The organism is Pseudomonas sp. 05N432 (assembly GCF_056396945.1).
Genome location: NZ_JBFTMM010000002.1, coordinates 57,672 through 171,299, shown reverse-complemented (window position 1 = coordinate 171,299; position 113,628 = coordinate 57,672). Strand labels below are relative to the sequence as shown.

General features: G+C 59.2%; 109 protein-coding genes and 1 pseudogene (2 of these 110 running past the window's edge). 36 read left to right on the top strand and 74 right to left on the bottom strand.

Features of this window, described 5'->3' with window-relative positions:
• On the bottom strand, positions 1-146 hold the 5' portion of the coding sequence (locus AC1DHT_RS03095; protein WP_054595969.1) for a hypothetical protein. 49 nt of this gene lie to the left of the window's left edge; only the first 146 of its 195 coding nucleotides appear in the window; the start codon lies at positions 144-146; its stop codon lies beyond the left edge, outside the window.
• 504 nt (positions 147-650) lie between these two features.
• Here AC1DHT_RS03095 and AC1DHT_RS03090 point away from each other — a divergent pair.
• Positions 651-1,772, top strand: coding sequence for an LOG family protein (locus AC1DHT_RS03090; protein WP_427544574.1), 1,122 nt, complete (start codon positions 651-653; stop codon positions 1,770-1,772).
• Positions 1,773-1,813: 41 nt separating this feature from the next.
• Here AC1DHT_RS03090 and recX read toward each other — a convergent pair whose 3' ends face one another.
• The 25 genes from recX to AC1DHT_RS02965 all read right to left on the bottom strand — a co-directional run bounded on the left by recX (position 1,814) and on the right by AC1DHT_RS02965 (position 21,327).
• Positions 1,814-2,281: a recombination regulator RecX gene (gene recX, locus AC1DHT_RS03085; RefSeq protein WP_427544577.1), complete on the bottom strand. Its 468-nt coding sequence runs from the start codon at positions 2,279-2,281 to the stop codon at positions 1,814-1,816.
• Positions 2,282-2,289: 8 nt separating this feature from the next.
• Positions 2,290-3,342, bottom strand: a complete 1,053-nt coding sequence (recA, locus tag AC1DHT_RS03080; protein WP_019692120.1) for a recombinase RecA — start codon at positions 3,340-3,342, stop codon at positions 2,290-2,292.
• An 83-nt stretch (positions 3,343-3,425) separates the two neighbouring features.
• Complete coding sequence (locus AC1DHT_RS03075) at positions 3,426-3,926, bottom strand: CinA family protein (RefSeq protein WP_427544579.1); 501 nt, start codon at positions 3,924-3,926, stop codon at positions 3,426-3,428.
• A gap of 82 nt (positions 3,927-4,008) precedes the next feature.
• Positions 4,009-4,545 (bottom strand): lysis system spanin subunit, encoded by a 537-nt coding sequence (locus AC1DHT_RS03070; protein ID WP_427544581.1) that lies wholly within the window; start codon positions 4,543-4,545, stop codon positions 4,009-4,011.
• A complete protein-coding gene (locus AC1DHT_RS03065; RefSeq protein WP_427544583.1) occupies positions 4,527-5,090 on the bottom strand; it encodes a glycoside hydrolase family 19 protein in 564 nt (187 codons plus the stop codon). The genes AC1DHT_RS03070 and AC1DHT_RS03065 overlap by 19 nt, the downstream gene beginning before the upstream one ends.
• A 15-nt stretch (positions 5,091-5,105) precedes the next feature.
• A complete protein-coding gene (locus AC1DHT_RS03060; RefSeq protein WP_427544585.1) occupies positions 5,106-5,717 on the bottom strand; it encodes a tail fiber assembly protein in 612 nt (203 codons plus the stop codon).
• 4 nt (positions 5,718-5,721) lie between these two features.
• Positions 5,722-6,786, bottom strand: coding sequence for a phage tail protein (locus tag AC1DHT_RS03055; protein ID WP_427544587.1), 1,065 nt, complete (start codon positions 6,784-6,786; stop codon positions 5,722-5,724).
• 21 nt (positions 6,787-6,807) lie between these two features.
• The gene (locus AC1DHT_RS03050) at positions 6,808-7,314 is read right to left on the bottom strand and encodes a tail fiber assembly protein (protein WP_427544589.1); all 507 of its coding nucleotides are present in this window, start codon (positions 7,312-7,314) and stop codon (positions 6,808-6,810) included.
• A 1-nt stretch (position 7,315) separates the two neighbouring features.
• Positions 7,316-8,209, bottom strand: coding sequence for a gp53-like domain-containing protein (locus AC1DHT_RS03045; protein WP_427544591.1), 894 nt, complete (start codon positions 8,207-8,209; stop codon positions 7,316-7,318).
• Positions 8,210-8,339: 130 nt separating this feature from the next.
• Complete coding sequence (locus AC1DHT_RS03040) at positions 8,340-9,104, bottom strand: hypothetical protein (RefSeq protein WP_427544593.1); 765 nt, start codon at positions 9,102-9,104, stop codon at positions 8,340-8,342.
• Entirely contained in the window at positions 8,995-9,849 is an 855-nt protein-coding gene (locus AC1DHT_RS03035) for a glycine-rich domain-containing protein (protein WP_477749003.1), read from the bottom strand. The genes AC1DHT_RS03040 and AC1DHT_RS03035 overlap by 110 nt, the downstream gene beginning before the upstream one ends.
• Positions 9,850-9,859: 10 nt before the next feature.
• Positions 9,860-10,459: a YmfQ family protein gene (locus AC1DHT_RS03030; protein ID WP_427544594.1), complete on the bottom strand. Its 600-nt coding sequence runs from the start codon at positions 10,457-10,459 to the stop codon at positions 9,860-9,862.
• Positions 10,447-11,487 (bottom strand): baseplate J/gp47 family protein, encoded by a 1,041-nt coding sequence (locus AC1DHT_RS03025; RefSeq protein WP_427544596.1) that lies wholly within the window; start codon positions 11,485-11,487, stop codon positions 10,447-10,449. Before AC1DHT_RS03025 ends, AC1DHT_RS03030 begins: the two co-directional genes overlap by 13 nt.
• Positions 11,477-11,875, bottom strand: a complete 399-nt coding sequence (locus tag AC1DHT_RS03020; RefSeq protein ID WP_054595959.1) for a phage GP46 family protein — start codon at positions 11,873-11,875, stop codon at positions 11,477-11,479. The genes AC1DHT_RS03025 and AC1DHT_RS03020 overlap by 11 nt, the downstream gene beginning before the upstream one ends.
• Positions 11,875-12,384, bottom strand: coding sequence for a phage baseplate assembly protein V (locus tag AC1DHT_RS03015; protein ID WP_427544598.1), 510 nt, complete (start codon positions 12,382-12,384; stop codon positions 11,875-11,877). Before AC1DHT_RS03015 ends, AC1DHT_RS03020 begins: the two co-directional genes overlap by 1 nt.
• A gap of 191 nt (positions 12,385-12,575) precedes the next feature.
• Positions 12,576-13,616, bottom strand: a complete 1,041-nt coding sequence (locus AC1DHT_RS03010; protein WP_427544600.1) for a phage baseplate assembly protein — start codon at positions 13,614-13,616, stop codon at positions 12,576-12,578.
• A 3-nt stretch (positions 13,617-13,619) separates the two neighbouring features.
• Positions 13,620-14,858 carry a DNA circularization protein gene (locus AC1DHT_RS03005; RefSeq protein ID WP_427544602.1) on the bottom strand — a complete coding sequence of 413 codons (1,239 nt, stop codon included), beginning with the start codon at positions 14,856-14,858 and terminating at the stop codon, positions 13,620-13,622.
• The gene (locus AC1DHT_RS03000) at positions 14,845-16,485 is read right to left on the bottom strand and encodes a phage tail tape measure protein (protein WP_427544604.1); all 1,641 of its coding nucleotides are present in this window, start codon (positions 16,483-16,485) and stop codon (positions 14,845-14,847) included. The genes AC1DHT_RS03005 and AC1DHT_RS03000 overlap by 14 nt, the downstream gene beginning before the upstream one ends.
• A gap of 130 nt (positions 16,486-16,615) precedes the next feature.
• On the bottom strand, positions 16,616-16,912 hold the full coding sequence (locus AC1DHT_RS02995) for a phage tail assembly protein (protein ID WP_427544606.1): 297 nt from the start codon (positions 16,910-16,912) through the stop codon (positions 16,616-16,618).
• Complete coding sequence (locus AC1DHT_RS02990) at positions 16,909-17,256, bottom strand: phage tail tube protein (RefSeq protein WP_054595953.1); 348 nt, start codon at positions 17,254-17,256, stop codon at positions 16,909-16,911. Before AC1DHT_RS02990 ends, AC1DHT_RS02995 begins: the two co-directional genes overlap by 4 nt.
• A 66-nt stretch (positions 17,257-17,322) precedes the next feature.
• On the bottom strand, positions 17,323-18,819 hold the full coding sequence (locus AC1DHT_RS02985; protein ID WP_427533347.1) for a phage tail sheath subtilisin-like domain-containing protein: 1,497 nt from the start codon (positions 18,817-18,819) through the stop codon (positions 17,323-17,325).
• Positions 18,819-19,001, bottom strand: coding sequence for a DUF2635 domain-containing protein (locus tag AC1DHT_RS02980; RefSeq protein WP_054595951.1), 183 nt, complete (start codon positions 18,999-19,001; stop codon positions 18,819-18,821). The genes AC1DHT_RS02985 and AC1DHT_RS02980 overlap by 1 nt, the downstream gene beginning before the upstream one ends.
• A complete protein-coding gene (locus AC1DHT_RS02975) occupies positions 18,998-19,582 on the bottom strand; it encodes a phage tail terminator protein (protein ID WP_427544608.1) in 585 nt (194 codons plus the stop codon). The genes AC1DHT_RS02980 and AC1DHT_RS02975 overlap by 4 nt, the downstream gene beginning before the upstream one ends.
• Positions 19,583-19,744: 162 nt before the next feature.
• Positions 19,745-20,092 (bottom strand): phage holin family protein, encoded by a 348-nt coding sequence (locus tag AC1DHT_RS02970; RefSeq protein ID WP_427544610.1) that lies wholly within the window; start codon positions 20,090-20,092, stop codon positions 19,745-19,747.
• 500 nt (positions 20,093-20,592) lie between these two features.
• Positions 20,593-21,327: an XRE family transcriptional regulator gene (locus tag AC1DHT_RS02965; RefSeq protein ID WP_427533364.1), complete on the bottom strand. Its 735-nt coding sequence runs from the start codon at positions 21,325-21,327 to the stop codon at positions 20,593-20,595.
• Positions 21,328-21,527: 200 nt separating this feature from the next.
• On the opposite strand from AC1DHT_RS02965, the gene mutS reads away from it, so the two are divergent.
• Together mutS and fdxA are read left to right on the top strand one after the other, a co-directional pair.
• A complete protein-coding gene (mutS, locus tag AC1DHT_RS02960) occupies positions 21,528-24,107 on the top strand; it encodes a DNA mismatch repair protein MutS (RefSeq protein WP_427544612.1) in 2,580 nt (859 codons plus the stop codon).
• A 143-nt stretch (positions 24,108-24,250) separates the two neighbouring features.
• Positions 24,251-24,574 (top strand): ferredoxin FdxA, encoded by a 324-nt coding sequence (fdxA, locus tag AC1DHT_RS02955; RefSeq protein WP_427544614.1) that lies wholly within the window; start codon positions 24,251-24,253, stop codon positions 24,572-24,574.
• A gap of 529 nt (positions 24,575-25,103) precedes the next feature.
• Here the strand turns inward: fdxA and rpoS are convergent.
• The 8 genes from rpoS to AC1DHT_RS02915 form a co-directional block, all read right to left on the bottom strand.
• Positions 25,104-26,108, bottom strand: coding sequence for an RNA polymerase sigma factor RpoS (gene rpoS / locus AC1DHT_RS02950; RefSeq protein ID WP_019692114.1), 1,005 nt, complete (start codon positions 26,106-26,108; stop codon positions 25,104-25,106).
• A 105-nt stretch (positions 26,109-26,213) separates the two neighbouring features.
• Positions 26,214-27,071, bottom strand: a complete 858-nt coding sequence (locus tag AC1DHT_RS02945) for a peptidoglycan DD-metalloendopeptidase family protein (RefSeq protein ID WP_477761259.1) — start codon at positions 27,069-27,071, stop codon at positions 26,214-26,216.
• 211 nt (positions 27,072-27,282) lie between these two features.
• Positions 27,283-27,918 carry a protein-L-isoaspartate(D-aspartate) O-methyltransferase gene (locus AC1DHT_RS02940; protein ID WP_427544633.1) on the bottom strand — a complete coding sequence of 212 codons (636 nt, stop codon included), beginning with the start codon at positions 27,916-27,918 and terminating at the stop codon, positions 27,283-27,285.
• A 41-nt stretch (positions 27,919-27,959) separates the two neighbouring features.
• Positions 27,960-28,709: a 5'/3'-nucleotidase SurE gene (surE, locus tag AC1DHT_RS02935; RefSeq protein WP_427533328.1), complete on the bottom strand. Its 750-nt coding sequence runs from the start codon at positions 28,707-28,709 to the stop codon at positions 27,960-27,962.
• Positions 28,697-29,755, bottom strand: coding sequence for a tRNA pseudouridine(13) synthase TruD (gene truD / locus AC1DHT_RS02930; protein ID WP_427544616.1), 1,059 nt, complete (start codon positions 29,753-29,755; stop codon positions 28,697-28,699). The genes surE and truD overlap by 13 nt, the downstream gene beginning before the upstream one ends.
• On the bottom strand, positions 29,752-30,225 hold the full coding sequence (gene ispF / locus AC1DHT_RS02925) for a 2-C-methyl-D-erythritol 2,4-cyclodiphosphate synthase (protein WP_054595926.1): 474 nt from the start codon (positions 30,223-30,225) through the stop codon (positions 29,752-29,754). Before ispF ends, truD begins: the two co-directional genes overlap by 4 nt.
• Positions 30,226-30,267: 42 nt before the next feature.
• On the bottom strand, positions 30,268-31,113 hold the full coding sequence (gene fghA / locus AC1DHT_RS02920; protein ID WP_427544618.1) for an S-formylglutathione hydrolase: 846 nt from the start codon (positions 31,111-31,113) through the stop codon (positions 30,268-30,270).
• 8 nt (positions 31,114-31,121) lie between these two features.
• Positions 31,122-32,234 (bottom strand): S-(hydroxymethyl)glutathione dehydrogenase/class III alcohol dehydrogenase, encoded by a 1,113-nt coding sequence (locus tag AC1DHT_RS02915; protein ID WP_054595925.1) that lies wholly within the window; start codon positions 32,232-32,234, stop codon positions 31,122-31,124.
• Positions 32,235-32,340: 106 nt separating this feature from the next.
• Between AC1DHT_RS02915 and AC1DHT_RS02910 the strand changes: the two genes are divergently transcribed.
• The gene (locus AC1DHT_RS02910; protein ID WP_477761226.1) at positions 32,341-33,237 is read left to right on the top strand and encodes a LysR substrate-binding domain-containing protein; all 897 of its coding nucleotides are present in this window, start codon (positions 32,341-32,343) and stop codon (positions 33,235-33,237) included.
• A gap of 601 nt (positions 33,238-33,838) precedes the next feature.
• On the opposite strand, the gene ispD is transcribed toward AC1DHT_RS02910, so the two are convergent.
• From ispD to rpsB, 23 genes are all read right to left on the bottom strand, one after another.
• Positions 33,839-34,546, bottom strand: a complete 708-nt coding sequence (gene ispD / locus AC1DHT_RS02905; RefSeq protein WP_427544622.1) for a 2-C-methyl-D-erythritol 4-phosphate cytidylyltransferase — start codon at positions 34,544-34,546, stop codon at positions 33,839-33,841.
• Complete coding sequence (gene ftsB / locus AC1DHT_RS02900; RefSeq protein ID WP_019692104.1) at positions 34,543-34,821, bottom strand: cell division protein FtsB; 279 nt, start codon at positions 34,819-34,821, stop codon at positions 34,543-34,545. Before ftsB ends, ispD begins: the two co-directional genes overlap by 4 nt.
• 169 nt (positions 34,822-34,990) lie before the next feature.
• Entirely contained in the window at positions 34,991-36,280 is a 1,290-nt protein-coding gene (gene eno, locus AC1DHT_RS02895) for a phosphopyruvate hydratase (protein WP_019692103.1), read from the bottom strand.
• 160 nt (positions 36,281-36,440) lie between these two features.
• Positions 36,441-37,286 carry a 3-deoxy-8-phosphooctulonate synthase gene (gene kdsA, locus AC1DHT_RS02890; protein ID WP_054595922.1) on the bottom strand — a complete coding sequence of 282 codons (846 nt, stop codon included), beginning with the start codon at positions 37,284-37,286 and terminating at the stop codon, positions 36,441-36,443.
• 5 nt (positions 37,287-37,291) lie between these two features.
• Positions 37,292-38,923 (bottom strand): CTP synthase, encoded by a 1,632-nt coding sequence (locus AC1DHT_RS02885; protein WP_054595921.1) that lies wholly within the window; start codon positions 38,921-38,923, stop codon positions 37,292-37,294.
• Positions 38,924-39,197: 274 nt separating this feature from the next.
• Positions 39,198-40,526: a tRNA lysidine(34) synthetase TilS gene (gene tilS, locus AC1DHT_RS02880; protein ID WP_427544625.1), complete on the bottom strand. Its 1,329-nt coding sequence runs from the start codon at positions 40,524-40,526 to the stop codon at positions 39,198-39,200.
• 133 nt (positions 40,527-40,659) lie between these two features.
• Positions 40,660-41,607 carry an acetyl-CoA carboxylase carboxyltransferase subunit alpha gene (locus AC1DHT_RS02875; protein ID WP_477761225.1) on the bottom strand — a complete coding sequence of 316 codons (948 nt, stop codon included), beginning with the start codon at positions 41,605-41,607 and terminating at the stop codon, positions 40,660-40,662.
• 153 nt (positions 41,608-41,760) lie between these two features.
• Positions 41,761-45,282: a DNA polymerase III subunit alpha gene (gene dnaE / locus AC1DHT_RS02870; RefSeq protein WP_442114453.1), complete on the bottom strand. Its 3,522-nt coding sequence runs from the start codon at positions 45,280-45,282 to the stop codon at positions 41,761-41,763.
• 76 nt (positions 45,283-45,358) lie between these two features.
• Entirely contained in the window at positions 45,359-45,985 is a 627-nt protein-coding gene (gene rnhB, locus AC1DHT_RS02865; protein WP_427547204.1) for a ribonuclease HII, read from the bottom strand.
• 11 nt (positions 45,986-45,996) lie between these two features.
• A complete protein-coding gene (gene lpxB / locus AC1DHT_RS02860) occupies positions 45,997-47,130 on the bottom strand; it encodes a lipid-A-disaccharide synthase (protein ID WP_427547203.1) in 1,134 nt (377 codons plus the stop codon).
• A gap of 2 nt (positions 47,131-47,132) precedes the next feature.
• On the bottom strand, positions 47,133-47,909 hold the full coding sequence (gene lpxA, locus AC1DHT_RS02855) for an acyl-ACP--UDP-N-acetylglucosamine O-acyltransferase (RefSeq protein ID WP_427547200.1): 777 nt from the start codon (positions 47,907-47,909) through the stop codon (positions 47,133-47,135).
• On the bottom strand, positions 47,906-48,346 hold the full coding sequence (gene fabZ, locus AC1DHT_RS02850) for a 3-hydroxyacyl-ACP dehydratase FabZ (protein ID WP_007978374.1): 441 nt from the start codon (positions 48,344-48,346) through the stop codon (positions 47,906-47,908). The genes lpxA and fabZ overlap by 4 nt, the downstream gene beginning before the upstream one ends.
• Positions 48,347-48,454: 108 nt before the next feature.
• Positions 48,455-49,510: a UDP-3-O-(3-hydroxymyristoyl)glucosamine N-acyltransferase gene (lpxD, locus tag AC1DHT_RS02845; RefSeq protein WP_427547197.1), complete on the bottom strand. Its 1,056-nt coding sequence runs from the start codon at positions 49,508-49,510 to the stop codon at positions 48,455-48,457.
• A gap of 3 nt (positions 49,511-49,513) precedes the next feature.
• Positions 49,514-50,017, bottom strand: coding sequence for an OmpH/Skp family outer membrane protein (locus tag AC1DHT_RS02840; protein ID WP_427534602.1), 504 nt, complete (start codon positions 50,015-50,017; stop codon positions 49,514-49,516).
• A 45-nt stretch (positions 50,018-50,062) separates the two neighbouring features.
• A complete protein-coding gene (gene bamA / locus AC1DHT_RS02835; protein WP_429539317.1) occupies positions 50,063-52,441 on the bottom strand; it encodes an outer membrane protein assembly factor BamA in 2,379 nt (792 codons plus the stop codon).
• Between the two features lie 74 nt (positions 52,442-52,515).
• Positions 52,516-53,868 carry a sigma E protease regulator RseP gene (rseP, locus tag AC1DHT_RS02830; protein WP_429539318.1) on the bottom strand — a complete coding sequence of 451 codons (1,353 nt, stop codon included), beginning with the start codon at positions 53,866-53,868 and terminating at the stop codon, positions 52,516-52,518.
• Between the two features lie 54 nt (positions 53,869-53,922).
• The gene (ispC, locus tag AC1DHT_RS02825; RefSeq protein WP_427547247.1) at positions 53,923-55,113 is read right to left on the bottom strand and encodes a 1-deoxy-D-xylulose-5-phosphate reductoisomerase; all 1,191 of its coding nucleotides are present in this window, start codon (positions 55,111-55,113) and stop codon (positions 53,923-53,925) included.
• Positions 55,110-55,916, bottom strand: a complete 807-nt coding sequence (locus AC1DHT_RS02820) for a phosphatidate cytidylyltransferase (protein WP_427547244.1) — start codon at positions 55,914-55,916, stop codon at positions 55,110-55,112. The genes ispC and AC1DHT_RS02820 overlap by 4 nt, the downstream gene beginning before the upstream one ends.
• Positions 55,916-56,671: a polyprenyl diphosphate synthase gene (uppS, locus tag AC1DHT_RS02815; protein WP_054595911.1), complete on the bottom strand. Its 756-nt coding sequence runs from the start codon at positions 56,669-56,671 to the stop codon at positions 55,916-55,918. Before uppS ends, AC1DHT_RS02820 begins: the two co-directional genes overlap by 1 nt.
• Positions 56,672-56,688: 17 nt before the next feature.
• Entirely contained in the window at positions 56,689-57,246 is a 558-nt protein-coding gene (gene frr / locus AC1DHT_RS02810) for a ribosome recycling factor (protein WP_019692087.1), read from the bottom strand.
• Positions 57,243-57,986: a UMP kinase gene (gene pyrH / locus AC1DHT_RS02805; RefSeq protein WP_011059526.1), complete on the bottom strand. Its 744-nt coding sequence runs from the start codon at positions 57,984-57,986 to the stop codon at positions 57,243-57,245. Before pyrH ends, frr begins: the two co-directional genes overlap by 4 nt.
• A gap of 210 nt (positions 57,987-58,196) precedes the next feature.
• On the bottom strand, positions 58,197-59,060 hold the full coding sequence (tsf, locus tag AC1DHT_RS02800) for a translation elongation factor Ts (RefSeq protein WP_427547240.1): 864 nt from the start codon (positions 59,058-59,060) through the stop codon (positions 58,197-58,199).
• A gap of 204 nt (positions 59,061-59,264) precedes the next feature.
• Positions 59,265-60,002: a 30S ribosomal protein S2 gene (gene rpsB / locus AC1DHT_RS02795; RefSeq protein ID WP_003219330.1), complete on the bottom strand. Its 738-nt coding sequence runs from the start codon at positions 60,000-60,002 to the stop codon at positions 59,265-59,267.
• A gap of 371 nt (positions 60,003-60,373) precedes the next feature.
• Between rpsB and map the strand changes: the two genes are divergently transcribed.
• The 8 genes and pseudogenes from map to AC1DHT_RS02755 all read left to right on the top strand — a co-directional run bounded on the left by map (position 60,374) and on the right by AC1DHT_RS02755 (position 69,549).
• Positions 60,374-61,156 (top strand): type I methionyl aminopeptidase, encoded by a 783-nt coding sequence (gene map / locus AC1DHT_RS02790; protein ID WP_427541001.1) that lies wholly within the window; start codon positions 60,374-60,376, stop codon positions 61,154-61,156.
• Positions 61,157-61,199: 43 nt separating this feature from the next.
• Positions 61,200-63,857 (top strand): annotated as a pseudogene (locus AC1DHT_RS02785) ([protein-PII] uridylyltransferase); the annotation flags it as partial.
• Between the two features lie 78 nt (positions 63,858-63,935).
• Complete coding sequence (dapC, locus tag AC1DHT_RS02780) at positions 63,936-65,141, top strand: succinyldiaminopimelate transaminase (protein WP_427541007.1); 1,206 nt, start codon at positions 63,936-63,938, stop codon at positions 65,139-65,141.
• Between the two features lie 185 nt (positions 65,142-65,326).
• Positions 65,327-66,082, top strand: coding sequence for a M12 family metallopeptidase (locus tag AC1DHT_RS02775; RefSeq protein WP_427541010.1), 756 nt, complete (start codon positions 65,327-65,329; stop codon positions 66,080-66,082).
• Positions 66,083-66,448: 366 nt separating this feature from the next.
• Positions 66,449-66,757, top strand: coding sequence for an arsenate reductase (locus AC1DHT_RS02770; protein ID WP_237142995.1), 309 nt, complete (start codon positions 66,449-66,451; stop codon positions 66,755-66,757).
• A 33-nt stretch (positions 66,758-66,790) separates the two neighbouring features.
• Positions 66,791-67,825, top strand: coding sequence for a 2,3,4,5-tetrahydropyridine-2,6-dicarboxylate N-succinyltransferase (gene dapD, locus AC1DHT_RS02765; RefSeq protein ID WP_427541013.1), 1,035 nt, complete (start codon positions 66,791-66,793; stop codon positions 67,823-67,825).
• A gap of 117 nt (positions 67,826-67,942) precedes the next feature.
• Entirely contained in the window at positions 67,943-69,148 is a 1,206-nt protein-coding gene (locus AC1DHT_RS02760; protein ID WP_427541016.1) for an aminotransferase class V-fold PLP-dependent enzyme, read from the top strand.
• A complete protein-coding gene (locus AC1DHT_RS02755; RefSeq protein WP_427541019.1) occupies positions 69,145-69,549 on the top strand; it encodes a SufE family protein in 405 nt (134 codons plus the stop codon). The genes AC1DHT_RS02760 and AC1DHT_RS02755 overlap by 4 nt, the downstream gene beginning before the upstream one ends.
• A gap of 88 nt (positions 69,550-69,637) precedes the next feature.
• On the opposite strand, the gene tcdA is transcribed toward AC1DHT_RS02755, so the two are convergent.
• Positions 69,638-70,450: a tRNA cyclic N6-threonylcarbamoyladenosine(37) synthase TcdA gene (gene tcdA, locus AC1DHT_RS02750; RefSeq protein WP_427541022.1), complete on the bottom strand. Its 813-nt coding sequence runs from the start codon at positions 70,448-70,450 to the stop codon at positions 69,638-69,640.
• A gap of 268 nt (positions 70,451-70,718) precedes the next feature.
• On the opposite strand from tcdA, the gene AC1DHT_RS02745 reads away from it, so the two are divergent.
• The 4 genes from AC1DHT_RS02745 to AC1DHT_RS02730 all read left to right on the top strand — a co-directional run bounded on the left by AC1DHT_RS02745 (position 70,719) and on the right by AC1DHT_RS02730 (position 75,965).
• Positions 70,719-73,310: a glycosyltransferase gene (locus AC1DHT_RS02745; protein ID WP_427541025.1), complete on the top strand. Its 2,592-nt coding sequence runs from the start codon at positions 70,719-70,721 to the stop codon at positions 73,308-73,310.
• A 217-nt stretch (positions 73,311-73,527) separates the two neighbouring features.
• Entirely contained in the window at positions 73,528-74,679 is a 1,152-nt protein-coding gene (gene dapE / locus AC1DHT_RS02740; protein ID WP_427541028.1) for a succinyl-diaminopimelate desuccinylase, read from the top strand.
• Entirely contained in the window at positions 74,679-75,488 is an 810-nt protein-coding gene (locus tag AC1DHT_RS02735) for a putative RNA methyltransferase (RefSeq protein ID WP_427541031.1), read from the top strand. The genes dapE and AC1DHT_RS02735 overlap by 1 nt, the downstream gene beginning before the upstream one ends.
• A 99-nt stretch (positions 75,489-75,587) precedes the next feature.
• Entirely contained in the window at positions 75,588-75,965 is a 378-nt protein-coding gene (locus AC1DHT_RS02730; protein ID WP_054595899.1) for a hypothetical protein, read from the top strand.
• Between the two features lie 156 nt (positions 75,966-76,121).
• On the opposite strand, the gene AC1DHT_RS02725 is transcribed toward AC1DHT_RS02730, so the two are convergent.
• Entirely contained in the window at positions 76,122-76,331 is a 210-nt protein-coding gene (locus tag AC1DHT_RS02725; RefSeq protein ID WP_054595898.1) for a cold shock domain-containing protein, read from the bottom strand.
• Positions 76,332-76,576: 245 nt separating this feature from the next.
• Here AC1DHT_RS02725 and plsB point away from each other — a divergent pair, with 245 nt between their 5' ends.
• The 3 genes from plsB to AC1DHT_RS02710 all read left to right on the top strand — a co-directional run bounded on the left by plsB (position 76,577) and on the right by AC1DHT_RS02710 (position 80,865).
• Positions 76,577-79,081 carry a glycerol-3-phosphate 1-O-acyltransferase PlsB gene (gene plsB / locus AC1DHT_RS02720; protein WP_427541034.1) on the top strand — a complete coding sequence of 835 codons (2,505 nt, stop codon included), beginning with the start codon at positions 76,577-76,579 and terminating at the stop codon, positions 79,079-79,081.
• A gap of 56 nt (positions 79,082-79,137) precedes the next feature.
• Complete coding sequence (locus AC1DHT_RS02715) at positions 79,138-79,827, top strand: DUF4197 domain-containing protein (protein ID WP_427541037.1); 690 nt, start codon at positions 79,138-79,140, stop codon at positions 79,825-79,827.
• A 663-nt stretch (positions 79,828-80,490) separates the two neighbouring features.
• Complete coding sequence (locus tag AC1DHT_RS02710; protein WP_427533458.1) at positions 80,491-80,865, top strand: DUF6124 family protein; 375 nt, start codon at positions 80,491-80,493, stop codon at positions 80,863-80,865.
• Between the two features lie 58 nt (positions 80,866-80,923).
• On the opposite strand, the gene AC1DHT_RS02705 is transcribed toward AC1DHT_RS02710, so the two are convergent.
• The 3 genes from AC1DHT_RS02705 to AC1DHT_RS02695 all read right to left on the bottom strand — a co-directional run bounded on the left by AC1DHT_RS02705 (position 80,924) and on the right by AC1DHT_RS02695 (position 86,621).
• Positions 80,924-82,279, bottom strand: a complete 1,356-nt coding sequence (locus tag AC1DHT_RS02705) for a Fic family protein (RefSeq protein WP_442114452.1) — start codon at positions 82,277-82,279, stop codon at positions 80,924-80,926.
• Between the two features lie 181 nt (positions 82,280-82,460).
• Positions 82,461-85,526, bottom strand: coding sequence for an efflux RND transporter permease subunit (locus tag AC1DHT_RS02700; protein WP_477761224.1), 3,066 nt, complete (start codon positions 85,524-85,526; stop codon positions 82,461-82,463).
• A 6-nt stretch (positions 85,527-85,532) separates the two neighbouring features.
• On the bottom strand, positions 85,533-86,621 hold the full coding sequence (locus tag AC1DHT_RS02695; RefSeq protein WP_427541046.1) for an efflux RND transporter periplasmic adaptor subunit: 1,089 nt from the start codon (positions 86,619-86,621) through the stop codon (positions 85,533-85,535).
• A 93-nt stretch (positions 86,622-86,714) separates the two neighbouring features.
• On the opposite strand from AC1DHT_RS02695, the gene AC1DHT_RS02690 reads away from it, so the two are divergent.
• On the top strand, positions 86,715-87,359 hold the full coding sequence (locus AC1DHT_RS02690; RefSeq protein WP_427541049.1) for a TetR/AcrR family transcriptional regulator: 645 nt from the start codon (positions 86,715-86,717) through the stop codon (positions 87,357-87,359).
• A gap of 125 nt (positions 87,360-87,484) precedes the next feature.
• Here AC1DHT_RS02690 and AC1DHT_RS02685 read toward each other — a convergent pair whose 3' ends face one another.
• Complete coding sequence (locus AC1DHT_RS02685; RefSeq protein ID WP_103315531.1) at positions 87,485-88,267, bottom strand: class I SAM-dependent methyltransferase; 783 nt, start codon at positions 88,265-88,267, stop codon at positions 87,485-87,487.
• Positions 88,268-88,360: 93 nt separating this feature from the next.
• On the opposite strand from AC1DHT_RS02685, the gene AC1DHT_RS02680 reads away from it, so the two are divergent.
• Positions 88,361-88,981, top strand: a complete 621-nt coding sequence (locus AC1DHT_RS02680) for an energy transducer TonB (protein ID WP_427541052.1) — start codon at positions 88,361-88,363, stop codon at positions 88,979-88,981.
• Positions 88,982-88,996: 15 nt separating this feature from the next.
• Here the strand turns inward: AC1DHT_RS02680 and AC1DHT_RS02675 are convergent, their stop codons facing one another.
• The 7 genes from AC1DHT_RS02675 to ppc form a co-directional block, all read right to left on the bottom strand.
• On the bottom strand, positions 88,997-89,695 hold the full coding sequence (locus AC1DHT_RS02675) for an extensin-like domain-containing protein (protein WP_427541055.1): 699 nt from the start codon (positions 89,693-89,695) through the stop codon (positions 88,997-88,999).
• A 16-nt stretch (positions 89,696-89,711) separates the two neighbouring features.
• Complete coding sequence (locus tag AC1DHT_RS02670; protein ID WP_427541058.1) at positions 89,712-90,533, bottom strand: isocitrate lyase/PEP mutase family protein; 822 nt, start codon at positions 90,531-90,533, stop codon at positions 89,712-89,714.
• 33 nt (positions 90,534-90,566) lie between these two features.
• Complete coding sequence (locus AC1DHT_RS02665; protein WP_427541060.1) at positions 90,567-91,427, bottom strand: DUF72 domain-containing protein; 861 nt, start codon at positions 91,425-91,427, stop codon at positions 90,567-90,569.
• The gene (locus tag AC1DHT_RS02660; protein ID WP_427541063.1) at positions 91,427-91,735 is read right to left on the bottom strand and encodes a hypothetical protein; all 309 of its coding nucleotides are present in this window, start codon (positions 91,733-91,735) and stop codon (positions 91,427-91,429) included. The genes AC1DHT_RS02665 and AC1DHT_RS02660 overlap by 1 nt, the downstream gene beginning before the upstream one ends.
• A gap of 267 nt (positions 91,736-92,002) precedes the next feature.
• Positions 92,003-92,677 (bottom strand): tRNA (adenosine(37)-N6)-threonylcarbamoyltransferase complex dimerization subunit type 1 TsaB, encoded by a 675-nt coding sequence (gene tsaB / locus AC1DHT_RS02655; protein ID WP_427541066.1) that lies wholly within the window; start codon positions 92,675-92,677, stop codon positions 92,003-92,005.
• A 93-nt stretch (positions 92,678-92,770) separates the two neighbouring features.
• Positions 92,771-93,418, bottom strand: coding sequence for an adenylate kinase (adk, locus tag AC1DHT_RS02650; protein ID WP_054595883.1), 648 nt, complete (start codon positions 93,416-93,418; stop codon positions 92,771-92,773).
• 290 nt (positions 93,419-93,708) lie between these two features.
• The gene (ppc, locus tag AC1DHT_RS02645) at positions 93,709-96,339 is read right to left on the bottom strand and encodes a phosphoenolpyruvate carboxylase (RefSeq protein ID WP_427541069.1); all 2,631 of its coding nucleotides are present in this window, start codon (positions 96,337-96,339) and stop codon (positions 93,709-93,711) included.
• Between the two features lie 194 nt (positions 96,340-96,533).
• Here ppc and AC1DHT_RS02640 point away from each other — a divergent pair, with 194 nt between their 5' ends.
• A complete protein-coding gene (locus AC1DHT_RS02640) occupies positions 96,534-96,878 on the top strand; it encodes a hypothetical protein (protein WP_054595881.1) in 345 nt (114 codons plus the stop codon).
• A 156-nt stretch (positions 96,879-97,034) separates the two neighbouring features.
• Here AC1DHT_RS02640 and AC1DHT_RS02635 read toward each other — a convergent pair whose 3' ends face one another.
• Positions 97,035-97,361 carry a PA3694 family proteiin gene (locus AC1DHT_RS02635; protein ID WP_427533443.1) on the bottom strand — a complete coding sequence of 109 codons (327 nt, stop codon included), beginning with the start codon at positions 97,359-97,361 and terminating at the stop codon, positions 97,035-97,037.
• A complete protein-coding gene (locus tag AC1DHT_RS02630) occupies positions 97,358-98,272 on the bottom strand; it encodes an alpha/beta hydrolase (protein ID WP_427541208.1) in 915 nt (304 codons plus the stop codon). The genes AC1DHT_RS02635 and AC1DHT_RS02630 overlap by 4 nt, the downstream gene beginning before the upstream one ends.
• Positions 98,273-98,652: 380 nt before the next feature.
• Between AC1DHT_RS02630 and AC1DHT_RS02625 the strand changes: the two genes are divergently transcribed.
• The 10 genes from AC1DHT_RS02625 (at position 98,653) to AC1DHT_RS02580 (ending at position 107,514) form a co-directional block, all read left to right on the top strand.
• Positions 98,653-99,567, top strand: a complete 915-nt coding sequence (locus tag AC1DHT_RS02625; RefSeq protein ID WP_427541072.1) for a glutamate/aspartate ABC transporter substrate-binding protein — start codon at positions 98,653-98,655, stop codon at positions 99,565-99,567.
• A 192-nt stretch (positions 99,568-99,759) separates the two neighbouring features.
• A complete protein-coding gene (locus tag AC1DHT_RS02620) occupies positions 99,760-100,506 on the top strand; it encodes an amino acid ABC transporter permease (RefSeq protein ID WP_427541075.1) in 747 nt (248 codons plus the stop codon).
• On the top strand, positions 100,506-101,177 hold the full coding sequence (locus AC1DHT_RS02615; RefSeq protein WP_427541078.1) for an amino acid ABC transporter permease: 672 nt from the start codon (positions 100,506-100,508) through the stop codon (positions 101,175-101,177). The genes AC1DHT_RS02620 and AC1DHT_RS02615 overlap by 1 nt, the downstream gene beginning before the upstream one ends.
• Positions 101,174-101,908: an amino acid ABC transporter ATP-binding protein gene (locus AC1DHT_RS02610; RefSeq protein ID WP_427541081.1), complete on the top strand. Its 735-nt coding sequence runs from the start codon at positions 101,174-101,176 to the stop codon at positions 101,906-101,908. Before AC1DHT_RS02615 ends, AC1DHT_RS02610 begins: the two co-directional genes overlap by 4 nt.
• 186 nt (positions 101,909-102,094) lie before the next feature.
• Complete coding sequence (gene aauS / locus AC1DHT_RS02605; protein WP_427541084.1) at positions 102,095-103,996, top strand: two-component sensor histidine kinase AauS; 1,902 nt, start codon at positions 102,095-102,097, stop codon at positions 103,994-103,996.
• Positions 103,993-105,321 carry a two-component response regulator AauR gene (gene aauR / locus AC1DHT_RS02600; protein WP_427541087.1) on the top strand — a complete coding sequence of 443 codons (1,329 nt, stop codon included), beginning with the start codon at positions 103,993-103,995 and terminating at the stop codon, positions 105,319-105,321. The genes aauS and aauR overlap by 4 nt, the downstream gene beginning before the upstream one ends.
• Before the next feature lie 27 nt (positions 105,322-105,348).
• Positions 105,349-105,678, top strand: coding sequence for a GlpM family protein (locus tag AC1DHT_RS02595; protein WP_173859969.1), 330 nt, complete (start codon positions 105,349-105,351; stop codon positions 105,676-105,678).
• A gap of 129 nt (positions 105,679-105,807) precedes the next feature.
• Positions 105,808-106,728: an arginase family protein gene (locus AC1DHT_RS02590; RefSeq protein WP_427541090.1), complete on the top strand. Its 921-nt coding sequence runs from the start codon at positions 105,808-105,810 to the stop codon at positions 106,726-106,728.
• Complete coding sequence (locus AC1DHT_RS02585) at positions 106,725-107,099, top strand: DMT family transporter (RefSeq protein ID WP_019693380.1); 375 nt, start codon at positions 106,725-106,727, stop codon at positions 107,097-107,099. The genes AC1DHT_RS02590 and AC1DHT_RS02585 overlap by 4 nt, the downstream gene beginning before the upstream one ends.
• Before the next feature lie 10 nt (positions 107,100-107,109).
• Positions 107,110-107,514 (top strand): DMT family transporter, encoded by a 405-nt coding sequence (locus AC1DHT_RS02580; protein ID WP_427541211.1) that lies wholly within the window; start codon positions 107,110-107,112, stop codon positions 107,512-107,514.
• Positions 107,515-107,753: 239 nt separating this feature from the next.
• Here AC1DHT_RS02580 and AC1DHT_RS02575 read toward each other — a convergent pair whose 3' ends face one another.
• Positions 107,754-108,620 (bottom strand): fatty acid desaturase family protein, encoded by an 867-nt coding sequence (locus AC1DHT_RS02575; RefSeq protein WP_427541093.1) that lies wholly within the window; start codon positions 108,618-108,620, stop codon positions 107,754-107,756.
• A 94-nt stretch (positions 108,621-108,714) separates the two neighbouring features.
• Positions 108,715-109,485 carry a MipA/OmpV family protein gene (locus AC1DHT_RS02570; protein WP_427541096.1) on the bottom strand — a complete coding sequence of 257 codons (771 nt, stop codon included), beginning with the start codon at positions 109,483-109,485 and terminating at the stop codon, positions 108,715-108,717.
• 227 nt (positions 109,486-109,712) lie between these two features.
• Between AC1DHT_RS02570 and AC1DHT_RS02565 the strand changes: the two genes are divergently transcribed.
• The 4 genes in view from AC1DHT_RS02565 to AC1DHT_RS02550 are tightly spaced (at most 14 nt apart) and all read left to right on the top strand, a layout consistent with a single transcriptional unit that may run on beyond the window.
• A complete protein-coding gene (locus tag AC1DHT_RS02565; RefSeq protein WP_427541099.1) occupies positions 109,713-110,435 on the top strand; it encodes an MtnX-like HAD-IB family phosphatase in 723 nt (240 codons plus the stop codon).
• Positions 110,428-111,822, top strand: coding sequence for an aspartate aminotransferase family protein (locus AC1DHT_RS02560; RefSeq protein WP_427533429.1), 1,395 nt, complete (start codon positions 110,428-110,430; stop codon positions 111,820-111,822). Before AC1DHT_RS02565 ends, AC1DHT_RS02560 begins: the two co-directional genes overlap by 8 nt.
• Positions 111,819-112,682: an alpha/beta hydrolase gene (locus tag AC1DHT_RS02555; RefSeq protein WP_427541102.1), complete on the top strand. Its 864-nt coding sequence runs from the start codon at positions 111,819-111,821 to the stop codon at positions 112,680-112,682. The genes AC1DHT_RS02560 and AC1DHT_RS02555 overlap by 4 nt, the downstream gene beginning before the upstream one ends.
• A 14-nt stretch (positions 112,683-112,696) precedes the next feature.
• On the top strand, positions 112,697-113,628 hold the 5' portion of the coding sequence (locus AC1DHT_RS02550; RefSeq protein WP_427541105.1) for a GNAT family N-acetyltransferase. Its footprint extends 193 nt past the window's final position; 932 of the gene's 1,125 nt are visible here — the first part of the coding sequence; the start codon lies at positions 112,697-112,699; the stop codon falls past the right edge of the window.

Below are 113,628 nucleotides of genomic sequence, written 5' to 3'. Positions count from 1 at the left end.
ACCAGCGCCTGCAAATAAGGCGAGCGCCACTCTTGGCCCTCCAGGCGCCGCCGACATTCCTCTTCAAGGCTCACGTGATTGCGCGCGGCCGCTGACTGCAGCAATCGATACAGTTGCGCATCGACCTCCAGAATCACCAGGCTCATAGCCTGCCTCCTTGCACTTGATCGCCAATCATTGCGCGATGATCCCCTACAGCTCCTGAAGCCTTGCGCCTTGCCCTGGACGCAATGCTGTCGTGTTGTGTCTGTAACTGAGTAAATCAGAGCCTTGGCCGTCCGACACAGGTTCTGACGAGCGGTGACAGTCGGTTGTGAACTCGCAATAAGTAATTGCCAGCGAAGACTTTCGAGGACCATGATCAAGTCAGCGCAACTCACTACAAGCGTCTAGATTCAATGTATTGGTGTTTAATGTCCGGGGCAGAGAAGGGGCTGCCCATTCAGAGTCCTGTCGTGCGAACGTTTTTTTCATCCAAGGGATAAGCAGAACCCGTCTGGATGGCTCGACCACCACTTCAATGCTTCATGGTCAGGTCGAGTCGGGTGTAGTGCCCAGCCCTCTTGCGGGCTGAGAGCGACACAAGCGGTGTCGCGGCTCAGGCGAATTTCTCGTTCGAGCCGAAGGTTCTGTGTAGAAGGAGAAGTTGAATGCCTTACCAACCGAATGAGCTTCTGGTGCGTCATTTTCAGAGCATCGGCATCGATCTCACCAGCAAGATCGAAGAGCAACTCAACCTGGTTTCACCCAATAGCCCGAATATTCCGATTTATCGCGACATGATGTTGACGGTCTTGCGCATGGCGCAAGAAGATCACAATCGCTGGAACGCCAAGATCACCCAGCAAACCCTGCGCGAACTTGAGCATGCCTTCCGTGTGCTGGAGCAGTTCAAGGGGCGGCGCAAAGTGACCGTTTTCGGCTCGGCACGTACGCCGGTTGAACATCCGCTGTACGCCCTGGCCCGGGAACTGGGTGCAAAACTCGCCCAATCGAACCTGATGGTCATCACCGGTGCCGGCGGCGGCATCATGGCCGCTGCCCATGAAGGCGCAGGTCGGGATAACAGCCTTGGATTCAATATCACCCTGCCCTTTGAGCAGCAAGCGAATCCAACCGTAGGCGGCACTGCCAACCTGTTGCCGTTTCACTTTTTCTTTACCCGCAAACTGTTTTTCGTCAAAGAGGCCGACGCACTGGTGCTCTGCCCGGGCGGCTTCGGCACCCTGGACGAAGCCCTGGAAGTACTGACCCTGATCCAGACCGGCAAAAGCCCGCTGGTTCCCGTGGTGTTGCTGGATGCTCCTGGTGGCACGTTCTGGGAAAGTGCGCTGGACTTCATCCGCAATCAACTGGAGGCCAACCGTTACATCCTGTCGAACGACCTGAAGCTGATTCGTCTGGTGTATACCGTCGATGACGCTGTGGCGGAAATCAATCAGTTCTACAGCAACTTCCACTCCAGCCGCTGGCTGAAACATCAGTTCGTGATCCGCATGCATCACAAACTCAACGACCAGGCGCTCGAACATATACAGGAGGCTTTTGCCGACCTGTGCCTGAGCGATCACTTTCATCAACATACTTACGGTGGCGAGGAGCACGACGAGGCTCAGTTCAGCCATCTGGTGCGACTGTCCTTCACGTTCAACGCTCGTGATCACGGACGCCTGCGTGAACTGGTCGACTACATCAACCTGCCGGAAAACTGGGCCACGGCTCAGTCGCCCCAGACGCCACAGCGCAAACGGGAACAGATCAAGGTTACTTGAGCAAAAAAAAGCCCGACTATTTCAATAGTCGGGCCTTTCAGTCAGTCATCCATTCCTCGGCCGCTGAACAAGCGACCAATCATTTCCATGGAATATCCCCGATAAGCGAGGAAGCGCCCTTGCTTGGCGCGCTCGCGGGCGTCTATCGGTAAATGCCCGGCAAACTTGCGTCGCCAAGTCTCCTCCAGGTTCTCTTGCCAACTGATTCCGCTTTCACGCAGGGCAAGTTCGATATCGGCACGTTGCAAACCACGCTGGCTCAACTCTTCGCGAATGCGCAAAGGGCCGTAGCCGGAACGGGCACGGTAGGAAACGAAGCTTTCGAGGTATCGGGTTTCAGACAGCAGCCCTTCTTCCGTCAGACGGTCGAGTGCTGTATCGATCATTTCATCAGAAGCGCCGCGCTGACGCAGTTTACGCGTCAGCTCGACTCGACCGTGCTCGCGTCGAGCGAGCAGGTCCATTGCGGTTCGCCGCACCGCGACGAGGGTATCGAGTACGGCGGTCATCGGATCAATCAGATATCAGCGTCAGCCAGATCATCTTCAGTCTCTTTGACCGGAGAAGCCTTGACGTCAGCCGTTGGCGTCAGCAGCTTGTCGCGAATCTGCTTCTCAAGAGTGGCAGCGATGTCCGGATTGTCTTGCAGGAACTTGGCCGAGTTGGCTTTGCCCTGGCCGATCTTGCTGCCGTTGTAGGCATACCAGGCACCGGATTTCTCAACGAAACCGTGCAGCACGCCAAGGTCGATCATCTCACCGTTGAGGTAGATGCCCTTGCCGTAAAGGATCTGGAACTCGGCCTGACGGAACGGCGAAGCCACCTTGTTTTTGACGACTTTGACGCGGGTTTCACTGCCGACCACTTCGTCGCCTTCTTTCACCGCACCGGTACGACGGATGTCCAGACGAACCGAAGCGTAGAACTTCAGCGCGTTACCACCGGTGGTGGTTTCCGGGCTGCCGAACATCACGCCGATTTTCATCCGGATCTGGTTGATGAAGATCACCAGGCAGTTGGCGTTCTTGATGTTACCGGTGATTTTACGCAGCGCCTGGGACATCAGACGGGCTTGCAGGCCCACGTGCATGTCACCCATTTCGCCTTCGATTTCAGCCTTCGGAACCAGGGCCGCCACGGAGTCGACGATGATCACGTCGACTGCGTTGGAACGCACCAGCATGTCGGTGATTTCCAGGGCTTGCTCGCCGGTATCCGGCTGGGAAACCAGCAGGTCGTCGACATTGACGCCCAGTTTGCCGGCGTATTCCGGGTCCAGGGCGTGCTCGGCGTCGACGAATGCGCAGGTCGCGCCGGCTTTTTGAGCCTGGGCGATCACGGACAGTGTCAGCGTGGTTTTACCGGAGGATTCAGGACCGTAGATTTCAACGATACGGCCTTTTGGCAGACCGCCAATGCCGAGTGCGATGTCCAGACCCAGAGAGCCCGTGGAAATAGCCGGGATCGCCTGACGGTCCTGATCGCCCATACGCATTACGGCACCCTTGCCGAATTGACGTTCGATCTGACCCAGGGCCGCAGCCAAGGCTTTCTTCTTGTTGTCGTCCATTAAAGTCCTCACGTAATCAATAAGGCCTGACGGCCAACACCTGTATAAGTAGCCAGTATTATTCCACAGCGTTTCGGGATCGCCTACCCCTCATTTGAGATTTCTCCAGAGGCATACTGCAGCAACCCCTCTAGCGCGGCCTTCACCGTTTGTCGGCGGACTTCATCGCGGTTGCCGGCGAAGTATCGGCACTCCGAATACACGGCATCTCCGACCGCCCAGGCCAACCACACGGTGCCCACCGGTTTGTTCGGCGTACCGCCGTCCGGCCCCGCGATACCGCTGACCGCCACGGCAAAACGCGCGCGACTCTTGTGCTGGGCGCCACGCACCATGGCTTCGACCACTTCACGGCTGACCGCCCCGACCTCGGTGAACAACTCGGCGGGCACATTCAGTTGCTGGGTCTTCTGGCGATTGGAATAGGTGACGTAACCCGCCTCGAACCACGCCGAGCTGCCGGCAATCCGGGTGATCGCTTCGGCGATCCCGCCGCCGGTGCAGGACTCCGCCGTGCTGACATGCGCATTGAGAACCTGCAAACGCCGGCCTAGTTGCGCGGCAAGCTGGGTGATTTCGTTCACGACTCTCTCCTTGATCAGGCGGGCATGCGCACTACCGTACACGAGCGAATCACGCTTGCAAGACGCAGGCTAGATCAAAATGTTAGTGAGCAAGCGCTCTGACATACGCCTGACAGGCCTGCAAGGCAATCAGTCCGCGGTCGCCTGCGTCGGTGATGCCGATAATTCGTTGAGCATGCGCCGGCTCAAGTCGGGCTCGTAGGGCTGCATGAACCACGCCGCCGGTGCCGGAGGCGGCTGACACGCCACAACCGGCGTCGGCATCACGGGGGTCGACAAGGACTGACAGGCGCAAATCAGCAGTGGCAAGACGGTCGCGCAGGCGACCTTGATCACGTTGTGCATCGCTCAAGGCCTTTGAATAGGTTTGATCGCTGGCCTGAAGACGCTGCTCCAGGGCCAGCCGCTTGTCCTGTTCGGCGCGCTGTTGATTCGCCGCCGCCAGGGTCAGTTGGTTCAGCGCCTCGTCGTGCAACCTGGCTTGTTCCGCCAGTTGCCGACCGTAACGCCAATCCTGAAGGTGCCAGGACACTGCCGCAGCACCGCCCGCCACAATGGCCAGCAGTACAGCGACGCCAATTGCCCGGTAAGAAACCGGTATCAGACCGAAGGCTGGCATAACACCGCCCTCGCCCGTGCCCAGAGCTGCAAACGATCTTCCAGCCCATTCAACCCGCCGTTGATCCGGCGGGTGATGCTGTTGAACTGGTCACCATCGGCCAGTTCATTCAAACCGTTCAGCTCCCAGAACCAGGCCGCCGATTCGGCCGCCCATTGAGGCTGTTCGAGCAACTCAGGCAGGGTCAGCAAACGCTCATCCCCGAACAGCCCAAGGCTGCATCGACGATAGTTGTCGTGACCGGTGATCTGAATCAGCCCGCGCCCCCGATAGCGCTGACCATCACCGTCAGCTTCAGGCGTATTGCCCAAGCGGACGGCCAGCGTGCCGGTATCGTATTTGCTGAGGTATTGGTCGCTGCCCAACTCACACACATAACGTAACTGCCCCGACTCATGGCCGACTTGCGCGAGAAACGCGGCGATGCGTTTGGGGGTGTTGATGTTTCGGTGAACCATCGCGGTGTTGAGGGCAGAAACGAAAACGCCCGCTTGGAGGCGGGCGTTGGGCATTATCTGGAGCAGTTGCCCTTCTGTTACAGGCATGAGGATGTCCTTGATTTACTTTTGTTTAAGGCCGAAGAGCGAGAGCAGTGAATTCGTCGGTTCCTTGGGTTCAGAAGACGTCAGAATCGGCCACTCGACTTCAAGGGGGTACCCTGCTTGCTGTTCGATGCGGTTCAAGGCAACGCAGTAGCGTTTCCAGTCCAGCAGCGCGGATTGCTCCTGTGGCGTGGCATCACCCAGATCGACGGCGTATTGAAGGGGCGCGATACGCATCGAGGCCTCTCGTAGTCGAACATCACGTTCATTTTGAGCAGCAACAACTGCCGCCGCCAACTGCGCTTGCTGATCAAGCTGCCAAGCTGAATCCGTCCAGACAAAGTAAGCCCCCGGCCTCGCAACGCTAGTCACCGTATCGGGGAGTGCTCCCAGCTCGGACCACGTTAAAGGTTCACCTGTTTCGGTGCTGTAAACCACTCCACGAAGATCCAATGTTTCTTTAGGCCTACCCTCAATAAAGGCCCAAACACATCCAGGGCCGGGGGCCGGTAGCTCTTGATCCAGCGCTACAGCATTGTCCGGTAGTTGAGCACCCAGCCCAGGTATGACCGGGAACTCTACCGGTCCGATCAAGGCCCCCGCAGTATCTATCAGGTAATTCATATTCATCCTCTCAGATCAGTTTGAGTCGGCCGGGATAAGCCACGTTATGCGGACGCGCTTCCGAGCCCCCATCAATAGATAAACCCGTACCAACAGGGGCTGTACCAACCAGTTGAGTGGGAATGGTGTATCTCATCGACCAAGCCGAACCCTGTACAACCGTACCATTTGCAGCACCTTCCCCCACGGCAACGATAGTGGGTGTATGTAAGTGCGCGCGGTTTTGATCATTTTGCACAACACCAGGATTGCGACCGGCATCTATACCGCGGCCTTCATCCAGGACCCGTAGAAACTCTCCACGCCCTTCAGGTCCGCGAAACGTAAGAGAGCCATCACCACTGCTCCATCCCCCCTCGGCACCTACACGAGTTGCTTCAGTCCACATCATTCCTGAAACACGGGCATGATCCCAAAGCCATGGCCATTCGGCACGACTGAGAATGGCGCCATTCAAAGCCCCATAACCACCTGGGCTGAACGCCGTTGTTGTTTCAAAAACCGGACGTCCCAGAGGGGTTGCATCGAACCTGCCCACCGGCCACCAACTGCCCAGACCGTCACTGCGTAAATGCCACCAATCCCCTGCGCCCATAAGTACGAAAAACGGATAACCCGGCGCAGACAAATGCGTATGGAATTTAACCGTGTCTGTCCCGGACACCTGTACGACCAAACGATTGCCCGTATTGTCGACCCGACGAAGGATGACATCACGAACACCTAAAGCCGCACTGGAAGGTGGCAAACTTACAGTGGTTGCCCCTGCGCTGCCGTTGACCAAAACAAGTCCAAGCTCGCTTTCCGTCAACAGTTTTGAACCCGAGACCGTTGTTACCAGAGCATTCATCGGACTGGCTTTCGCCATGATCAACTGCATCGCCCTCAACAACTGAGTATTGTCAACTTCAGACGGTACTAATCCTGCCCCTGCAACGACCGTTAGAATTTCCTGAGTAACACTGTTACCCCACGTCGCAGGAATCAAAGAGCCCGGCGTTCCGGAAACCACGTTTTCATCAACGAACTTGCCATTCACCAGCCCTACGCCGGGGACACTTTTGGGATAATCCAATGTTCCACTCCTTATAAATGTCTATTGAGCGATGGCAGGTTCTACCGGCTTCACCGTTTTTCTGACCCGTGCTTTTTTAACGGGAGCGGCCATAACGCTAACGGGGGCAACCAGTACCGGTCTCCCTGTCAATGTGGGGAACGCTTCGGTAACCGGCCAATTGCGCAAGTTGCGGCGATAGGTTTGCAGGCTTTCGTACTCTGCGGCGGATAACGTTGTTGCAGCCCCCGCCTCCAGCTCGTCACGATGCCTTGCAACCAAACCATCGGTTTGAAACAGTTCGGAGTCGCGCCAGGCACGTTCATTTGACGCAGACACTTCAGCTGACACAGACGGAGGATCCACAAGAATCGGGTAACCATCTTCAGGACGCACAGAGATCATCTTCGGCGACCCAGCCAATGTTTCAAGCAACGAAAGCCAATATGCCCTTGGAATCTCTATTACATCGTCAGGGATATCAGCCCCATTTAACCCGACGACATAAGCACCGCGTGTTCGCGCGCTAAATAATATTGTACCGTTCAATTCAATACCCCTTCGCAATGTAATTAACAGCCCAGCCAGCCGCCATCTGCCCCGTATAGCTTCGAACTCTAAGTCGGCAACCTTGTTTTGTACTGGTACCGCCAATAAGGATGACCATTGCGATGTCACCACCGACATGATTGGCGACAACCGAAACACAAGCATTGGGAAAAGAGATTGGAAAAGTTATATACATTTCTCCATTCGCATCAGTCACACCATAACCCCACTGATCCATGTTGCCACTCGGATACTTCTGATACCCAGAAGCCCCGGTGACACCCGCGAACAGGGTGGCGTACTTCAGACTGGCAGTACCGTAAACCGTCCAGACCCCGGACTCTTTGACAAAGGTCGCATTCTCGCCTGCGGTCATAGTCATGCTATTGAGCATGGCGCCTTGCGGAGTGATTTGAGCCCCTGAATTACTGGCAACAGTAACAACCGAACTGGCACGACAATGCAGGCTTATCACCGCGCCAGCAGGGACCGCATTAACATCCGGCAACGTCACCGTATAACTTGTCGTTCCGCCAAGGCCTATCGAACGACCAACGTCCGCGACGGTAAGTTGCTCTGATGCCGATATCCCGCGTGAACCTGCATAGTTCCCGAGTGCACGCTGCACAAATTCAGAGGTCGCCACCGACTTTCCTGCGTCAAACTGTGGTGGCGTAACAAACAGATTGGAACTGCGCAAGGCTCCCAGCAACTGATTGTTCGACGCTTCATCCGGTGTCAAACCGGCGGCCTGTACAACACTCAGAATTTCCTGAGTGACGCTATTTCCCCAACTCGCCGGAATCAACGATCCAGGTGTCCCGGTGACCGGGTTTTCATCGACAAACCTGCCATTCACCAGCCCAACGCCGGGTGTTTTTTTTGGATAATCCATAATGTTTGTCCTCCGGCCTGCTTGACCGGGATATTTGAACGAAAACAAAAACGCCCACTGGGTTAGTGGGCGTCAGACATGTCTTTCAAGAGACTCATACTCATCGTGCCCGGGGCTAACCCGCTGCGTTCTACTGCGACAGATCGCCCACGACGTTACGCAGGGCCAGAATGGCTGCATCGCACACTTCTTTGGCCCGTTCAGTCTTGCCCTTGGCGACTTGAGCCCTGATCTGCTCCTTGGCTTTCAAGCGCAGGGTGCGCAGGGTCAACAAGCTGTTATTGAATTCGGCCGATTTGCCAAGAATGTCGTCAGCAGCCTCTTGGGCGGTTCGGCCTTTGACGGCCCATGCGCTCACGGACAGTGGGACAGCTTTTTTGGGGTAACCCGCGTCCTTGAAGGCCTGTGCATCGGCGGCAGCGCTCGCATATTCCATCGCACGCAGCGGATCCCCGGTCAGAGCCTTGCGGGCGCTGTCTGCTGCTGCGTCCACTCGGGAGCAAAGGTTTTCTGTTTCCTGACGCTCTACCGTTGTCACTTTGGCGGAGGCCAGCATCCTTTCAGCACCATCCCAGTCATTGCCTGAAGAAGGCTGAGGGGTATCAATTTTGGTTAATTCGTCATTGGAGACACAGTGCAGGGTCTCTTTCTGGACCCACTGTTCATCGGTGACCGGCAGAATACCCAGCATCACAGAGGGAGCAGCGTAGGCAAACAACTCGGTGTCTTGCCACTCAATGACTGTGCCGGATGTACGGCAGTACAGCACTTGTTTAGTCATACTTTTACCACTCGATAACAATGAGGCCTGGCGCACCCGGACCACCAGGCTGCGCAGTTCCAGGCCCTGGAATGTAATAACCGCCAGCACCGCCACCTCCGGCACCGAAGCCATAGGCCGATCTCCCGGGATAACCAGAGCTCGTACCGGAGCGAGAAGAACTACCTCCTGTGCCGAAGGGCCCACTTGCGCCGCCCCCCCCATAGCCTGCAGCTATATTGGCGGTGGTATCTGTCGCATCTCCGCCCGCAGGAAAACCCTCACCGCCTCTGGGGCCCGGAACAAAGCCTGTTGTGTTAACACCCGGATAACCTGGACTGCCACCAGTCAGTACCAGCAGAGCACCTGAAGCCCCGACCAGTGTGTTCCCGCCAGCCGTTGCAGCTACACCGACGCTCCCTCCAATGCCGGCAGCCCCGATGACAATGGGGATAACCTGCCCGGGCGTCACCGCCACCAACAGTTTGATGACCGTTTGACCCGCCCCACCACCACCGCCCCCCGAAGCTGTCGCACTAGTGCCCCCCGGGCAAGCACCTCCGCCACCTCCCCCAGCACAACCACTGAGCCAAATCTTCGTCACCCCGTCCGGAACAGTGAAATTACCGTTCGAGGTGAATCGCTGGATGCCAAGACCGGCTGTCGAACGACTGATACTGCGAATGGCGCTCAAGAGCTGAGCAAGGTGGGACTCACTGGGTGTCAAGCCGGCGGCGGTAATCACCTCGAGAATCTCACTCGTCACGCCATTACCCCACGCCGCCGGAATCAGCGACCCCGGCGTTCCGGTCAGCGGGTTTTCATCGACAAACTTGCCGCTGATCAACCCGGCGCTGGGCACACTCTTCGGATAATCCATTTCCTATCCCCTAGTCATAATTGATGTGCACCAGCGTATGCGCCGGTGCACTGCGGTGGATCAAACACTCCAGCGCCGAGCCCGGGTTCATGCCAAAGCGTTCGCCCCAGTAACTGGCACCGAAGCGCCGCCCCAACAGCAAGCGACCGCCGGTGTTGAGGGTCCACATGAACTGCGCCTGCGAGGTACCGAAGTGCGCCGCACCGAAACGCGAGCGGCCCATGCGCGGGGCTTCGAGTTCGGTGATGGTGGCGTTCGGGTAGCCCTGGGTGCGGGCGATTTCGACGAAGTAGCTGATTGCCTGGCTGCCAACCGCGAGCAGCCGCCGGCGTACCGCGAGGCGGCGGTCGTCGAACAGCGGGGTCAGGCCCAGGCATGGATCGGGCAGGTTCATCACCCGTTCCCAGTCCGGCACCAGTTCGCTGACGCCGGCCGGGTCCATTTCGTTGAGCAGGTCGGCGGCGCGGGCGTCGAGACGTGCCAGTTCCTGGGAGACGCCTTCCAGCACTTGCTCCAGTTCCGGTACCCGCTCCGGGTCCCAGGCCGGGCCGCTGGGCAGCAGGCTGCGCAGTTGGGCCTGGTATTGCGCGGCGGTTCTTATTCCAGCCATACGCAGCCTCCGAACGTCAGCAGCTGATTGCTCGCGGCCGTAACGTCGGCGGCTGGCGCGACCAGTTTGTGATCGCTTTCGCCGGTGGCGCTGCTGATGGCTTCGGCGATGTGAGTCAGCAGCAAGGTTTCACCGAGCCCGGCCTCACGGTTGTGCAAGTCGCGCAACTGCGCTTCGACCGCGGCGCGCACGGCACTGGTGTCGGGGGTCAAACGCAGGTTGTAGGTCACCGGCATCTGCACCGGTGCCAGCACATGCAGCTCGGCAGTGACCGGGCGCAAAGGCTCGATGTACGCCTGGACCAACGCCAGTTGCGTAGCATCCGGAACCGGCTGCGGGTCGTCGTCACGCATGACGAACAAACCGACGGTGCCCGGCCCCAGGTAGCTGCCGCGACACCAGGCGCGGGTGATTCCCGGGCACTCCAGCGCCCAGGTTTCATAGTCTTGCGCCGAGCCGCCGTGAGGGATGATGCGGTACGAGCGGATCACCCGCGAGCGCAGCGATTCGAGGCTTTCGCGAGCGATGCCGCCGGTCAGTCCCGGCGCCAGCACGGTGAAGACTCCACCGATGCCCTGGATCGGTTGCACCGGGATCAGCGTCATGCCCGCATCGGCATTGCCGAGAGACCCGGCGTCCAGCGCGGCGATGGTGGTGCTGTTGAGGCCATTGCTGGTGGTGCTCGCGGCGGTCACTTTGTAGGTGCGACCGTCGCTCGATTGCAGCAGGGTGTCGACATCCAGCACCGCGCCCGCCGTGGCGCTGAAGCTGACGGCTCCCCGGGCGGATTGCGCCGCTTTACGCGGCTGGTTGAGGCGTAGCGCGGCGATGCGTTCCAGGGTCGGTTCATCGGCCTTGTCCGGCAGAATCTGCTCGGCGATCCAGTCCAGATAGCCATACAGGCCAAAGGCTGCACCGCCGAGGGTTCGGGCCAGAACTTGCGCATCGGACTGGCGCAGCGAATCGCTGGCCAGGTCGCTTTGGGTGCGCTTGATCAGCACCGGCAGCGAAGGCGTTTCAAACGGCATAGGTCACCTGCCAACTGTGTTCAGGGTTGATGTCCAGACGCTCACCGTCAGCCAGGGTCAGGACCGTGCGCAGGTTCAAGCGCTGGTCGTCGAGGCGTTCGCTGAGAATCTCGATGGCGCTGCAATGGCCGTCGTCGATCAGCCATTGCAGGGCTTCGCGGGCATAAAATTCGGCGTCGAGCTGGGTCTGCCGGGTCAACTTGACCCGGCGCAGCAGCCACAGGCGCGAGCCGATACGGTCGTCGGCCACCGTGGGAAAACTGTCGCCCCACCAGCCGAAGCGTTCGTCGTCATCGAGGAAGTCATCATCGGCGGCGCGGCGCCAGGTGAAGAGGCTGATCAGCACCGAACGGGTCAGTGCGGTTTTGAGGTCATGACTGATGAACATCACTGACCTCCTGCAGGGGCAGCGGTCTGGCCGTTGCCCGGCTGGACGCCCGGATGCACGTGTTTGATCTGGCTGATACCGCCAGCGACCTGGTCCCCCTGGGAGACGATCTTGCCGGTCTGGGTCAGGGTCGGCGTGTCGATGTTCACAGCACTGCTGGCGCGGATGTTCAGCGTGGTGGTTTCGATGTCGATGATCCGTCCGCGCTTGAAGTGGACCTTGTCCCCTTCGTCGGTGTAGATCGCCACTTCACCGGGCGCCAGCGCCTTGAGGCGATAGCGGCGATCGGCGACCACCAGCACCACGGCATGAGAGCGATCTCCGCCGAGAAAGGTCGCGATACCTTCGGCACCGGCCAGCGGGTTGCTGGTGAAACCGTAGGGTTCGAAGTGCTCCATGTCGTCGTTCACTTCGCCGGCAGTCAGGCGCATTTGCAGCGATTGCAGCTTGGTAGCCGAATTGGCGAGCACGACAGTGCCGCGCGCCAAGAGGCGTGTCAGTAGGCTCATTGGGTTTTCCTTGAATATCGGGTGAGGCCCGGCAGGCGATGCACCTGTAGCAGCTGGCGAAGCCTGCGTTCGGCTGCGCAGCAGTCGTGAAACCTGTATCGACGATTAACCTGAAGTATCGCAGCGCCTGAATTCACGACTGCTTCGCAGCCGAACGCAGGCTTCGCCAGCTGCTACGAATGAATGTGGACTCAGGCTTTGGGCGGCACCGGGTTGGCGTCGAAGGTATGCGGCGGCGCCACTTGCAGGGTGGTGATGGAGCCCTGTTCAGAAAGCGAGTAAGTGACCTTCGAGATCAGCATGTCCTGATCAAAACCCAGCACCTTGTCGACCACCCTGACCTGCGTGTTGTGCCGCCACAAATCGCCGTTGGATTGCCGCCAGCCTTGCACGCGATAGGTCGTCGTCAGGGCTTTGCCAGTGCGGGTAGCGCTTTCCCAATCGGCGCGTTGCTGCGCCAGTTCCGTCGTCAGTTGCGCACTTTCGCTGATCACCGTGACCCGTTTGCGTTGGGCCGTGGCATCGATCGCTACACCCGACACCTCGCTCACAGCGCTGCCGCTTTTGCTGTCGCTGCCCTTGTGCTGGCCAATCACCCGGTATTCAGAAAAGACCTGGCTGAAATCCATCGGCGCGTTGGCCGAGAGAATGTTCTTGCCCAGCTCCAGCACATCACTGGCCCGCCCGCCGCTGCCGGGTTTCGCCAGCAGCACACGGCCTTCGGCATCGTCTGTGGAGAACACCCGATACAGGGTCAGCAAGCGGTCGATGGACTGAAACACCGTTTCTCCCGGGACAATGCTGTGTTTATTCAACTTGGCGGTTTGTGTGATCTCGCTGACCACCCCCACGCCATAAGGCGATGCCAGGGCCTGGACGATGCTCAGCACGCTTTGTTCCTGCCATTGGCTCGGACGGTTGATCGCCGCACAATCCACCAGGTCCCGGGTCAGCGAACTGCCCTCGATACTCAGGCTGATCTGCTTGCCGTCGTAACTGATCGGTGCCTTGTAGACGTGCCCCGTGAGCACCAGATCGCAACCGATCCGCACCTGGCAACGCGAACCGGGCTTGATCGGCACCGCCAGGGTTTGCCCCGGCCATTGCCAGGTGATGTTGAGTGTGAAGGTGCGGAACTGACGCTCCAGGTCCGCACTGATTTCCACGCTTTTCCAGCCGCCATAATCCAGACCGTTAACAGTCAGGCTGACGGCGTTTGCAAGGTCGGTCATGGTCTACTCCCGGGCGATTTGCAGGCCGCCCGGGGGCAGGAATCCAAAGTGGATCACCCCGTTGCGTTGCGTCACTTCACTCACCCGAGTGGCATCCCCCAGGTATTTGTAGGTGAGCACCAGTGCCGGCATGCTCTGATTGGGAGACAACGTGATCAGCCGCACACCGGAGGATGCCACCGCCGTCAGATGCCCGAACAGTTGCTGGCGCATGGCATTGAGCGCTTGATAATGCACGGCATCCGCCTTGAGGGCGGCTTGCCAGATTGCTTCATTGAGCGCATCGCGCAAGGTCAGCACATCGTCGGCCACCGGCACGTCCACCCGCTGCACCGGTTGCACCGCTTGCTGCGCCAAAGACGGCGTGGAGTTCAGTTTGACCACCGGGGTCGCCACCGGCATCCGCGCCACTTGATAGCCGAGCTTCACCAACAACGCGTCCTGCACCAGATTGGCCATGGCCTGAGCCGCCGCCACCGTGTCCTTGCCGGTGGTGAGCTTGGGAGCGTCGATCTTTTTCACCGCTTCAACCTGCTGCGAGGCGCTGGCGAGCACGCCACGGTAACCCTCACGAGCGAAGTCCCCGAGCTCCTTGATGTCACCCAGCAAACCCTTGAACTCCGCGCTCACTTCACGGGGCAGTTCCTTGATCGCCTTGACCAGCAAACTGAGTTCCTTGTAGGTCTCGATAACCTCCTTGAACTCATGCTCGATGACCTCGTAGACATCTTTGAGGCTGTCACGCAGTTCCTTGATGCCGATCCGTGCCGCCTTGATGAGGCTCATGGCATCTTCGAAACGACCTACCATCGATCCCAACAAGCTGTCGGCCGACACCAGCAATTGCTCGCGAGTGTTGACCTGAGCGGTGGGGAACTGCAGCGGCTGGTCGGGGTAGAACTTCAGGGCGAACGTCACCAGCCCGCCGTCCTGACGGGTCTGGGTCATTTCGCATTCGCCGACCTTGACCTGCATCCGTCCCAGCCACGGATGAACCAGTTCACCCGCGCCCTCCTCCAGCGCCTTGAGCAGTTTGTCACGTTGCTCCAGGCAATCGGGCCCAACGATAAAAGCCGTCAGGTCGTGGATCTTCGCCTGTTGGCCAAGGCCCTCGAAGAACGGCTGGTCACGCTGGGGATACTCATGCAACTGACCTTTCTGGCCGACCGGGGTTTTCGCCTGATCGACCCAGAATCCGACGCCGCGAAACGACGCCGGCAACAAACGATCACGCCAACTCATTGGAACCTCCTAGAGACAGTGAGCGATAGCCAATCTGCGACGTCACGGCCAGGCCAGGCTGGTTGGTCTGTGGTTGATCGGTACGCATGCCGGCCGGTGCATTTTCAAAGCGCACCGTCAGGCCGCCTTCCAGTTGCGCACGGTTGTTGGCGGCGCTTTGTTGCACCAGGGCGTTGGAGCCTTTCGGCAAATCGCTCGACAGCGACGCTTGATCGCTACTGGCACCGAAAAACGCTGGCGCCAGTTCACCTTTGCCTTCGGCGTTGGTTTTCTGTTGCGCCTCGGTCAAGCCTTCGACCTTGCCGGTGATCTTCGCGATGAAGCCACTGACACTGCCGCCGAACAGGTCCTTGATCGGTTCGATAATCGCCTTGAGCTTTTCCCACAGCCCACTGAACCACGCGATGATCGGCGTCCAGTGTTCGGTAATCATCTGCATCGGTGACCAGTCGAACAGCGTTTTGAACAGTTCCCCGACCGGGGCCGTGACACTGGTCAGCGAGTCCCACAAGCCGGAGAAGAACTCACTCAGCGGCTCCCAAGCGGCACTGACCTGCGCCATCGGCGACCAGTCGAACAGGCTTTTAAGGAAGCCCACCACCGGCACGGACAGTGCCCGAAGCAAATCCCAGATCGCTGAAAACAATCCAACCAGCGGTTGCCAGTTGTTAACGATCATCCCCAACGGAGTCCAGGAAAACAGTGCCTTGAAGAAGTCGATGACCGGCACAGCAACGGCTTTGACCCCTTGCCAAAGCGAACTGAAGAAGCTGCTGATCGGACGCCAGTTGGCGATGATCATCCCCAATGGCGTCCAGCTGAAGATCACCTTGAACGCGTCGAACAGCAGCGAAGCCGCCGCTTTGATCACGTCCCAGAGCGCGGCGAACACCTGACTGATTGGCCCCCAGTTGTTGATGATCATCCCCAGCGGCGTGAAGGCGAACATCGTCTTGAAGAACTCGACCATCGGCATGACAACCGGTGCAATCTCTTGCCAGAGCCCGGCGAAAAACGCCGAGATCGGTTTCCAGTTCGCAACGATCACCCCGGCCACCAACGCAATACCCATGGCAACCAACATCAGCGGGCTGGTCTTGAGCACCGTGCTCATCAGGTCAAGCGCTTGTGAAGCACCCGTAACCGCCGATTGAATGGCCGAGAACGCAATAGCGCCCGCGGCAATGCCCTGGACCAGCTCCGGGTTGTCGTTGAGCAAGGTTCCGACGCCATTGAGCAACGGCTCAAGACCGACCACCACCGCGCTGACTGCTGGCAGTAACGCGGCGTCAACCGCAACCGAGACCTTGTCCATCGAAGCGCTGAAAACGTTCAGGTTTTGCGCAGCACTTTTGGGCACGCTCGGTACATCGACGCTTTTTGCCGTCTCACCGACCTCAGCCAATTTGCCCTGAAACGCTGCCGCCGACTTGATACCTTCGACGAAGGGCGTGACCACGCTACCGCCCTTGAACAAGCCGCTGATATCCAGCTTGCCCAGGCCGGCCTGCTCGAGGTTGTTTTTGAAGCCATCGACTTTCGCCCGAAGGTCCTTGAGCTTGGGCGACAGTTCATCGATGCCTGTCAGCAAGACCGCTTTTTTTTCAATCTTTTCTGTCTCTGCCATCACTGCACCTGCTGCATCGCATTGATCCGTTGCGCGTGCTCCAGTGATTCGCGGAGCACGTCCAGTGGCCTGGCCATCATCTGTTCGGGGTCAACCTTCCAGAACCAGGCCAGGTCATAGGCGACAGCGATCAGGTCGGTGATGGCGCCGATGCCGCACTCATGAAAAAACTCGCGACAGCCCAGCTCAGCGCGTTGAGGTCAGCCAGGTCCAACTGGTTGACCGACGACGGCGGGATGCCGGCGCAGACTGCGATGTATTTGGCCGCGACATCCATGTCCAGGCTGACTTCTTCGCTCTTGTCGATCTTGTACGGCAGCGCCTTGATCGCCCGCACCTCCTGCACCGTCGGACGGCGCAGGGTCAGTTCGGTCAGCGGCTCGCCGTGGGCCTCGATGGCCACTTGCAGCTTCACGGTTTGAGTCATTGCCAGGTCCCCTTCACACCTTCGAAGACCAATGCGATAGACGCGTCATCGCCCTTGGAAATCGGCGCATCGACCAGGTAGGCACCGGCCAGCACGAAGACTTTGCCGTTGCTGAATTCGCAGGTGACGGTCATGTCGGTACCGGCGATCAGCTGCTTGAGCGGGAAGTCCGGGGTGTGCAGCGCCGTCACCTTGAACGATGGGGTGATGTCGGTTTCCTTGTAGAAACCCGGCACCAGTGTTTCGCGTTTGGTGGACATCAGCGGCGCTTCGCAGCCACCGTTGATGGTCAGTTGAGCGCCGTCCACTTTGACGTAGCAGGTGCCCGCAATCAGTTGACCCATGGTGTTTCTCCCTTCAATAAAAAGCCCACGCGAGGTGGGCTGAACTCATACAGTGAAACGCGGCATTCAAGCCGCGTTGTCGTACTGCAAACGGAATTGGTTGAGCAGCGCGAACACACGCAGGCCGTTGATGTAATCCGGCGGGAACAGCACGTTGACGCGGCTCGGGTCCTGGCTGTCGCGCTCGACGATCAGGTGTTCGGCGAACAGCTCGGCGTTCTCGACGTGGCCTTCCAGTTCGAGCTTGGCGTACTGGGCGATCAGCTCACCGCGAATGGTGCTCGGGGTCACGATCGGCTGGCCGGCACCGAAACGGGTGCCGTCGGCGGCCAGTTTGTGGCGACCGTACTTGCTGGTAATCACGCTTTGCAGACGACGCACGATGAACGCCGACTGGTGCATGGTTTCGCTGTCCAGGTAGGAGTTGTCTGCCTGGCCGTAAGCGTTTTTCTGATAGGTGGTGATCGCTCGCTGAATGCGCACGTAGCCGCCTTCGTAGTACGCGGTAGCGATGCCGTAGTTGAGCAGCGACTGGCGCTCGGTCAGGGTGAAACGCTCACTGGCCGGAGCCGGCTCGACGCCCGGTAGGCTGCCGCTTTGGGTCGGACGGCTGGCGTCGGCAGAGATGAACACCGAAGTCCGCGCAGCCAGTGCGGCCGCCTGAACCCAGAACGGTTGAGGGACACCCAGCTCCAGCGCCTGAATGGTCATGTGCTGGTCGTTACGGGTTTGACCGGCGGCGACCAGGGTGCCAACGGTGCCGCGTTTGGCGGTGTAGACGTGACCGAACAATTGCTTGGCCCACGACCAACGACCGACGCTGTCATCCATGACGGCTTGCCAGGTATTGAGGGTCGCGGTGTCAGTCCACGGCATGCAGATGAATTCGAACGGCTCATCACCCAGCGCAGCGACGGCCGCCACTTGATCCGGCACGCCAGCGCCACCGGCCATTGGGGTGATGGCGGTGGTCAGGCCAGCCGGTGTGTCTTCGCCATTGCTCTTGCCCAGGCGATTGAACTGCAGGCTGATGTCGTTGGCACTATCACCGGTCCATTTAGCGGCCAGGGTAATCACGCCTTCGACCGCAGCGGCGGTAACCGGCAGATCGGCGCTGGCGTTGATTTTCAAGGCCAGTGCAGTTGCGGCCTGAGCCGCGGTTGCCGCATTAACGACAGCCGATTGAACACGCACGCCGCCGACGTACAGGTTGAGCACACCGCTTTCGGTTGCGGTACCAGTCAGGGTCAGCACGCCTTTGGCAATGCTGCCCACGGTGTTGTGCACCGGCAGGCACCAGATTTCGCCGACCGGGTCGGTCTTGCGCCAGGTCTCGTACATCGAGGCCAGCATCGAGCCTTGACCACCGATGCTTTTGGCCAGCGCCACGCTGGACACCAGCACCAGTTTGCCGACCTCGGCGCTGGCAACGTTGTCGTTGACCTGAGCGACGATCAACCGGCGCATGGCCGACGACGCGCTATTGGCTGCCGAATTGTCCATCTCGGCGTAGAACAGCGGAACACGAATGTCCGCAGGAATGTTGCTGAATCCGATCGCCATTATTTGGCTCCCTGTGGTGTTGCCGCTTCCACGGCTTTGGTAGTGATATCGCCATCGGCCAGACGTCGACGCCACCAGGCGTTGTCCGGCACTTCACGGCCTTCGAGAGGCAACAGATCGCCCGCTTCCGGGTCGGGCACGGCACGGCCTTCGGCCGGCAGCACAGTGATGCGTTTGCTCATTGCTTTACGTCTCCAGAGAAAGTCAGTTCCAGGCGCCCGTCAGGCCCCGGACGTTTCAGGTTGGGGTCCGCCGGATCGATCGCATCGACCCGCACGGTCACCCCGGTAAAGGACGACAAGCCGTCCAGTTCACGCTCGTGCCAGGTTTCCGCCGGTTCGCTGGAGCGGTTACGGCCCAGCTGGAATTCGGCGAAAAAGCGCAGGCGATAAAGCAAGCGGCTGTTATTGATCGAAACCAACTCGCCGCCGTCGTATTCAATGGCGTCGTAGTCGCCACCCAACTTGAAGCCCACCAACGCCCGCCACAGCTCGGCCCGCAGCCCTTGCAACTGATCCAGCGCCAGCGCCGCATCCGTGGCATCGAGCAACAGCGTCACCTCGAAGCGATCACGGATGGTTTGCCGAAACGCGTTTTGTGCTGTGTTCTTGCTCGCCAGGTCAGCGATCACCGAGACGTAGGCCGCAGGGATGGGTTGTGGAGGGGTGGTGGGTAGGGTTTGTGGATCAATGCCTACTACCACGCGATTGGCGAGCGACGGGCATTGATCACGGAGCTGTTTGAGGATCGGGGTGATGTACATGGGATTCACCGGGCAATAAAAAACCCGCGCGGTGGCGGGTTTGAGTTAAGGGAAATTACCGCCGATGACCTGCATCCTTGCAGGTCGGGGTCGTTGTCTACGCCCCCCGTCAGCCAGTCCATTGGACTTGTTCAGTGATGATCTTCTTTGCTGCCAGTACCATTAGCGGTCCTGGCTGGAATCACGCGGCGTCACTTCATCAATGCCAATCCGCTTGGCCGCCCAGCGCTCATACAAGCCAATGGCAACATCGGCACCGGCCATCGCGGTGAGGCAGCCGAAAGCACCGGCGGTCCAGATCGACACGCCAGCGGCATACAGCAGCATGATGGTCGAGACCCCGCAGACCATGCAGGCCCCGGAGCGCAGCACCAGGCGCCGCAACAGTGGCCAGCCGCGAGCGCCCTCCTTGTCGGCGCGCCACATTTCGCCGGACACCCCGCCAACCACCGCCAGAGCGATGACCAGCCAGATAGGCATGTCCGCCAACGCTTGCTGCTCGTTTGTCATGTCACGCCTCCTGCGTTGATAAATAGGTGATGGGTTTGTGTGTTGTTCAAACGTTGTCTCTTGGTGTGCCTGACGGTAGGTAGGCATTCCAAAAAGCCCGGTCGCCCGGGCTTTTCAGTAATACGGTCCTTCCGATCTTTCGGCGCTACTGGCGCGGTACGGATCCATTCAAATTGTTCCTCCGACCGCGACCCTGTCCGCCGGATAACTGCTTACGGTGCTTTACGCTGCACACCCGGGTCAGTTGCCAACCCTCTGAACCGTTGAGGCCGGTTCATCGCTGCCTTTGCTGTGGAACTAAAGAGCTTCGTTGCGAGCCGTTGTTGAGCGGCTTGGGACAAAGAATATGCATGGATGCATATACAGTCAATGCATAAATGCATTTATTTGTGCATTGAAAATGCACAAGCGCATGAAAGCCCCGCAAACAAAGGGTGGGATGGTTTTCGTCAGGCGAAAAAAAACCCGCTTGATAGCGGGTTTTGTCTGACAGCTAGGCGTTAGCGGGCGTACATGCCCCACCAGAAGACGTGACCGAGGATGACGATTTGCTCTTCCTGAATTTCCTGGAAGGTGTAGTCCTCATCCGGGTGTTCATCGCGATTGAAGCTACGCAGACGAATGCCGGTAGGCAGACGATAGAGCTGCTTCACCCGCAGTTGGCCGTTATGGTTGATGGCATACAGATCACCATCAACGATATCGCCAATCCCGGACTTGCCGGCGTTGACCCCAACCGTGGCGCCGTCGCGCAGCACCGGCAACATGCTGTTGCCGCGCACGGTGACGCATTTGGCCTGGTCGAACTGCACACCGTTATGCCGCAAGCTGCGTTTGCCGAAGCGCAAGCTTGAGCGTTCGCTTTCTTCGATGACGAATCTTCCTGATCCAGCAGCCAATTCAACCTCGCGAAGAAAGGGGACCGAGACCTCGTCGTCATCGACGGGGGTATCGTCATCCCACAGGCTTATGTCCTTGAGTTCCGAATGCGACTCTTCGCGTGCAGGCGCGATGGCCGGCGCTACATCGGCGCGGCCACGCAACAGGTCAGTGCTCACACGGAAGTACTCGGCGATCTTCGAGATGTGTTTATCCGAAGGATCGACGATCTTCCCGCTGAGAATCCGCGAGAGAGTAGATTGAGGCACGCCAGTGCGACGGTGAAGCTCCGTGGGGGAGATCCCGTGCTGATCGAGCAGTGCTCTTAAGACGGTAGAAACATTGCGTTTTTGCATAACGCGCATAGTGCTCGTTCTTTTCGAAGATGACAAATGCTGATTTGCATAACAAGTGCATAAACCGCAGAAACGTGCAGCGGGCCTTTCATCCCTGCGTAGGTCGGACCGCCCATGGTAACCTTGCGCCCATCGCGGAAAAGCCGGGCCGATGTCCCTCTTTTGCCCCACCCATTTCAACGAATTCGCCTGATTACCTGATGAATAAAGCACTCTCCGATCTGTCTTCCCACACCCCGATGATGCAGCAGTACTGGCGTCTGAAGAATCAGCACCCTGACCAGTTGATGTTCTACCGCATGGGTGACTTCTACGAGATCTTCTATGAAGACGCAAAGAAGGCCGCCAAATTGCTGGACATCACCCTGACCGCCCGTGGGCAGTCGGCCGGGCAGGCGATTCCGATGTGTGGGATTCCTTACCACGCCGCGGAAGGTTACCTGGCGAAACTGGTCAAGCTCGGTGAGTCGGTGGTGATCTGTGAACAGGTCGGCGACCCGGCGACCAGTAAAGGTCCGGTAGACCGTCAGGTGGTACGGATCATCACCCCCGGCACCGTCAGCGATGAAGCGCTGCTGGATGAGCGCCGCGACAACCTGATCGCCGCCGTTCTGGGTGACGAGCGCCTGTTCGGCCTGGCCGTGCTGGACATCACCAGCGGCAACTTCAGCGTGCTGGAGATCAAAGGCTGGGAAAACCTGCTGGCGGAGCTGGAGCGGGTCAATCCGGTCGAGCTGATGATTCCGGACGATTGGCCAAAAGACTTGCCGGCCGAGAAGCGTCGTGGCGTTCGTCGTCGTGCACCGTGGGATTTCGAGCGTGATTCGGCGCTGAAAAGTCTTTGCCAGCAATTTTCCACCCAGGACCTCAAAGGTTTCGGCTGCGAGAACCTGACCCTGGCCATCGGTGCCGCCGGTTGCCTGTTGAGCTACGCCAAGGAAACCCAACGCACCGCCCTGCCGCATTTGCGCAGCCTGCGTCATGAGCGTCTGGACGATACCGTGGTGCTGGACGGTGCAAGCCGGCGCAACCTGGAGCTGGACACCAACCTGGCGGGTGGCCGCGAGAACACCCTGCAATCGGTGGTCGACCGTTGCCAGACTGCCATGGGCAGCCGCTTGCTGACCCGTTGGTTGAATCGCCCGCTGCGCGACTTGAGCGTGCTGCTGGCACGCCAGACCTCGATCACCTGCCTGCTCGACGGTTACCGCTTCGAGAAACTCCAACCGCAGTTGAAAGAGATCGGTGACATCGAGCGGATTCTGGCGCGTATCGGCCTGCGTAACGCTCGCCCGCGTGACCTGGCTCGCCTGCGCGACGCCCTCGGCGCCCTGCCAGAACTGCAAGTGGCGATGACCGAGCTTGAGGCGCCACACCTTCACCAACTGGCCGTGACTACCAGCACCTATCCCGAGCTGGCCGCCCTGTTGGAAAAAGCCATCATCGACAACCCGCCAGCGGTGATCCGCGACGGTGGCGTGTTGAAAACCGGATACGACGCTGAACTCGACGAGCTGCAATCGCTAAGCGAAAACGCCGGACAATTCCTGATCGACCTCGAAGCCCGCGAGAAGGCGCGTACCGGCCTGGCCAACCTGAAAGTCGGCTACAACCGGATTCACGGTTACTTCATCGAACTGCCAAGCAAGCAAGCCGAGCAGGCACCGGCCGATTACATCCGCCGCCAGACCCTCAAAGGGGCCGAGCGGTTCATCACGCCAGAACTCAAAGCCTTCGAAGACAAGGCCCTGTCGGCCAAGAGCCGCGCGCTGGCCCGCGAGAAGATGCTTTACGAAGCCCTGCTCGAAGACCTGATCAGCCAGCTGCCACCGCTGCAGGACACTGCCGCGGCACTGGCTGAGCTGGATGTCTTGAGCAACCTGGCCGAGCGCGCGCTGAACCTTGACCTGAACTGCCCACGGTTCGTCAGCGAGCCGTGCATGCGCATCAGCCAGGGCCGTCACCCGGTGGTTGAACAAGTATTGACCACACCGTTCGTGGCCAACGACCTGAGCCTGGACGACAGCACGCGGATGCTGGTGATTACCGGCCCGAACATGGGCGGTAAATCCACTTATATGCGGCAAACCGCGCTGATCGTGCTGCTGGCGCATATCGGTAGCTTCGTGCCTGCCGCCAGCTGCGAATTGTCGCTGGTGGACCGGATTTTCACCCGGATCGGCTCCAGCGATGACCTGGCCGGTGGTCGTTCGACCTTCATGGTCGAGATGAGCGAAACCGCGAACATCCTGCACAACGCCACCGAACGCAGCCTGGTGCTGATGGACGAGGTCGGCCGCGGTACCAGCACCTTCGACGGTCTGTCGCTGGCCTGGGCAGCAGCCGAGCGCCTGGCGCAGCTGCGCGCTTATACGCTGTTCGCCACCCACTACTTCGAGCTGACGGTACTGCCGGAAAGCCAGCCGCTGGTGGCCAACGTCCACCTCAATGCCACCGAGCACAACGAGCGCATCGTATTCCTCCACCACGTACTGCCTGGCCCTGCCAGCCAGAGCTACGGATTGGCGGTTGCGCAACTGGCCGGCGTCCCCACCGAAGTGATCCTGCGGGCTCGCGAGCATCTGGGTCGACTGGAAGCCACCGCTCTGCCTCACGAAACGGTGCAGCCAAGCAAAGGCAAACAGGTCGCGCCGCAGCAGAGCGATATGTTCGCCAGCCTGCCGCATCCAGTGCTCGATGAACTCGCCAAGCTTAATCTGGATGACATGACTCCGCGTAAGGCGCTCGAAATGCTCTATACATTAAAGACACGGATCTAACGCACTTGCCTGCAAGCTGTTAGAATCTCGCGCGGTTTGGGATGCTGCAGGCAAATAGCCTGGTCTGCAGACTATCGCTCCCAAACCTGGCGACCCCACCGTGAAGGGGCGCAGCACGCCGCCGCCTGAGGAGAGAATTAGAAATGACCTTCGTCGTCACCGACAACTGCATCAAGTGCAAGTACACCGACTGCGTAGAAGTGTGTCCGGTGGACTGCTTTTACGAAGGCCCGAACTTCCTGGTGATTCACCCGGATGAGTGCATCGACTGCGCGCTGTGCGAGCCAGAATGCCCTGCTGTGGCCATCTTCTCTGAAGACGAAGTCCCGAGTGAGATGCAAGAATTCATTCAGTTGAACGTTGAACTGGCCGAGATATGGCCGAACATCACTGAGAAGAAAGATCCGCTGCCGGATGCGGCAGAGTTTGATGGCGTTAAAGGCAAGATCAAAGACCTCGTTCGCTGATCAGTGCCGCGCTCTTGAGCTGCGCTCCCAAAAGGCCCCTTGCGGGGCTTTTTGCGTTTGAGGGGGTTACGACCCTTTTCTACGGGCAAAAAAAAAGGGGCGGTATGACCCGCCCACATTTTTTCCCTATTCCTTGTGTTCCTTTTCATCGTCCTGATGAATCACGTCCCTGCGATGTTCCTTGACCATCATCCTTGATGGCTGTGTCTATCCGTCGACACAGGGTTGATATTAAAGAGTTCCCCGGCAAGAGCAATCGCCTGCCAAGAGCAAATCAGGGTGAAACGACATGTTTAATAATAAAAAATATTATTATAAATCAATCAGTTATCCAATCCAGCCAACAAAGATAGACGACCACTACACGGTAGAAAACCCGAACACTTACGAAAGAGTAAGCCATGGCTTACGCTAACCTGCGAAAGAGTCCGAGCAGCTTCAGGAAAGGTTAAACAGCACATCAATTGTACGAATAACAAAAAGCCCCGAAACAGACGGGGCTTATTGTTATCAGGCGAACGCGCTCCTGCTACTGGAACAGCGACTCGCTCGACAGGCCATTCTTCTCAAGGATTTCCCGCAGGCGTTTCAGACCTTCAACCTGAATCTGTCTGACCCGTTCACGGGTCAGGCCAATCTCCAGGCCTACGTCTTCCAGCGTACTGCTCTCGTGGCCGCGCAGGCCGAAGCGGCGGATCACCACTTCGCGCTGTTTGTCCGTCAGCTCCGAGAGCCACTGATCGATGCTCTGCGACAGGTCATCATCCTGAAGCAGCTCACAAGGATCGGTAGGTCGGTCATCAGTGAGGGTGTCCAGCAGGGTTTTATCCGAATCCGGACCCAGCGAGACGTCGACCGAAGAAACCCGCTCGTTCAGGCCCAGCATGCGCTTGACCTCTCCTACCGGCTTTTCCAGCAGGTTGGCGATTTCTTCGGGTGAGGGTTCATGATCGAGCTTTTGCGTCAGCTCCCGTGCTGCCCGAAGGTAGACGTTGAGCTCTTTCACCACATGAATCGGCAGCCGGATAGTCCGGGTCTGATTCATGATTGCACGCTCGATGGTCTGGCGGATCCACCAGGTCGCGTAGGTCGAAAAGCGGAAGCCGCGCTCCGGGTCGAACTTTTCCACTGCCCGGATCAGTCCGAGGTTGCCCTCTTCGATCAGGTCGAGCAGCGACAGTCCACGATTGACATAGCGTCGGGCGATTTTCACCACCAGCCGCAAGTTGCTTTCAATCATGCGTTTGCGCCCAGCCGGATCGCCACTTTGCGACAGTCGCGCAAAATGAACTTCTTCTTCCGGTGACAACAAGGGGGAAAAGCCGATTTCGTTGAGGTACAACTGGGTAGCATCGAGCGCTCGGGTGTAGTCGATGTACTTATGCTGCTTGAGTGTTGCGGAGTGCCTGGATTTGGCGCGAACTGAAGGCGTAGCTGATCCTTCATTCGACATCTCGTCCGATGCGACGTCGGTCTCCATCAGGAGAACCTCATCGTCGATGTCAAACTCCGGCACTTCTTTACTGAGAGCCATTGTTATAGTCCTTTGGTGAGTTCGACCTCAAGCTCAAGCGACGCCTTTATCCTTGGCAACGCTGGAGCCTGTTCCCTCTACGTGACGGAACAGGCTGGTAACAAATCAACGACGTGGCAGGAATTGCAGCGGATCTACAGGTTTACCTTGTCGGCGAATCTCAAAATGCAGTTTCACCCGGTCTGTACCCGTTGACCCMATTTCGGCAATTGTCTGTCCGACTTTGACCTGCTGCCCCTCCCGAACCAACAGCCTGCGGTTGTGACCGTAGGCACTGACGTAGGTATCGCTGTGTTTGATGATGACCAATTCGCCGTAGCCCCGCAAGCCACTCCCGGCGTAAACCACCGTCCCATCAGACGCAGCTAAAACAGGCTGTCCCAAATCCCCGGCGATATCAATTCCTTTATTCAAACTACCGTTTGAAGAGAATTTTCCAATCAAAATGCCGTTGGATGGCCATCCCCAGCCTGTCGGCGCAGGCCCTGCCGGAGGCAGTGGCGCAGGTGCCGGCTTGTTTGCGACGGACGGTGCAGCCGTCTGTTTCGCGGTGGTCGCACCCGAGGCTGGCCCCCGGGTTACGGTAAATTTGCTCGAAGGAGAAGCGATTGTTCCGGACGGGGTCACCACCTCTGTCGGCGTTGAACCGGAGCGCCCATCGAAGCGAATCGTCTGACCTGGATGGATTGTGTAAGGCGTAGGAATGTTGTTGCGTGCCGCCAGGGCCTTGTAGTCCCAGCCGTAGCGAAACGCGATCGAGAACAGGGTATCGCCGCGACGGACCACGTATTGGCCGGTGGTTACTGCGGGGCGTTGGGCCGCCGCGTTATTACGATCGACCACTCGCACATCGCTTGAACGCGTGCTGGAGCAACCGACCAACAAGGAACTCAAGACAAGGCCAGTCACCAGGCGCTGAAAGCTTGTTGTACCGATACGCTGCGCAATGACTGTGAGACTCACCCGCCGCTCCCTTTGTGGTGGTTGAAGATAAATATCGCCGTATTCAGGCATGAAATGTCGCAAGTATAACTGGCCGTTCGGGCTTTACCGTCGGCAAAGTACAATCGACACACGCACACGTTTGCTGATCGCTGTTCAATCGCGTTTAACCGATCAATGCCGCTGTAAGACCAAGGTAATCAAACAGAATTCAGCGTCTTTAAATAAATGCTTAAACCAGTGGTCCATGGAGCAATGGCACGAAGCGCACGCTCCCCAAAACGCGCCTGGAAAAGCCTTGTTCTTCACGGATGATCAACATCAATTGCTGAACCTCCCCTGAACCAACCGGAATCACCAGCCGCCCACCCGGCGCCAATTGATCGAGCAACGCCTGAGGTACATCGGTCGCCACCGCAGTGACGATAATGCCGTTGTACGGTGCCAGCGCTGGCCAGCCTTCCCAACCGTCGCCCCACCGAAATACCACGTTGCGCAGGTTCAACTCGACCAGGCGCTCCTTGGCGCGATCCTGCAGGACCTTGATGCGCTCGACGGAAAACACCCGCTCGACCAATTGCGACAACACCGCCGTCTGGTATCCGGACCCGGTACCGATCTCCAGCACTTTATCCAGAGGACCGGCCTCCAGCAGCAGTTCGCTCATGCGAGCCACCATATAAGGCTGCGAAATGGTCTGGTTATGGCCGATTGGCAACGCCGTGTCTTCGTAGGCTCGATGCGCCAGGGCTTCATCGACAAACAGATGACGCGGGGTCCGCCGAATGACCTCCAACACCTGGGCGTTGGACAGACCTTCCTCGTACAAGCGCTGGATCAGCCGTTCACGCGTGCGCTGGGAGGTCATGCCGATACCACGACGCAGGATATCGTCTTGTTCACGAGCCATCAGCGCAGCCCCTCCAGCCAGCCATCAAGACTTTTGAAGGCATCATTGAAGGTACGATCGAGTTGCAGCGGGGTGATCGAGACATAACCCTGCATCACCGCATGGAAATCCGTGCCAGGCCCGCCGTCCTCCACATCGCCGGCCGCGGCAATCCAGTAGCCGGACTTGCCACGCGGGTCGACCACTTGAATCGGCGCGGCGGCGCGGGCACGGTGACCCAGGCGAGTCAGCTGGATACCTCGAATGTTTTCCAGAGGCAGATTCGGAATGTTCACGTTCAGCACCGTGCGCGGTGGCAATTCAAGGTCGGCATAAGCCTCCACCAGCTTGCGCGCAAAGTAGGCCGCCGTCGGCAGGTTTTCCACTTGCCGCGATACCAGCGAAAAGGCAAACGAAGGCAGCGTAAGGAAACGCCCTTCGAGCGCCGCCGCAACCGTGCCGGAATACAGCACATCGTCGCCCAGGTTGGCTCCCATGTTGATCCCGGAAACCACCATATCCGGTTCGCGCTCCAGCAAACCGTTGAGGCCCAGGTGCACGCAATCGGTCGGCGTGCCATTTAGGCTGATAAAGCCATTGGCCAGGGTTTGCGGGTGCAACGGACGGTCGAGCGTCAGCGAACTGCTGGCGCCGCTTTTGTCCTGGTCAGGGGCGATAACCACGCACTCGGTGTAATCCGCCAGCGCAGCATGAAGCGCGGCAAGACCGGGCGCTGTTACCCCATCGTCGTTAGAAATCAGAATACGCATGAGCTGTCCGTCTGCCCCACCGGCACCAGATCGACGAGTTCACGCACCAGTACGGTGGCGAAGCATCCGGCCGGAAGGACGAATTCCAGTTGCAGAATGTCCAGCGAGGGATAATGCCACGTCAACCCGCCAATGGGCAGCCGCAGGATGCGACGTTCATGGCTCATTCCAGCGTTTATCAACCAATCGCGCAGATCCGCTTCGCCTGCCGCGACCCGTTGCTCCAGTTCATGAGTCGCACCGGTCGCGGGGGACTCGCCCTCGCCCCACAGCGGCCCGGTCGGGTGCAGGTCGAGGATTGCCAGGCGCGGATCGCTGCATTCTGCCTCACCTGCCGGGAAGAAGCTGCGGCTGTCGGTGAAAGCCAGCAAGTCGCCCACCTGGGCGCGCTGCCAACTACCGTCGGCAACTCGCGCCGCCAACACCTGATTGAACAGAAAGCTGCGCGCAGTGGAGAGCAGGCGTGAACGCACGTTGCGCTGCTCCGGCAAGGCTTTGCGTGCCGCCCAGTCCCGAGCATCCACCACATTGCCGCCGTTGTGGCCGAAACGCTGCGCGCCGAAGTAGTTGGGAATACCATGTTTGGCGATCAGTTGCAGACGCGCTTCAATCGCGTCCTTGTCGCCAGCAAACTGGGTCAAGCGCAAGGTAAAGCCATTGGCCGAATGCGCACCGCGCTGCAGCTTGCGTTTATGGCGTGCGGTCTTGAGGATTTTCAGTGTGTCGTTTTCTGCCGCGGACAAGTCAGGATCGGCCTTGCCGGGCAATTGCACGCTGAACCACTGGCGGGTCAGTGCCTGGCGATCTTTCAGGCCGGCATAACTGACGGTGCGCAACGGCACGCCGGCAGCCTTGGCAATTCGCCGGGCCGCCTCTTCAGTGTTCAGGCCGCGTTTTTCCACCCAGATCCACAGGTGTTCGCCTTCGCCAGTCAGCGGAATATCGAGGACTTCATCGACCTGAAAATCTTCCGCGATGGCTTTCAGTACGGCAGTGCCGAGGGCTTCGCCGTAGGCACGCGGGCCGAGCAATTGCAGTTCATTCATGCGCGCAGCAACAAGGCAACGGAGTGCACGGCAATGCCTTCTTCGCGACCGACAAAGCCGAGCTTTTCGGTGGTGGTAGCTTTCACGTTCACTTGATCCAACTCAACTTGAAGATCCGCGGCGATCAGCGCACGCATCGATTCGATATGCGGGGCCATTTTCGGCGCCTGGGCAACGATGGTGTTATCGACATTGCCGACCTTCCAGCCCTTGGCGTGGATCAGCGCGACAACGTGACGCAACAGTACGCGGCTGTCAGCACCTTTGAATTGCGGGTCGGTGTCTGGAAAGTGTTTACCGATATCACCCAGCGCCGCTGCGCCGAGCAAGGCATCGCTCAACGAATGCAGCAAGACGTCGCCGTCGGAATGGGCGAGCAGCCCGAAACCGTGTGCAATTCGCACACCGCCCAGAGTGATGAAATCGCCTTCAGCGAAACGGTGCACATCATAGCCGTGGCCAATACGCATAAAAAAACGCCCCGATTTAGTCAGGGCGTGATTCTACCTGCTTTAGGCGCCTAGAGCGTGTGCGTGATGTCGCAAGTGTTCATCAATAAAGCTGGCGATAAAGAAATAGCTGTGGTCGTAGCCCGGCTGTAGACGCAAGGTCAGCGGATGGCCGGCCAGTTTCGCCGCCTGCTGCAGTGCTTCGGGTTTGAGCTGAGTGGCGAGGAAGTCGTCCCGATCGCCCTGATCCACCAGTAACGGCAGCTTTTCAACTGCCTCGCTGATCAGCACGCAGGCATCCCATTCGCGCCACTTCGAACGCTCTTCGCCCAGGTAGCGCGAAAACGCCTTCTGACCCCAAGGGCAATCCATCGGATTGTTGATGGGCGCGAAGGCCGACACCGACTGATACCGACCAGGATTGCGCAAGGCACAGACCAGTGCGCCGTGCCCGCCCATGGAGTGACCACTGACGCCACGTTTGTCCGAGGCCGGAAAATGCGCTTCGACCAACGCAGGCAATTCCTGCACCACGTAGTCGTGCATCCGATAGTGCCTGGCCCAAGGCTCCTGCGTGGCATTCAGATAGAACCCGGCACCGAGGCCGAAATCCCACGCGCCGTCTGGGTCGCCCGGAACATCGGCGCCTCGCGGGCTGGTGTCCGGTGCGACAATGATCAGCCCCAGCTCGGCCGCCATGCGCATCGCGCCGGCCTTGTGCATGAAGTTTTCGTCGGTGCAGGTCAATCCCGACAACCAGTACAACACCGGCAGCTTACCGCCCTGCTCCGCTTGCGGTGGCAGGTACACGGCAAACACCATGTCGCAGCCCAGCACTTCGGAATGATGCTTGTAGCGTTTATGCCAGCCACCGAAGCTCTTCTGGCATGAGAGATTTTCCAGACTMATGACCGACCTCAGAAATGGATGACAGAGCGGATGCTTTTGCCTTCATGCATCAGGTCGAATGCCTTGTTGATGTCTTCCAGGCCCATGGTGTGGGTGATGAAAGTGTCCAACGGGATTTCGCCGCTCTGGGCCATTTCCACGTAGCTTGGCAACTCGGTGCGACCGCGCACGCCACCGAATGCCGAACCGCGCCAGACACGACCGGTCACCAACTGGAACGGACGAGTGGAGATTTCCTGGCCAGCACCGGCAACACCGATGATCACCGACTCACCCCAACCTTTATGGCAGCACTCCAGTGCCGCACGCATCAGTTGTACATTGCCGATGCACTCGAAGGAGAAGTCGACACCGCCGTCAGTCATGTCGACGATCACGTCCTGAATCGGACGGTCGAAATCTTTCGGGTTCACACAATCGGTAGCGCCCAACTGCTTGGCGATTTCGAACTTGGCCGGGTTGATGTCGATGGCAATGATTCGTCCGGCCTTGGCTTTGACTGCGCCGATGACCGCAGACAGGCCAATACCGCCCAGGCCGAAGATGGCCACGGTGTCGCCCGGCTTGACCTTGGCAGTGTTGATGACCGCACCGATACCGGTGGTGACGCCGCAACCCAGCAGGCAGACTTTTTCCAGAGGTGCTTCTTTAGGGATCTTCGCGACGGAGATTTCCGGCAACACGGTGTATTCGGAAAAGGTCGACGTGCCCATATAGTGGAAAATCGGCTGACCTTTGTAGGAGAAACGCGTGGTGCCGTCTGGCATCAGGCCTTTGCCCTGGGTCGCACGAATGGCCTGGCAGAGGTTGGTCTTGCCCGACTTACAGAATTTGCACTGGCCGCATTCCGGGGTGTACAGCGGAATCACGTGATCGCCGACCGCGACCGAAGTCACACCTTCGCCGATAGCCTCGACAATCGCGCCACCTTCGTGGCCGAGGATCGACGGGAAGATGCCTTCCGGGTCAGCGCCCGACAGGGTGTAGGCGTCGGTATGGCAAACACCGGAGGCGACCACACGCAACAGGACTTCACCCGCCTTGGGCATGGCGACATCGACTTCAACGATCTCAAGGGGTTTCTTGGCCTCGAAGGCAACGGCAGCGCGCGACTTGATCATCCTGTCTCTCCAGCGAATAAAAACGAGACAGCGAGTGTAAAACACCACCAGACGATTAATAATCCAGCCAAAAGCAAAACATTATTGCTACACAGGGATAATCTTCATGTCCGAGAACCGCTGGGAAGGCATCGATGAATTCGTCGCCGTCGCCGAATGCAACCAGTTCACCGCTGCTGCCGAACGCCTCGGGGTTTCGTCTTCGCACATCAGTCGACAAATCGTACGCCTTGAAGAGCGCCTGCAAACCCGCCTGCTTTACCGCAGTACCCGTCGGGTGACGCTGACCGAAGCCGGGCAGACGTTCCTGCAACACTGCCAACGCTTGCAGGACGGACGCGAAGAAGCCTTGCGCGCCGTCGGCGACCTGACCAGCGAACCCAAAGGCATGCTGCGCATGACCTGTGCAGTGGCGTACGGCGAGCGCTTCATCGTGCCGCTGGTGACCAGCTTCATGGGGCTTTATCCACAATTGCGGGTCGATATCGAGCTGAGCAACCGTCCGCTCGACCTGGTACACGAGGGCCTGGACCTGGCAATCCGGCTCGGCCGCCTGCAAGACTCACGACTGGTGGCCACGCGCCTGGCGCCACGACGCATGTACTTGTGCGCCTCGCCGTCCTATCTGGAACGTTATGGCCGACCGCACAGTTTGTCGGAGCTGAGTCGACACAACTGCCTGATCGGCAGCTCGGACATCTGGCAACTGGAGCAGGACGGCAGAGAGTTTTCCCAGCGAGTACAAGGCAATTGGCGCTGTAACAGCGGGCAAGCGGTGCTGGACGCGGCACTACAAGGTGTCGGGTTGTGTCAACTGCCGGACTATTACGTGCTGGAGCACCTGAACAGTGGCGCGCTGGTGTCGTTGCTGGATGYTCATCAACCACCGAACACCGCCGTATGGGCGCTGTATCCGCAGCAACGGCATCTATCGCCGAAAGTGCGCAAACTCGTGGACTATCTGAAAGAAGGGTTGGCAAAAAGGCCGGAATACCAACTTTGATCAAAGGATCAAAGGATCAAAGGATCAAAGAATCGCAGCCTACCGCAGCTCCAAAGATAACCAATAACACGCCCCCACCACTCAACAGGCCGAGCGTTAGCTCGCCTGCCGCTGCTGATCTTGATCCACCCGCCCCTTCGGGAGGCCGAGTGGAGGTGTTCATCAGGGGGTGGGCGCGCAGCGCCGTACGGCGCAGCCGGACACATCGAGAGGAGGTCGTCGCGAAGCAGACCGTAGGCGATGCCCCCTGATGAATGCCGGAGCGAGGTGCCGTACGCTTGGGGCGAAGCGTTTTGCTTACTTTTGGGCGTCTGCAAAAGTGAGTCGCCGTCAGGGCGAAACCCTAAGCGGCCGTTACCGCAGGAATGGATATGTACACCTGCAGGAGGTTGGTCGGCTTTCAGGCCGCCATCGCGAGCAGGCTCGCTCCCACAGTGGATTGGTGTACATCTGCGGGAGATTGGTCGGCTGTCAGGCCGCCTTCGCGAGCAAGCCCGCTCCCACAGTAGATCTATGTACATCCGCAAAAGATTGGTTGGCTGTCAGGCTGCCTTCGCGAGCAGGCTCGCTCCCACAACAGTTGAGCGTTGTGACAGAGGAGTCAGCGGCGATTCGCCCAACGCAGGCGCAACCACTCGAGGTCTTCAGGCCGGGTAACCTTGAGATTATCCGCCCGCCCCTCGATCAAGCGTGGCGCCTGCCCAGACCACTCCATCGCAGAAGCCTCATCGGTAACAGTCACATCAGCCACCAGACTGTCCGCCAACGCCCGGTGCAAAGCACCCAGACGAAACATCTGCGGCGTGTATGCCTGCCAGATCAAACTGCGGTCAACGGTTTCAAGGACCCGCCCATGCCTGTCCACACGCTTGAGCGTGTCACGCGCAGGCACAGCCAGTAACCCGCCGACAGGATCATCAGCCAATTCCGACAGCAACTTGTCGAGATCATCGCGAGCCAGGTTCGGTCGTGCCGCATCGTGGACCAACACCCAATCTTCATCGGCAGCGCCTTGCGCATGCAAATGCAGCAACGCGTTCAGCACCGAACCCGAGCGCTCTTCACCACCGTCCACCCGTTGAATACGAGGGTCAGTAGCACACGCCAGGGTCGGCCAATAAGGATCATCAACGGCAAGACTGACCACCAGGCCTTTCAAGGCTGGATGATCGAGGAAACAGCCAAGGCTGTGTTCGAGAATAGTGCGCCCGCCCAGTTGCAGGTATTGCTTGGGACGGTCCGCGGCCATACGGGCACCGACGCCCGCGGCAGGAATCACGGCCCAGAAGGCCGGTAACGTATTCATCATTGAGCCAACTGGTAAAGGGTTTCACCGTCCTTGACCATGCCCAACTCATGGCGAGCCCGCTCTTCAACGGTCTCCATGCCTTTCTTCAATTCGCTGACCTCGGCGTCCATGACCCGATTGCGCTCCAGCAACGACTCGTTCTCCGCGTGCTGATCGGCAATCTGCTGGGTCAGCTCGGCCACTTGCGCCAGGCTGCCATTACCCACCCACAGGCGGTATTGCAAACCAGCCAGCAGCAAGAGCAAGACAAGAAACAACCAGTAAGGACTGCGCATCGAATATCAGGTACCCAGTGAAAAAAGACAGCCATGCCAACTTTAAAGCTTCTGATAGTACGAAGCCTGGAAGAACCAGGCTCGTACTTATAAGGCATCAGATTAGTGGCAAAAATCCCGCTGCTGCGATTTTTTCGACACAATCCGGTGTCTTTTTAACTACCCAAGCTTAGCCGCGGAATTCGCCACGACCGTTGTACTTGGCTTTGCCGCCCAATTGCTCTTCGATGCGCAGCAGTTGGTTGTACTTGGAAACGCGGTCGGAACGGCACAGCGAACCGGTTTTGATCTGGCCAGCCGAAGTGCCCACAGCCAGGTCGGCAATGGTCGAGTCTTCGGTTTCGCCGGAACGGTGCGAGATCACGGCAGTGTAACCAGCGGCCTTGGCCATCTGGATCGCTTCCAGGGTTTCGGTCAGGGTGCCGATCTGGTTGAACTTGATCAGGATCGAGTTGGCGATCTTCTTGTCGATGCCTTCTTTCAGGATCTTGGTGTTGGTCACGAACAGGTCGTCGCCCACCAGCTGGGTTTTTTCGCCGATTTTGTCGGTGAGGATTTTCCAGCCAGCCCAGTCGGACTCGTCCAGGCCATCTTCAATGGAGATGATCGGGTAACGCTCGGTCAAGCCCTTGAGGTAATCGGCAAAACCTTCGGCGGTGAACACCTGGCCTTCGCCGGACAGGTTGTACTTGCCATCTTCGTAGAATTCGCTGGCCGCGCAGTCCAGAGCCAGGGTCACGTCAGTGCCCAGTTTGTAGCCAGCGTTGGCCACGGCTTCGGAGATCACTTTCAGTGCATCTTCGTTGGACGCCAGGTTTGGTGCAAAACCACCTTCGTCACCTACCGCAGTGCTCAGGCCACGAGCCTTCAGTACAGCTTTGAGGTGATGGAAAATCTCGGTGCCCATGCGCAGACCTTCCGAGAAAGTCTTGGCGCCCACTGGCTGAACCATGAATTCCTGGATGTCGACGTTGTTATCGGCGTGCTCGCCACCGTTGATGATGTTCATCATCGGAACCGGCATCGAGTAAACACCCGGAGTACCGTTCAGGTTGGCGATGTGTGCGTACAGCGGCAGGTCCTGGTCGTGGGCAGCAGCCTTGGCAGCAGCCAGCGACACAGCGAGGATTGCGTTAGCGCCCAGGCTGCCTTTGTTCTCGGTACCGTCCAGCTCGATCATGATGCGGTCGAGGGCTTTCTGGTCAACCGGGTCTTTACCCAGCAGCGCGGTGCGAATCGGGCCATTGATGTTGGCTACAGCCTTCAGTACACCCTTGCCCAGGTAACGGCTCTTGTCGCCATCACGCAGCTCGAGCGCTTCGCGCGAACCGGTGGAAGCACCGGACGGCGCGCAAGCGCTGCCGATGATGCCGTTATCGAGAAGCACGTCCGCTTCGACAGTGGGATTGCCACGGGAGTCGAGAACTTCACGACCTTTGATGTCGACGATTTTTGCCATTGTTGTAAACACTCCAAAGTTGACGAAAACGACGCAGCTGTAGGAAATCTTTTATCGTCGGCAAGTGATTAGCAGCGGGCAGACTTGCGGACGATAAGGCTCAAGCCCGAGGGCCTGAGCGTTCAATGAATCGTGCGGTACTTTACCGGAGAATTGAGGATTACGCGGTTTCTACCGTCGGAAAACTCTTCACCAGTTCGTCCAGAGCCTTGAGCTGAGCCAGGAATGGCTCCAGTTTGTCCAGACGCAAGGCACAAGGGCCGTCGCATTTGGCATTGTCCGGATCCGGATGCGCTTCCAGGAACAGGCCGGCCAGCGACTGGCTCATACCCGCCTTGGCCAGGTCGGTGACCTGGGCGCGGCGTCCGCCGGCAGAATCCGAGCGACCACCCGGCATTTGCAGCGCGTGGGTCACGTCGAAGAACACCGGGTATTCGAACTGCTTCATGATGCCGAAGCCGAGCATGTCCACGACCAGGTTGTTGTAGCCGAAGCTCGAACCACGCTCGCAGAGGATCAACTGATCGTTACCGGCCTCTTCGCATTTGCTCAGGATGTGTTTCATTTCCTGAGGGGCGAGGAACTGGGCTTTCTTGATGTTGATCACCGCGCCGGTCTTGGCCATCGCGACGACCAGATCGGTCTGGCGCGACAGGAAGGCCGGCAACTGGATGATCTCGCAGACTTCAGCGACAACTGCAGCCTGCTCGGGCTCATGGACATCGGTGATGATCGGCACGCCAAAGGCTTGCTTGATGTCCTGGAAAATCCGCATGCCTTCCTCGAGACCGGGGCCCCGATAGGAGGTTACCGATGAACGGTTGGCCTTGTCGAAGCTGGCCTTGAACACGTAAGGGATACCAAGCTTCTCGGTAACCTTTACGTACTCTTCACAGACCTGCATCGCCATGTCACGGCTTTCCAGCACGTTCATGCCACCGAACAGCACCATCGGTTTGTCGTTGGCGATTTCGATGTTGCCTACGCGGATGATCTTTTGAGCCATCAGGTTCAAGCCTTCTTCTGGTGTTGAGCCAAAGCTGCTTTGACGAAGCCGCTGAACAACGGGTGGCCGTCGCGCGGAGTCGAGGTGAACTCCGGGTGGAACTGGCAAGCAACGAACCATGGGTGGTTCGGCGCTTCAACCACTTCAACCAGCGCACCGTCACCGGAACGACCGGAGATTTTCAGACCGGCTTCGATCAGTTGCGGCAGCAGCTTGTTGTTCACTTCATAGCGATGACGATGACGCTCGACGATCACGTCCTTGGCGTAGCAATCGTGGACCAGGGAGCCGGCTTCCAGCAGGCACTCCTGAGCACCCAGACGCATGGTGCCGCCCAGATCGGACGATTCGGAACGGGTTTCGACGGCACCGGTGGCATCTTCCCACTCGGTGATCAGTCCCACGACCGGGTGACCGCTGGTGCGATCGAACTCGGTGGAGTTGGCGTCTTTCCAGCCCAGCACGTTACGGGCGAATTCGATCACGGCGACTTGCATGCCCAGGCAGATACCCAGGTACGGAACCTTGTTTTCGCGAGCGTATTGAACGGCGGTGATCTTGCCTTCCACGCCACGCAGACCGAAGCCGCCAGGAACCAGAATCGCATCAGCGCCTTCCAGCAGCGCGGTGCCCTGGTTCTCGATGTCTTCGGAGTCGATGTAACGCAGGTTGACCTTGGTACGGTTGCTGATGCCGGCATGACTCATCGCTTCGATCAGCGACTTGTAGGCGTCCAGCAGCTCCATGTACTTGCCGACCATGGCGATGGTGACTTCGTGCTCAGGGTTGAGCTTGGCATCGACCACGGCTTCCCACTCAGACAGATCGGCGCCGCCACATTGCAGGCCGAAACGCTCGACGACGAAATCATCCAGGCCCTGGGAATGCAGGATGCCCGGGATTTTGTAGATGGTGTCGGCGTCTTCCAGCGCGATGACCGCACGTTCTTCAACGTTGGTGAACTGCGCGATCTTGCGACGTGAAGAGATATCGATCGGGTGGTCGGAACGGCATACCAGCACGTCTGGCTGCAGACCGATGGAACGCAGCTCCTTGACCGAGTGCTGAGTTGGCTTGGTTTTGGTTTCGCCGGCAGTGGCGATGTACGGCACCAGAGTCAGGTGCATCAGCATCGCGCGCTTGGCGCCGACTTCGAAACGCAATTGACGGATGGCTTCGAGGAACGGCTGGGATTCGATGTCACCCACGGTGCCACCGATCTCGACCATCGCCACGTCGGCATCGCCTGCACCCTTGATGATGCGGCGCTTGATTTCGTCGGTGATGTGCGGAATCACCTGGATGGTTGCGCCCAGGTAATCACCACGGCGCTCTTTGCGCAGGACGTGCTCGTAGACACGGCCGGTGGTGAAGTTGTTGTTCTGGGTCATGGTCGTGCGGATGAACCGCTCGTAGTGGCCCAGGTCCAGGTCGGTCTCGGCGCCGTCGTGAGTGACGAACACTTCACCGTGCTGGAACGGGCTCATGGTGCCCGGGTCAACGTTGATGTACGGGTCCAGCTTGAGCATGGTGACCTTAAGTCCCCGCGCCTCCAGGATGGCCGCCAATGAAGCCGATGCAATGCCTTTCCCCAATGAAGAAACAACACCGCCCGTGACGAATATGTAGCGCGTCATGAAAAACCCTAGAAGTCTGCGTTAAAGCGGTCCGAGCCGCCGGGGAAAGCGAAGGAAGGCCGAAGCCCCCGATCACCTGCATTAATTACAGTGCATCTTTCAAAAAAACCGCCGCGTTGGGACAGACCGGAAGAAGAATCACCGGTACGTTGCTCGCTACACATTTTTTGGAATCGCCCAGCAAAGACTGCTTGGTAATCGGCAACTCCTGCAATTCAGCTGAATCCACAGAAGTTGTATCAAGAAGGGAGCGTAGTCTACCGGAAAGCCCCTTTCAGCTCAAACCTTGATCGTTGATCGCTGGCTGCCACCGCAAAAGACCGTTTCCCCCCGCACTACCGTCGAGCCCACGCAGGTTTGCCACCGCGAGCAATTGTTTATTGCAGAAGAGCAGCGGCAATCTGCCACGGGCAAACAGCGGCAGGCCGCTTTCATTGAGCAAACGTTTGAGGTCGCGATGCCCGCGCCCCGGCAAATGCATGATTTCACCGCCCTGCCGGTAGCGCACGCTTAATACGCCGGCAGGAATGGTCCCGCTGAAGGTCAACCGGCCGTTGTCCGGCAGCAGCAGTGCCACCGACGGATCAGGCCAAAGCGGAGCCGGCTCGGGGAGGTTCAGCCAATGGCCGGACAACCACCAGATTCGCCCGTTCGCACGATGCAATTCACCGTCTGCCAGGCGCCAGATCGGCCGCGCATCCGTCACTGCATCGCGCAAATTTTCCCAACCCGACCAATGGTCACTGTCCGGCATCCGCGTCAACGGCGCCAGCCAGTGGCTAAGGGCATTGCGCTGGCGGGCGGCGGAAAGCTTTTCAAGCGCAGCCATTTCCAGCGACGGCACACCCAGCCAATCGAACTCGCTGACCGTTGCGGCGGATACCAGATCTATCTCGGCCAAATCATCGAGCAGCCCCTGCGCTTCACTCAAATGCGCAGCACTGCGGGCAATGGTGGTCACGGCCTGCGGCCAACGCTGAGTCAGCGCTGGAAAAATCTGCTGGCGAAGGTAATTGCGAGAAAACTGCTGATCGGCGTTCGACGGATCCTCGATCCAGCTCAACTGATGCTCGACGGCATAGGCTTCGAGTTCGGCCCGCGAGACCTCCAGCAACGGCCGCAGCAAAAAACCACGCCCCAATGGACGCTGCGACGGGATCGCCGACAAGCCTCTCACCCCTGCTCCGCGCAACAGACGGAACAAAAGGGTTTCGGCCTGATCGTCTCGGTGCTGCGCCGTCAGTAGCAGCTCATTGGTTTCGGTGGCCTCGACAAAGGCGCCATACCGCGACTCACGAGCTGCGCGTTCAAGACTCGCACCAGGCAGGACCTGAACGCGAACAACCTCCAACGGCACACCCAGAGCATCACACACCGACTGACAATGCTCCGGCCACGCATCAGCCGCAGCCTGGAGGCCGTGATGGATGTGAATGGCTTTGAGTTCAGGCAGGGAATGTTTTTTTGCGAGTTGCGCAAGAAGGTGCAGCAGAACGGTGGAGTCGAGACCACCGGAGAAGGCGACACGCCAGGTTGGCGCGGTGCGCCAAGGAGCTAGATTCAGCAGAAGCCTGTCAGGCAGATCAATCGTGGGCTGTCGCATATCGATCACTCCGCACAAATCAAATGTGGGAGCGAGCCTGCTCGCGATAGCGGTTCAACAGCCAACGGATGTGTTGAATGTCAGGCCGCCATCGCGAGCAGGCTCGCTCCCACATGGGTACAGCGAGGTCAGATCAGAGACCGTAGCTCATCAGACGCTCGTAACGGCGGGCCAGCAGCGCGTCGTTGTCGAACTTCTTCAGCATCGCCAGTTGCGAGCTCAGCTCGGCACGGATCAAGGCAGCAGCTGCAGCCGGGTCACGGTGCGCGCCACCCAGTGGCTCGCTGATCACTTTATCAACGATACCCAGGCCTTTCAGGCGCTCGGCGGTGATGCCCATCGCTTCAGCGGCATCCGGTGCCTTCTCGGCGGTTTTCCACAGGATCGAGGCACAACCTTCCGGCGAGATCACCGCGTAGGTCGAGTACTGCAGCATGTTCAGCTGGTCGCAAACGCCGATCGCCAGTGCGCCGCCGGAACCACCCTCACCGATCACGGTGGCGATGATTGGGGTCTTCAGGCGCGCCATGACGCGCAGGTTCCAGGCAATCGCTTCGCTCTGGTTGCGCTCTTCAGCGTCGATGCCAGGGTAGGCACCCGGGGTGTCGATGAACGTCAGGATCGGCATTTTGAAACGCTCGGCCATTTCCATCAGGCGGCAGGCCTTGCGGTAGCCCTCAGGACGCGGCATACCGAAGTTGCGGCGAACTTTCTCGCGCACTTCGCGGCCTTTCTGGTGGCCGATGATCATCACCGGCTGGTCGTCCAGACGGGCAACACCGCCGACAATCGCAGCGTCGTCGGAGAAGTGACGGTCACCGTGCAATTCATCGAACTCGGTGAAGATGTGTTCGATGTAGTCCAGGGTGTACGGGCGACGTGGGTGACGCGCCAGACGCGCGATCTGCCAGCTGGTCAACTTGCCGAAGATGTCTTCGGTGAGCGTGCTGCTCTTGTCTTGCAGGCGGGAGATTTCATMGCCGATATTCAGCGAATTGTCATTACCGACCAAGCGCAACTCTTCGATCTTGGCTTGCAGGTCGGCGATCGGCTGTTCGAAATCAAGAAAATTCGGGTTCATAGGCGTCCGTCTTGGGTCGACGTCCAAGAGAGCTTGGGCCGGCCGGTTGTCTATTCGCGCCCTACCTTAAGGGACAGGCGCGTTCAGGTCGAGATTAAAAATTGGGTCAAGGTCAAGGCCAAGCTTTCAAAGGTAAAGAATGGCGCCTGACCGTCAACGGTATTGGAGGAAGACGTTGTCTCGCCCGAACTGGTCACGCAGGGCTTGAATCAAGGCATCCGCCGGATCGATTCGCCAGGTCTCGCTGAACTGCAACAAGGCCTTGGCATCAGGACTGGTGTACTCCATGGTAATCGGGCACGCACCGCGGTGACGCTTGAACAACTCGCCTAGCCAGCGTAGCTGATCGCCTTTGAGGTCCTGGGTCTGGACCTTCAGGCGCAGACTCTCGGCCAGGTTGGTGCGCGCATCTTCCATGCTCATCACCCGCTTGACCCGCAAGCGCAGGCCACCGGAGAAGTCGTCATTGCTGACTTCGCCTTCGACCACCACCATCGCGTCAGTCTGCAACAGCGACTGCGCGGAATGGAACGCCTCGGCAAACAGCGACGCTTCGATCCGGCCCGAGCGGTCGTCGAGGGTGATGAACCCCATCTTGTCGCCCTTCTTGTTCTTCATCACCCGCAAGGCAATGATCATGCCCGCGACCGTCTGTGTATCACGCGCCGGTTTCAAATCGATGATGCGTTGACGGGCAAAGCGGCGGATTTCACCTTCGTATTCGTCAATCGGGTGACCGGTCAGGTACAGCCCCAGGGTGTCTTTCTCCCCCTTCAGGCGCTCCTTGAGCGTCAGCTCCTTGGCTTTGCGGTGATTGGCGTAGACGTCGGCGTCTTCTTCGACAAACAGACCGCCAAACAGGTCCGCGTGCCCACTGTCGTGGGTCCGCGCCGTCTGCTCGGCCGCCTTGATCGCTTCTTCCATGGCCGTCAGCAAGACGGCGCGATTGCGGTCGATGTTGGCCTGATAGGCTTTCGGTTCGTCGTGGAAATACGGGCCGAGTCGGTCCAGCGCACCGCTGCGGATCAACCCGTCGAGGGTCCGTTTGTTGATGCGCTTGAGGTCGACCCGGGCGCAGAAATCGAACAGGTCCTTGAAGGGCCCTTCCAGGCGCGCTTCAGTAATCGCTTCAACCGGCCCCTCGCCAACCCCCTTGATCGCCCCCAGACCGTAAATGATCCGGCCTTCGTCGTTCACCGTGAACTTGAACTCCGAGGTGTTCACGTCCGGCGCGTCGAGGCGCAGCTTCATGGTCCGCACTTCCTCGATCAAGGTCACGACCTTGTCGGTGTTGTGCATATCCGCCGAGAGTACCGCGGCCATGAACGGTGCCGGGTAGTGGGCTTTCAGCCAGGCGGTCTGGTACGACACCAGGCCGTAGGCGGCAGAGTGAGATTTGTTGAAGCCGTAACCGGCGAATTTTTCCACCAGGTCGAAAATGTTACCGGCCAGGTCGGCATCGATATTATTGGTCGCGCAACCCTCAATAAAGCCGCCACGCTGCTTGGCCATTTCTTCGGGTTTTTTCTTACCCATGGCCCGACGCAGCATGTCCGCACCACCGAGGGTGTAGCCGGCCATGACCTGAGCGATCTGCATCACCTGTTCCTGATACAGGATGATGCCGTAGGTCGGCGCCAATACCGGCTTGAGGCCTTCGTACTGGTAATCCGAGTGCGGGTACGCCAGTTCGGCGCGACCGTGTTTACGGTTGATGAAGTCATCCACCATGCCCGATTGCAACGGGCCTGGACGGAACAACGCCACGAGTGCGATCAAGTCTTCCAGGCAGTCGGGCTTGAGCTTTTTGATCAGCTCTTTCATGCCGCGCGACTCGAGCTGGAACACCGCGGTGGTTTCAGCTTTTTGCAGCAGCGTGTAGGTCGGTTTGTCGTCCAGTGGGATAAACGCGATATCCAGCGGCGGCTCATTGACCTTGGCGCGGTCGCGGTTGATGGTTTTCAGCGCCCAATCGATGATGGTCAGGGTTCGCAGACCCAGGAAGTCGAACTTCACCAGACCCGCAGCCTCGACGTCGTCCTTGTCGAACTGGGTTACCAGGCCGCCCCCTTCTTCGTCGCAATAGATCGGCGAGAAGTCGGTCAGCTTGGTCGGCGCGATCACCACACCACCGGCGTGCTTGCCGACGTTACGCACAATGCCTTCAAGCTTGCGCGCCATCTCCCAGATTTCCGCGGCCTCTTCATCGACCTTGATGAAGTCGCGGAGGATTTCTTCCTGCTCGTAGGCTTTTTCCAGGGTCATGCCGACTTCGAAGGGGATCATCTTCGACAGACGATCCGCCAGTCCGTAGGACTTGCCCTGCACCCGCGCCACGTCACGGACCACAGCCTTGGCGGCCATGGAACCAAACGTGATGATCTGGCTTACCGCGTTGCGGCCGTATTTCTCGGCCACGTAGTCGATCACCCGGTCACGACCGTCCATGCAGAAGTCGACGTCGAAGTCGGGCATGGAAACCCGTTCCGGGTTCAGGAAACGTTCGAACAGCAGGTCATATTCCAGCGGGTCGAGGTCGGTAATCTTCTGCACATAGGCCACCAGCGACCCGGCACCCGACCCACGGCCAGGACCTACCGGTACGCCGTTGTTCTTGGCCCACTGGATAAAGTCCATAACGATCAGGAAGTAACCGGGGAAGCCCATCTGGATGATGATATCCAGCTCGAAATTCAACCGGTCGACATAGACCTGACGCTTGGCCTCGTAATCTTCGGTCGTGTCCTTGGGCAGCAGAACGCTCAAGCGCTCTTCCAGGCCGTCGAAGGAGACTTTGCGGAAATACTCGTCGATGGTCATGCCATCGGGAATCGGGAAGTTGGGCAGGAAGTGTTTGCCGAGCTTCACATCGATATTGCAGCGCTTGGCGATTTCAACGGTGTTTTCCAGCGCTTCGGGCAAGTCGCTGAACAACTCGGCCATTTCCTCGGCGCTTTTCAGGTACTGCTGGTCGCTGTAGTTCTTCGAGCGGCGCGGATCGTCGAGCGCCCGCCCTTCACCGATGCATACGCGGGTTTCGTGAGCGGCGAAGTCTTCCTGCTTGATGAAGCGCACATCGTTGGTCGCCACCAGCGGCGCGCCGATCTTGTCAGCCAGGGCCACAGCGGCGTGCAACTGTTCTTCGTCGTTGGGGCGATTGGTGCGCTGGATTTCCAGATAGAAGCGATCCGGGAATATTGCCATCCACTCACGGGCCAGAGTCTCGGCCTCATCAGGATTGCCACCGAGCAAGGCGATACCAATCTCGCCCTCCTTCGCCGCCGACAACATGATCAAGCCTTCGTTGGCCTCGGCCACCCACTCGCGCTCGATGATGACCTGACCATTGCGCTGGCCGTCGATAAAGCCACGCGAAATCAACTCGGTGAGGTTGCGGTAGCCAACGGCGTTCATCGCCAGGAAGCTGATCCGGCTCAGCGGATTGTCAGGGTCCTTGTTCGATAGCCACAGGTCGGCGCCACAGATCGGCTTGATCCCGGCGCCCATGGCGTTTTTGTAGAACTTGACCAGGGAACACATGTTGTTCTGGTCGGTGACCGCCACGGCAGGCATGTTCATGCCGACCAGGGTCTTGACCAGCGGTTTGATCCGCACCAGACCGTCGACCAGGGAGTATTCAGTGTGCAGGCGTAGGTGAACGAATGAAGCCGGCATAGTGATCCTGTCTGAAAACATGAAGACAACAAGGCCCGGATTGTACCGGGCCTTGGCAAAAACATCAGCCTTGAGACTAGCTCTCGATCAAACCCTCGCGGGCCTCATAAGCAAGGCGCACCGGCGCGAACGAACGCCGGTGAATCGGTGTCGGCCCCAGTCGGGCCAAGGCCTCCAGATGGACGGGCGTCGGGTAGCCTTTGTGGCCGCCGATGCCGTAACCCGGGTAAATCAATTCGAATGCCGCCATTTCGCGATCACGGCTGACTTTCGCCAGAATCGATGCCGCTGCGATGGCCGGGACCTTGCTATCGCCTTTGACCACGGCTTCAGCCGGCATGGCCAGTTTCGGACAGCGGTTGCCGTCGATCATCGCCAGTTTCGGCGTGATGTGCAGGCCTTCGACGGCACGCTGCATGGCCAGCATGGTAGCGTGCAGAATATTCAGTTCGTCGATTTCTTCGACTTCGGCACGTGCAATGCACCAGCTCAGGGCTTTCTCGCGGATTTCGTCGTAGAGCTTTTCACGGCGCGCTTCGGTGAGCTTCTTCGAGTCATTGAGCCCGAGGATCGGCCGGCTCGGATCGAGGATCACCGCCGCCGTCACCACTGCGCCGCAGAGCGGGCCGCGACCGACCTCATCGACACCGGCGACCAGGTCTTCGGCGTCTGCGACGAGGGTAAAATCCAGGCCCATTTGCATCTTTACGTTACTCATTGAGATTTGCCGATCAGATTGAGGACGGCATCTGCGGCCTGATTCGAGGCGTCGCGACGCAAGGTCCGATGAATCTGGTCAAAACCGGTGGTTTGCTCTTCACCGCCATCGATCAATGGCGACAGCGTCAGCGCCAATGCCTCGGGGGTCGCATCGTCTTGCAGCAACTCGGGCACCAGCAGACGCTGAGCCAGCAAATTCGGCAAGGAGATGTAAGGGCTTTTCACCATGCGCTTGAGGATCCAGAACGTCAGCGGCGCCAAGCGGTAAGCCACGACCATCGGCCGCTTGTACAACAGGGCTTCCAGGGTTGCGGTTCCCGAAGCAATCAGCACCGCGTCGCAAGCGGCCAGCGCCTGATGGGAGCGGCCATCGAGCAAGGTCACCGGTAAATCACGGCCAGCCAACAGCTCTTCGAGCTGCACGCGGCGTTCAGGGCTGGCGCACGGCATGACGAACCGCACACCGGGACGCATGGCCCGCAAACGCTCGGCGGTGTCGAGGAACAAGGCACCCAGGCGCCCAACCTCCCCGCCCCGGCTGCCCGGCATCAGCGCAACCAGCGGGTCGTCTTCTGGTAATCCCAGTTCGGCGCGCGCAGCCGAGCGGTCAGCCTCAAGGGGAATCGCATCGGCCAGCGAGTGGCCGACAAATCTCACCGGCACGCCTTTCTCTTCGTAGAATCTGGCTTCAAACGGGAACAGCGTGAGCATCAGATCGCAGCCTTCGCGAATCTTCAGCACGCGCTTTTGACGCCATGCCCAAACCGATGGACTGACGTAATGCACGGTCTTGATTCCGGCCTGACGCAGCTTAAGTTCGATGTTAAGGGTGAAATCCGGAGCGTCGATGCCGATGAAAACATCCGGCTTTTCGGCGATGAGGGTCGCGATCAGTTTTTTGCGGCGAGCCAACAGCTCACGCAAGCGGCCGAGCACCTCGACCAGGCCCATGACCGCCAGACGCTCCATCGGGAAGTAAGAGGTCAGGCCTTCAGCCTGCATCAGCGGTCCGCCGACACCGATGAACTCAATCGCAGGATGCTGTGCCTTGAGCGCACGCATCAGACCCGCACCCAGAATATCGCCGGAGGCTTCGCCCGCCACCAGTGCAATACGCAGACTGGCCATGATTAACGGGTGATGCCGCGAGTCGAAGACTGAATGGAGTCACGGAATATCGCAACTTCCGGGAACTCTTCCGACGGCTCGGCCAACTCGACAAGCGCTTGTTCGACTGTCAAACCCTGGCGATAAACCACTTTGTAGGCGCGGCGTAATGCGTGGATCGCCTCTTCGCTGAAACCACGGCGACGCATGCCTTCGAAGTTCATGCTACGGGCTTCGGCAGGGTTGCCGAACACCGTGACATAGGCTGGAACGTCCTTGCCAATGGCGGTGCCCATACCAGAAAAGCTGTGGGCGCCAATATGGCAATACTGATGAACCAGGGTAAAGCCGGACAGGATCGCCCAGTCATCGACGTGCACATGACCGGCCAACGCGGTGTTGTTGACCAGGATGCAGTTATTGCCGATAACGCTGTCATGGCCAATATGGGCATAAGCCATGATCAGGTTGTGGTCGCCCAAGGTCGTTTCGGAGCGATCCTGAACAGTGCCACGGTGAATGGTCACGCCTTCACGGATGACATTGTGGTCACCGATCACCAGACGGGTTTCTTCACCCTTGTACTTCAAATCGGGCGTGTCCTCACCTACCGAGGAAAACTGGTAAATGCGGTTGTGCTTACCGATACGTGTCGGCCCTTTGAGAATCACGTGCGGGCCGATCACTGTTCCCTCGCCGATTTCCACACCTGCGCCGACGATCGACCACGGGCCGACCTCGACGTCGTCGGCCAGAATGGCCGTCGGATCGATGATTGCGCGAGGGTCAATCAAACTCATAGTTTGCGTTCCGCACAGATGATTTCAGCAGAGCAGACTGGCTTGCCATCGACCGAAGCCTGGCATTCGAACTTCCAGATCTGACGCTTGCAGCTGATGAACTTCGCTTCAAGAATCAACTGATCACCCGGCAGAACCGGCTGGCGGAAACGCAGCTTGTCGGAGCCGACGAAGTAGTAAAGCGTGCCATCGGCAGGCTTGACGTCGAGCATTTTGAAACCAAGGATCCCGGCAGCCTGAGCCATCGCTTCGATGATCAGTACGCCCGGCATGATTGGATGCGCCGGGAAGTGACCATTGAAGAACGGCTCGTTGATGCTGACATTCTTGTAGGCGCGAATGCGCTTGCCCTCAACATCCAGCTCCACTACCCGGTCCACCAACAGGAACGGGTAACGGTGAGGCAGGTATTCGCGAATCTCGTTGATGTCCATCATTTCGGGGGGAAGCCTATGTAAAGATTGGGAGCGCGCGACTGACGCACACTCCTCTAGCAAATCAAGGAGGCAGTCTAACGGCTGTGCACACTTGATATGGAAATGGTATCAGCCATCTGATGAAGCATTGCTGTCAGGGGTCACGTCCCCAACACGCTTTTCCAGCTGTCGCAGGCGTCGCGCGATATCATCGAGCTGACGGATACGTGCCGCGCTTTTGCGCCACTCGGCAGCCGGTTGCATAGCTGTCCCGGAGGAATAGGAACCCGGCTCGGTAATCGAGTGAGTCACCATGGTCATCCCGGTCAGGAATACGTTGTCGCAAATATCAATGTGTCCGACCAGCCCCACACCACCCGCCAGCATGCAGTGCTTGCCGATTTTGGTGCTGCCGGAAATCCCCACGCACGCCGCCATGGCCGTGTGATCACCGACTTGCACGTTGTGGGCGATCTGAATCTGGTTATCGAGCTTCACGCCATTGCCGATGATGGTGTCGGCCAGCGCACCGCGGTCGATGGCGGTATTCACGCCAATCTCCACATCGTCACCGATCAATACCCCACCCACCTGGGCGATCTTCTGCCAGATGCCTTTTTCGTTGGCAAAACCAAAGCCTTCACCACCGAGCACGGCACCGGACTGAATCACCACGCGCTTGCCGATGCGTACGTCGTGGTACAGCGTCACACGCGGGGCCAACCAACCGCCCTCACCGATCTCGCTGCGCGCACCGATGAAGCAGTGGGCACCGACCGTCACACCTGCAGCAATTCGCGCAGCGCTTTCGATCACGGCAAACGCGCCAATGCTCGCAGCCGGATCAACCACTGCGTCCACTGCCACCACCGCTGTCGGATGGATACCGGCAGCAGCCTTGGGCTTGGGATCGAACAGATGGGAGACCCGGGCATACGCCGCATAGGGATCAGGCACAACCAGCGCATCACCGGCAAAACTTTCTGCGTCAGCGGCCTTCAGCAACACAGCTGCGGCCTGGCTGTCGGCCAGATATTTACGGTATTGGGGGTTTGCCAGAAAGCTCAACTGAGCTGGGCCAGCCTCCTGCAAGGTGGCCAGCCCAGTGATTTCTTTCTCCGCGGAGCCACGGAGAGTGGCCCCGAGGAACTCGGCCAATTGGCCGAGCTTTATAGTCGCTGTCATGGATTACTTCAGCTGATTCATGCGCTCGATAACCTGGCGAGTGATGTCGTACTGAGGCTTGACATCAATCACTGCGCCACGCTCGAAGACCAGGTCAAAAGCACCTTTCTTGATGACTTCTTCCACAGCGCTGTCCAGTTTCGGCTTGAGCTGCTTCAGCATTTCACGGTCAGCAACGGCTTTGGCTTCGTTCAGCTCTTTGGACTGGAACTGGAAGTCACGGGCCTTTTGCTTGAATTCAAGTTCAAGACGCTCACGCTCGCCCTGGGCCATCTTGTCGCCACCGCTTACCAGACGATCCTGAATGCCTTTGGCACTGCTTTCCAGGGCTTTGAGCTTGGTCAGCTGCGGACCAAACTTCTTCTCGGCATCCACGGCGTACTTCTTCGCCGCGTCAGACTCCAGCAGGGCCATCTGATAGTTCAGTACCGCGATTTTCATTTCGGCAAATGCCGGGGTTGCTACCAGGACAGTTGCCAGGAGAACCAATTGAGTCAACTTACGCACGATGCACTCCTACAAAATCCATTGTCGTTATCTTGGATCAGGCTATTAGAAAGTCTGACCGAGGGAGAATTGGAACACCTGAGTCTCCGCATTGCTGTCCGGCTTCTTGACCGGCATTGCCAAGGCAAAGCTCAACGGACCAAGGGCGGTAACCCATGTCACACCTACACCCACCGAACTGGCCATATTGCTCAGGCTGACTTCGTTGCACTGTGTTTTGGACTTCGAACCATCGGCGTTAGTGCTCTGCGTGCAACTCGAGTCGAACACGTTACCCACGTCCCAGAATACCGATGTACGCAAGGAACGCTGATCCTTCACGAACGGCAGAGGGAACAGAACCTCTACACCACCCTGGATCAGGACGTTACCACCAAACGGCAGCGGGTCCTGGTCTGGGTCGACGGAAGTTCCCGGGTTAACGCCTCGGCTCGGTGTACTGCGAGGCCCCAGCGTGCTGTCCTTGAAGCCGCGAACCGAGTTGAAACCACCCGCGTAGTAGTTCTCGTAGAACGGCAGGCCATTGGTCGAACCATAACCGTCACCATAGCCCAGCTCTGTATGCAGACGCATGGTGTAGTTCTCGGACAATGGCTGGAACAGTTGGCCACGGTAATCCAGTTTAAAGAAAGACAGGTCGCTACCCGGTGTCGTCGCTTCCATCGTCAAACTCTGGGAATGACCACGAGTCGCCAGCACGCCTTTGTTCAGTGTCGACTCGGACCAGCCGGCCGAAGCCTTGAAGTTCAGGAACTGGTCGCCTTCACGGTTAACGAAGTCAAAAATCTCGTCAACGGTGTACTGGCCAGTCTTGATCTTGTCTTGCTGCGCCGTCAGACCGAAGGTCAGACGCGAAGTTTCGCTGATCGGATATCCGACGTTGACGCCAGCGCCCAAGCTGTCCACCGCATAGCTGGCTACGTTGACATCAAGGTTTTTGTAGTCTGTGGTGCGATAGAAAGCGTTGTAACCCAGGCTCACGCCATCGGCAGTCCAGTACGGGTCAACGTAGCCGAAGTTATAACGGCTCTGGTATTGGCTACGGGTCAAACCGATGCTGACCTTGTTACCGGTACCCAGGAAGTTGTTCTGGGTAATCGAACCACCCAGGATCAAACCGGCGCTCTGAGCAAAACCAACGCTGGCGGTAATCGAACCGGAAGGTTGCTCTTCAACGGCGTAGTTCACGTCTACCTGGTCATCGACACCCGGTACAGCCGGAGTCTCGACGTTGACCTCCTTGAAGAAGCCCAGACGTTCCAGACGGGTCTTGGACTGGTCGATCAGGTAGGTCGAAGCCCAGCCACCTTCCATCTGGCGCATTTCACGACGGAGCACTTCGTCTTCCGACTTGGTGTTGCCGCGGAAGTTGATGCGGTTTACGTATGCACGCTTGCCCGGATCGACCACAAAGGTGATATCAACGGTGTGATCGTCGTCATGCGGCGTCGGTACGCCGTTGACGTTGGCGAAGGTGTAGCCCTCGTTACCCAGGCGACGGGTGATCAACTCGGAAGTCGTGGTCATCAGCTTACGCGAGAACACCTGGCCTTTTTGCACCAGCAGCAGCGCCTTGACCTGGTCTTCCGGGACCTTCAGGTCACCGCTGAGCTTCACGTCACGAACGTTGTACTTCTGACCTTCGTTGATATTGACGGTGATATAGACGTGCTTTTTGTCCGGGGTGATCGACACCTGGGTCGAAGCGATATCCATGTTGATATAGCCACGGTCCAGGTAGTAGGAACGCAGGCGCTCCAGGTCACCGGAAAGCTTTTCACGAGCGTACTTGTCATCGTTCTTGAAGAACGACAACCAGTTGCTGGTCTTGAGTTCAAACAGGTCGATCAGGTCTTCATCAGGGAAAACCGTGTTACCCACCACGTTGATGTGCTGGATAGCCGCGACAGTGCCTTCATTGATATTGACCTTCAAGCCAACGCGGTTGCGCGGCTGAGGAACAACTTCAGTGTCAACGGTGGCCGAGTAGCGGCCTTGAGCGACGTACTGGCGCTGCAGCTCGTTACGCACGCCTTCAAGCGTTGCACGCTGGAAGATCTCGCCTTCGGCCAGACCGGATTGTTTAAGGCCTTTCATCAGGTCTTCAGTGGAGATCGCCTTGTTGCCTTCGATCTCGATACTGGCGACCGACGGGCGCTCGACTACAGTAATGACCAGGACATTGCCATCGCGGCCCAGCTGGATATCTTGAAAGAAACCGGTTTTGAACAGCGCACGAGTGGATTCCACCAGGCGACGATCATCCGCCTGTTCACCGACGTTCAACGGCAAGGCACCAAAGACGCTACCCGCGGATACCCGCTGGAGGCCATTGATGCGAATATCGGAGATAGTGAAGGACTCGGCGTGAACTTCGGCGATCATCAATACGGTGAGAACCGCAGTTAGCAGCAGACGTTTCATGAAGTCCTTTCTTATTCCAACTGGCAATAAACAAACTGCCGCAAAATGCGGCAGATTCGCAATTCAGCGAAGCGTTACAGTCGACCCAGATCGTTGACCAGAGCAAGCAACATCACCCCGATCACCAAACTGATACCGATCTGTATCCCCCAACTCTGCACCCGATCCGACAAGGGACGACCACGCGCCCACTCGATCAGATAAAACAACAGATGCCCCCCATCCAGTACAGGAATGGGCAGCAAATTCAGAACGCCCAGGCTAATACTCAGATAAGCCAGGAAATTCAGGAAATCAGCGACGCCCGACTGGGCAGAAGCGCCCGCCACTTTAGCAATGGTTATCGGTCCACTCAAGTTTTTTACCGAGAGCTCACCGAACAACATTTTCTTTAGTGAATCAAGGGTCAGCACACTCATGGTCCAGGTGCGTCGAGCACCTTCGCCAATCGCGGCCACGGGACCGTAGCTGACCTCGCGAATCATGGCTGGTGGCCAATCGACAGCCTTCACCCCTGCCCCCAGATAACCACTGGCCACTTTCGCCTTGTCGCGAGTTGCCAAGGTAACCGGGACGTCGATTTGAGCACCGTCACGCTCGATATGCAGCACAATTTTGGTATCAGGACGCACACGCACCCAATCGACCACCTGCTGCCAATCGGTCAGCGCCTGGCCATCGAGCGCCAGCAGACGGTCGCCGGTCTTCAGGCCAGCAGCCTGCGCCGGGCCTTTAGGGTCCAGCTCGGCCAACACGGGCGGCAATGCCGGACGCCAAGGACGAATACCCAGCGAACGAATCGGGTCCGGCTCATCAGCCCCCTTGAGCCAGTGATCCAGGACCAGTTCGCGCGGCGAATCGGCGGTAGAGCCCTGTTCGCGCACCAGCAATTGCAACGAACCACTTTCACCAAGACGCCGGACCAATTGCAGATTCACCGCTGCCCAACCCGAAGTCGGCTCACCATCGATGGCGACGATTTCCTGCCCCGGATTCAAGCCGGCCTTGGCGGCCATGCTGCCGGCTTCAACGGCTCCGATGACAGGACGCACCTGCTCGGTGCCAAGCATCGCCAGCACCCAGAAAAACGCCAGCGCCAACAAAAAGTTGGCAATAGGTCCGGCAGCAACGATGGCGATGCGCTGACGAACGGTTTTGCGATTGAAAGCCTGATCAAGCTGATCGGCCGGCACTTCGCCCTCACGCTCATCGAGCATCTTCACGTAACCACCCAAAGGGATGGCAGCGATCACGAACTCGGTGCCGCGCCGGTCATGCCAGCGCAGCAATGGCAGRCCGAAGCCCACGGAGAAACGCAGAACCTTGACGCCACAGCGACGCGCGACCCAGAAATGGCCAAATTCATGGAAGGTGACCAGCACGCCCAAAGCCACCAGGGTGCCGACAATCATATAGAGCGCGCTCATCTACTTTCTCCGCAATCCTATTCAGTGCTGCCGTGGGCAAACCCGCTGCAACACCTATCGCCCGTGACGACTCAACCAACGCTCGGCCAGGACACGCGCTTTCGCGTCCGCAGTGAAAACCGCATCGAGATCATCGACCGAAACCACAGGTTCGAGGTTTAACACCTCTTCGATGATACTCGCGATCTCCAGGTAACGGACACGTCCATCGAGAAAGGCTGCAACAGCCACCTCATTCGCGGCGTTCAACATGGCCGGAGCACTGTTCCCGGCCTCTGCCGCCTGCCGTGCCAGACGCAAGCACGGGAAACGCGCTTCGTCGGGCGCCTGGAAGTCCAGACGCGCGATTGCAAACAGATCCAGCGGCGCAACCCCGGAGTCGATGCGCTCGGGCCATGCCAGTGCATTGGCGATCGGCGTGCGCATATCCGGATTGCCCAACTGCGCCAATACTGAACCATCGACGTAGTCGACCAGCGAATGAATCACGCTTTGCGGATGAATCACCACCTCAACCTGAGACGGCTTGGCATCAAATAGCCAACAGGCCTCGATCAGCTCCAGGCCCTTGTTCATCATGCTGGCCGAATCGACCGAAATCTTGCGCCCCATCGACCAATTGGGATGGGCACATGCCTGCTCTGGCGTAACATGCGCCAACTCAGCCATGGAAGTCTGCCGGAACGGACCGCCAGAGGCTGTCAGTAAAATCCGGCGAACACCTACAGCGCCGAGCCCGCGGGAAAAATCGGCAGGCATGCACTGAAAGATCGCATTGTGCTCGCTGTCGATCGGCAACAGCACCGACCCACTCTTGTGCACAGCCTGCATGAACAGAGCGCCGGACATCACCAGCGCTTCCTTGTTGGCCAGAAGAATCTTCTTGCCTGCCTCGACCGCCGCCAGCGTCGGGCGCAATCCCGCCGCACCGACAATCGCCGCCATCACCGCATCGACTTCAGTGTCGGAAGCGACCTGACACAGGCCCTCCTCCCCCACCAGCACGCGCGTAGAAAGACCTGCAGCCCGCAGATCGTCTTGCAGACGCCGGGCAGCCACGGGCTCCGGCACAACAGCAAAGCGCGGCACGTGGCGGACGCACAAGGCCAGCAGCTCACTCAGGCGAGAGAAGCCGCTCAAGGCAAAGACTTGATAGCGCTCGGGATGACGCGCGATGACATCAAGGGTGCTCAGACCAATAGAACCGGTCGCTCCCAGGACAGTGATCTGTTGTGGACGACTCACGATGCAGCCATCCACAGCAATACCGCAAACACCGGAATCGCCGCGGTGAGACTGTCGATACGATCCAGAATGCCGCCATGACCCGGCAGCAGATTACTGCTGTCCTTGATGCCCGACTGGCGCTTGAACATGCTTTCGGTCAAATCGCCGACCACCGAGATAAATACGATAACCGCTGCACCGATCAATCCTTTCAGCATCTCGCCAGTCGTCCAGTCACGCACCAGACCAACGATGGCGGTAATCACCAGGCTGAGCAACAAGCCACCGTACACACCTTCCCAGCTCTTGCCAGGACTGACCTGCGGAGCAAGCTTGCGCTTGCCGAATGCCCGGCCGGAAAAGTAAGCGCCAATATCTGCACCCCAGACCAACACCATCACTGCCATGATCAGCCAGTTACCCAGCGGCTCTTGCTTGATCAGGATCAAACCTTGCCAGGCCGGCAACAGGATCAGCAGGCCGATGACCAGCTTGCAAGCCGCACTGGCCCAATGCTCACTGGTCTTGGGGTAGGTCAGCACCAGATAGGTTGCCACCGCCCACCAGAGCACGGCAGCCCCCAGCACCCAAGGCGAAAGCCCCGGCAGCACATGCATGAAAAACAGCATCACCGCGACCACCACCGCATAAGCGACACGGATCGGCTGTGCAGTGAAACCTGCCAGACGCGCCCATTCCCAGGCACCAAGAGTCACGACCAGGCCGATAAACAGCGCAAAACCGGAGCCCTCGAGCAGAAAAAATCCGCACAGGGCGATCGGCAGCAGGATCAGCGCAGTGATGATTCGTTGTTTAAGCATTAAACCCGGGCTCCAGCCTCGACCTGCTCACTCGTTTTACCGAAGCGACGCTGGCGAGAAGCGAAATCGGCCAATGCGTTACGCATGGCTTCGTGTTTGAAGTCCGGCCAGAACAGGTCGGAGAAATACAGTTCGGAGTACGCCAATTGCCACAGCAGGAAGTTGCTGATGCGATGCTCGCCACCGGTACGAATGCACAAATCCGGCAACGGCAGATCACCGGTAGCCAGGCAGGTCTGCAGCAATTGCGGAGTGATGTCGTCTGGACGCAAATGCCCGGCCTGAACCTCTCGCGCCAGACGTTGGGCTGCCTGGGCGATATCCCATTGGCCGCCGTAGTTGGCCGCGATCTGCAAGACAAAACGATTGGCACCGACTGTCATTGCCTCCGCCTCACGCATGGCGGCCTGAAGCTCGGGATGAAAACGCGAACGATCGCCGATAATACGCAACGTGATGTTGTTGTCGTTGAGGCGCTTGGCCTCGCGACGCAACGCCTTGAAAAACAAATCCATCAAGGCGCTGACTTCATCGGCCGGACGCTGCCAGTTCTCACTGGAGAAGGCGAACAAGGTCAGTACTTCAACCCCGGCCTCAGCGCACACCTCAATAACCGCGCGCACAGCATCGACGCCAGCCTTGTGCCCGGCAACACCGGGCAAGAAACGTTTTTTTGCCCAGCGATTATTACCGTCCATGATGATCGCGACGTGGCGCGGCACCGAGGACAGCACTGGCTGCTTGGTCTTTTCCATGAAGGCGTCCTGACCCCTTATACGGCCATCAGGTCCTTTTCTTTGTCTTCGGTGAGCTTATTGATCTGAGCCTCGAAGTCCTTGATCAACTTGTCGATATCGGCACTCGCGCGACGCTCTTCGTCTTCGCTGATTTCCTTATCCTTGACCAGCTTCTTCAGGTCGCCCAGTGCATCACGGCGAATATTACGCACCGCGACACGAGCATCTTCGGCTGCGCTGCGCGCTTGCTTGGTGAAGCCCTTGCGGGTCTCCTCGGTCAAGGCCGGCATGGAGATCAGCAGCAACTCACCCAGGTTCGTTGGATTGAGGTTCAGGCCAGCACTCTGGATCGCCTTGTCGACCGCTGCGAGCATGTTTCGCTCGAAAGCCACGACTTGCAGGGTCCGGGAGTCCTTCACGGTGACGTTGGCCACGCTGCTCAAAGGAGTATCCGAACCGTAGTAAGGCACCATCACACTGCCCAGGATACTTGGGTGCGCCTTACCTGTACGAATCTGACCAAAAGCGTGAGCCAGGGACTCCAGGGATTTGGTCATGCGCTCTTGAGCGTCTTTCTTGATTTCGTTGATCATTGTTCGCCTTCCTCGATCAGGGTTCCTTCAGCGCCGCCATGTACGATGTTCAGCAGGGCGCCGGGCTTGTTCATATTAAATACCCGCAGCGGCATCTTGTGGTCGCGGCACAGGCAAATAGCCGTCAGATCCATCACACCCAGCTTGCGATCCAGTACCTCATCGTAGGTCAGATGATCGAACTTCTCGGCATGCGGGTCTTTGAATGGGTCAGCGGTGTACACACCATCAACCTTGGTCGCCTTCAACACGACGTCAGCATCGATCTCGATCGCACGCAAGCAGGCTGCCGAGTCCGTGGTGAAGAACGGGTTGCCGGTACCGGCAGCGAAAATGACCACTTCCTTGGAGTTCAGGTGGCGCATGGCTTTGCGGCGATCGTAGTGATCGGTCACGCCTACCATCGAAATAGCCGACATCACGATGGCCGAGATATTCGCACGTTCCAGCGCGTCACGCATGGCCAGGGCGTTCATTACAGTGGCCAGCATGCCCATGTGGTCGCCAGTCACCCGATCCATGCCGGCTGCACTCAGTGCCGCGCCTCGGAACAGATTACCACCACCAATCACCAGACCGACCTGAACACCGATACCGACCAGTTGGCCGACTTCCAGCGCCATGCGATCCAGAACCTTGGGGTCGATCCCGAACTCTTCGGAGCCCATCAGGGCCTCGCCGCTAAGCTTGAGTAGAATGCGTTTATAGCGAGCCTGATAACCACTGCCCTGCTGAGCCATTGCGAATCTCTCCTGCGGCGTATTTTAAAAAATTCTTTGCGGGCTGTTTGCAGCCTGCGTTCACTCTAACGTGACGCTATCACAGCGCCATCAGAACACGGCTTTGTAAGCCAGTTCCGACGGAAAACCAAATAAATTGGCTTCCCCATCTGAAAAGAGGCTGCGCGCGTGAGCGGGCAGCCTCTTCAGGGCGACAGTTAAAAAACCGTCTTATTGCTTGCTGGCAGCCAGCTGTGCAGCAACTTCTTCAGCGAAGTTGTCGACTGGCTTCTCGATGCCTTCGCCTACTTTGAAGTAAGTGAAGGAAACGATTTCAGCGCCGCCTTTCTTGGCCAGCTCACCGACCTTGATTTCAGGGTTCTTGACGAACGCCTGCTCAACCAGGCTGGCTTCAGCCAGGAACTTGGTGATACGACCGGCAACCATTTTTTCAACGATTTCGGCTGGCTTGCCTTTGATCTTGTCTTCGTTGAGGCTCATGAACACGGCTTTTTCGCGTTCGATGGCTTCAGCGGAAACTTCCGACGGCAGCAGGAACTCAGGGTTGCTGGCAGCTACGTGCATAGCGATGTCTTTGGCCAGCTCGACGTTGCCGCCTTTCAGGGCCACGACTACACCGATCTTGTTGCCGTGCAGGTAAGAACCGACAACGTCACCTTCGATACGAACCAGGCGACGGATGTTGACGTTTTCGCCTACTTTGGCAACCAGTGCTTCACGAGCCGATTCCTGAGCGGCGATCAGCGGAGCTGCGTCGGTCATTTTGTCGGCGAATGCTTTCTCTACGCTGGCAGCAACGAAGGCTTTGAAGTCGTCTTGCAGAGCGAGGAAGTCGGTTTGCGAGTTGACTTCAATGATAACGGCAGCTTTACCGTCTTCCTTGATGCCGATCGCGCCTTCAGCAGCAATGTTGCCTGCTTTCTTGGCAGCCTTGATGGCGCCCGAAGCACGCATGTCATCAATGGCTTTCTCGATGTCGCCGCCAGCCTTGGTCAAGGCTTTCTTGCAGTCCATCATGCCTTCGCCAGTACGCTCGCGCAGTTCTTTGACCAACGCTGCAGTAATCTCTGCCATTTCAAAATTCCTCTTGGATAGGTTATCAACCATTCCACCCGATCGAACGGGCGTTCAATTCTTCCCGAACCACCCTTGTTAGCTGCTGCACATTACAGATGCAGTAGCGACACCCTGAAAACAGGCGCCAACAAATGGTTTTCGAGGTGGCAAAAAGGGGGCCAAGCCCCCTTTTTGCTTACTGAGTCAACGCCAAGGCGTCAATTACTCAGCTGCTGCTACCGGAGCTTCTTCAACGAACTGCTCGGTGCCGCCAGCAACGTGGTTGCGACCGCGGATTACAGCGTCAGCCATCGAACCCATGTACAGCTGGATAGCGCGGATTGCGTCATCGTTACCTGGGATGATGTAGTCAACGCCTTCCGGGCTGCTGTTGGTATCGACTACGCCGATAACCGGGATGCCCAGCTTGTTGGCTTCGGTGATCGCGATGCGCTCGTGATCAACGTCGATAACGAACAGAGCGTCAGGCAGACCGCCCATGTCCTTGATACCACCCAGGGAACGATCGAGCTTTTCCAGGTCGCGAGTGCGCATCAGCGCCTCTTTCTTGGTCAGCTTGGCGAAAGTACCGTCTTCGGCTTGCACTTCAAGGTCACGCAGACGCTTGATGGAAGCACGGATGGTTTTGAAGTTGGTCAGCATGCCGCCCAACCAGCGGTGATCGACGTACGGCGAACCGCAACGTGCTGCTTCTTCAGCAACGATCTTGCCAGCGGAACGCTTGGTGCCGACGAACAGAATCTTGTTTTTGCCCTGGGCCAGACGCTCTACGAAAGTCAGAGCTTCGTTGAACATTGGCAGGGTTTTTTCAAGGTTGATGATGTGGATCTTGTTACGCGCGCCGAAAATGTACTTACCCATTTTCGGGTTCCAGTAACGGGTCTGGTGACCGAAGTGCACACCGGCCTTCAGCATATCGCGCATGTTGACTTGGGACATGATAGTTCCTTAATAAGTCGGGTTTGGCCTCCACGTATCCCAATGACCAACCAGCAGCATCAGCTGAAGGCACCCAGGTCATCGTGTCGACACGTGTGTGGATTTAAGCTTTTCGGGGTATACCCGGAAAGCGGCGCATTTTATATCACAAGGAGGGCGAAAACGAAACCCGGATTCTTAAAAGCCGATCAGTGCTTTTGCTCCGGCCCTTGGAATCCCCCCAGAATGCGCCATTCTATAAAGAGAAGCGACGCACAGAGGCACGGATTCGCCGTGATCGTCTGGTAGAATCATGTTTTTCAGGGCTGCGAGCAGCATCACGCAGAGCCCATTCCGTATAGAAAGCGCCGCTGAGCGTAGAGAGAACCTGTATGACCGTCACCCTCAAAACCCCAGAGGACATCGCAAAAATGCGTATCGCCGGCAAGCTTGCCGCCGATGTACTGGAAATGATTGCCGAATACGTCAAGCCGGGCGTCACGACCGAAGAGCTGGACCGCATCTGCCACGACTACATCGTCAACGAGCAGAAAGCCATCCCTGCCCCGCTCAACTATAAGGGCTTTCCGAAGTCGATCTGCACGTCGATCAACCACGTGGTCTGCCACGGCATCCCGAACGAGAAGCCGCTTAAAGATGGCGACACGCTGAACATCGACGTCACCGTGATCAAGGATGGCTATCACGGCGACACCAGCCGTATGTTCCACGTCGGCACCGTGCCGGTCTGGGCCGAGCGCCTGTCGCAAGTCACCCAGGAATGCATGTACAAGGCCATCCAACTGGTCAAGCCTGGCTGCCGCCTCGGCGATATCGGCGAAGTCATCCAGAAGCACGCTGAAAAGAACGGCTTCTCGGTGGTTCGCGAGTTCTGCGGTCACGGCATCGGCAAGGTATTCCACGAAGAACCGCAAATCCTGCATTACGGCCGCGCCGGTACCGGCATGGAACTGAAAGCCGGCATGACCTTCACCATCGAGCCGATGATCAATCAGGGCCGTGCCGACACCAAGGTACTCGGCGATGGCTGGACCGCGATCACCAAGGATCGCAAGCTGTCGGCCCAGTGGGAGCACACCCTGCTGGTGACCGAAACCGGCTATGAAATCTTCACCCTGCGCAGCGATGACACCATCCCTCGCGTTTCGGCCTGATCCGACAAGCTCCGCACCCAGCCTATAGAAGGAAAGCCAATCGATGCCGCAGGTGGATCCCGAACTCTTCGACCGCGGCCAGTTCCAGGCCGAACTGGCCCTGAAGGCAAGCCCGATCGCGGCCTTCAAGAAGGCCATCCGCCAGGCACAAGAGGTGCTCGACGCGCGATTTCGCAGCGGACGGGATATTCGCCGGCTGATCGAGGATCGCGCCTGGTTCGTCGACAACATCCTGCAACAGGCCTGGGAGCAGTTCAATTGGAGTGAAGACGCCGACATCGCGCTGGTCGCGGTCGGCGGCTACGGTCGCGGCGAGCTGCACCCCTACTCCGACATCGATTTGCTGATTCTGCTGGACAACGCCGATCACGAAGTTTTCCGCGACTCCATCGAGCGCTTTCTGACGCTGCTATGGGACATCGGCCTGGAAGTTGGCCAGAGCGTACGCTCGGTGGACGAATGCGCCGAACAAGCCCGCGCCGACCTGACCATCATCACCAACCTGATGGAGAGCCGCACCATTGCCGGCCCCGAGCACTTGCGCCAGCGCATGCTCGATGTCACCAGCACCGAGCACATGTGGCCGGCCAAGGAGTTTTTTCTGGCCAAACGCGCCGAACAAAAGGCCCGTCACCACAAATACAACGACACCGAATACAACCTGGAACCCAACGTCAAAGGTTCGCCTGGCGGCCTACGGGATATTCAGACGATTCTCTGGGTGGCACGCCGCCAATACGGCACGCTCAACCTGCGTGCACTGGCGGGCGAAGGCTTCCTGGTCGAAAGCGAAAACGCCCTGCTGGCCTCGTCCCAGGAGTTTTTGTGGAAGGTCCGCTACGCCCTGCACATGCTCGCCGGCCGCGCCGAAGACCGCCTGCTGTTCGACCACCAGCGCTCGATCGCCGGGCTGCTGGGTTTTGAAGGCGATGACGCCAAGCACGCCATCGAAAACTTCATGCAGCAGTACTACCGGGTGGTAATGAGCATTGCCCAGCTCAGCGACCTGATCATCCAGCATTTCGAGGAAGTCATCCTCGCACCGGAAGACGAAGCGCCGCCGCAACCGATCAACTCGCGCTTCCAGTTGCATGACGGCTACATCGAGGCAATCAACACCAACGTGTTCAGACGCACGCCGTTTGCCATGCTGGAAATTTTCGTGCTGATGGCCCAACAACCGGAAATCAAGGGCGTGCGGGCTGACACCATTCGTCTGCTGCGAGAACACCGGCACCTGATCGACGACGATTTCCGCAATGACATTCRCAATACCAGCCTGTTCATCGAACTGTTCAAGTGCAAGATCGGCATCCACCGCAACCTGCGACGGATGAACCGTTACGGCATTCTCGGGCGCTACCTGCCGGAGTTCGGTTTCATCGTCGGGCAAATGCAGCACGACCTGTTCCATATTTATACGGTCGACGCCCACACGCTGAACCTGATCAAACACCTGCGCAAATTGCAGTACACCCAGGTGTCCGAGAAATTCCCGCTGGCCAGCAAGCTCATGGGCAAGCTGCCCAAGCCGGAGCTGATCTACCTTGCCGGGCTGTACCACGACATCGGCAAGGGCCGGCATGGCGATCACTCGGATATCGGGGCGGTCGACGCCGAAGCGTTTTGCCAACGCCATCAACTGCCCGTGTGGGACAGCCGACTGATTGTCTGGCTGGTGCAAAACCACCTGGTGATGTCAACCACGGCCCAGCGCAAAGACCTGTCCGACCCGCAAGTGATCCACGACTTCGCGCAGATCGTCGGCGACGAAACCCGCCTCGATTACCTGTATGTGCTGACCGTTTCGGACATCAACGCCACCAACCCGACATTGTGGAACTCCTGGCGCGCCAGTCTGTTGCGCCAGCTCTACACCGAAACCAAGCGGGCCTTGCGCCGCGGCCTGGAAAACCCGGTTGATCGCGAAGAGCAGATCCGCCAGACCCAACGCGCCGCCCTGGATATTCTGGTACGCGGCGGCACCGACCCGGACGATGTCGAACAACTCTGGTCGCAACTGGGCGACGATTATTTCCTGCGTCACACCGCCGGCGACGTGGCCTGGCACACTGAGGCCATCCTCCAGCAGCCAGCCGATGGCGGGCCACTGGTACTGATCAAGGAAACCACTCAGCGCGAATTCGAGGGCGGTACACAGATCTTCATCTACGCGCCGGACCAGCACGACTTCTTCGCTGTGACCGTGGCCGCGATGGACCAGCTCAACCTGAACATTCACGACGCCCGGGTGATCACCTCTACCAGCCAGTTCACCCTCGACACCTATATCGTGCTCGACACCGACGGCGACTCGATTGGCGACAACCCGGCGCGGGTCAAGCAGATCCGCGACGGCCTGACCGAGGCCCTGCGCAACCCGGACAACTACCCGACCATCATCCAGCGTCGGGTGCCGCGCCAGCTCAAGCATTTTGCATTCGCACCGCAAGTGACGATCCACAACGACGCCCAGCGCCAGGTGACGGTGCTGGAACTCAGCGCCCCCGACCGTCCGGGTCTGCTGGCACGGATCGGAACGATCTTTCTCGAATTCGACCTGTCGCTGCAGAATGCCAAGATTGCCACCCTCGGCGAGCGGGTCGAAGACGTGTTCTTCATCACCGACGCGAGCAATCACCCGTTGTCCGACCCCCAGCTGTGCAGCCGTTTGCAGGACGCGATCGTCGAACAACTGAGCGGCGTATCAGTCGACGATGACGCGCAATGTCACACCGCTTTCGCGAGCAGGCTCGCTCCCACAATGAAAGAGGCCCTCATGAACAACGCTCTGAACCAGCTCCAGCCTTACCCGTTCGAGAAACTGCGCGCCCTGCTCGGTGCGGTGACGCCAAACCCGGACAAGCGCCCGATTGCATTGTCCATCGGCGAGCCGAAGCACCGTTCGCCAAGCTTTGTCGCTGAAGCGCTGGCGAGCAATCTGGATCAGATGGCCGTCTACCCGACAACCCTCGGCATTCCCGCACTGCGTGAAGCCATTGCCGGCTGGTGCGAACGTCGCTTCAACGTGCCAAGTGGCTGGATCGATCCGGCGCGCAACGTACTGCCGGTCAACGGCACTCGCGAAGCGCTGTTCGCTTTCACCCAGACCGTGGTCAATCGCAGCGACGACGCGCTGATCGTCAGCCCGAACCCGTTCTACCAGATCTATGAAGGCGCAGCGTTCCTCGCAGGCGCCAAGCCGCATTACCTGCCGTGCCTGGATGAAAACGGCTTCAACCCGGACTTCGACGCCGTATCGGACGATATCTGGAAGCGCTGCCAGATCCTCTTCCTGTGCTCGCCGGGCAACCCGACGGGGGCGCTGATCCCGGTCGAAACCCTGAAGAAACTGATCGCCCTGGCCGACGAACACGACTTCGTGATTGCTGCCGACGAGTGCTACAGCGAGCTCTACTTCAACGAACAGACCCCACCGCCAGGCCTGCTCAGCGCCTGCGTGGAACTGGGCCGCAAGGACTTCAAACGCTGCGTGGTTTTCCACAGCCTGTCCAAGCGTTCCAACCTGCCGGGCCTGCGCTCGGGTTTCGTCGCCGGCGATGCCGACATTCTCAAGGGCTTCCTGCTGTATCGCACCTATCACGGCTGCGCCATGCCGGTTCAGACCCAACTCGCCAGCGTTGCCGCGTGGAATGACGAAGTGCATGTGCGGGCCAACCGTGCGCTGTACCGCGAGAAATACGATGCTGTACTGAAAATCCTCAGCCCGGTGATGGACGTACAGCGCCCGGACGGCGGTTTCTACCTGTGGCCGAACGTTGAAGGCGATGATGCCGCGTTCTGCCGTGATCTGTTTGTCGAAGAACACGTGACGGTAGTGCCGGGCTCGTACCTGTCCCGTGAGGTAGACGGTTCCAATCCGGGTGCAGGCCGGGTACGCCTGGCATTGGTCGCACCGCTGGCCGAGTGCGTGGAAGCGGCGGAGCGGATTCGCAACTTCATAATGACTCGCAGCAATCAATAGGTATTAAGCCTGCACCGCACAATACGAATGCGGTGCAGGCGAACTCATATAAAAATATTGCCACTTACCTATATTAAATCCAGTCCAATTGACCAACGCAATAAACTGCACAACTTAATATCTCGACACCCCATTTACACTTAAATACCTTGAGGACTCACCCACAACCATACAGACACAACAACATGAATCAACTTAATTACTGTCAAACCATTCCAACTTCCGACCCGATTGCTTCTTATAACGCTGCCATAAACGAGCGCCCCAGCAACCAAGCGAGCAGCAGCGGTCGAAAAAAGCGTAGCGTCGGCGAGCACACCAAGTACTGGCGCCCCGGAAGAACGTTGAAAATCCTTGTTTTCAAATATGACGAACATTCCTTTGAGGCCATAAAAAATGGCGCAAACAAATGGCAACCCTACGTCAATCTAAATTTCGAATTCATTGAAATGGACGAACAGGATATTTTCCAATCCGATGAACGCCTGGGGGATATCCGAGTCGCCTTCTACCCAAGTCTCGGTGGAGGTGGAAGTTCTGCAATAGGCACCGACTCACTCACAGGAGACCCCCAAGCGCCATCAATGTCTTTTTTTCAAACCGACTTTTCTTCTCCCAATTTCGAGAGCATCGTAATTCATGAATTTGGACACGCGCTAGGCCTGGGCCATGAACATCAACATCCGGATGCCGAAATACCTTGGGACCGAGAAAAAGCATATTACCATTTTGCAGCAACGGCTAATCTTTCCAGAGAGCAAGTTGACGCCAACGTCTTTCCACTTGAGCGCACGACCAATCGAACTTACACCCCCTACGACCGGCACTCAGCAATGCATTACCAAGTTCACAACGAACTCACCGTGGGCAACTGGCATCAACCTTTAAACAGGCACATCAGCGAAGGGGACATCGCCGCCATACGCGCGATTTATCCATAACACTGATAGCACCTATTTAATACAGTTACTTTACTGCTCCGGCTTAGCCCCACTTAAATCCAGTTCACTCAATACCTCGCACAGCCTGTCATCATCCGATGGGTGATGACAGGCTGTGGCTATACAGTTACAGGCGCTGCGCCCGCAGTGCTTTTCAGGCAGCCGCCTGGACTGACCATTGCGCCAACATCTCGCACGAAACGGCAGATGACCACAATAAAAAGACAAACCCGACCACAGCCGACGCGAACCCGTCCGGTCATGGCATAATCCATCACCTTTCGTTTCCAGCACTCCAAGGGGGGCAATTCCTTGACCGCTTCAAGCAAAACGTTGCACCTTTTCGGCATCAAAGCCTGCGACACCATGAAAAAGGCGCGCACCTGGCTCGATGAAAACGCTGTCCATTTTGACTTTCATGATTACAAAACGGCCGGTATCGACCGTGAACACCTGACCCAGTGGTGCAACGAGCACGGCTGGCAAGTGGTGCTCAACCGTGCAGGCACGACCTTTCGCAAACTCGACGACGAACGCAAAGCCGATCTCGACCAGGCGAAAGCTATCGAATTGATGCTCGCACAACCTTCGATGATCAAGCGCCCGGTGCTCGATCTCGGTGACCGAACCCTGATTGGCTTCAAGCCAGACATTTACGCGGCAGCGCTCAAGTAAGCCAGCCCRTTCAATTTTGTTAGAGGTATAAACATGTCCACTACCCTGTTCAGCCTGGCCTTTGGTGTCGGCACTCAAAACCGTCAAGGTGCATGGCTGGAAGTGTTTTACGCAGCTCCGGTTCTCAAGCCATCGGCTGAGCTCGTCGCCGCTGTCGCGCCGATTCTGGGCTACACCGAAGGCAATCAGGCCATCGCTTTCACTACCGCCCAGGCCGCGCAACTGGCTGAAGCCCTGAAAGCAGTCGATGCTGCTCAAGCGGCGTTGCTGACCCGCCTGGCCGAAAGCCACAAGCCGTTGGTTGCCACCCTGCTGGCCGAAGACGCACAACTGAGCTCCACCCCTGAGGCCTACCTCAAGCTGCACCTGCTGTCCCATCGCCTGGTCAAGCCACACGGCCTGAACCTGGCCGGGATCTTCCCGTTGCTGCCGAACGTGGCCTGGACCAGCCAGGGCGCAATCGACCTGAATGAACTGGCCGAACATCAACTGGAAGCGCGCCTGCGTGGCGAGCTGCTGGAAGTGTTCTCGGTCGACAAGTTCCCGAAAATGACCGACTACGTGGTACCGGCTGGCGTGCGTATTGCTGACGCTGCGCGGATCCGTCTGGGCGCCTACGTCGGCGAAGGCACCACCGTGATGCACGAAGGTTTCGTCAACTTCAACGCTGGCACCGAAGGCCCGGGCATGATCGAAGGTCGCGTCTCTGCGGGCGTGTTCGTCGGCAAGGGTTCGGACCTGGGCGGCGGCTGCTCGACCATGGGCACCCTGTCGGGCGGCGGCAACATCGTGATCAAGGTTGGCGAAGGCTGCCTGATCGGCGCCAACGCCGGTATCGGCATTCCATTGGGCGACCGCAACACCGTCGAGTCGGGCCTGTACGTGACCGCTGGCACCAAGGTGGCACTGCTGGACGAGAACAACAAACTGGTCAAAGTGCTCAAGGCCCGCGAACTGGCGGGCCAGCCTGACCTGTTGTTCCGCCGCAATTCGGAGACCGGTGCCGTGGAATGCAAAACCCACAAATCGGCCATCGAACTGAACGAAGCGCTGCACGCTCACAACTAAGCAGCCTCAAATGATCACCTGTAGGAGCGAGCCTGCTCGCGAAGCTTTTTGGCGGCCTCAAGGACGCCATCGCGAGTAAGCTCGCTCCCACAGGGTCATGCGCATGGGCCGAACAACATGATGATTCCCTCTCCCTGGCGCGCCGATTTTCCGGCCATCGCCGCTCTGCAACGGCAAGACCAGACCTATCTGGACAACGCCGCCACCACCCAGAAACCCCAAGCCCTGCTCGACGCACTGGCGCATTACTACGCCAACGGCGCGGCCAACGTCCATCGTGCGCAACACCTGCCCGGCGCCCACGCCACGCAGGCGTTCGAAGGCAGCCGCAGCAAAGTCGCGCACTGGCTCAATGCTGGCAACAGCGGGCAAATCATCTTTACCCACGGCGCAACCTCTGCGCTGAACCTCCTGGCCTATGGCCTGGAACACCTATTCAATCCCGGCGATGAAGTCGTCATCAGCGCCCTGGAACACCACGCCAACCTGTTGCCGTGGCAGCAATTGGCACACCGTCGCGACCTGAAACTGGTGGTGTTACCGCTGGACGCGGACGGTCTGATCGATCTCGACGCCGCCTCCCAACTGATCGGCCCACGCACACGGTTGCTGGCGGTCAGCCAGTTGTCCAACGTGCTCGGCGCGTGGCAACCGTTAGCGCCGTTGCTGGCGCTGGCCAAGGCGCAAAACGCCTTGACCGTGGTCGATGGCGCCCAAGGCGTGGTCCATGGCCGCCATGACGTGCAGGCGCTGGGTTGCGACTTTTACGTTTTTTCCAGCCACAAACTCTATGGCCCGGACGGTCTCGGCGTGCTGTATGGCCTCAACGAAGCCCTGCAACAGCTGCGCCCATGGCAGTTCGGCGGCGAGATGGTGCTGGACGCCAACTACCACGACGCGCGCTTCCGCCCGGCTCCGCTGGGTTTTGAAGCCGGCACACCGCCGATTGCCAGCGTGATTGGCCTGGGCGCGACCCTCGACTATCTCGCCGGTCTGGACCAGGACGCCGTGTGCGCCCACGAAGCCGCGCTGCATGATTACCTGTTGAAGGGCTTGCAGGCGCGCAATGGCATTCGCCTGCTGGGCAAGCCGCAACTGGCACTGGCCAGTTTTGTCGTCGAAGGCGTGCACAACGCCGATTTGGCGCATCTGCTCACCGAACAGGGCATCGCCGTACGTGCCGGACACCATTGCGCCATGCCGTTGTTGAAGAGCTTCGAGCTGGCGGGGGCAATTCGGGTTTCGTTGGCGCTGTACAACGACTCGGAAGACCTTGAGCGCTTTTTCGAAGCCCTTGATCAAGCGCTGGAGTTGTTGCGATGAGCCTGCCGGCGGATGCCATTACGGCACTGGAAACCTTTCAGGCCGCTGCCGGCTGGGAACAACGCGCTCGCTTGCTGATGCAATGGGGCGAACGGCTTCCGCCATTGAGCGATGCAGACAAGACCGAGGCCAATCGCGTACATGGCTGCGAAAGTCAGGTATGGCTGGTGGGCGCGCTGCAAGACGGTCATTGGCAGTTTGCTGCCAGCAGCGATGCGCGGTTGATTCGCGGGTTGGTGGCGCTGCTGCTGGCGCGGGTCAACGGCTTGACCGCCGCCGAGTTGCAACAGGTGGATTTGCCCGATTGGTTTAATCAACTGGGGTTATCGCGACAACTGTCGCCGTCGCGCAGCAATGGCTTGAATGCGGTGTTACAGCGAATGAATGAGTTGGCGGGTTAATCGCCATCGCGAGCAGGCTCGCTCCCACATTGGAATGCGTTCACTGTGGGAGCGAGCCTGCTCGCGATGAGGCCATCAGCCACACCTGTCAAACCTCAGGCTTGACCCGATCCGCCGGGCGCCGCACACCCGCCACAATCTTATCCACAGCCTTGGTCGCGGCAACCATGCCGAACGTCGCGGTCACCATCATCACCGCGCCAAAACCGCCAGCGCAGTCGAGTTTCACCCCATCGCCGACGAAGCTCTTCTGCAAGCAAATGCTGCCATCGGGTTTCGGATAGCGCAGCTGCTCGGTGGAGAATACGCACGGCACGCTGTAGTGACGGGTCACGGTGCGTGAGAAACCATAATCGCGACGCAACGTGGAACGCACTTTCGAAGCCAGCGGGTCATTGAAGGTCCGGTTCAGGTCACACACCTGGATCAGCGTCGGATCGATCTGCCCGCCCGCACCGCCCGTGGTGATGATCTGGATCTTGCGACGTTTGCACCAGGCGATCAGCGCAGCCTTGGCGTTGACGCTATCGATGCAGTCGATCACGCAGTCGATATTTGGCGTGATGTACTCGGCCATGGTCTCGCGGGTGACGAAATCCGCCACCGCGTGCACGGTGCATTCCGGGTTGATCCCGCGCAGGCGCTCGGCCATCACCTCGACCTTGGGTTTGCCGACAGTGCTGTCCAGTGCATGCAACTGGCGATTGGCGTTGCTGACGCACACGTCATCGAGGTCGAACAGCGAGATTTCGCCGACACCGCAACGGGCCATGGCTTCCGCCGCCCAGGAACCGACGCCACCGACGCCAACAATCGCCACATGGGCCGCGCGCAAACGCGCCAGGCCTTCGATGCCATACAAGCGGGCAATGCCAGCAAACCGCGGATCTTCTGTACTCATGACCACTACCCTAAAAACCGGCGCGCATTATAGGGCCGATGCGTGCCAAGAACATCTTTGCGCTATAAACGGCAGCGGGTCGTGCTTTATTTGTGCCCGCATTTGTACATTTTTTGTCACACAAAAGAACTTAAGCGAAGATGGCTTGCCCAATGTCCGGCTTTTTTCTGTCTGCTGTACGCTCAGTTGAAGGCCAGTGTAGGATGCGCGCCGATTGGCGCGTGCCAACCGTCCCCTCGTTCCACACCTTTTGGAACCCGATATAGCTATGTCATCGCGTAAATTTGGACTCAATCTGGTGGTAGTGCTGGCGATTGCCGCGCTGTTCACCGGTTTCTGGGCGCTGATCAACCGCCCCGTCACGACCCCCAACTGGCCTGAGCAGATCTCCGGTTTTTCTTACTCGCCGTTCCAGCAAGGCCAGTTCCCACAGAAAAGCCAGTTCCCGTCCGACGATGAAATGCGTCGCGACCTGGAGATCATGAGCAAGCTGACCGACAACATCCGGACCTACTCCGTCGACGGTACGCTGGAGGACATCCCGAAACTGGCGGAAGAATTCGGCCTGCGCGTAACGCTCGGGATCTGGATCAGCCCCGATCTTGAGCGTAACGAACGCGAGATCCAGCGCGCCATCGCGCTGGCCAACAGCTCGCGCAGCGTCGTGCGCGTGGTGGTCGGTAACGAAGCGATCTTCCGTAAGGAAATCACCGCCGAGCAATTGAGCGTGATCCTCGATCGCGTGCGCGCAGCGGTAAAGGTTCCGGTGACCACGTCCGAGCAATGGCACGTCTGGGAAGAAAACCCGATGCTGGCCAAGCACGTCGACCTGATCGCGGCTCACATCCTGCCGTACTGGGAATTCATTCCGGTGGACCAGGCCGGCCAGTTTGTTCTGGACCGTGCCCGCGACCTGAAAAAACTCTTCCCGAAAAAGCCGTTGCTGCTGTCCGAAGTGGGCTGGCCGAGCAATGGCCGCATGCGCGGTGGTGCTGATGCGACCCCGGCGGACCAGGCGATTTACCTGCGTACGCTGGTGAACAAGCTCAACCGCCAGGGCTTCAACTACTTCGTGATCGAAGCATTTGACCAGCCATGGAAAGCCAGCGACGAAGGTTCGGTAGGTGCCTACTGGGGCGTGTTCAACGCCGCGCGTCAGCAGAAATTCAACTTCGAAGGCCCGGTCGTAGCGATTCCGCAATGGCGGGTACTGGCGGTCGGCTCCGTGGTCCTGGCGTTGTTGTCCCTGACCCTGCTGATGATCGACGGCTCGGCCCTGCGCCAGCGCGGTCGGACCTTCCTGACCTTCACCGCGTTCCTCGGCGGTTCGGCACTGGTGTGGATCGGTTACGACTACAGCCAGCAATACAGCACCTGGTTCAGCCTGACGGTGGGCTTTCTGCTCGCCCTCGGTGCGCTCGGGGTATTTATCGTACTGCTGACCGAAGCCCACGAACTGGCCGAGACCGTCTGGACCCACAAACGTCGGCGTGAATTCCTGCCGGTGGTGGGCGACTCGGACTACCGTCCGAAAGTCTCGATCCATGTGCCGTGCTACAACGAGCCGCCGGAGATGGTCAAACAGACCCTCAACGCCCTGGCCAACCTCGACTATCCGGACTTCGAAGTCCTGATCATCGACAACAACACCAAGGACCCGGCCGTCTGGGAACCGGTGCAGGCCTATTGCGAAACCCTCGGCCCGCGCTTCAAGTTCTTCCACGTCTCGCCATTGGCCGGTTTCAAGGGCGGTGCACTGAACTACCTGATCCCGCACACCGCCAAGGATGCCGAAGTCATCGCGGTGATCGACTCGGACTACTGCGTCGACCCGAACTGGCTCAAGCACATGGTGCCGCACTTCGCCGATCCGAAAATCGCCGTGGTGCAGTCGCCACAGGATTATCGCGACCAGAACGAAAGCACCTTCAAGAAGCTCTGCTACGCGGAATACAAAGGCTTCTTCCACATCGGCATGGTGACCCGTAACGACCGTGACGCGATCATCCAGCACGGCACCATGACCATGACCCGTCGCTCGGTGCTCGAAGAGCTCGGCTGGGCTGACTGGTGCATCTGCGAAGACGCCGAATTGGGTCTGCGGGTGTTCGAAAAAGGCCTGTCGGCGGCGTACTACCACAACAGCTATGGCAAGGGCCTGATGCCCGATACCTTTATCGACTTCAAGAAACAGCGTTTCCGCTGGGCCTACGGAGCGATTCAGATCATCAAGCGGCACACCGCCAGCCTGTTGCGCGGCAAGGACACCGAGCTGACCCGTGGCCAGCGTTACCACTTCCTCGCGGGCTGGTTGCCGTGGGTCGCGGATGGCATGAACATCTTCTTCACCGTCGGCGCCCTGCTCTGGTCGGCGGCGATGATCATCGTGCCGCAACGGGTCGATCCACCGCTGCTGATCTTCGCAATCCCGCCCCTGGCGCTGTTTGTGTTCAAGGTCGGCAAGATCATTTTCCTCTACCGCCGCGCGGTCGGGGTCAACCTGAAGGATGCATTCTGCGCGGCATTGGCCGGCCTGGCGTTGTCGCACACCATCGCCAAAGCGGTGCTGTACGGTTTCTTCACCAGCAGCATTCCGTTTTTCCGCACCCCGAAAAATGCCGATAACCACGGTTTCTGGGTAGCGATTTCGGAAGCGCGCGAAGAGCTGTTCATCATGCTGCTGTTGTGGGGCGCGGCACTGGGGATTTACCTGGTGCAAGGCCTCCCGAGCAACGACATGCGCTTCTGGGTGACCATGTTGCTGGTGCAGTCGCTGCCGTATCTGGCTGCGCTGATCATGGCCTTCCTGTCTTCGCTGCCAAAACCTGCGCCAGAAACCGAGCCGGCACCTGCCGCTTAAATCTGCGCAAACCACTAAACGGCGGCCTCTGGCCGCCGTTTTGCTTTAAGATATCTGCCATTTTGCAGGGCTTGGCCGGTCACAATCCAACGGCCGAACTCAATACCTGTGGGAGCGGGCTTGCTCGCGAAGCTGTTGGCGCCAGTGCTGGCCCCTTCGCGAGCAAGCCCGCTCCCACATTAGTCCGCGCCCATATTTCATGTTTCTGGAGCATCCCATGACGGCCCACGCCGACCTTTCGCCGACCCTCCAACTCGCTATCGACCTGATCCGTCGTCCGTCCGTGACGCCGGTCGACGCCGATTGCCAGAAGCAGATGATGCAGCGCCTGGGCGATGCCGGTTTTGCGCTTGAGCCGATGCGCATCGAGGATGTGGATAACTTCTGGGCCACCCACGGCAAACACGACGGTCCGGTGCTGTGCTTCGCCGGTCACACCGATGTGGTGCCGACCGGCCCGGTGCAGGCCTGGCAGATCGATCCGTTCGACGCGGTGATCGACGAACACGGCATGCTCTGTGGCCGTGGCGCGGCAGACATGAAAGGCAGCCTGGCCTCCATGACCGTGGCGGCCGAACGTTTTGTCGCCGACTACCCGGACCACAAGGGCAAGGTCGCCTTCCTGATCACCAGCGACGAAGAAGGCCCGGCGCATCACGGCACTAAAGCAGTGGTCGAACGCCTCGCAGCGCGCAAAGAGCGTCTGGACTGGTGCATCGTCGGCGAACCGTCGAGCACCACCCTGGTCGGTGACGTGGTCAAGAACGGCCGTCGCGGCTCCCTTGGCGCCAAGCTCACCGTGCGCGGTGTGCAAGGTCACGTGGCCTACCCGCACCTGGCGAAGAACCCGATCCACCTCGCCGCCCCGGCCCTGGCCGAACTGGCCGCCGAGCACTGGGACCACGGCAATGATTTCTTCCCGCCGACCAGTTTCCAGATTTCCAACGTCAACTCCGGCACCGGCGCGACCAACGTCATTCCCGGTGATCTGGTGGCGGTGTTCAACTTCCGTTTCTCCACCGAGTCGACCGTCGAAGGCCTGCAACAGCGGGTGGCCGATATCCTCGACAAACATGGCCTGGACTGGCACATCGACTGGGCGCTGTCCGGCCTGCCGTTCCTCACTGAGCCGGGCGCCCTGCTCGATGCGGTGTCGGCAAGCATCAAGACCATCACCGGTCGCGAAACCAAGGCATCCACCAGCGGTGGTACGTCGGACGGGCGCTTCATCGCCACCATGGGTACGCAAGTGGTCGAGCTTGGCCCGGTCAACGCGACGATTCACCAGGTCAACGAGCGCGTGCTGGCCAGCGACCTCGACCTGCTGACCGAAATCTACTACCAGACCCTGATCAAGTTGCTCGCCTGATGCTCGCCTGTCCTATCTGCAGCGCGCCGCTGAACGCGGTCGACAACGGCGTCGCGTGCCCGGCCGGGCATCGCTTCGACCGCGCCCGCCAGGGTTACCTGAACCTGCTGCCGGTGCAGCACAAGAACAGCCGTGACCCAGGCGACAACCAGGCGATGGTTGAAGCCCGTCGCGACTTCTTGAACGCTGGGCATTACGCGCCAGTGGCCAAGCGGCTCGCCGAGCTGGCGGCTGAACGTGCGCCACAGCGCTGGCTGGACATAGGTTGTGGCGAGGGTTACTACACCGCGCAAATCGCCGACGCCCTGCCGAATGCCGATGGCTACGCGCTGGATATCTCCCGCGAAGCGGTCAAACGCGCCTGCAAACGTAACCCGCAGCTGACCTGGTTGATCGCCAGCATGGCCCGGGTACCGTTGGCCGATGCCAGCTGCCAGTTCCTTGCCAGCGTGTTCAGCCCGCTCGACTGGCAGGAAGCCAAACGCCTGCTCAGCCCGGGTGGCGGCTTGATGAAAGTCGGGCCGACCAGCGGCCATCTGATGGAACTGCGTGAGCGTCTGTACGACGAAGTGCGTGAATACACCGATGACAAACACCTGGCCCTGGTGCCAGAAGGCATGACGCTGCAACACAGCGAAACCCTCGAATTCAAACTGAATCTGGTGAATGGCCAGGACCGCGCCAACCTGCTGGCCATGACGCCTCACGGCTGGCGCGCAAGTGCCGAACGCCGGGCGGCCGTCATCGAACAGACCGAGCCGTTCGAGGTCAGTGTGTCGATGCGCTACGATTACTTCGTTCTGCAGTAATTATTTCAGAGCAACCCTTAAACTTTTGGCCTTGAGCAGTGGCTTGAGGCCGGCTAAATCCGCGAATGGATTTTTCGAAACCCGCAGTGAGGAACATCCATGCGCCAACCCGATATCGAGATTTACCTGAAAGACGCCGACGTCGACTACAAGGCCATCGCCACCTGGCTCGGCGCGGCGCTGGGCCCTTGCACCGACTGGGTTCAGAAAGGTCAGACCTACAAGTGCAAGGCCGGCAACGTGCCTGTGACCTGGCTGCCAAAAGCCGTGGGCAAGTGGAACAGCCTGTACCTGGAAAGCGACCAGACGCCGTGGGACGACGACATCGCCTGCGCCCGCGCCGCCTTTGCCGCGCTGAACGTCGAAGTGCGCTGCGCGCCAGGGACCTGGGTCGAGGAAGAAGGTGAAGAGACGGCTGATCGCTGGATTCGGATCAGCGTCGACGGTGAAGAAGAGATCACCTGGAAAACCGCTTAAAACCTGAACCTGCGATGGCATGCCCAACAAAGATCTAATGTGGGAGCGAGCCTGCTCGCGATAGCGGTGCAAGACGCGCAGTAGATATCGCGTCGAATGACGTCATCGCGAGCAGGCTCGCTCCCACAGTGGTTTTGTATGAGGCAAAGATTGGGTTTACAGACCTACTACGTCTTCGGCCTGCAAACCTTTCTGCCCATCGACCACTGCGTATTCAACCTGCTGGCCTTCGGCCAACGAGCGGTGGCCTTCACCACGGATCGCGCGGTAATGCACGAACACGTCTGCCCCGTCCTCACGCTGAATGAAGCCGTAGCCCTTGGCGTCGTTGAACCACTTCACGTTGCCGGTCTCGCGCGTTGCCATCAATCAATCCCCCTTTTTTTATTATTGGTCGGCCTGTTCACGGACAAGCCTTGAGAACGTTTGCCAGCGCTCGGTTTTCTGTAAGAAACAGCGCCGATAGTGGCAAACGACTGGCCGAGTATATGACAGCCACAAAAACTCTCAACTCAAGATTACTTCGGCGCTTTTTTGCCGATTTTCGACGAATACGGCACACTACCGGCCCCGAGCGCTTGCTCGGTTTTTTCAACTAAAGCAGAAGCCGTATGACCCGCTCCCCGTTCCGCCGTCTGGTGTTTGGCGCCTTGCGCCGACTGTTGTACCTCTGGGTTCGCTCGGAGACGATCAATCAGTCGTCCTTCACCCTCAACCTCGACCGCAGTCGTCCGGTGTTCTACGTCCTGCAAAATCCTTCGCTGACCGACCTCGCCGTGGTCGATACCGAATGCCGCAAGGCCGGACTGCCACGCCCGGTGCTGCCGACATCGGTGGGCAACCTGGTGGAGCCTGCCGCGTTCTTCTACCTGACACCTGAGCCCGACTGGCTCGGCCGCCAGGACAAGCGCGGCGCACCGCCCACCCTCACCCGGCTGGTCAGCGCCTTGAGCCAGAATGGCGCCGAAGACGCGCAGATCATCCCGGTCAGCGTGTTCTGGGGCCAGTCGCCGGACAGCGAATCGAGCCCGTGGAAATTGCTCTTTGCTGACAGCTGGGCGGTGACCGGGCGCCTGCGCCGACTGCTGAGCATCATGATTCTGGGGCGCAAGACCCGCGTGCAATTCTCCGCGCCGATCCACCTGCGCGAGCTGATCGAGCACAACAAGGGCCATGAACGCACCGTGCGCATGGCCCAACGCATTTTGCGGGTGCACTTTCGCAACCTCAAAGCCGCGGTCATCGGCCCGGACATTTCCCACCGTCGCAACCTGGTCAAAGGCCTGCTGAATCAGCCACTGGTCAAACAGGCGATCCTCGACGAAGCCGAGCGCGAAAACATTTCGCCCGAGAAAGCCAAGGCGCAGGCCCTGCGTTACGGCAACGAAATTGCCTCGGACTACACCTACACCGCGATCCGTTTTCTGGAAGTGGTGCTGAGCTGGTTCTGGAACAAGATCTACGACGGGATCAAGGTCAACCACATCGAAGGCGTGCAGAACGTCGCCCAAGGTCACGAAGTGATCTACGTGCCGTGCCATCGCAGCCACATCGATTACCTGCTGCTCTCCTACCTGCTGTTTCGCAACGGCCTGACCCCGCCGCACGTCGCCGCCGGGATCAACCTCAACATGCCGGTGATCGGCAGCCTGCTGCGCCGCGGCGGGGCGTTCTTCATGCGCCGCACCTTCAAGGGCAATCCGCTCTACACCTCGGTGTTCAACGAATACCTGCACACGCTGTTCACCAAAGGCTTTCCGGTGGAGTACTTCGTCGAGGGCGGCCGTTCGCGCACCGGGCGCATGCTGCAACCGAAAACCGGGATGCTGGCGATCACCCTGCGCAGCTTCCTGCGCTCGTCGCGCATGCCGATCGTTTTCATCCCGGTGTACATCGGTTACGAGCGGGTACTCGAAGGCCGGACCTACCTCGGCGAACTGCGTGGCGCGAGCAAGAAGAAAGAGTCGATCTTCGACATTTTCAAAGTCATCGGCGCGCTCAAACAGCGCTTCGGCCAGGTGGCGGTGAACTTCGGCGAGCCGATCAAACTGGCGGAGTTCCTCGACAGCGAACAACCGGATTGGCGCACCCAGGAGCTGGGCCCACAGTTCAAGCCGGCCTGGCTCAACGCGACCACCAACCGTCTCGGCGAGCGCGTAGCGCGGCATTTGAACGAAGCGGCCGCGATCAACCCGGTGAACCTGGTGGCGCTGGCGCTGCTTTCCACCAGCCGTCTGGCGCTGGACGATCGCGCCATGGCGCGGGTGCTTGATTTGTATCTGGCCTTGCTGCGCAAAGTGCCTTACTCACCACACACCACGCTGCCGGAAGGCGACGGCCGGGCGCTGATCGAACACGTCAAGGACATGGACCTGCTCTCTGAGCAAAGCGATGCGCTGGGCAAGATTCTTTACCTGGACGAGCAAAACGCCGTCCTGATGACCTACTACCGCAACAACGTGCTGCACATTTTCGCCCTGCCGGCGTTGCTTGCGAGCTTCTTCCAGAGCGCCTCGCGCATGAGCCGCGAACAAATCCTGCGCTACGCGCGCGCGCTGTATCCGTACCTGCAATCGGAGTTGTTCATTCGCTGGTCGCTGGACGAACTGGATGCGGTGATCGACCAATGGCTCGAGGCCTTTGTCGAACAAGGCCTGCTGCGTTTCGAGAACAACGTGTACTTGCGCCCGGCGCCAAGCTCCCGGCATTTCGTGCTGCTGACCTTGCTGTCCAAGAGCATCGCGCAGACCTTGCAGCGCTTCTACATGACCGTTTCCCTGCTGCTCAACAGCGGCCAGAACACCCTCACCGCCGAAGAACTGGAAGACCTGTGCACGGTCATGGCCCAGCGCCTGTCGATCCTGCATGGCCTGAACGCCCCGGAGTTCTTCGACAAGAGCCTGTTCCGCCACTTCATCCAGACCCTGCTGAACCTCGACGTGCTCAAGCGCGACGAAGCCGGCAAGCTGAGCCACCACGAACTGCTCGGCGAACTGGCTGAAGGCGCGGCCAAACGGGTATTGCCGGCAGAGATTCGCTTGTCGATCCGTCAGGTGGCGCTGCATCGCAGCGAAGATGCGGCGGATCAACCCGCACCTGCGCTGCAAGCCGACTAACTGATTTAAAGCCGTCCGCGGTCCGTTAATTGCTTTTATCGAACAAGGAAACTGCCATGCTCCGCTCTACCCTTCGCTTCGCCGGCCTCTGTGCTGGCCTGCTGATCTCCGCCAACGCGCTGGCCCTGTCGCTGGGCAGTCTTTCCCAGGGAGAAGCCTCGGGCGGTCTCAAGGACGCCCTGGCCCAAGGGGCCGTAGCGGCCGTCACCACGCTCGGCAAACCGGGCGGTTTCAGCAACAACCCTGAAGTAAAGATCGAACTGCCGGGCAAACTGGGCAAGGTCGCCAGCAAGATGAAACAGTTCGGCATGGGGGACCAGGTCGATCAACTGGAAACCAGCATGAACAAGGCGGCGGAAGCGGCCATGCCGCAGGCCCAGGCGCTGCTGGTGGATGCGGTGAAAAAGATGACCGTGACCGATGCCAAGGGCATCCTCACCGGCGGCAAGGATTCGGCCACCCAGTACCTGGACAAGACCAGCCGCGAACAAATCCGCGCCAAGTTCCTGCCGATCGTCAAACAAGCCACCGACCAGGTGGGCCTGGCCAAGCAGTACAACTCGTTCGCCAGCCAGGCGGCAACCTTCGGCGTGCTCGATGCCAAGAGTGCCAACGTTGAAGGCTACGTGACGGAAAAGGCCCTGGACGGCCTGTTCAAGATGATCGCCCAGAAGGAAGAAGGCATCCGCGCCAACCCGGCGGAAGCCGCGACCAGCCTGGCGAAGAAAGTCTTCGGCGCGCTGTAACCCTCCCCCCGCTGATCGTTCCCACGCGCGGGAACGATCAATACAAGCGGGCTTGCCTTAATGCCTGTAAGTCAAGGAATGTCAGCCTCGGCACATTCCCTGTAGCAGCTGGCGCAGCCTGCGTTAGGTCTGGGCCGCATCCGGACGAAGCGGTCGCAAATAGGCGATATGCGGTGTTCCTGAAAGGACGAAGTTTGCCATTTTGCGAGCGCTTCGCACTCGAACGCAGGCTTCGCCAGCTGCTACAGGGTCGCGTAACGGCTTGACTACGGGGATTAGGGCTTGCTCGCTCCCACATTAGRTTTGTGGTGTTTAATTGCRYGGCRACTGCRTTCGTCACAAGCCACAGCGTCTTGCGTTGCGCCCTACACCTACGCCAGAATCCGCCGGCTTGTGCGCTTGGGCACTGGGCTCTATCGTCTCCGGGTCGCTGAAAATCAGCGATCGGGTTTGGTAGCCCGGTTTTTTTCCAAGGCGCACAGCGCCGACATTTCCACACGGTGGGCGGTTTCTTTTGGCCTACTGTTTGTTATGGCGGCTGTGCGCAGGGCGCCTTCGGGCGCACCGGTTTCCTTGGTGGCCGGGCTACCAACCTGCGTTCAGTCGCCACCCTATTGGTTGGTAGCCCATAGGTTGCGACTCCGTACACTGAGGAGTTTCGCCATGTTCAAGCCCACACCCAATCCCCCCGAAGCCGACGCCGAAAGCGTGTCCCCCTACGCGTCCCTCGACTCGAAAGAACTCCACGCCGCCGCCCACCGGGCGCTCGATCATTACCTGCTGTTACCTGAAACCAAGAAGTTGCTGACCGACCGCCGGCCCAGCTGCATCTTCGTCATCGCCCCAGAGGTCGACAGCGAAACCCTGCTGGCCCACGCCTGCGAAACCCTGGCCTCGGCCAATGTCATGGCCAGCGACCTGGCGTTTGAACTCGACGGCCCCAAGCGCAACAGCGCACTGGCGATTCAGCAGATGGTGGCCCTGGCAGAACTGGCGGTGAACCGCGCGCTGGATAACGTTGATCAGCCAGAGACTTAACACCACCACCGCGTAGGAGCTGCCGCAGGCTGCGATTTTTTGATGTTTGGATCGCAGCCTACGACCAGTCCGTTTTGATGTGTGATGACTCGCGCAAAAAGAACACCCACTCACGGCCCATCTTTTTCTTCTCGAACAGCTTCAACTCAACCAAACCGTTCAAGGTCGTGGCCGCCGTGTTGTAGGAGCAATCCAGGTTTTCCTTCACATTGACCGCGGTGAATTCCTTGGCCCTGCCGCTCTTGGCAATCTGAAACAGCGTGCGCTGCTTCTCGGTCAACTGCTCGAAAAGCCCGGATTCCTCCAGCCAGCGATCAAAACCTTCGGCATCAACCAGGCTTTTTTGATAAGCCGCCGTGAACCCGGTCACGGCCCGCAAAATCACCGAACACTGGTAATCGATGAAGTACGTCAGGTCCAGCGCGTCGCTCTCGGTATGCACATAAGACCGACCGTACTTCACCGGCGCATTGCGCAGCAGAATGCTGATCGCGATGTAGCGAAATGCCGAGAAGTCATTCTTGAACATGAACCAGTAAAACAACGCCCGCGCCACCCGGCCATTGCCATCGCGAAACGGATGCTCGTAGCCCAGGGCAAAATGCAGGGCGATGGCCTTGATCATCGGGTGCACATAATCAACGCGTAGAGGGTCGTCGTGGGGCTGGTTGATCCAGCTCGCCAATCCATCGAGCCGAGCGCTGATGCCCGTGGATGGCGGCGGTGTATGAACGGTATGGCCTTCACCATCCTGTACCACGACCTGATCATTGCTGCGAAAAAGTCCCGGCGAATACAGCGCGTCATCAATGCCTTCGACACCGACACGATGCAGTTGCCGGATCAGTTCGACACTCAATGGCTCGTGACGCTTCTCCCAGGCGAAGATCATCATTTTGTAGTTGCCGATAACCATTCGCTCGTCCGGGGTACGCGGCAGGCGATTGCGCTTGAGCATGTCCTTGGCCACCAGCGTGGTGGTCGCGGCGCCCTCGAGCTGGCTGCTGCTGATGGCTTCGTCTTCGATCAGGTCATTGAGCAGGTAACTGAAATGCGCCGTCTCACCGATATGATGAGTCATGTATTCCAGCGCGGCGGTCGTGGCCTGACGATCAACCGTCGAGAGGGTTTTCTGTGCCAGCGGTGTCAGGACGAACTGGCCCCATTGGCTCGGCTCGCCCAGCGGCAACAAACGCACGTATTGCGCCACGCGGGCCTTTTTCACCAAGGCCCAGCATAAGGTCGGATCAAGACCGGGCGGCCAGCGAAAACGCAGATCATCGAACGGCAAGTAACGCCCCTGATCATCCAGCGGCTTGAGCAGTGCCAGATAGTCGACCAGCTTTTCCTTGTGAGGCGATTGGCCGAGTGCGTCGAAAAGACTCGGGTCTATGGCTGGAGGGCTTTTTATCATCGCTGTCTCAAAAACTCGAGAAACTGAGTTATGAGTACAACATAACGACGCCCATGTCTCAATATCAGCCAAAACTGAGATATCTGTAGGAGCAATGCTTGCTCGCGATGCAGGCGACGCGGTCGACCTGATGACCGCGTTGATGCCATCGCGAGCAAGCTTTGCTCCTACGGTTCCTGTGTCAAACCGGTTCTTTCTTGACCCTGAACCACGCCGCATACAGCGCCGGCAGGAACAGCAAGGTCAGCGCCGTCGCGACGATCAAGCCGCCCATGATCGCTACCGCCATCGGGCCGAAGAACACGCTGCGTGACAACGGAATCATCGCCAGCACGGCGGCCAGTGCAGTCAGCACGATAGGCCGGAAGCGCCGCACCGTGGCTTCGATGATCGCTTGCCAGGGTTTGAGCCCGGCGAGGATGTCCTGTTCGATCTGGTCGACCAGGATCACCGAGTTACGCATGATCATCCCCGACAGCGCGATGGTCCCGAGCATGGCCACGAAACCGAACGGCTGACGGAACACCATCAGGAACAAGGTGACACCGATCAATCCCAACGGCGCCGTCAGAAATACCATCGCCGTGCGTGAGAAGCTGCGCAGTTGCAGCATCAGCAAGGTCAGTACAACCACGATGAACAACGGCACACCGGCATTCACCGAATCCTGGCCACGGGTCGAGTCTTCTACCGTGCCGCCGACGTCCAGCAAATAACCGTCAGGCAATTCGGCGCGAATCGGCTCGAGTGTCGGAAGGATCTGCTTAACCAGGGTTGCCGGTTGCTCCTTGTCATAGATGTCGGCGCGAATCGTCACGTTTGGCAAGCGGTTGCGGTGCCAGATAATGCCTTCTTCGAAGCCGTATTCCAGGGTCGCCACCTGCGACAGCGCGACACTTTTGCCGTTGTCGGTCGGCACCGCCAGGCTCGACAGCCGCGACAGTTCGGTGCGTTCGTGCAAGGTGCCGCGCAAGAGGATCTCGATCAACTCGTTGTCTTCACGGTACTGGCTGACGCTGGAACCGGTCAGTGAGCTTTGCAAGAACCTCGACAGGTTTGCCGTGCTCACGCCCAAGGCTCGCGCGCGGTCCTGATCGACGTTCAGGTACACCACTTTGCTCGGCTCTTCCCAGTCCAGGTGCACGTTGACCACATGCGGGTTCTCACGCACCTTGGCCGCGACTTTACGTGCCAGGGCGCGGACTTCTTCAATGTGTTCGCCAGTGACCCGGAACTGCACCGGATACCCCACTGGCGGACCGTTTTCCAGGCGCGTGACCCGCGAGCGCAAGGCCGGGAATTGTTCGTTCAGGGTTTCGATCAGCCAGGTGCGCAGGCTTTCGCGCTCCTCGATGGTTTTTGCCAGGACCACAAATTGCGCGAAGCTCGCTGCCGGCAATTGCTGGTCCAGCGGCAGGTAAAAACGCGGCGAACCGGTGCCGACATAGGCGACATAGTTGTCGATGCCCGCGCGCTCCTTGAGCATCGCTTCCAGGCGCTTGACCTCCTCGTTGGTGTTGCTCAACGAGGCGCCTTCGGCCAGTTTCAGATCAACCATCAGTTCCAGGCGCCCAGAAGCCGGGAAGAACTGCTGCGGCACAAAACGGAACAGCAGCACCGAAGCCACAAACAGCAGGATGGTCAACGCAATCACGGTTTTGCGACGGCGCACGCACCACTCCACCAGACGCCGGACGCGTTGATAGAACGGCGTGCCATAAGGGTCCGGCTGACCGGCACCGTGTTTGGCGGCGTGAATTTTCGCCAGGTCCGGCAGGAGCTTTTCACCGAGATAGGGCACAAACATCACGGCGGCGACCCACGAGGCCAGCAACGCGATGGTCACCACCTGGAAGATCGAGCGGGTGTATTCACCGGTGCCGGATTGCGCGGTGGCAATCGGCAGGAAGCCGGCCGCGGTGATCAACGTCCCGGTGAGCATCGGGAAGGCGGTGCTGGTCCAGGCAAAGCTGGCAGCCTTGAGCCGGTCGTAGCCCTGCTCCATTTTGATCGCCATCATTTCCACGGCGATGATCGCGTCGTCCACCAGCAATCCCAAGGCGAGCACCAACGCGCCGAGAGAGATCTTGTGCAGGCCGATTCCGAGGTAATACATGCAGGCAAACGTCATTGCCAGCACCAGCGGAATCGCCAGGGCGACCACCATGCCAGTGCGCACACCGAGGGAGAAGAAGCTCACCAGCAAGACAATCGCCAACGCTTCTACCAGCACCTGGACGAACTCGCCGACGCTGCTTTTCACAGCGGCGGGCTGGTCGGAGACCTTGCGCAGTTGCATACCGGCCGGCAGGTTTTTCTGGATACGCTCGAACTCCAGCTCCAGCGCCTTGCCGAGCACCAGAATGTCGCCGCCATCCTTCATCGCCACGGCCAGGCCGATTGCGTTCTCGCCCATGAAGCGCATGCGCGGCGCCGGTGGATCGTTGAAGCCACGGCGCACGTCCGCCACATCGCCGATACGGAAGGTCCGGTCGCCGACACGGATCGGAAAATTCCTGATCTGCTCGACCGTCTGGAAATTGCCCGTCACCCGCAGTTGCAAACGCTCACTGGAGGTTTCAAAGAACCCGGCGTTGGACATTGCGTTCTGTTCTTCCAGCGCTTGCTGCACCGTGGCCAACGGCAATCCCAGGGTGGCGAGTTTGACGTTGGACAGTTCGATCCAGATCTTCTCGTCCTGCAGCCCGAGCAAGTCGACCTTGCCCACATCCTTGACCCGTTGCAGCTGGATCTGGATACGGTCGGCGTAATCCTTGAGCACCGCGTAATCGAAACCCTCGCCGGTCAGCGCATAGATATTGCCAAAGGTAGTGCCGAATTCATCGTTGAAGAACGGTCCCTGGATCCCCGGTGGCAAGGTCTGGCGGATGTCGCTGATCTTCTTGCGCACCTGATACCAGAGCTCGGGGATCTGCGCCGAATGCATCGAGTCCCGGGCCATGAAGGTCACCTGGGATTCACCGGGGCGAGAGAACGAAACAATCCGCTCGTACTCACCGGTTTCCATCAGCTTCTTTTCAATGCGCTCGGTGACTTGCCGCGAGACTTCCTGGGCCGTCGCGCCCGGCCAATTGGTCTTGATCACCATGGCTTTGAAGGTGAACGGCGGGTCTTCGCTCTGGCCCAGCTTGGTGTAGGACAACGCGCCGACGACCGCCAGCAAAATCATCAGGAACAGTACGATCTGGCGGTTATGCAGCGCCCATTCGGAAAGGTTGAAACGCATCGGGGATTACTCCTTGACCGCCAGATTGACCACGCGGTTGGAGCGATCCACCGGCCGTACTTGCTGACCCTCGTGGAGCACATGAACGCCAGCGGCTACCACCCAGTCGCTGGGGTTGAGGCCGTCAAGCACCGGCACGGTTTTCTCACCGAAGGCGCCGACACGAACCGGGGCCTTTTTCAGGGTGTTGTTGGCACCGACGACCCAGACGTACGTCGCGCCGTTTTCTGCGGTGAGCGCCGAGAGCGGCACCGACAGCGGCACCACGTCAGCCAGTTGAATGAATACCCGGGCGCTTTGGCCAAGCTCGGCCGGCACCTTGCCAGCGCTAAAGGTGATGCGCGCGGCAAAGGTCCGCGACTTTGGATCGGCGGCCGGCGACAGTTCACGAATGCTCCCGGCGAACCGCTGGTCTTGCTGGGTCCAGAGTTCAACGGTGACCGGCTGGCCCACCTTGAAACGGCCGAAGTTTTGCTCCGGCAGGCTGATCAGCACTTCACGCTCGCCGTCGGTGGCCAGGGTGAAGGCGGTTTGCCCGGCGGCCACCACTTGCCCGACTTCCACGGAGCGCTTGGCCACGACACCGTCATGCGGGGCGCGCAGCACGGCGTAGCTGGCCTGGTTGCTGGCCACGTCGAATTCGGCCTTGATCTGCTTGAGCCGTGCTTCGCCGGAGCGGTAGAGATTTTCAGAATTGTCGTACTGCGAGCGGCTGACCATCTGACGGTCCATCAGGGTCTTGTAGCGATCACGCTCGGCACGCACCAGGTTCAGGTTGGCCTCAGCGGCAGCAACCTGCGCTCGGGTCGCTTCCAGTTGCAGGCGCACGTCCTGGGGATCGAGTTCTGCCAGCGGCTGGTTGGCCTTGACCCGCTCACCTTCCTCGACCAGTCGTCGGCTGACCTTGCCACCAATACGGAAGGCCAGGTCTGGCTCGTAACGCGCGCGAACTTCGCCGGGATAGCTGTCCATCGCCTGCGCGGAAGGCTCTGGCTGAACCACCATGGCCGGACGCACGGTGACTTGCGCCGGCTCTTCATGGCCGCACGCAGACAACAAGAACGCCAGGCTGACTGGCAAGGCATAGCGGAACATGGTGAACGACCTTTCGCTAATGGAGCTTGGAATATTTATACTGGCCGGCATGTTATTAATAGCAAACTCACCAGTCCAGTATTAAAGCGAAAAATGTCCAACAATCTTCCTGCACCCAACGGCCCCGGCCGCCCGAAGGATCTCGCCAAGCGCCAGGCGATCCTCGAGGCGGCAAAGCGTCTTTTTCTAAGCAATGGTTACGCAAGCACCAGCATGGACGCGGTGGCGGCTGAGGCCGGAGTATCAAAGCTGACCGTTTACAGTCACTTCAACGACAAGGAGACGCTGTTCTCCTCTGCCGTGATGGCCAAATGCGAAGAGCAATTGCCCACGCTGTTCTTCGAACTGCCCGACGGCATGCCGATCGAGAACGTGCTGTTGAACATCGCCCGAGGCTTTCATCTACTGATCAACAGCGATGAATCGGTGAACCTGCATCGCCTGATCATGACGCTGGGGAGTCAGGACCCGAAACTCTCGCTGATCTTCTTCGAGGCAGGTCCGCAGCGGATGTTGCAGGGCATGGAGCGCTTGCTGACGAAGATCGACCAGATCGGCGCCTTGAGCATCGACAAACCGCTGAATGCCGCCGAGCACTTCTTCTGCCTGCTCAAAGGCGCGGCGAATTTCCGCTTGCTCTACGGCTGCGGCGAACCCTTGACCGGGGACGCGGCCGAGGCTCACATACAGGAAGTGGTGGGGTTGTTTATGCGGGCGTATCGGCCGGATTCGGTCTGATAGATAGGTAGCGTCTGGGCGGACGCTATCGCGAGCAGGCTCGCTCCCACATTAGGCCAACGTCTTTAAATAAGAACGCGGTCAACTGTGGGAGCGAGCCTGCTCGCGATGGGAGCAACACGGTCTTAAGGCTTGAGCGCTTTCTTGGGGTAGATGTCGTAGCGGCTGGATTTGCCGTCCAGCGCATGGCTCGGCTTCGGCCCTTCGATGCAGGGCGCCTTGCGCGGGCGTTTGACCACCACCCGGTGGCTGGCCAGTGCAAGTGCGGCTGCGAGCAGTGCCGGTGCGTCCGGGTCATCGCCTACCAACGGGCGAAACAGGCGCATTTCCTTCTTCACCAACGCGGTTTTCTCACGATGCGGGAACATCGGGTCGAGGTAGATCACCTGCGGCGGCTCACCTTCCCAATTGCGCATCAACTCGATCGAGTTGCCCTTGAGCAAGGTCATCCGCGCCACAATCGGCGCCACCTCAAAATCTTCCGCCGCGCGGGCCAGACCGTCTTCGAGCAACGCGCCAATCAACGGCTGACGCTCGATCAGGCTCATTTCACAGCCAAGACTGGCCAATACAAAACCATCCTTGCCCAGCCCTGCCGTCGCATCCAGTACCTTTGGCCGCACGCCTTGAGCGACACCGACAGCCTTGGCGATCATCTGGCCGCTGCCACCACCGTACAACCGGCGATGGGCCGCGCCGCCCTCGACGAAGTCCACCCGCACCGGGCCCGGTGCGTCCGGGCCGAGCTGTTGCAGCTGCAAACCATGCTCACCCACTTGCAATGCAAACTCGGCATCGTCCAGCAGCAACGGCAAGTTCAATCGCTCGGCCCAGTGCTCGGCGCGAGCCTGAAACGCTTCGGCCAGGGCCTGGACTTTGATACGGCTGGCCGCGGGTTGCTCACTCATCAGAAAACACACTCAAAAAATTAATGATCGGCAAAAACGGCCGATAACAAAACTATCGAGCATTTTGCCAGAGCTGAGCGTCGACCGAGAGAAATGTCAGACATTCAACGCACATCAGTAGGCTACATCTCGCCCCACGGCGATTATGGCCTGCGTAATTCCCAAGCACTGAGCGGCGTCAGTCACCTGTGGCAGGATTTTTTTGCCCAGGCACTGGCCGAGCATTTGGGCGATGCTGCACCGGAGCCTGGCAATTACACCCCCGTCGCCATCGATGGCCCGGTCGAACCGACCGTTGGCGCGGAATTGCTCGAACACATCGTCACGCAGCGCACCTGCGACGTGAAGGACACCGAAGTCCGTCCGCCTGAGCCGCTGTTCCTGCCGATTGCCGAGTTCGAAATGGACCTGGCCGATAAACCATTCCCGCCGTTCCCGCCGCAAGAAATTCTCGCGCAACAGAAGCAACAAGACTTCGAAAGCGCCTGGGTGCGCCCGATCGTCCTGGCTGCCGGTCAGCCATTGCCCGCGCCAGGCCCGGCACCGCAACCGCGTCCGTTGCATCTGCCGATTGCCGAGTTCGAACTCGATCTGCTGGATAAACCGGCAACCCCTTACCCGCATGAAGAGTTGGTCGAGCAACAGAAGCAATTCGACTTCGATAACGGCTGGGCCCGCCCGATCGTCCTGCAAAACCTGCGCATCGCCGCCTGAGCCTCAACTTCAGCCTCAGCGACACACCCACCACGGCCCGACATCCAGATGAAAATGGTTGCGATGAGCGGTGTTGTAGTCCGGGCTCAACACCACGCTGAACATGTCACACGCGCCATCGCGAACCTTGCGTAGAAAACGCGCATCGTCATTGTCCTTCGGCCAGTCCCGCAGCACGCTGATACTGCGCCCGTCCGCCAGGCGAAAGCCGGCGATATCCAGTGCATCGGCCGTCGCGTGCTGGCTGCGCGAGCCGTTTTCGAGGTTGTACATGTTGCGGCAGGCAAAACTGCCGAGGTGATCGACCCGCGCTACCGCCTGCCCATACATGGCCTGCGCCGCCGGTTGCAGGGCATGCCGCTCGAACAGCACAAACGCCACCGCCAGCGGGCAACTGGCGAGGAAGCTGCTGCTCAGCGCCACCTCGCCGCCCTGCACGCGCAGGGTGTTGTTCAGCGGGCAATCGACGTCCGGGTTGCTGTCGGCCTGGCGGCTGTACTTCAACCCGGCACCGTTGAGCACCTGGTCGCAGAGTTCAGGGTTATCGCGCAGTCTCATCAATTTGAAGCGGGTCAGCAGGTTCGGCGTGGCCCGGACATCCAGCGGCGCCCAAGGGTTCCAGGCCGCCGGCAACGGCAGCCAACCGCGCCAGACACCCACCAGCAACCCGCCCATCACCAACACCACCGCCAACAGCACTTTCAGAAACCGCACGACAACTCCCTGTGGGTCAGCCTTTGAACAGTTGATTGATCTGCCCGAACGGCAGCGCGCGGTCGGCAAAATCGAAGGTGCCGTGCGACTGAATTTCCTGAGCGGCCTGATAGAACGCACCGTAGGCGGCACGGGCCATGGCCGAGCCGACGCTGATCCGTTTGACGCCCATTTCACTGAGCTGCGCAACGTTCAACTTGAGACCGCCGGACATCAGCACATTGACCGGTTTCGGCGCCACGGCGCGGACCACCGCCAGTATCTCTTCAGCGTTGCGCAGGCCCGGCGCATACAGCACATCGGCGCCCGCCTCGGCAAAGGCCTGCAAGCGGCGAATGGTGTCGTCCAGGTCCGGATTACCGTGCAGGTAATTCTCGGCACGCGCGGTCAGGGTGAACGGGAACGGCAAACTGCGCGCCGCCGCAACGGCCGCCTCGATCCGCGCGACGGCGTGTTCAAAGCAGTAAATCGGGCCGTCTTCACGGCCGGTAGCGTCTTCGATCGAGCCACCGACCGCGCCGGCAGCGGCGGCACGCAGCAGGCTCCCGGCGGACTCTTGCGGGCTGTCGGCAAAACCGTTTTCCAGATCGACTGCGACCGGCAGATCGCTCGCGGCGACAATCGCCCGAACGTTGACCAGTGTCTCTTCGAGTTTGACCGCGCCATCCGGGCGGCCCAGCGAAAAAGCATAGCCAGCACTGGTGGTTGCCAGCGCCTGGTAACCCAGGCCGGCCAGCATTTTTGCCGAACCGGCGTCCCACGGGTTGGGGATCACAAAAGCTCCGGCACCTTCGTGTAAGGCCTTGAAGGCCTGAGCTTTAAGGGTTTGCACATCCATTGGCTCACTCCTGCAGAAGGGAAAGACCCGTCGTCAGAGCAACCCAAGCTGCTCGGCGGCGGGTTCTCTGTATAGCTCAGGCAGCGCCGGCAAGCCAGGCAAACGCGCCATCAACCGAGTATGAAAGCGTTGCGCCAACGCGGCGGCCAGCAGGTTGTCGGCGGTGTGCAGGAAGATGTACGGCGTGCGGCCCTCCTCGATCCATTCGGCGATTTTCTCGACCCACGGCGTCAGGAACGTATCGTTGGCTTCAAGCAGCGGATGACCGATGAAACGCACCTGCGGGAATTGAGTAAAAGCCGCCGGACGCGGTGGCACCTTGGGCTTTTTCGATTGCGCATGAAGCACTGAAGGTTCAGTCGACGTGCAACTGAACAGCGCCCGTGGATCAAGGCAAATGCGCTCCACACCACGATCCAGCAACAGCCGATTGAGCCTGCGCTCGGCATCGCCTTTGGCGAAGAAGTCCCGATGCCGCACTTCAACGGCCAACGGCCGCTGCACCCCATCGATAAACCCGGCCAGCTCGCCCAGCCGTTGCGGGGTAAAGGCTGCCGACAGTTGCAACCAGAGCGGTGAAACCCGCTCACCGAGCGGGCTGAGCAATTGCACGAAGGTTTCGGCGGCGCTCAGTTGCTCGCGCAGGTCGCCGCCATAGCTGATGTCGCCGGGGAATTTGGCGGTAAAACGAAAGGTTTCGGGCATCGTCTGCGCCCAGCGCTCTACCGTCGCCGGCGCAGGGCGTGCGTAGAACGTGGTGTTGCCTTCAACGGCGTTGAACACCTGTGAGTACAGGCCGAGAAATTCATTAGGGCGGGCGTTTTGCGGATACAGGTACTCGCGCCAGGCGTTTTCGCTCCAGGACGGGCAACCGAGGTAATAAGGCAACCGCATCAGATGTGCAGGTCGAGACCCAGCACTTCCATATCCCAATCGACGAAAGCTGCGGTACTCAGATAGCTGGCCAGGGCCATCGCCACGCTTTTGCTCATGGCACGGTGGTAGATCATGTCCTGCTGACGGGCGGGAAGATTGCTCAGGCGTTGCGCAGAAGCCTTGGCGGCGCGGGCGGCCAGTTGCTCCTCAGAAGGAAACTCCTGCTCGCCATCGATATCCTCGAGGGACTCGTCCACCGACACATCGCCTTTGCGTGGCTTGCGCTTGATGGGGTAGGACTGAGAGGCAAAGCCGTCTATGCGCATAGTTACAAACTCGCTATCGATGATGGCAATTTAGCGGCACTTACCGGTGTGCGCAAATTCCCAAGTGATAACTAGAGCACAGAAACCGGAAAAGGTTTAAAAGCGCGCGTTAGAAACTGACCATTGGCCGGGATTGGAATGCTGATGGTGGGAAGCGTGTTCAACCCTGTGGGAGCGAGCCTGCTCGCGAAGACGGTTTCACATTCAACAGTGATGTTGACTGACACACCGCTTTCGCGAGCAGGCTCGCTCCCACATTACTGCGGATTACCGGGCTTTGGGAGTTGCCACTTTGTCGCGCAGGTAAACCGGCTGCGCGTCGTCCGCCGGGATGCCTTCGCCGCGTTCCCAGGCAAAACGGGCCAGGGTCAGCAAGTCTTCGGCGTGAGGCAACATGCTGGCATCCTGGCCGATCAGGTTGACCGCGATGCGCTCGCCATAGCCCCAACCGGTACCCGCGCCGAACCAGTCGCCCGAGGCCTCTGCCGGCAATGCCGCGACTTCTGGCGGCAACACCGCCTCAGCCCCCACCAGCCGCATTTCGCCGGCGGTTTCGCGGTAGCACCCCCAATAGACTTCATCCATCCGCGCATCGATGGCCGCCGCGACCTGATGTGCACCGTGCTCGCGCAATGCGCGCTGCGCCAGTACCCCCAGGTTGGACACCGGCAACACCGGACGATCCAGCGCAAATGCCAGGCCCTGAACCACGCCAATGGCGATTCGCACGCCAGTGAACGCACCCGGGCCGCGACCAAAGGCAATCGCATCGACCGCTTGCAAGGTGGTGCCTGCATCCGCCAGCAACTGCTGGATCATCGGCAACAACTTCTGCGCATGCAGGCGCGGGATCACCTCGTAATGACTCGTGACCTTGCCGTCATGCAGCAAGGCAACGGAGCAAGCTTCAGTCGCGGTGTCCAGGGCCAGCAAGGTGCTCATCGATGTTTCCGTAAAGAAAGTTGGAAAAAGTGCGCCAGTATAAACAACAACGGCCCGCAAGCGGGCCGTTGTAGGTAAAGCAAATCAGCTTTCTCAGCTCAGCGCTTCAAGCACCTTGCCGGTGATCGCTTCAACCGAACCGACGCCTGCAATGTGGCTGTACTTCGGCTTGCCTTGGGCAGCCGACAGTTGCTGGTAGAAATCCACCAGTGGCTTGGTCTGGGAATGGTAGACCGACAGACGATGACGCACGGTTTCTTCAGTGTCGTCTTTACGCTGCACCAGCGCTTCGCCGGTGACGTCGTCCTGGCCCGCGACTTTCGGCGGGTTGTAGACGGTGTGGTAAACGCGGCCGCTGGCTTCGTGTACACGACGACCGGCGATACGCTGGACGATTTCCTCGTCATCAACGGCGATTTCAACCACGTGATCCAGTTCTACACCGGCATCGACCAGGGCTTCAGCCTGAGGAATGGTGCGCGGGAAACCGTCGAACAGGAAGCCGTTGGCGCAATCAGGCTGGGCGATACGATCCTTGACCAGTGCGATGATCAGGTCGTCGGAGACCAGGCCGCCTGCGTCCATGATGCTCTTGGCTTTAATGCCCAGCTCGGTGCCGGCCTTGACGGCAGCACGCAGCATGTCGCCGGTGGAGATCTGTGGAATAGCGAATTTTTCAGTGATGAACTTAGCCTGAGTACCTTTACCGGCCCCGGGAGCTCCCAGCAGAATGACGCGCATCGATGTGCTCCTCAATTTCTTATTTAGATAACGATCGGATTTGCCGCGTGGGGCCAATCTCAAAAATAGGGTCGTGGGCCGCCCAAACGGCCAAAGGCTGATCAAGATACACAGCAGGCCCTGACCACACAAGCCGCCGAAAGTCGGAGCAACCCGTGCCTGTTACGCCCTGGCGAGGAGGCGATCCAAGTCGCAACCCCATAACAAAGTGTCGCCTGACAAGTGCGACCGGCCCCCGCGGACCGGTCGCTTGTCGCAGTAATATTGCCTGCGACACTCCGCAAAATACCTTAGCCGGTATTCCGTAAACCGGCGGCAATCCCCGCCACAGACACCAGCAACGCTTGCTCCACCGGGCTGCCCTGCACCACATCCGGCTGTCGCGAGCGAGCCAGGAGTTCAGCCTGCAATAGATGTAGCGGATCGAGGTAGGTGTTGCGCAAACGGATGAACTCCAGGGTGTCAGGGCTATGTGCCAGCAGCTGCGACTGACCGGTCAAGCCAAGGACCACGGCACACGCCTGCGACAATAGGTCGCGTAAATGCGCACCCAAAGGTAGCAAATCAGGCGTAACCAATCGCTCGTCGTAGGACTGGGCGATGTCCGCGTCAGCCTTGGCCAGCACCATCTCCAGCATGTCGATGCGCGTGCGGAAGAACGGCCACTGCTCACGCATCTGCGCCAGCAACTCGCCCTCACCGCGCGCCAAGGCGTTGCTCAACGCCGCTTCCCAACCGAGCCAGGCCGGCAGCATCAGGCGGGTCTGGGTCCAGCCGAAGATCCACGGAATCGCCCGCAGGCTTTCGATCCCGCCAGCACGACGCTTGGCCGGACGGCTGCCGAGCGGCAAGCGCCCCAGTTCCTGCTCGGGGGTGGACTGACGGAAATACTCGACGAACTGCGGATTCTCCCGCACCACGGCGCGATAAGCGCTGACGCCATCGGCCGCCAATTCGTCCATCAGGCCGCGCCACGCGGGTTCCGGCGGTGGCGGCGGCAACAGCGTTGCTTCGAGCACCGCCGCCAGATACAGGTTGAGGTTTTGCTCAGCGATGTCCGGCAGACCGAATTTGAACCGAATCATTTCCCCTTGCTCGGTGGTGCGGAAACGCCCGGCCACCGACCCCGGTGGCTGCGACAGAATCGCCGCATGCGCCGGGCCACCGCCACGGCCTACGGTGCCGCCGCGACCATGGAACAACAGCAGCTCGACTTGTTGCTCGCGGCAGATATCCACCAGGCGCTCTTGCGCCCGGTACTGAGCCCAGGCCGCTGCCGTGGTGCCGGCGTCCTTGGCCGAGTCGGAATAGCCGATCATCACTTCCTGCGGGCCCTGCAACCGCGAGCGGTAACCTGGCAACAGCAACAGCTTTTCGATCACCGGGCCGGCGTTATCAAGGTCAGCCAGGGTTTCGAACAGCGGCACGACGCGCATGGGTCGCAACACGCCAGATTCTTTAAGCAGCAGTTGCACGGCGAGCACGTCCGACGCGGCACCCGCCATGGAGATCACATACGAGCCGAGCGACGCCGCCGGCGCCGCTGCGATTTCACGACACGTCGCCAGGACTTCGGCGGTGTCGGCCGAAGGTTTGAAATAGGCCGGCAGGAGTGGCCGACGATTGTTCAGCTCGCTCATCAGGAAGCTGATGCGCGCTTCCTCGTCCCAGTCTTCATAGCGACCGAGCCCAAGGTAGTCGGTGATTTCGGTCATCGCCGACGCATGCCGCGACGAGTCCTGGCGCACGTCCAGTCGCACCAGGAACAGGCCGAACGTCACTGCCCGACGCAGGCAATCAAGCAACGGGCCGTCGGCGATCACGCCCATGCCGCATTCATGCAGCGACTGATAGCACAGCTCCAGCGGATCCAGCAGCTCACGGTTGTTTTGCAGCACATCGGCCGGCGCCGGGGTGCTTGCGGTCAAGGATGCCTGCGCCCAGTTACGGGTCGCGCGCAGGCGTTCACGCAGCTGTTTAAGCACTGCACGGTAAGGTTCGGCGCTGTCCCCAGCCTTGGCTCTCAACTCGGTGCTGGCCTGCTGCATCGACAACTCGGCGGCCAGTTGATCGACATCGCGCAGGTAAAGGTCGGCCGCCATCCAGCGCGCCAATAGCAAGACCTCACGGGTCACCTCGGCGGTGACGTTCGGGTTGCCATCACGGTCGCCGCCCATCCACGAGGCGAAGCGAATCGGCGCTGCCTCCAGCGGCAAGTGCAGACCGGTGGCCGCGTGCAGGGCCTGGTCGGCCTTGCGCAGGTAGTTGGGAATCGCCTGCCACAGCGAATGCTCGATCACCGCAAAGCCCCACTTGGCTTCATCGACCGGGGTTGGCCGGGTGCGGCGAATTTCTTCGGTGTGCCAGGCTTCGGCGATCAGGCGCTGCAAGGTCGACTTGATCTGCTCGCGCTCGGCGCGGGTCAGGTCACGGTGATCCAGCGCCGCCAGTTGCGCGGCGATGGCATCATATTTCTGGATCAAGGTCCGGCGGGCGACTTCAGTCGGGTGCGCCGTCAGCACCAGCTCGATTTCCAACCGCCCCAATTGCCGCGCCAGCGCGTCGCTGCCATGTCCTTCAGCCCGCAGGCGGGCGAGCAGTTCGGGCAACACCCGCGCCTCGAACGGTGCCGGTTGGGACTCTTCGCGGCGGTGAATCAACTGATATTGCTCGGCGATGTTCGCCAGGTTCAGGAACTGGTTGAACGCTCGCGCCACTGGCAGCAGTTCATCTTCAGTCAACTGGTTGAGACTGGCGCGCAGTTCAGCGTCGGTCGAGCCACGACGGTCCGCCTTGGCACCCTTGCGGATCAGCTCGATCTTGTCGAGAAAGCCATCCCCGTACTGCTCACGAATGGTGTTGCCCAACAACTCACCCAGCAGGTGAACATCCTCGCGCAAGCGTGCATCGATATCAGTCATCAGCAGTTCTCCAGCGAATGGCGGTCGACTCCAAGAGTGCCGTCCACAGCGGGTTCTTACAAGTCAGACGACAAATCGACGGTAAATCCCGAAGGTTGGGGCTAGTCTGAAGAATAAGCCGTACAAAGGCTTGCCACCGGCCACGGCCGGACACTCATCTCCCCTGCCACCCGCAGGTGCCTATTGAGGTCATTATGAAAATCCGTGAGCTAGCCCAACATTGGGAAGAAACCGCCAAAGGCCGTTTGACCAAGACCGGCTACACCATTCACCTGGACGTCGAAGCCGCGGCGCGGTTGGCGGCGCTTACCGAGATGTACCCCAAACGCCACCCCGAAGAACTGCTGGGCGAACTGATCGGGGCCGCCCTGGAAGAGCTCGAAGCGAGTTTCCCTTACATCAAGGGTCAGCATGTGGTCGCAACCGATGAGGAAGGCGACCCGCTCTACGAAGACGTTGGCCCGACACCGCGTTTTCTCGAATTGTCGCGGCGCCATCTGCATGATTTATCGGCGCAGAACGGCAAGCAAAAACACTGAGGACCTGTGGCGAGGGAGCTTGCTCCCGCCGGGACCCGCAGCAGTCGTAACTCGACTGAGGTGGTCTATCTGAAACAACGAGGTGACAGCTTTCAGGCCTGCTTCGCAGGCCAGCGGGAGCAAGCTCCCTCGCCACAAAGGTTCACGTCGCCGGGATTACTGTTCGAGCTGCGGCGTTTCCTGCCCCATGCAACGCACGGCCTTCTTCTTGTTGTTGACCAGCACGCCGGTCAGGCCTTTCTGTTCGGTGTCGAACAGCACCAGCACGCCATCGACACACTGGGCGACTTGCGCGGCCGGCTCCAGGGAGACCTTGTAGTCTTCGCCCGGTACGGTCTTGAGCATGGTGAAGTCGTTGAGCAGCAACGCGTCTTCCGGTTTGGCGAAGTGCAGGTAGCCGTAGTACCACAAGGCCCCGACCGTGCCGAGGATGCTGCAGATACCGGTGATGATCAGCGGGATGGCGTTACGTTCTTCACTCATTGCGGACTCTCTGGAGGTTCAACTTCTGAATTCGGGGGTGCCGGGTAATTGGGCGTTTCGCCCAGGCGGCGCAGACCGTTGAAATGCTGCGGGTCATCGAGGTAACGCAGCATGACAGTGCGCCAGGTCGGGACGCTGAAGGTCCGCACGTGCCCGCCTCGGGTCAGTTGCAGAACCCTGGGCGCGGGCGCAGCTTGATACAGTCGGATGCCATTGGAAAGAGGCACGAGCGGATCGTCGATACTGTGGAAGATCAGTTTTGGCACGCCATTGAGCTGCGGCATGGCGTAGATCGCGCTGTCGGCGTCCGGCACCAGCCAGGACAACGGCACCTGAAACGGCCAGGTCATCCACGACGAACTCAGTGCGTACCGCCCGACATCCCGGTAACTGGCCGGCACACTGTCGAGGACCAGAGCCTTGAGCCGGGGCTGACGCTCGGGGTGTTCAGCCAGATAATGCACGACCAGCGCACCGCCAAGGCTCTGGCCCAGGACGATCAACGGTTTGCCCTGAACTTCTGGCGCCTGGTCCAGCCATTTGAATGCAGCGTCGATGTCCTGATAGATAGCAGGAAGGCCGGGTTTACCCTGCGACAGCCCATAGCCGCGATAGTCCACCAGCAGCACCTGGTAACCCTGCTTCGGTAGCCACCAACTGGCCCCCAGATGCCCGGCGAGATTTCCACCATTGCCGTGCAAGTGCAGCACCGTGCCCTTGACCGCTACGCCTTTTTTGGCCGGCAGCCACCAACCGTTGAGTTTCACGCCGTCGGCGGTGGTCAAGGTGACGTCACGGTATTCAAGCCCGGCCTTTTGCGGGGTAAACGGCAGGCCGGGATCGGGGTAGAACAGCAAGGAGCTGCAACCGCCGAGGGTCAGGAGAAGGCAAAGGATGCCGAGGACTTTCATCCGTTGAAACTCCGCAATGAAGGTGAAAAATTCCGCTGCCATTCAGATCATCGGCATCGTGGTCTGCGGCAACTCACAGGGAATCGCATTCCAGCGCAGGTGCTGCCGCTGGCTGCGATTTTTTGCATTCGGTTTTCCGAACGCGACCCATCAGTCGATTCGGTTAACCGGATTATCGAGTCCTGAATCCAACCCTATAAATATTAAATATCTTTTAAAATCAATAAGTTAACTTATTAATTCTGGACTGGCACGACTCATGCTCTACAACTTGGGACGAATGTCTGATGTGCCAACACTTCAGGAGCCGTCAAGGCATTCCGCAGTACAAAAGGGCCGATAAACTGGCTCCATATAAAAACAATGTAGAGGAAAATTTGATGCGCATCGTTCCCCATATCCTGGGCGCAGCCATTGCGGCCGCTCTGATCAGCTCGCCAGTTTTCGCCGCCGAACTCACCGGCACCCTGAAAAAGATCAAAGAGTCCGGCACCATTACCCTGGGGCATCGTGACGCTTCTATTCCGTTTTCCTACATTGCAGATGCTTCCGGTGTACCGGTCGGCTACTCCCACGATATTCAGCTGAAAATCGTCGAAGCCATCAAGAAAGACCTGGATATGCCAAACCTGAAGGTCAAGTACAACCTGGTCACCTCGCAAACCCGTATTCCACTGGTTCAAAACGGCACTGTGGACGTCGAGTGCGGTTCCACCACCAACAACACCGAGCGTCAGCAACAAGTTGATTTCTCCGTTGGCATCTTCGAAATCGGCACCAAGCTGCTGTCGAAAAAAGACTCGACCTACAAAGACTTCGCCGAACTCAAAGGCAAGAATGTCGTGACCACCGCCGGCACCACGTCCGAGCGCATTCTGAAGTCGATGAACGCCGACAAGCAGATGGGCATGAACGTCATCTCCGCCAAAGACCATGGCGAATCCTTCCAGATGCTGGAATCGGGCCGTGCTGTCGCCTTCATGATGGACGACGCCTTGCTGGCCGGTGAAATGGCCAAGGCCAAGAATCCGACTGACTGGGCCGTGACCGGTACTGCTCAGTCCTATGAAATCTACGGCTGCATGGTCCGCAAGGGCGACGCGCCGTTCAAGAAGGCTGTCGACGACGCCATCGTCGCGACCTACAAGTCCGGCGAGATCAACAAGATCTACGAAAAGTGGTTCATGCAGCCAATCCCGCCAAAAAACCTGAACCTGATGTTCCCGATGAGCGACGAGCTCAAGGCCCTGATCGCCAACCCGACCGACAAAGCGGCTGAAGAAAAGAAATCCTGATTTCTGACTGACCTTACCTCCTGACAGGGTCTGCGCCCTTTCAGGAGGCTGTCACTACCTGCTGGCACTTTCTGGAAACACTCGAACCGGTGGTTGTCGAGCCGATCGCGTGTGCCTGATCGTCGAGATCAGAGGGAACGGAGTTTCCCCAGGCGGGCACTTGTACATCGATTGATCTGAGGGGAGACCCTAATGAATTACAACTGGGATTGGGGCGTGTTCTTCAAGTCCACCGGCGTGGGCAGCGAGACCTATCTCGACTGGTTCATCACGGGATTGGGCTGGACCATCGCCATCGCCATCGTGGCCTGGATCGTCGCCTTGACGCTGGGCTCGGTGCTCGGCGTCATGCGTACCGTACCGAATCGCCTGGTATCGGGCATCGCCACCTGCTATGTGGAACTCTTTCGTAACGTACCGCTGCTGGTTCAGCTGTTCATCTGGTACTTCCTGGTGCCCGACCTGTTGCCGCAAAACCTGCAGGACTGGTACAAGCAGGACCTGAACCCGACCACCTCGGCCTACCTGAGCGTCGTCGTGTGCCTGGGCCTGTTCACCGCCGCCCGAGTGTGCGAGCAAGTGCGCACGGGTATCCAGGCGCTGCCGCGTGGCCAGGAATCGGCTGCCCGTGCCATGGGCTTCAAGCTGCCGCAAATCTACTGGAATGTGCTGCTGCCCCAAGCCTACCGGATCATCATTCCGCCGCTCACCTCGGAATTCCTGAACGTGTTCAAGAACTCCTCCGTCGCCTCCTTGATCGGCCTGATGGAGCTGCTCGCGCAGACCAAACAGACCGCAGAGTTCTCCGCCAACCTGTTCGAAGCCTTCACCCTGGCCACCCTGATCTACTTCACCCTGAACATGAGCCTGATGCTGCTGATGCGCATGGTCGAGAAGAAAGTTGCGGTGCCCGGCCTGATTTCCGTGGGGGGTAAATAATGGATCTCGATTTCAGTGGCGTCGTCCAGGCCGTCCCCGGCATGTGGAACGGCATGGTCATGACCCTGCAACTGATGGTGCTCGGCGTCGTCGGCGGGATCATCCTCGGCACTCTCCTGGCGCTGATGCGGCTGTCTCACAGCAAGCTGCTGTCGAACATTGCCGGCGCTTACGTGAACTACTTCCGCTCGATCCCGCTGCTGCTGGTGATCACCTGGTTCTACCTGGCGGTACCGTTCGTGCTGCGCTGGATCACCGGCGAAGACACGCCGATCGGTGCGTTCACCTCGTGCATCGTGGCCTTCATGATGTTCGAAGCGGCGTACTTCTGCGAAATCGTCCGGGCCGGTGTGCAGTCGATTCCCAAAGGTCAGATGGGTGCAGCCAAGGCGTTGGGCATGAGCTACAGCCAGATGATGCGCCTGATCATCCTGCCGCAAGCGTTTCGCAAGATGACCCCGCTGTTGCTGCAACAAAGCATCATCCTGTTTCAGGACACCTCGCTGGTCTACACGGTCGGCCTGGTGGACTTCCTCAATGCTACGCGGGCCAGTGGCGACATCATCGGCCGCGCCAATGAGTTCCTGATCGTCGCAGGTCTGGTGTACTTCACAATCAGCTTTGCCGCCTCACGGCTGGTCAAGCGTCTGCAAAAAAGGTTTGCCGTATGATTTCTATCAAGAAGGTCAACAAGTGGTATGGCGACTTCCAGGTACTGACTGATTGCAGCACCGAGGTCAAAAAAGGCGARGTGATYGTGGTGTGCGGGCCGTCCGGYTCCGGCAAATCCACCCTGATCAARTGCGTCAACGCCCTGGAACCGTTCCAGAAAGGCGACGTGGTGGTCGATGGCACCTCCATCGCCGACCCGAAGACCGACCTGCCGAAACTGCGCTCGCGCGTTGGCATGGTGTTCCAGCATTTCGAACTGTTCCCGCACCTGACCATCACCGAAAACCTGACCATCGCGCAGATCAAGGTGTTGGGCCGCAGCAAGGAAGAAGCCACCAAAAAGGGTCTGCAACTGCTTGAGCGCGTCGGCCTTTCGGCTCACGCCCACAAGCATCCGGGCCAGCTCTCCGGTGGTCAGCAACAGCGTGTGGCGATTGCCCGTGCACTGGCGATGGACCCGATCGTCATGCTGTTCGACGAACCGACCTCTGCGCTCGACCCGGAAATGGTCAACGAAGTACTCGACGTGATGGTGCAACTGGCCCACGAAGGCATGACCATGATGTGCGTCACCCACGAAATGGGCTTCGCCCGTAAAGTGGCGGATCGGGTGATCTTCATGGATCAGGGCAAAATCATCGAAGACTGCAAGAAGGAAGAGTTCTTCGGCGACATCAACGCCCGCTCCGACCGTGCGCAGCACTTCCTCGACAAGATTCTGCAGCACTAAAAAACCGGGATCGAGTACAAGCTCAATACCACCGCCGCCCAATGTGGGAGCGGGCTTGCTCGCGAAGACGGTATAACAGTCAACGATGATGGTGACTGAAACACCGCTTTCGCGAGCAAGCCCGCTCCCACACTGGGTCGGTGGAAGGTTGTAGATAAGCGATCTGGTTGACCCAAGGCATCTGTGATGAAATGCGACTCCACTCTCTATCGCGCTGCAAAGCCATCACTTGCCGTGAAACCCCGTCTGATTCGCCACCTGTTCCTGCCACCGCTGGTCATCTTGCTGATGGTCGGGCTGGGTTACGTCGGCTTCTGGGTCAGTGAGCACTACGGTATTCGCAGCCTGAGCGAGAACGGTCAACGTCAGTTGGAACTGCACGCCCGCGCGGTCGAAAGCGAGATCAGCAAATACACCTACTTGCCCAGCCTGCTGGAACTCGAATCGGGTGTTTCAGAGCTGCTGACCGACCCTACGCCAGAGCACCGGCAAGCGGTCAACAATTACCTCGAAGGCCTGAACCGGCGCAGCCGCAGTCGGGCAATCTACGTGATGGACACCACCGGTCGGGTACTGGCCACCAGTAACTGGCGCGATGTCGACAGCTACCTCGGCGAAGACCTGTCCTTCCGTGCGTATTTCCAGAATGCCGTACGCGGTCAGCCCGGTCGTTTCTACGGCATCGGCAGCACCAACGGCGAGCCCGGCTACTACCTGGCCCACGGCCTGGAGGAACAAGGCAAAATCATCGGCGTCGCAGTGGTCAAAGTCCGCCTCGAAGCCATGGAAGAACGCTGGCAGCGGGCACGCCTGGAAGCCTTCGTCAGCGACGAGAATGGCATCATCATCCTGTCCAGCGACCCGGCGCGGCGGCTCAAGTCGGTTCGCCCGCTCAGCGACGACACCAAGGAACGCCTGGCCCGCAGCCTGCAATATTACTGGTACCCGCTCAACGAACTGGAACCGCTGGCCCGCGAGCGGCTGTCCGAAGGCGTGGAGAAAATCACCTTCCCGGCCAACGCCGAGCTGGTCTCGGATGAGCAGGAAATCAGTTACCTGTCGCAGACCCGCTCCTTGAGCGATACACCGTGGAATTTCACCCTGCTCACACCGCTCGGGGATTTGCGTCGGGAAGCGATCAACCAGGGCATCCTGGTCGCTGTGGCCTTCGCGCTGGTGGCGTTCCTGCTGATTGCCTGGAACGAACGGCGCAAAGTCATCGCCACCCGCCTCGCCGCCCGCGAAGCGCTGCAAGAAGCCAACAATCAGCTCGAACGCAAGATTACCGAACGCACTACCGACCTGCGGGCCAGCAACGAGCGCCTGAAAAGCCAGATCCGCGAACGGCGCCAGGCTGAAGAAACCTTGCGTCGGGCTCAGGACGAACTGGTACAGGCCGGTAAACTCGCGGCCATCGGCCAGATGTCCACCAGCATTGCCCACGAATTGAACCAGCCGCTGGCCGCGTTGCGCACCTTGTCCGGCAATACCGTGCGCTTTCTCGAGCGCGGTCAGCTGGACATCGCCAGTGCCAACCTGAAAACCATCAACGATCTGATCGACCGCATGGGCCGGATCACCGCCAGCCTGCGCTCCTTTGCCCGGCGCGGCGACGATCAGGGCCAGGCCAGCCTCGGTAAAGCGGTAGATGCCGCCTTGCAGTTGCTCGGCGCACGCCTTGAAAGCGCTCGTTTGCTGTTGCACCGCGAGTTCAGCGACGTGCAAGTACAGATCGACCAGACCCGCCTGGAACAGATCCTGGTCAACCTGATCGGCAACGCCCTGGACGCTATGCAAGCGCAGCCATTGCCCGAACTATGGCTGGAAGGTGAGGTTGTCGACGGTAAATATCGCCTGCGCGTCCGCGATAACGGCCACGGTATCGACGCCGAAGCCCGCAAGCATTTGTTCGAACCTTTCTTTACCACCAAACCCGGCGAGCAGGGCCTGGGCCTTGGCCTGACCCTGTCGGCGAGCCTGGCGGCCGCCACCGGCGGTCATCTCGGCGTCGAGCACCCGGCCAGCGGTGGTACCGCTTTCGTCCTCAGCTTACCGTTGGTAAGCCCCCTTCCCGCCGAGCCGATATGAACAACGACCTTAGTGTGCTGATCGTCGAAGACGATCCCCATGTCCTGCTCGGTTGCCAGCAGGCGCTGGCGCTGGAAGATATCCCCTGCGAAGGCGTTGGCAGCGCAGAAGAGGCCCTGGCGCGGGTCGGCGACGACTTTGCCGGGATCGTCATCAGCGACATTCGCCTGCCGGGCATCGATGGCCTGGAACTGCTGAACCGCCTCAAGGCCCGCGATCGCAGCCTGCCGGTAGTGCTGATTACCGGCCATGGCGACATCTCGATGGCGGTTGGCGCGATGCAAAAAGGCGCCTACGACTTCATGGAGAAACCGTTCTCCCCCGAACGCCTGGTCGACGTCGCACGCCGCGCCCTGGAGCAACGCAGCCTCGCCCGCGAAGTGACCTCACTGCGCCGGCAACTGGCCGAGCGTGATTCCCTGGAGGGGCGGATCATCGGGCGCTCGCCCGCCATGCAGCACCTGCGCGAGCTGATCGCCAACGTCGCCGACACCTCGGCCAACGTGTTGATCGAAGGCGAGACCGGCACCGGCAAAGAACTGGTCGCGCGTTGCCTGCACGACTTCAGCCGCCGTCAGTCGAAGCAATTCGTCGCGCTGAACTGCGGTGGCCTGCCGGAGAACCTGTTCGAAAGTGAAATCTTCGGTCACGAAGCGAATGCATTCACCGGTGCCGGAAAACGCCGGATCGGCAAGATCGAACACGCCGACGGCGGCACGTTGTTCCTCGACGAAGTAGAAAGCATGCCATTGCCGCTGCAAATCAAACTGCTGCGGGTATTGCAGGAGCGCACGCTGGAGCGGCTCGGCTCGAACCAGAGCGTCGCGGTCGACTGCCGGGTGATCGCGGCGACCAAGTCCGACCTCGACGACTTGAGCCGCGCCGGTCAGTTTCGCAGCGACCTGTATTACCGCTTGAACGTAGTGACGCTGGAGTTGCCGCCGCTGCGTGAGCGTCGCGAAGACATCCTGCAATTGTTCGAACACTTCTTGCAGCAGTCGTCCCTGCGCTTTGACCGTGCGCTGCCTGAACTGGACAACCAGACCCTGTCGAACCTGATGAGCCACGACTGGCCCGGCAACGTGCGCGAACTGCGCAACGTCGCCGAGCGATTTGCCCTGGGTTTGCCGGCTTTCAAGAAGTCCGGCACCGGCGGCACCGCCCAGGGCCTGGCGTTCTCCGAAGCGGTGGAAGCCTTCGAACGCAACCTGCTCAACGATGCCTTGCAGCGCAGCGGCGGCAACCTGACCCAGGCCAGCCAGGAACTGGGAATGGCCAAGACCACGCTGTTCGACAAAGTTAAAAAATACGGCTTGAGCCACTAACCCACTGCGAGAGTTTTCGTGGATCTACTGTTAAAAGCTGCACTGGGCGCCGCGGTGGTGGTGATCCTCGCCTTCCTCGCCAAAACCAGAAACTATTACATCGCAGGCCTGGTGCCACTGTTTCCGACCTTTGCCCTGATTGCCCATTACATCGTCGGCAAGGGCCGCTCGCTGGACGATCTGAAGACCACCATCGTATTTGGCATGTGGTCGATCATTCCGTACTTCGTTTATCTGGCGACGTTGTATGTGATGGTGGATCGGCTGCGACTGGAGGCCTCGCTGGCGGTGGCTGCGCTTGCGTGGCTGATGGCGGCAACGGTGTTGGTTTCCGTTTGGGTCCGCGTTCACGCCTGACCACAATGGAACAGCGTTCCGATCGTGGCTGGCCCGTCCCTTGCATTTAACCCCTAAAGCCCGCCCGGCCTGCGCTCGCGATCGACTGCACCGGCTTTGGAGGGGCGCTGCCATGGGTAAAAATACGTTTTGAATATCTTGGACCTCGACCATAGCCTGACAGCCCAGGCGCCGATTGCCCGCCTGCTGGAAAGCGGGCGCGCGAAACGTCTGGACCTGCTCGATCTGGGCCCCAAACTGCGTTTGTGGTCCAGCGAGAAAAACTATCGACGCTTTTCCGAACGCCTGCGCGAACGGCCCCGCCATACGGGGCCGCAGCCGGAAATTTTCTTTATAGGTTCCGGTGACTACCACCACCTGACTCCGGCTTTTCTCGCCGAAATTACCGAGCCAGTCAGCCTGATTCATTTCGACAACCATCCCGACTGGGTGCGTTTCGCGCCGCGTCGGCATTGCGGTTCATGGGTCAACCGGGCACTGAAGCTGCCGAACATCAAACGCATCGTCACCCTCGGACCGTGCAGCGATGACCTGCATAACCCGCAACTGCGTGGCGGTAACGTCGGCGCGCTGAAGCGTGGCGACTTGCAGCTGTTCCCCTGGCAGCATCCGCCGTCCCAGGTCTGGGGTTTCATCGGCGATGGTGCCGGGCATCAACAGCGGGAAAACCTGCTGCACTGGCGTAACCTGGCCGACCTCGACTGGCCGGTGTTTCTCCAGCAACTGATCGAGAGCCTGCCGACCGAAGCGGTGTGGATTACCATCGACAAGGATGTGCTGGCCAGCGAAGACGCCGCGACCAACTGGGATCAGGGTGGCATGCGGCTGACGCACTTGCTGCAAGCCCTGCGGATGTTGGCCGCGAGCAAGCGAATCCTCGGCATCGATGTCTGCGGCGAGTTCGCCCAACCAGCCTTCAGCAACGCGCTCAAGCGTTGGGAAGCCAAATCCGACCAGCCGTCCCCCGAGCGCTGGAGCGAAGACGATCTGCTGCGAAATGCGGCAACCAACCAGGCGCTGATCAGCCTGTTCGAGGAGTTATTCCCGTGACCTTGACCGTGGTGTTACTGGTAGCGTTTTCGATTGTTCTGGACGTCATCGGCCAGCTTTGTTTCAAGCTGGGCCTGGACCGTTTACCGGAGCTCGAAGGCGGCTTTCGACTGAATGCATTCTGGGGCCAGGTGTTCAACGCGCCGTTGCTCTGGTGCGGGATCGGCGCCTACGCCATCGAGTTCTTTGTCTGGCTCGAAGCCCTGTCCCGCGCGCCGCTGAGCCTGTTGTTCCCATCCGCGGCATTGGCTTATTGCGGCGTGGTACTGGCGGGCAAAGTGGTGCTCGGTGAAACCGTCAGCCGCCGGCGCTGGCTGGGCACCGTGGTGATTACGGCGGGCGTGATGCTCGTGTGTGTCGCCCATGTCTGACGCTCAATCGATGATGGAAAGGAACAGCACTATGGGTTGGTTGCACGGACGTCTGGGCACTGTGGTGCTCTGGATGCTGCTGATCGGTTTTGAAAGTGGCGGTCAGATCGCCACCAAAGTCGGTGGCGATCAACTGGGGCAGATGGACTTCAACCTGCAATGGCTGGCCGCCGTGGCCGGTAATCCTGGGGTGCTGACGGCCATCGCCTGCTACATCGGGGCGTTTTTCGTCTGGATGTTGATCCTGCGGCGCAGCAGCCTGTCGCTGGCGTTTCCACTGAGTTCACTGGTGTTTGTCGGCGTGCTGCTCGGCTCGTGGCTCGGCCTCGGCGAACATATCAGCCTGCTGCACTGGCTGGGCGTGGCAGTGATCATGGGCGGGATAGCGTTGCTGGCGGAAGGCGAAGAGGCCTAAGAACAACGCATTTCCCTGTGGCGAGGGGCTCACCCTATTCAGGCTTAGCACACTCCCTGTAGCAGCTGGCGAAGCCTGCGTTCGGCCGCGAAGCGGCCGCAAACCCTGCCACCACGGTTAACCTGAAAAAATGTGGTGTCTGATTTTACGACTGCTGCGCAGCCGAACGCAGGCTTCGCCAACTGCTACGGATCGTGTCGCGGCTTAACTTACCCCTTCGCCACAAAAGTGCTTTTGGGTCAGCCTTTGCGGTGGGCCGTCAGAAAGCCCAAACCGTGTGACACCGGGATCACCTTCACCCCTGCCGCACGTTGCTGCTCGGCAATTTCGCGGTGGAATGCCTTGACCTGGGTCCAGTGCATTTTCGGCCGGTAATGGTGCTCGGCGTGATAGCCGTTGTTCATCCAGATCAGGTTGTAAAGCACGCTGTAGCTGCTCACGCCCCAGGCGATCGGCAAGTCCGGATTGCCGCCAAAATGCTCGTAATACCCATTGAGCGACGACAGTGCCTGGCCCAGATACCAGAACGGCAGCAACAGCAACACCGCATGCCAGTCATAGAACGCCAGCGCCACATACACCGCCACCGTCACATAGATCTCGACCTTGACCCAGCGCGCATCGCTCGGCCGCTTGCGCTGCATTTCTTCGTAGAACGGCTTGGGATCATCGCGGAAAAAGCTGAGAAAGGTGTACGACCAGGGGTTCTCGGGTTGCCCATCCTTGCCACGCAGGTAGATCGACAGCGGATCGACGGTTTTTCCGTGCGCATCCGGCAAGTCTGAATTACCACGGTGATGGCGATTGTGGATGTCGCGGTAGAGCGTCTGCGAGAAACCGATGGTGACCGACAACAACAGATCGAATGCCCGATTCATCCAGCCAAGGGTGAAGTACGGGTTGTGGATCTGATTGTGGGAAATGCTGTTGATGCTCCACGACAGGCTCACGGCATAGACCAGCGCCAGCGGCACAATGGCCCACCACGACAGGTCATGGAAGGCCAGCACCAACCACAGGACAAACGCCAGATGAGCCACACCCAGCGCAATCGGGACCAGGTCCCACAGCGAATAGGCAAGGAAACGATACACGGGACGAGCCATGAAGCACTCCTGAGAAATTGAGTTCTCCATAACTATTGCAAACGGCAGACCAAACTTACCTGTAGCAGCTGTCGAAGGCTGCTACAGGGGATGGTCAATTGAATTTGTAGCTGATCGCCGCCTGTACTTCGCCCTGGTTCACGCGGCCTTCTTGTTTGACGATAGTGCTGTCCGCCGCGGAATTGGTCAGGTGCTTCCAGGTGGCACTTGTCACCAGTGACCACTTTGCGGCCAGCGGGAACTCGAAGTTCTGGGTCAACGCCACATTCTGCATGCCGCCACTGGCCTTGTACGGACGGAACTCCGAATCCCGGGCGTCTTTTGCGGAAACACCAAAGAACGTCTGAGTCTGCTGGCGATCGGCAAAACTGGCGCTCAATTCGCTACTGCCAATGATCCCCAGCCCCAGTGGATAACCCACTTCCCCGCCCACCCGACCGAGCACACCACCCTGGCCGCGATTAGCCCCCACGGTATGGCCGACGAAAGCGAAAATGCGCCAGAAATCAGCCGGGCTGTACTGAACGAAACCACCGGCCTCGCCCATGGCCGACACATTGTGCAGGCCCCGCAGCGTGCCATTGGAGTTGCGGCCCGGAATGTAGTTGAGAAACGGCCCGGCACTGAAACCATTGGCTTTCAAGGCGCTCCAGGTCAAACCGTCGTCGGTGCTGAGGCTGACATCGCCCCAGTCCAGATCGAAGTAAGGCACCGGCACGGTTTCATAACGGCTACCCGTCGGGTCATAGGGCTGATTGCTCATGCCGAGCCCCGCCTCACCGGTTATCCCGGCAGCCTGCGCGGTGGCGCAAAAGCCGCCAAGGCCCAGCAAGGCAGTGAATACAGCAGAGGTAATCCTGAACATAAAGCGATTCCTTATCAGTACAGGCGCGCATCAACTCCCAGGTCGACTTTGCTGCGCAAGCACTCATGTTGTTTGTAGCAACCTACAAAAATTGTAGCTAGCCGGACATATTTCCTGCCCAGCATATCTCAGAGCCCTAGCCCACAGGGCTTGAAACAACTTGGCACAGTCCCTGCTCTACCCCGTTGCAAGCGCATCAGCGCGCCCCTGCCCAATAGGTAATGCAGATGATTGATTGGCATATCGTGTGTGATTTCGACGGGACCATCACCCGAACCGACGTAATCGACAGCATTCTCCAACGTTTCGCCGACCCGAGCTGGGAAGCGATCGAAGACGAGTGGCTGAGCGGTGCTATCGGTTCGCGTGAATGCCTCAGCCGCCAGCTTTCGCTGGTCAAGGCAACTCCCGATGAACTGCTCGGGTTCTTCGACAGCGTCGAAATCGATGCCGACTTCCCGGACTTTGTCGACCACGTGGTCGGCCTGGGTGCTTCCATCGAAGTCGTCAGTGACGGCATCGAACAAGGTATCGCGCGGATTCTGGCACGCAACTACGTCAGCCTCCTGCCGATCCTCGCCAACCGCCTGCGCCAGGTCGACAACAACAGCTGGCGCATCGACTTCCCGTATTCGAGTGACGCCTGTCGTGCGGCCTCCGGCAACTGCAAATGCAAATCCACGCCCAGCAGCAAACGCGTGCTGGTGATCGGTGACGGTCAGTCCGACATGTGCGTGGCGTCCACCGCCGACTTCGTCTTTGCCAAGGACCGCCTGGCCGAACATTGCGAACGCAATGGCATCGCTTATGCCCGCTTCGACAGCTTCGCCGAACTTCCGGCCTTGCTGGCCAAGCTGCCGGCCGGCAATGCGGCTAACGCCACCTCCTTCACGCTTGAAACCTCTTCTGAACTCTCGCTACAAAATCAGGAACTCTTCCACCATGTCTGATATCCGCATTGCTACACCAGAAGACCAGATTCTTCTGGAAAAAGAAGCCAAGTACTGCTCCTACGGCGACACAGTTCACTACATCGAACCACCGCGCATTTTCAGCCGTTGCGAAGGCTCGTACGTGTGGGACACCAGCGACCAGGCCTACCTCGACCTGCAAATGTGGTACTCGGCGGTCAACTTCGGCTACGCCAACCCGCGCCTGAACAACGCCCTGAAACAACAGATCGACACCCTGCCGCAAATCGCCAGCCAGTACCTGCACAAAGGCAAGATCGAGCTGTCGGAAATGATTGCGGTCGACGCCAAGAACAAGTTCGGCCTCGACGGCCGCGTGCACTTCAACGTCGGCGGTTCGCAGTCCATCGAAGACTCGTTGAAAGTCGTACGTAACGCCAGCAACGGCAAGAGCCTGATGTTCGCCTTCGAAGGCGGCTACCACGGCCGTACCCTCGGCGCCTCGTCGATCACCTCGAGCTACCGCTACCGTCGTCGCTACGGTCACTTCGGTGAACGCGCCAACTTCATCCCGTTCCCGTACCACTTCCGTGGCCCGAAAGGCATGACCAAGGAAGAATACGGCAGCCACTGCGTGCAGCAGTTCGCCCGCCTGTTCGAAACCGAATACAACGGCGTGTGGGACCCTAAAGTCGGCCAGAGCGAATACGCAGCCTTCTACGTCGAGCCGATCCAGGGCACCGGCGGCTACGTGATTCCGCCAATGAACTTCTACAGCGAACTCAAGCAAGTGCTGGATCAGCACGGCATTCTGATGGTCGTCGACGAAATCCAGATGGGTTTCTGGCGTACCGGCAAGCTGTGGTCGATCGAACACTTCGACGTCAAGCCGGACGTGATCGTCTTCGGTAAGGCGCTGACCAACGGCCTCAACCCACTGGGCGGCATCTGGGCTCGCGAAGAGCTGATCAACCCTAAGCTCTTCCCGCCAGGTTCGACTCACTCCACCTTCGCCTCCAACCCGCTGGGCACTGCAGTCGGTCTGGAAATGTTCAAGATGACCCACGAAGTCGACTACGGCTCGATGGTCATGGCCAAGGGCAAGTACTTCCTCGAAGGCCTGCAAGAGCTGCAGAAACGCTTCCCGATCATCGGCGACGTCGACGGCCTGGGCCTGGCCCTGCGCTGCGAAATCTGCACCACTGACGGCTTCACCCCGGACAAGGCGACCCTGGACTACATGGTCGAGGAAGGCATGAAGGGCGATATGGTGGTTGACGGTCAGAAACTGGGTCTGATCCTCGACGTGGGCGGCTACTACAAGAACGTGATCACCCTGGCCCCGTCGCTGGAAATCAGCTACGCGGAAATCGACCTGGGCCTGAAACTGCTCGAGCAATTGCTGAACCGGGCCATGAAACGATGAACCAAACAGAGATCGATCTCGGCGAAGGTAGTACCGGTTTCGTTCTCGGCAGTGGCGAGGTCGCGGTGTTGTTGATCCACGGCCTGACCGGCACCCCGACGGAGTTGCGTCGGGTTGCCATTGGCCTGGCCAAATCGGGTTGCACGGTGTACGTGCCAACCCTGGCCGGGCACTGCGGTGACAACGCCGACCTGCAAGCCACTGGCTGGCAGGACTGGTACGAAGGTGTACGCAAGACATTCGTGGGCATTCGCCAGAAGCACGAACAGGTGTTCGTCGGCGGTCTGTCCATGGGCGCGGTCATGTCCATGTACGTCGCGTCCGAGCATCCAGGACAGGTCGCCGGCCTGCTGATGTATTCAACCACCCTGCGCTACGACGGCTGGAGCATCCACAAACTGGCGTTCCTGACGCCTTTGTTGATGAAGATTCCGTATGGCGTGCGCATGTGCAGCTTCGAAGAGAAGCCACCTTATGGCATCAAGAACGAGCGCCTGCGGGCAATCGTCGAACGTCAGATGAAGGACGGCGAAAGCAGCAATGCCGGTCTGTTGACCATGGAAGGCGTCACCGTGCGCGAATTGCACCGGATGAATGCCGTGGTCAAGAAACGCATGCCGTCGATCAAGACGCCGGCCCTGGTGCTGCACTCCATCGAAGACGACATCACCAGCCGCTGGAACGCCGATTACGTCGAACGCCATCTCGGCGGCCCGGTCACCAAGATCCTGCTGGACAACTGCTATCACATGATCACAGTTGACCTGGAATACCGCCGTGTCGTGGACCTGAGCGCGGACTTTGTCCATCAGCTCTCCATAAAGCCCGGCGAGCGTGAAGAGTATCGACAACTGGCGTAGCTTAAGGACAAGACGTGATTACCGCCCAAGCCTTTTCAACTATCGAGGCCATTGAACGCTGCGCCTGGAATGACTGTTTCCCAGGGGAACTGGAGGACTGGGATTATTACCGGGCCGTTGAACAGGCGGGGGTCACCGACTTCCAGTGGCGCTACCTTGCACTCTATGAAGGCAGCGCATTGATTGCCGCAGCCGCGGCATTTACCACCCAGTACTCGCTCGACACCACGGTGCAGGGCATCGGCAAACGCATCACGCAACGCTTGCGCCAATGGTTGCCGGGCGTGCTGGATATTCGCTTGTATGCCTTGGGCTCGCCAGTGACCGAGCAATGCCACGCAAGCACCGCCAGCCACATCACCGAAGACCGACGTCCGGCGCTGCTGCGTCAGTTACTGACGTTGGCTCGTAACGATGCCAACCAGGCGGGTATCGGCCTGTTGGCGGTCAAGGATGCACCCAGCCACGATCAGCAGTGGATTGACGTCTGCCGCGAGGCCGGGCTGCAAACCATGCCTGGTTTACCGAGTGCGGTATTGCCGATCACGTTCGGCTCACTCGATGCCTATCTCGGCACACTGGGCAAATCCACCCGCAAGGACTTGCGCCGAAAACTTCGGGCGCAAGGCCCGCGAATCGAATGGCGACGCTCGGTCGACGATGTATTGCCCCAGATGATGCGTTTGTATGAAGCCACCCTGGCGCGCAGTGATCTGGAGTTCGAACGACTGTCCGCAGCGTATTTCACCAGTATCCTCGAACACCTCGACCAACGTGCCGCGTGCGTGCTGTATTGGGTGGGCGAGCAACTGGTGGCGTTCAACCTGGTGTTGCTGGACGAACATCGACTGGTGGACAAATTTTTTGCCCACGACCTGGAACAGACCCGTGAGTACAACCTGTACTTCAGAAGCTGGCTGACCAATGTCGACTATTGTATTCAACA

What these genes read in the sequence shown, in the direction of transcription:
- adk (WP_054595883.1), bottom strand. Translation starts at nt 93,418, where the DNA reads ATGCGCGTCATTCTGCTGGGAGCTCCCGGGGCCGGTAAAGGTACTCAG.
- tilS (WP_427544625.1), bottom strand. Translation starts at nt 40,526, where the DNA reads ATGCGACAGCCCACGATTGATCTGCCTGACAGGCTTCTGCTGAATCTA.
- AC1DHT_RS02735 (WP_427541031.1), top strand. Translation starts at nt 74,679, where the DNA reads ATGCTCGCCTGTCCTATCTGCAGCGCGCCGCTGAACGCGGTCGACAAC.
- AC1DHT_RS02570 (WP_427541096.1), bottom strand. Translation starts at nt 109,485, where the DNA reads ATGTTCAGGATTACCTCTGCTGTATTCACTGCCTTGCTGGGCCTTGGC.
- AC1DHT_RS02715 (WP_427541037.1), top strand. Translation starts at nt 79,138, where the DNA reads ATGCTCCGCTCTACCCTTCGCTTCGCCGGCCTCTGTGCTGGCCTGCTG.
- AC1DHT_RS02730 (WP_054595899.1), top strand. Translation starts at nt 75,588, where the DNA reads ATGCGCCAACCCGATATCGAGATTTACCTGAAAGACGCCGACGTCGAC.
- AC1DHT_RS02760 (WP_427541016.1), top strand. Translation starts at nt 67,943, where the DNA reads ATGATGATTCCCTCTCCCTGGCGCGCCGATTTTCCGGCCATCGCCGCT.
- surE (WP_427533328.1), bottom strand. Translation starts at nt 28,709, where the DNA reads ATGCGTATTCTGATTTCTAACGACGATGGGGTAACAGCGCCCGGTCTT.
- AC1DHT_RS02745 (WP_427541025.1), top strand. Translation starts at nt 70,719, where the DNA reads ATGTCATCGCGTAAATTTGGACTCAATCTGGTGGTAGTGCTGGCGATT.
- AC1DHT_RS02660 (WP_427541063.1), bottom strand. Translation starts at nt 91,735, where the DNA reads ATGCGCATAGACGGCTTTGCCTCTCAGTCCTACCCCATCAAGCGCAAG.
- frr (WP_019692087.1), bottom strand. Translation starts at nt 57,246, where the DNA reads ATGATCAACGAAATCAAGAAAGACGCTCAAGAGCGCATGACCAAATCC.
- AC1DHT_RS02640 (WP_054595881.1), top strand. Translation starts at nt 96,534, where the DNA reads ATGAAAATCCGTGAGCTAGCCCAACATTGGGAAGAAACCGCCAAAGGC.
- plsB (WP_427541034.1), top strand. Translation starts at nt 76,577, where the DNA reads ATGACCCGCTCCCCGTTCCGCCGTCTGGTGTTTGGCGCCTTGCGCCGA.
- dapC (WP_427541007.1), top strand. Translation starts at nt 63,936, where the DNA reads ATGAACAACGCTCTGAACCAGCTCCAGCCTTACCCGTTCGAGAAACTG.
- AC1DHT_RS02770 (WP_237142995.1), top strand. Translation starts at nt 66,449, where the DNA reads ATGAAAAAGGCGCGCACCTGGCTCGATGAAAACGCTGTCCATTTTGAC.
- AC1DHT_RS03040 (WP_427544593.1), bottom strand. Translation starts at nt 9,104, where the DNA reads ATGGCTTCGGTGCCGGAGGTGGCGGTGCTGGCGGTTATTACATTCCAG.
- AC1DHT_RS02885 (WP_054595921.1), bottom strand. Translation starts at nt 38,923, where the DNA reads ATGACGCGCTACATATTCGTCACGGGCGGTGTTGTTTCTTCATTGGGG.
- AC1DHT_RS02560 (WP_427533429.1), top strand. Translation starts at nt 110,428, where the DNA reads ATGTCTGATATCCGCATTGCTACACCAGAAGACCAGATTCTTCTGGAA.
- AC1DHT_RS02755 (WP_427541019.1), top strand. Translation starts at nt 69,145, where the DNA reads ATGAGCCTGCCGGCGGATGCCATTACGGCACTGGAAACCTTTCAGGCC.
- tsaB (WP_427541066.1), bottom strand. Translation starts at nt 92,677, where the DNA reads ATGAGCACCTTGCTGGCCCTGGACACCGCGACTGAAGCTTGCTCCGTT.
- bamA (WP_429539317.1), bottom strand. Translation starts at nt 52,441, where the DNA reads ATGAAACGTCTGCTGCTAACTGCGGTTCTCACCGTATTGATGATCGCC.
- AC1DHT_RS03000 (WP_427544604.1), bottom strand. Translation starts at nt 16,485, where the DNA reads ATGGCAGAGACAGAAAAGATTGAAAAAAAAGCGGTCTTGCTGACAGGC.
- AC1DHT_RS03060 (WP_427544585.1), bottom strand. Translation starts at nt 5,717, where the DNA reads ATGAATATGAATTACCTGATAGATACTGCGGGGGCCTTGATCGGACCG.
- map (WP_427541001.1), top strand. Translation starts at nt 60,374, where the DNA reads ATGACCGTCACCCTCAAAACCCCAGAGGACATCGCAAAAATGCGTATC.
- AC1DHT_RS03035 (WP_477749003.1), bottom strand. Translation starts at nt 9,849, where the DNA reads ATGGATTATCCGAAGAGTGTGCCCAGCGCCGGGTTGATCAGCGGCAAG.
- lpxA (WP_427547200.1), bottom strand. Translation starts at nt 47,909, where the DNA reads ATGAGTTTGATTGACCCTCGCGCAATCATCGATCCGACGGCCATTCTG.
- AC1DHT_RS02980 (WP_054595951.1), bottom strand. Translation starts at nt 19,001, where the DNA reads ATGAGCAAACGCATCACTGTGCTGCCGGCCGAAGGCCGTGCCGTGCCC.
- recA (WP_019692120.1), bottom strand. Translation starts at nt 3,342, where the DNA reads ATGGACGACAACAAGAAGAAAGCCTTGGCTGCGGCCCTGGGTCAGATC.
- rpsB (WP_003219330.1), bottom strand. Translation starts at nt 60,002, where the DNA reads ATGTCCCAAGTCAACATGCGCGATATGCTGAAGGCCGGTGTGCACTTC.
- AC1DHT_RS02635 (WP_427533443.1), bottom strand. Translation starts at nt 97,361, where the DNA reads ATGAGTGAAGAACGTAACGCCATCCCGCTGATCATCACCGGTATCTGC.
- AC1DHT_RS02580 (WP_427541211.1), top strand. Translation starts at nt 107,110, where the DNA reads ATGATGGAAAGGAACAGCACTATGGGTTGGTTGCACGGACGTCTGGGC.
- tcdA (WP_427541022.1), bottom strand. Translation starts at nt 70,450, where the DNA reads ATGAGTACAGAAGATCCGCGGTTTGCTGGCATTGCCCGCTTGTATGGC.
- AC1DHT_RS03025 (WP_427544596.1), bottom strand. Translation starts at nt 11,487, where the DNA reads ATGCCGTTTGAAACGCCTTCGCTGCCGGTGCTGATCAAGCGCACCCAA.
- AC1DHT_RS03015 (WP_427544598.1), bottom strand. Translation starts at nt 12,384, where the DNA reads ATGAGCCTACTGACACGCCTCTTGGCGCGCGGCACTGTCGTGCTCGCC.
- recX (WP_427544577.1), bottom strand. Translation starts at nt 2,281, where the DNA reads ATGACCGCCGTACTCGATACCCTCGTCGCGGTGCGGCGAACCGCAATG.
- AC1DHT_RS03070 (WP_427544581.1), bottom strand. Translation starts at nt 4,545, where the DNA reads ATGCCAGCCTTCGGTCTGATACCGGTTTCTTACCGGGCAATTGGCGTC.
- AC1DHT_RS03005 (WP_427544602.1), bottom strand. Translation starts at nt 14,858, where the DNA reads ATGAGTTGGCGTGATCGTTTGTTGCCGGCGTCGTTTCGCGGCGTCGGA.
- AC1DHT_RS02680 (WP_427541052.1), top strand. Translation starts at nt 88,361, where the DNA reads ATGTCAGACATTCAACGCACATCAGTAGGCTACATCTCGCCCCACGGC.
- AC1DHT_RS02575 (WP_427541093.1), bottom strand. Translation starts at nt 108,620, where the DNA reads ATGGCTCGTCCCGTGTATCGTTTCCTTGCCTATTCGCTGTGGGACCTG.
- lpxB (WP_427547203.1), bottom strand. Translation starts at nt 47,130, where the DNA reads ATGGCCAGTCTGCGTATTGCACTGGTGGCGGGCGAAGCCTCCGGCGAT.
- AC1DHT_RS02685 (WP_103315531.1), bottom strand. Translation starts at nt 88,267, where the DNA reads ATGAGTGAGCAACCCGCGGCCAGCCGTATCAAAGTCCAGGCCCTGGCC.
- fdxA (WP_427544614.1), top strand. Translation starts at nt 24,251, where the DNA reads ATGACCTTCGTCGTCACCGACAACTGCATCAAGTGCAAGTACACCGAC.
- AC1DHT_RS02555 (WP_427541102.1), top strand. Translation starts at nt 111,819, where the DNA reads ATGAACCAAACAGAGATCGATCTCGGCGAAGGTAGTACCGGTTTCGTT.
- AC1DHT_RS02620 (WP_427541075.1), top strand. Translation starts at nt 99,760, where the DNA reads ATGAATTACAACTGGGATTGGGGCGTGTTCTTCAAGTCCACCGGCGTG.
- AC1DHT_RS03030 (WP_427544594.1), bottom strand. Translation starts at nt 10,459, where the DNA reads ATGGCTGGAATAAGAACCGCCGCGCAATACCAGGCCCAACTGCGCAGC.
- AC1DHT_RS03020 (WP_054595959.1), bottom strand. Translation starts at nt 11,875, where the DNA reads ATGTTCATCAGTCATGACCTCAAAACCGCACTGACCCGTTCGGTGCTG.
- AC1DHT_RS02670 (WP_427541058.1), bottom strand. Translation starts at nt 90,533, where the DNA reads ATGGATGTGCAAACCCTTAAAGCTCAGGCCTTCAAGGCCTTACACGAA.
- AC1DHT_RS02940 (WP_427544633.1), bottom strand. Translation starts at nt 27,918, where the DNA reads ATGACCTCCCAGCGCACGCGTGAACGGCTGATCCAGCGCTTGTACGAG.
- tsf (WP_427547240.1), bottom strand. Translation starts at nt 59,060, where the DNA reads ATGGCAGAGATTACTGCAGCGTTGGTCAAAGAACTGCGCGAGCGTACT.
- AC1DHT_RS02775 (WP_427541010.1), top strand. Translation starts at nt 65,327, where the DNA reads ATGAATCAACTTAATTACTGTCAAACCATTCCAACTTCCGACCCGATT.
- mutS (WP_427544612.1), top strand. Translation starts at nt 21,528, where the DNA reads ATGAATAAAGCACTCTCCGATCTGTCTTCCCACACCCCGATGATGCAG.
- eno (WP_019692103.1), bottom strand. Translation starts at nt 36,280, where the DNA reads ATGGCAAAAATCGTCGACATCAAAGGTCGTGAAGTTCTCGACTCCCGT.
- fabZ (WP_007978374.1), bottom strand. Translation starts at nt 48,346, where the DNA reads ATGATGGACATCAACGAGATTCGCGAATACCTGCCTCACCGTTACCCG.
- rpoS (WP_019692114.1), bottom strand. Translation starts at nt 26,108, where the DNA reads ATGGCTCTCAGTAAAGAAGTGCCGGAGTTTGACATCGACGATGAGGTT.
- AC1DHT_RS02690 (WP_427541049.1), top strand. Translation starts at nt 86,715, where the DNA reads ATGTCCAACAATCTTCCTGCACCCAACGGCCCCGGCCGCCCGAAGGAT.
- AC1DHT_RS02665 (WP_427541060.1), bottom strand. Translation starts at nt 91,427, where the DNA reads ATGCGGTTGCCTTATTACCTCGGTTGCCCGTCCTGGAGCGAAAACGCC.
- AC1DHT_RS02625 (WP_427541072.1), top strand. Translation starts at nt 98,653, where the DNA reads ATGCGCATCGTTCCCCATATCCTGGGCGCAGCCATTGCGGCCGCTCTG.
- AC1DHT_RS02725 (WP_054595898.1), bottom strand. Translation starts at nt 76,331, where the DNA reads ATGGCAACGCGCGAGACCGGCAACGTGAAGTGGTTCAACGACGCCAAG.
- dapE (WP_427541028.1), top strand. Translation starts at nt 73,528, where the DNA reads ATGACGGCCCACGCCGACCTTTCGCCGACCCTCCAACTCGCTATCGAC.
- AC1DHT_RS02820 (WP_427547244.1), bottom strand. Translation starts at nt 55,916, where the DNA reads ATGCTTAAACAACGAATCATCACTGCGCTGATCCTGCTGCCGATCGCC.
- AC1DHT_RS03045 (WP_427544591.1), bottom strand. Translation starts at nt 8,209, where the DNA reads ATGGATTATCCAAAAAAAACACCCGGCGTTGGGCTGGTGAATGGCAGG.
- ispF (WP_054595926.1), bottom strand. Translation starts at nt 30,225, where the DNA reads ATGCGTATTGGCCACGGCTATGATGTGCACCGTTTCGCTGAAGGCGAT.
- truD (WP_427544616.1), bottom strand. Translation starts at nt 29,755, where the DNA reads ATGAATGAACTGCAATTGCTCGGCCCGCGTGCCTACGGCGAAGCCCTC.
- AC1DHT_RS02975 (WP_427544608.1), bottom strand. Translation starts at nt 19,582, where the DNA reads ATGTACATCACCCCGATCCTCAAACAGCTCCGTGATCAATGCCCGTCG.
- AC1DHT_RS02985 (WP_427533347.1), bottom strand. Translation starts at nt 18,819, where the DNA reads ATGGCGATCGGATTCAGCAACATTCCTGCGGACATTCGTGTTCCGCTG.
- AC1DHT_RS02705 (WP_442114452.1), bottom strand. Translation starts at nt 82,279, where the DNA reads ATGATAAAAAGCCCTCCAGCCATAGACCCGAGTCTTTTCGACGCACTC.
- uppS (WP_054595911.1), bottom strand. Translation starts at nt 56,671, where the DNA reads ATGGAAAAGACCAAGCAGCCAGTGCTGTCCTCGGTGCCGCGCCACGTC.
- pyrH (WP_011059526.1), bottom strand. Translation starts at nt 57,986, where the DNA reads ATGGCTCAGCAGGGCAGTGGTTATCAGGCTCGCTATAAACGCATTCTA.
- lpxD (WP_427547197.1), bottom strand. Translation starts at nt 49,510, where the DNA reads ATGACAGCGACTATAAAGCTCGGCCAATTGGCCGAGTTCCTCGGGGCC.
- AC1DHT_RS02565 (WP_427541099.1), top strand. Translation starts at nt 109,713, where the DNA reads ATGATTGATTGGCATATCGTGTGTGATTTCGACGGGACCATCACCCGA.
- ppc (WP_427541069.1), bottom strand. Translation starts at nt 96,339, where the DNA reads ATGACTGATATCGATGCACGCTTGCGCGAGGATGTTCACCTGCTGGGT.
- ispD (WP_427544622.1), bottom strand. Translation starts at nt 34,546, where the DNA reads ATGATGAATACGTTACCGGCCTTCTGGGCCGTGATTCCTGCCGCGGGC.
- AC1DHT_RS03010 (WP_427544600.1), bottom strand. Translation starts at nt 13,616, where the DNA reads ATGACCGACCTTGCAAACGCCGTCAGCCTGACTGTTAACGGTCTGGAT.
- AC1DHT_RS02995 (WP_427544606.1), bottom strand. Translation starts at nt 16,912, where the DNA reads ATGACTCAAACCGTGAAGCTGCAAGTGGCCATCGAGGCCCACGGCGAG.
- aauS (WP_427541084.1), top strand. Translation starts at nt 102,095, where the DNA reads ATGAAATGCGACTCCACTCTCTATCGCGCTGCAAAGCCATCACTTGCC.
- AC1DHT_RS03090 (WP_427544574.1), top strand. Translation starts at nt 651, where the DNA reads ATGCCTTACCAACCGAATGAGCTTCTGGTGCGTCATTTTCAGAGCATC.
- AC1DHT_RS02695 (WP_427541046.1), bottom strand. Translation starts at nt 86,621, where the DNA reads ATGTTCCGCTATGCCTTGCCAGTCAGCCTGGCGTTCTTGTTGTCTGCG.
- AC1DHT_RS03065 (WP_427544583.1), bottom strand. Translation starts at nt 5,090, where the DNA reads ATGCCTGTAACAGAAGGGCAACTGCTCCAGATAATGCCCAACGCCCGC.
- AC1DHT_RS02915 (WP_054595925.1), bottom strand. Translation starts at nt 32,234, where the DNA reads ATGATCAAGTCGCGCGCTGCCGTTGCCTTCGAGGCCAAGAAACCCCTT.
- AC1DHT_RS02710 (WP_427533458.1), top strand. Translation starts at nt 80,491, where the DNA reads ATGTTCAAGCCCACACCCAATCCCCCCGAAGCCGACGCCGAAAGCGTG.
- AC1DHT_RS02630 (WP_427541208.1), bottom strand. Translation starts at nt 98,272, where the DNA reads ATGAAAGTCCTCGGCATCCTTTGCCTTCTCCTGACCCTCGGCGGTTGC.
- AC1DHT_RS02965 (WP_427533364.1), bottom strand. Translation starts at nt 21,327, where the DNA reads ATGCAAAAACGCAATGTTTCTACCGTCTTAAGAGCACTGCTCGATCAG.
- aauR (WP_427541087.1), top strand. Translation starts at nt 103,993, where the DNA reads ATGAACAACGACCTTAGTGTGCTGATCGTCGAAGACGATCCCCATGTC.
- ftsB (WP_019692104.1), bottom strand. Translation starts at nt 34,821, where the DNA reads ATGCGCAGTCCTTACTGGTTGTTTCTTGTCTTGCTCTTGCTGCTGGCT.
- AC1DHT_RS02615 (WP_427541078.1), top strand. Translation starts at nt 100,506, where the DNA reads ATGGATCTCGATTTCAGTGGCGTCGTCCAGGCCGTCCCCGGCATGTGG.
- dnaE (WP_442114453.1), bottom strand. Translation starts at nt 45,282, where the DNA reads ATGCCGGCTTCATTCGTTCACCTACGCCTGCACACTGAATACTCCCTG.
- kdsA (WP_054595922.1), bottom strand. Translation starts at nt 37,286, where the DNA reads ATGGCTCAAAAGATCATCCGCGTAGGCAACATCGAAATCGCCAACGAC.
- AC1DHT_RS02990 (WP_054595953.1), bottom strand. Translation starts at nt 17,256, where the DNA reads ATGGGTCAACTGATTGCGGGCACCTGCTACGTCAAAGTGGACGGCGCT.
- AC1DHT_RS02970 (WP_427544610.1), bottom strand. Translation starts at nt 20,092, where the DNA reads ATGACAAACGAGCAGCAAGCGTTGGCGGACATGCCTATCTGGCTGGTC.
- dapD (WP_427541013.1), top strand. Translation starts at nt 66,791, where the DNA reads ATGTCCACTACCCTGTTCAGCCTGGCCTTTGGTGTCGGCACTCAAAAC.
- AC1DHT_RS02700 (WP_477761224.1), bottom strand. Translation starts at nt 85,526, where the DNA reads ATGCGTTTCAACCTTTCCGAATGGGCGCTGCATAACCGCCAGATCGTA.
- rnhB (WP_427547204.1), bottom strand. Translation starts at nt 45,985, where the DNA reads ATGCAAATGGGCCTGGATTTTACCCTCGTCGCAGACGCCGAAGACCTG.